Genomic DNA, 88,189 nt, shown 5'->3' on the forward strand with positions numbered 1-88,189 from the left:
GGGACGGCCCATCGCGGCGACCCACGGAGCAATGCCGGAGAGAGGGCATGCCGAGCCTAGGCGAGGCACCGAGTGGTGGGGCAAAGCCTTTTGCTTACTTTTTGGCGTTTGAAAAAGTGAGTCGCCGTAAGGGCGAAACCATAAGTAGCCGTTACCGCAGCAACGGATATACACCCCATCCAATTCTTATGAGCAGCAACTAATTAAAACTTCGCATAATTCAACGCATCGACAATCGCCGAACCACCGATACCGGTCAGGGACAACAGCAGCGAACGAATCAACGGATCCTCGGAATAGCGCGAAAACGAACCGGTGTTGAGCGTAGAAACCCGCTCGCGGATCATCTTGAACTTGGCATAGCCGGGCGTCGATTCCGGTGTTTCCAGCAAATAGGCGTCGATGCGTTGCAAGGCCACCGTGCGGGCCTTTTCCGCGGCTCGCCGCAGGGTGAGCGCGGAGCTGAGCAGCAGCAACGCGGTCAGCAGGTAGGAAATCATCAGCCCCGGCGGCGTCGGCCAGTTGTCGAACAGGCTGCTGCGCGAGGCCAGCAGGATCAACAGCACCACGGTCGGCGCGTAGATCAGCCGGTTGACCGCCGACGTACGCTTGGCGATCAGCTGCAGATCCACCCACTCATCGATGCAGGGATGCTTGAGCATGCCGAAGATTTTCTTGTGCTCGGCCTGCAGAGTCCCTGGCCAGATCGCATGGTGCTCGCTCAGATGACGGATGAAGCGCGTCAGCAACAGGTTGGCGTCCATGACCCAGAACACCAGTAGCTGGAAAGTCAGGGTCGGAACCAGCCAGTTCAACATCCACCAATCCGATGCGCCGCGCACGGGCGAGCCTTCCATGGGCCAGATCACGAACAGCACGCTGGTGACCACGACGTAGGCCCAGGTGGCGAGCATCGCCCGCAACAGGCGGGCACCGAATGAACCGCAGATGCAGTGCTCGCCCCAGAAGCGCGCAATGACGATCATCTTGCGTCCGTCCGTGCAGCGGGCCTGGGCGGCGGCGCAGGACTTCGACCAGTCTTCGTTGGCGCTCATCAGCGGGAAGAAAATCAGCAGCAGCCAATGGCCCAGTTCATTGCACCAGCGACGCAGGCTCCAGCGTCTGCCGCGGCGGATCAAACGCTGCACCTGGCCCCACAGCGTCGTCTGGTACTTGCGCATGTGCAGGCGCAAATGGAAGGCGCTTTCGATGTCGGCGCGGTTGATGCGCAGCTTGCGCCAGCCCCAGGTCAACGCCGACAGCGAGATCAGCACGGCCAGCAGGCGCAGTGCCACGGTCGGCCAGGCGCTGATGCCTTCGAGCAGGAACATCGGCTCGCCCAGGCCGTTGTCGGTCAGGGTGCTGCGCATCTGGTACGCCAGCATCAACGCGAGGATGAACACCACCAGCGGGACCACGATGTACCACGCCCAGGCATCGGATGACCCCGAGGTCAAACTCGCCGTCGCGTCCTGGGCCAGTGCCAGTCGCCGCGTGGAGCGGCGCAGCAGGTTCGACGACAGGATGCCCAGCAGCACCAGCACGAAGGTGAACCATAGAAACTCCGCATGCCAGTAGCGCGTGGCAATGAAGGCGCAGGCCGCCGCCACCATGAACAGCGTGATAGGAACGCCGCGCACCCACGCCAGTCGCGTGTCGTGTTCACCCTGGGGCCCCTCGATGCGCCACCAGAGGATAAACGCGGCGATGGTCAGCAGGGTGAGCGTCAAGGGCCCCGCCCAAAAGAACGACTGGCTGTGTTTGAAACGCTCGCGCAGAGACCTGGAGGGTTCAGGGTAGGGCGGCGGCGAGGGATCTTGCAGGCAGCGCAGCGCCATCAGGTCGTGGGGCAGTATGCCGCGCTCCGACTGGGCTTGTGTGGGTGCCTGGCAACTGGTCGGGCGCGAGGCGCCCAGTCGCGTGGCCAGGGGAATGAAGCCACTGATGCCCACTTCGTAGATGCCCGGCGAGAGCAGCTCCGATTTGGAGTAGTCGAATTTCGCACGCTTGGCATCGAAGGATTGCGGCGCCAATGCCGCCAGTACCGAGACGAACACGGCAGTTTGCAGGCTGTCGCGAAACGGCGGCACGTCCTGTTGCAGGGCGCGGGTCAGCGTCAGGCCATAGGGCGCGGCAAGGATCAGGTTGCGCGTGGTTTGCGCCTGGCCCCGTTGCAGCATGCGCGCGTCAAGGTCGGTGGAGAAGTACAGTTTGTAGGGCATCCGGCTCTTGAGCGCCTGCAGCACCAGCAGCTTGTCGTAGGCATCGACACCCAGGATGCCGATGGCGCCGATGCCGCTTTCGCCATCGCGTCGATAGGCCGCGTCTTCGCTGGCGATGTGGTCGGCGAGGCGTCGCAGATAGTCGAGCTGGGAGTTGCCGTCGGATTTCTCCAGCGGGCTGAGGTCGATTGCGGCGGCGCCAGAGGCGTTTTTACCGACATTGGAAGTGGCGGTTTTATCGGTGCTCGCCGACTCTTCCGGCAGACGCCCGTCGAGACCGCGCAAGTAACTGAAGCGCAAAATCCACTGGTCGACAGCCCCCTTATGGTTTTCACTGTCGCCGAGTCGGGCGTCCCTGGCCACCTGCAGCTTGAAGCTTTCGATCAGGGCGCGGCTGTAGAAACTGTCCCACTCGGAAATCAGCGCGATGCGGTTGGCGCTGCGGCGCAGATTGCCGGTGCAGGGTGAGCCGATCCGGCTCAGTTTGCCCTCGCCGCAGCGTACGCCAGCGGCCGGGTCGACGCGACGCAACTTCAACTCCTCGAGCATCAGTTGGGTCATGGTGCCGTCGTCGCTGACGGTGCGCAGCAACTTCATCGGCTCGCGGTTGGCCAGCGGCGGCGAAAGCTTCTGGTAGCCGCGATCCAGTGTCTCGTTATCGGCGGTGGCCAGCGGTGAGTAGATTTCAATGTTCGCCGAAGCCTTGCCGATGTCCTGATCCTGGAACATGTCGCGCAGCACGGTCGAGGTCGAGGGGCCGATGACCTTCAGCACGGCATTGGCCGGTGGTTCGGCGCAGGGGGCTGGCGCGCAAGCCATGGCGACTTTTTTGTTCAGGCTGTCGCGTAGCGTTTCGAGCTGTTGCAGCGGCGTCGAACCGAGCGCGTCCTGTTTCAGCCAGAACACGATCGTGCGGTCGGGCGGTGCGGGCTTGCCTTCAAGCGCGAGCGGCGGATCAAAGGGATTGGACACGAACACTTCGTAGGGCATATCGACGAAAGCGCTTTTGCGCGGCGCATCGAGTGACAGGTTGGCGGCCAGTTTCAGGCAGTGGATGTACTGCTCCTGATCGGGCACCCGATGGGAATTCTTGAAACCGGCCAGCAAGGCATAGCGAATACGCCGACGCCGTTCGACTTCATCGGCGTAAGGGCCGCCCTCGACCAGCGCGACCATGATGTCGGGCGCCGATGGTGATGCGCCGAGGGGAGAGAGATCGGGGCTGCAAACGTTCTCGGCGTCCGGGTTCTTGCTGTCGGCGAGTTTCTTGCGATAACGCTCCACGGCGTCGAAAGGGTCCTGCCACAGCCGGGCTTCGATGGGCAATTGGGCCTGGAACTGGGCACCGATGGGGCGCGGCTCCAGGAAGGGTTCGCGGGTGAGGGCGAACATCGATACCACCAGACTCAGGATGACCGCACTGCCTGGCAGCCAGAAGGCCAGATTTGTGCCCGAATCCTTGCTGTCCATGGCCTGTGCCTCTTGTTTGCGGCCACCGCTGTACTGTTATTTATAGACCTAATAACCGCAGGGATATGGCTTATATAAAGGATTGTTTGCCCGATTTGCCATCTGACGGTGTTTTCGATTTCTTTGTAGGAGCCGGCTTGCCGGCGAAGGCGTCCTTGAACACTGCGTCGGTCTTTCGGGCGCCTTCGCTCGCAAGCCAGCTCCTACAGTGGTAATGCTGCTTTTAAGGTCGCTTGAGAGATTCCACCATGCAACACATCGGACTCATCGTTTACCCGGGCTTCCAGGTCCTGGGCCTGGCCATGTGTGCCACGTTCGAACTGGCCAATAACGCGATGCAAGAGCCGAAGTACAGCATGGTCTTGCTGTCCGAATACGGCGGCATGGTGCAAACCTCAGCCGGTTTTGCCGTAGAAACCACAGCGTTCGGGCAGCGTTCATTCGATACGTTGCTGGTGATGGGCGACAATTTGATTCGCCCGGTATCACCCGGCATGGTCGAATTTTTGCGTCGCGCCAGCCAGAACACCCGTCGCCTGGGTTCGATCTGCACCGGGGCCATTGCCCTGGCCGAGGCCGGTTTGCTCGATGGGCGACGGGCGACCACCCACTGGTGTCACGCCGCGTCGCTGCAGCGGGCGTACCCCAGGATCAAGGTCGAGGAGGACCGCATCTTCATCAACGATGGCAACCTCTGGACGGCCGCGGGCATGAGCGCTTGTGTTGATCTGGCGCTGGCGCTGGTCGAGATGGACCTGGGGGCCGAAGTCGCGCGGCGGGTAGCCCGGCAGTTGGTGGTGTATCACCGCCGGGCAGGCGGGCAGTCGCAGTTTTCGGTGATGCTGGAGTTGCAGCCCAGGACCGATCGCATCCAGGCGGCGTTGACTTACGCCAAGCAGAACCTGAAGTCCGAATTGTCGGTTGAGGAACTGGCCAACGCCGTCAATCTCAGCCCTCGACAATTCAGCCGTGTGTTCAATGCCGAAACCGGGCAATCGCCGGCCAAGGCCATCGAAAGCCTGCGGGTGGAAGCCGCACGGTTGATGATGGAAACCGGCCGGCACTCGATCGATGTGGTGGCCACCGAAACCGGGTTTGGTGACAGGGAGCGCATGCGTCGGGCGTTTCTGCGTGCTTTCGGGCAGCCTCCGCAGGTGATTCAGCGGGCCAATCGGGGATGATGTCCTAAAAGGTGGTGTATACGACATTCAAGACTAAATATGATTATAGTAATATTTATCTCGTTGAAGCCCGTTCCCTCAATGAGATGACCGCCATGACCTTCGTCAAAGCCGCCGCCGTACAAATCAGCCCCGTGCTCTACAGCCGAGAAGGCACCGTCAATAAAGTCGTCGAGAAGATTCTCGAACTCGGCGGGCAGGGCGTGCAGTTCGCCGTGTTTCCAGAAACCATCGTGCCGTACTACCCGTATTTCTCCTTCGTCCAGGCGCCCTTTGCCATGGGCGCTGAACATCTCAAGCTGCTGGACCAGGCCGTGACGGTACCGTCGGCGGCGACCGATGCCATCGGCGCCGCGGCCAGGGAGGCCGGCATGGTCGTGTCCATCGGTGTCAACGAACGAGATGGCGGTACGTTGTACAACACCCAGTTGCTGTTCGACGCCGACGGCACACTGATCCAGAGCCGCCGCAAGATCTCCCCGACCTACCATGAACGCATGATCTGGGGCATGGGCGATGGTTCCGGCCTGCGCGCCACCGACAGTGCGGTCGGGCGCATCGGCCAATTGGCGTGCTGGGAGCATTACAACCCGCTGGCCCGTTACGCGTTGATGGCCGATGGCGAGCAGATCCACGCCTCGATGTACCCCGGCTCGTTCGCCGGTTCCCTGTTCGCCTCGCAGATGGAAGTCAGCATTCGTCAGCACGCCCTGGAAGCGGCCTGCTTCGTGGTCAACTCCACGGCCTGGCTCAACCCTGAGCAACAGGCGCAGATCATGGCCGATACCGGCTGCCCGATCGGTCCGATTTCCGGCGGTTGCTACACGGCAATCATCAGCCCGGACGGCGTGGTGCTGGGTGCGTTGACCGAGGGTGAAGGCGAGGTGATCGTCGACCTCGACATGAGCCTGATCGACAAGCGCAAACGCATGATGGATTCGCGCGGCCACTACAGCCGCCCGGAACTGCTGAGCCTGCTGATCGACCGCACCCCGCATGCCCATGTGCATGAGCGCAATGCGCATCCGCAACTGGCGGGGATTGAGGCGGTGGAAGAAATGCTTCGATAATGCTTGATCCACTGTAGGAGCGAGCTTGCTCGCGAAGGAGGTCAACGATAACGCGTACATCTGGTCATACGCGGCGTCTTTGAGTCCATCGCGAGCAAGCTCGCTCCTACAGTAAGGCAGTACCGCGTCGTTTCAGTGTTGATTGCGGCACCAGAAAAACCGCGCCAGCAACGCATCGATGCTGAACTTGCCAGGACCCGAAAGCAGCAGCGGCACAAGGGCGGCGAGGTAGATCAGCGGTAGCTTGAAGTTACCGAAGCCTTTGTTGCTGATGGAGTAACCCTGGGCCAGTTCGCTCAAGGTCGACCAGTCGGCCGGCCAGTGCACCGCGGCGGTCGCGACGATGGTCACCACCATCAGGCTGATCGCCGAGAACCGCGTGGCCAGGCCCACCAGCAGGGCGAGGGCGCAGATCAGCTCGACCCACATCGACAGTTCCCAGTTCAGCGTGGCCGGCAAATGGTTGAACGGAAACAGGAAGCGGTCCTGGATGTCGGCGAACCAGTTTTCGCCGTTGAGTTTTTCCAGGCCTGACTCGAAGAATTCCCAGGCGAGGAACACCCGCAGGGTCAGTGGCGCGATCCAGTTGCCGGCACGGTCAAGGTTCAGGTGCAGGCCTTTCACGGCCGATGAAATAGTGGCGTTCATGGTTGATCTCCTTCAAGGCAGGGATGTCGGACCGGGGTGTGCCCGTTGGGACGTATTTCATCAACCGGGTGTATCTGCGGTGTGTCGTTGGCGCGGGGATTTGAAGGCCTGGTGTGTCAGGGGCGGGGCTGTACACACTTTGATACGTAGCGAAAGCAACACCGCCCCCCTGTAGGAGCGAGCCTGCTCGCGATAGCGGTCTGATAGTCACATTGATGTCGACTTGAAAGGCCTCATCGCGAGCAGGCTCGCTCCCACAGGGGATGTGCCTGGTGCGGGATCAGAGCGGCATCGCCAGAATCCTGCTGCGCAGATGCTCCAGTGTCTCGTCATCGAGCACTGTGGTCAGTTCCAGGCCTTCTTTGGCCTGATACAGGTTCATCGCATCGCGGGTCTGTTTGCCGACGATGCCGTCAATCGTGCCGGGGTGCCAGCCCAGGTACGTCAGGTAGGTTTGCGCGGTACGAATCCTCAGGTCAGGCGTGCCGCCGTAGGAGAACTTCTGATACGCGGCACTGAGCCGCACGTCGTAGTTGTTGATGGCGTAGTTGGGGCCGTTGTAACGACGGGCGAAGTTCGCCCAGTCCTTGGCCCGTAGCGCGGCGATGGACCCGCCACCGATCAACGTGCCGACCGTGCACAGCAGTTGTTCGTTCTCGGACAGGACCATGCGCTTGACCATCGACTCGACGTCTGCAGAACCGGTGGAGGCGAAGTTGAACCCCATGATCTGGCCCAGCCCCCACGACGTGCTTTGCAGCGCCGCATTGCGGTTGAGCTCGATCGCCTGGTTGAGCCGGTCGTACTGGTGATCCCCCGACGCACCATAGTTGCCAGCGCTTTTGCTGCTGATATCAGGGTGTTGTGCGTCAAATTTCTGGTGGGTCAAGCGGCTGAAGACGTGACGCTCGAAAAGGATTTTCGGACGGCGATCGGAAAAGAATCCGTTGCCGGAGGTTTCTACTGCCAGAACAGCCCACAGTTGTGCAGCGCTGACTTTGGCCAGGTCCAGGGCATTTTCCAGACCTTCGTCGTCAAGGGCTGCGCCATGGCTTCTGAATTCGTCGCTCATGACGGCCTCCTTCGAAACAGCAAACGCGGGGGGGTACTGTTTAAGCGTAGGTCCGCAAGGCTGTCACAGTTGGCTTTGCGATCATCGGCGCAAGGGTGCGGCGGATGACGCTCGGCGGCTTTTGCTATACATTTTCAGCCCGCCCATTGCATGGTGATACCGCTTCATGTCTCTTGCGCTCGAACGTCTAGTCGCTGGCACGCCGATCCCTTTCGCCGGTAATCGTGTCACCGTCGTCAGCCCCGAACTGGCGGCACGCTTTGCGCCCGGTGACCACCTGTTGGTGGAGCAGGTCAGCGGCGAACTGTTGCTGATCCCGGTGGCGGACCAGCAAGCGGCAGCGCTGGCGATCGAACGCGCCGAAGCGGCCTTCAAGGCGATGTCGACGGTGTCGGACCAGGCCATCAGCGCCTTCTTCGATGTGTTCGCCCAACGCCTGGAGACGCCTGAGTGCTGGGCCTTGATCGAGGCCGCGAACCTGGCCGACATCGAACGGGCCAAGGCCCGCGGTCGTTCGACCACGCGCTTGCTGGCCGATGAGCGCATGCGCCGCGACATGATTGCCGGCCTGCGCGCCTGGCGCGATGCGGCGGCCACCCGCGGCAAGGTGATCAGTTGCGTCGAGCACGACGGCTGGAAAGTCGAACAAGTGGTCTCGCCGCTGGGCATCGTCGCGTTCGTCTTCGAGGGCCGGCCGAACGTCTTCGCCGATGCCGCCGGTGTGTTGCGCACCGGTAACACCGCAGTGTTGCGCATTGGCAGCGATGCGTTGGGCACGGCCCAGGCCATTGTCACTCACGCACTGAACCCGGCACTGAGCGACACCGGATTGCCGACCGGTGCGGTGTCGTTGGTGGAAAGCGTCAATCACGCCGCCGGTTGGGCGATGTTCGCCGACCGACGATTGTCGCTGGCCGTGGCCCGTGGTTCGGGGCGCGCCGTCAGTCAGCTGGGCAGCATTGCGCAACAGGCCGGCACCGCCGTCAGCCTGCATGGCACCGGCGGTGCCTGGTTGATCGCCGACACCGACGCCGATGCCACGCGTTTCGCTGCCGTGGTGCGCAACTCCCTCGATCGCAAGGTCTGCAACACCCTCAACGTGTGCCTGATCCAGCGCGATCGCGCCGCTGAACTGGTGCCGCTGTTTCTCGACGCGCTGCAACAGGCGGGCAAGGCACGCGGCCAGGGCTGCAAGTTGCACATCGTGGAGGGCAGCGAAGCGTTCCTGCCGGCCGATTGGCAAAGCGCAACCGTCGAGGTCTATCGCGCCGAAGGCTACCGCACCGAAGCGCAGGCCGAACCTTTGCCGGAAGATCAATTGGGTCGCGAGTGGGAGTGGGAAGAAACCCCGGAAGTCAGCCTGAAGATCGTCGACGACCTGGACAGCGCCATCGCCTTGTTCAACCGCTACAGCCCGCAATTCACCGTGTCGTTGCTCAGTGAAGAGGCGGCGACCCAGGAGCGCTTCTACAACGCGGTCAACGCGCCCTTTGTCGGCAACGGCATCACCCGTTGGGTCGATGGCCAGTACGCGCTCAACAAGCCGGAGCTGGGCTTGTCGAACTGGGAGAGCGGGCGCCTGTTTGCGCGCAGCGCGATTCTCTCGGGCGATGGTGTGTTTACCATCCGCAGTCGCATGACCCAGGTCGACCTGTCGGTCAAACGCTAAAAAAACTTGCGCAGCGGCTGCCTGGGCGGTCGCTGCGCTCAAGCTCAGGCGGCTTCGACGGCTTTGCCCTGCACGGCGCACGTCGTCGGGTGCTCGGCCAGCGCCACGAACGTGCGGCTGCCGGCATCCAGGGCATCGATCGAGCCGGTCTCGATGTCGTACACCCAGCCATGCAGGTTCAACAGGCCTTTTTCCTGGGCCAGGCGCACGCTCGGGTGGGTCTGGATGTTGGCCAGCTGCGCGATGACGTTCTCGCGCACCATCGAACTGACTTTGGCCGCCTCATCCGCGTGGGGCCGGGATTCGTTGATCACCTTGGCCGACTCGGCGTGTTGCAACCAGCCGCTGACGGCGGGCAGGTGGTCCATGCATTTGCACTTGGCCACCGCCGTCATCGCGCCGCAGTCGGAATGTCCGCAGATCACGATGTCGGTCACGCCCAGCACGGCGACCGCGTACTCCACCGTGGCCGACACACCGCCCGGATGAGGGCTGTAGGAGGGCACGATGTTGCCGGCGTTACGGATGACGAACAGCTCGCCGGGTTCTTGCTGGGTCAGCAGTTCCGGCACGACGCGGCTGTCGGAACAGGTGATGAACAAGGTGCCGGGATGTTGCGTGGTGGCCAGGTGTTTGAACAGATCGGTGCGTTGCGGAAAGACGTCTTTCTGGAACTTCAGGAAACCATCGATGAGCGCTTGCATGTTTGCGTCCTCAGGGGGGAGCCGGGTTTGGCCCGCGGCACAGCGCGGGCCGGTATCCACTTAGAATGGGCGCAGCGGCAGGAACTTGCCGTCGAGGGTGATCACGGCGCGGTGACCGCCTTCCGGGTCTTCGACTTTCTTCATGTCCAGCTTGAAGTTGATCGCGCTGATGATGCCGTCGCCGAACTGTTCATGGACCAGGGCCTTCAACGTCGTGCCGTAGATCTGGATCATTTCGTAGAAGCGGTAGATGGTCGGGTCGGTCGGGATACCTGAGAGGCTGCCGCGCAGCGGGATGATCTGCAGGCGAGCGATGGCGTCGGCGTCCAGGTCAAGTTTCTCGCCAATCACGTTGGCGGCACTTTCCGGCAGCGGGTGCTGGCCGAGCAGGGCGGCGGTGACGTAGGCCAGGCCAAGGCCGGTGCCGTCAGCCAGATCCTGCCAGGACAGGTTTTTACGTGCCTTGGCATCCAGTACTTCAGTGGTCAGGGCCAGGCTGGGATCGTTGTAGGCGTGGGACTGTTGCATGGTGTTTCTCCTGTCGCAGTGGGCTGTGTCGGGTGTGAAGCTATCTTCTGCCGACCAACTCATAGCGTCCAAGACCCATATACAATGCAATGCATAAGTGTTGCCTATAGATGGTGATCCCATGCTGCTGCGTCATCTGCGTTATTTATTGGCCGTCGCCGACCACGGCGGCTTTACCCGCGCCGCCGAGGCGCTGCACGTTTCCCAGCCGACCCTGTCGCAACAGATCCGGCAACTGGAGGAAACCCTCGGCGTCAACTTGTTCGACCGCACCTCGCGCACGGTCAAGCCCACGGACGCAGGCGAGGCCTACATCGAATGCGCCCGTCGGGTCCTGGTGGAACTTGAGGCGGGCAAGCGGGCGCTGCATGACGTGAAGGACCTGTCCCGTGGCAGTTTGCGCCTGGCCATGACGCCCACCTTCATGGCGTATCTGGCAGGGCCGTTAGTGCGCGATTACGTGGCCCGGTATCCGAACATCCATCTGCAGATTTTCGAATTGTCGATGGCAGACATCGAGGCGGGGCTGGCGGATGATTCGCTGGATGTCGCGATTGCGTTCGATCAGGTAAGAAATGCCGATATCGAATCGATCCCGGCGTTTACCGAAACCCTGGGGCTGATGGTGGGCCGGGCTCACCCACTGTATGAAAGCCAGGCTGCGTTGAGCGCGCAAGAAGTGGCGCACTTGGAGTTTGCCTTGTTGACCCAGGACTTCATCACCCGTACCTGCATTGACGAGTACTTCGTCACAGCGCAGATCACGCCCAAGGTGGCCATCGAGGTCAACTCGGTCAACACCTTGCTGGAAGTCATTGCGCACACCGCCATCGCCACGATCCTCCCGGAACCCATCGCCACTGCGGAACGTGCGTTGCGCAGGATTCCATTGCTGGGTGAGGCGCCCAAACGCGGGGCCGCGCTGCTTCGACGCAAGAACAATTATCACAGTGCGGCGTCGGTGGCGTTCATGGACCTGGTGCTCGGCACTGAGTTCTCTTGAACACCCCGAAACCCCTGTAGGAGTGAGCCTGCTCGCGATGGCGGACTTGCATTCAACACATTTGGCGCCTGGCACTCCGCTATCGCGAGCAGGCTCACTCCTACAGTGGTTAATTGGAGGGCAGGAATAAAAGGCACTAAAAAAGGGCCTGCTCTTATCCGGAGCAGGCCCTTTGTTGTATTGAGGTACTAATTAATCAATCAGTAGAACCGGTCAATCACCCGAACTTCGTTCTGGTTCTGCAGCGAGTCCCAGGCCTGTTTCAGCGTTTGCAGGACATTACCGATGAAGTCCTTGTCGGCGGCGGCTTTCTTGCCGACATAGCCATGGCCGCGACGGTACATTTTCAGTCGGGCGAGCAGGTTCTGGTTGTTCTGGTCGAACTCCGCTTCATGGGCATGCGGCGACAGGCAGTCGATATGCACCTGGCCCGATTTGCTGATCCACAGGATATGGCTGTCGTGGCTGTCTTTTTGCGCCGCGAACATACGAGCCAGTTCTTCGATAGTAGGTTGATTGTTCAGGTTCATGATAAAGCCCCCTTGACCATTTGGTGATCTTTCAAAGTTGATTCGCTAATACAAGTAGCCCATCGGTTAGTTGATCCCTGGCACCGAAACCAGGACGTCAGCAGTCGTCCGCCGAAATCGGCGGGGTCCCGCGTCTGTTGCATGTAGTCGTGTTGAATAACTGCTACGCAATAGCGTCACAACGAAGAGAAGCGGCGATAACCTTTGGCCCCTGCCGACGTTTTCAGGGTCGGCCACAAGCATCATGAGGATGGATCGCCAGCGCTTCTCGTCCTTGTACTGGACGTTCAGGCCAGGTCAGCTTCTTCAATCTGCCTTGTGGGCAGCGTGTATCCGGAAAAAACAGCTCGGCGGTCAGACGAGCTTGCTCAAGCGTGTTGCTACTCCCGATCGGGGAGATGTCTGCATCATGCAAGGGCAAATCGAAGGCGTCAACGGTTTTGTAGTGAATATTTTTATTCACTACATATTGTCTGACAAAGCTGATTTGGAATTAAAAAGGGGGATGGCGCTGGCTGCGCAGTACCGCGCTTGGCCTGGTTATCTGTAGGAGCCCGGCTTGCCGGCGAAGGCGCCCGAAAGACCGGCGCTAAATTCAAGGACGCCTTCGCCGGCAAGCCGGGCTCCTGCAAGGGGCTTACGCTTTTTCAAAACAGTAAACGGTGCACGGCAACCCCTGGATCAACAACTGGTGAACGCTGAATCGGTCTTGCGCCGCCTCAGGAATCACGGCAGCCCAGAATAGCCGTGCCGGCTGGTTCGCCTCGACATGGAAAATCTGCCATTGACCCGGGTGGCGGTTCAACAGGGTGGACACGACAAACCTGGCGACTCCCTGGCCACGAAAGCGCCGAGTGACGAACAGGTAACCGATGTTGTAGCGGGCATCGGGCACGTGGATTTCGTCATCCACGGTGACGAACCCGGCCAATTCCCCGTCGACCCGGATCAGGAATGCCTGGGTCGCGGGTTTTCGCCAGTAGTCCTCGAGCGGCACGAGGCTGTAGAAGCCATGCTCACCCAATGTCAGCGGCAGCCACTCGCTGAAGTCATAGGTGTAGAACTGCATCAGGTTTTCAATGGTCTGCAGTTCATCGCGCCGGGCCGCGTGCAGTTCGATCGAGATCATCTGAAAGGTTCCCGCCGATGGCTGTGCAAGACAGGGTCATTATGGCCCAGGCCTTTCAGTTCCGTGGCTAACGGGTGACGGTGCCCACCTCAGATCGAGCGCTGATTGACCCGGGCCATGAGCTGGTCGGCCGTCTCTTTGCGTTCAGAGTATCGATCCACCAGGAACGCTTGACGGTCGCGCAGCAGCAGGGTGAATTTCACCAGTTCTTCCATCACGTCGACGACCCGGTCGTAGTACGCCGACGGTTTCATCCGACCCGCCTCATCGAACTCCATGTAGGCCTTCGGCACCGAGGACTGGTTGGGGATGGTGAACATGCGCATCCAGCGCCCCAGCACCCGCAGCTGGTTGACCACGTTGAACGACTGCGAGCCGCCGCACACCTGCATCACCGCCAGCGTCTTGCCCTGGGTGGGGCGCACGGCGCCGAGCTCCAGGGGAACCCAGTCGATCTGCGCCTTGAACACGGCCGACATCGCGCCATGGCGTTCCGGCGAACACCAGACCTGGCCTTCGGACCACTGCATCAGTTCGCGCAGTTCCTGGACCTTGGGATGAGCGACGGGGGCATCGTCGGGCAATGGCAAACCGGACGGATTGAAGATGCGCGTCTCTGCGCCGAAGTGCTCCAGCAGCCGCGCGGCCTCTTCGACCAGCAGGCGGCTGAACGAGCGCTCGCGGTTCGAGCCGTACAGCAGCAGGATGCGGGGCTTGTGAGCAGTGGGCTGATGCGGGATCTGCGCACCGTCAAACAGCGCGAGATCAAGATTGGGAAGAGCGTCTGACATGTATCCTCCTGCTCAGAGCGAGCCGATTCGGTCCAGCTCGCGCTTGAGTTCATCGCGGCCGAGGGTGGTCAAGGGCAGGGCGAGGAAGGCCTTGCAGCGTTGTTCGATGCGCGCCAGGGTGGCGCGGAAGGCGGCGTCGACAACCGCTTCATCGCCCACCACATCGGAAGGATCTTCCAGGCCCCAATGCGCTTTCAAAGCCGGGCCGAAGTACACCGGGCAGGATTCGCCCGCCGCCTTGTCGCACACGGTAATGACGATATCCGGCGGGTTACCCTCGAAGGCGTCGTTGCCCTTGCTGCTCAAGCCGTCGATGCCAATGCCCGCGTTCTGCAAGGTGGTGAGACTGCGTGGCAGTACCTGGCCCTTGGGGAAACTTCCGCTGCTCACCGCTTCGAAGCCGTCCGGCGCCAGGTGATTGAACATGGCTTCTGAAAGAATGCTGCGGCAGCTGTTGGCCGTGCACATGAACAGGACTCGCATGGGTTTGCTCCTGCCGCTCGGGGCGGACGTCAAAGAGTCAGGCTCAGGCGTAGCGCCAGGGCCGAGAGGGTGATCAACAGAATCGGCAGGGTCAGCACGATCCCGACCTTGAAGTAGTAACCCCAGGTGATGCGCATGCCTTTGCGTTCAAGCACGTGCAGCCAGAGGAGGGTGGCGAGGCTGCCGATGGGGGTGATCTTCGGGCCGAGGTCACAGCCGATGATGTTGGCGTAGATCATCGCCTCGCGAACGATACCGTCCGCGCCGCTGGCCTGGATCGACAAGGCGCCGATCAGCACGCTGGGCATGTTGTTCATCACCGACGACAGCAGCGCGGCCAGCAGGCCGGTGCCCAGGGTGGCGCCCCACAGGCCCAGTTCGGCCAAACGGTCGAGCACATGGGTGAGTGAATCGGTCAGCCCCGCGTTCTTCAGGCCATACACCACCAGGTACATGCCCAGGGAGAACACCACGACGTGCCAGGGTGCTTCACGCAACACGCGCCGGGTGGAGATCCGGTGACCCTTCGCCGCCACCGCGAACAGGACCGCCGCACAAGCCGCGGCCACCGCGCTGATGGGAACCCCCAGCGGCTCCAGGACAAACAGGCCGAGCAGCAGGACAACCAGAATCCACCCACCCACGAAGAAGGTGGCGGGATCGTGAATCGCCGTTGCAGGCGTCTGCAAGGCCTCGACTGAATACCGCGGCGGCAAGTCCCGACGGAAGTACAAAAAGAGCATCAGCAAGGTGGCGGCGACGCTGACCAGATTGACCGGCACCATCACCCAGGCGTACTCGGCGAAGCCCAGCCCGAAGTAATCGGCGGACACGATGTTCACAAGGTTAGACACCACCAACGGCAGGCTGGCGGTGTCGGCGATGAACCCGGCGGCCATCACGAAAGCCAGGGTCGCGGCAGGCGAGAACCTCAGCGCCAGCAACATGGACATGACAATGGGCGTCAGGATCAGCGCCGCGCCGTCGTTGGCAAACAACGCAGAGACCGCCGCGCCCAGCAGCACGCAAAAGGCGAACAACCGGTAGCCGCTGCCGTTCGCCCAGCGCGCCACATGCAGGGCGGCCCATTTGAAGAAACCGGCTTCATCCAGCAACAGGCTGATAACGATGATGGCGATAAAGGTGGCAGTGGCGTTCCAGACGATGGCCCACACCGTCGGAATATCCTGCAGCGACACGGCACCCACCGCCAACGCGATCAACGCACCGGCAGAGGCGCTCCAGCCGACGCCGAGCCCCTTGGGCTGCCAGATGACCAGTATGAGGGTGAAGACAAAAACAGAAGCGGCGACCAGCATTGAAAACTCACTCGATCAGGGGGTTCAGCAACAGGCTGCATCGCGAACAGGACGGCCGTCCATGTTTTGCAGGCGCGAAGCATTGTTCTGCAGCCAATCGCAATTGGCCCGCAAGGTGACCTGCAAGATTTCGTGCACCCAGGCGGGCAGGTCCGGATTGAGGCGGTAGTAAACCCACTGCCCCTGACGGCGATCGAGCAGCAGTCCGCTGCTGCGCAGTTGCGCGAGATGGCGGCTGATCTTCGGCTGGCTGTCGTCCAGGGCGCACATCAGCTCGCAGACACACAGCTCGCCCTGGTTGGCGATCAGCAAGGTGGCGCGGGCACGTGTCTCGTCAGCCAGGCTCTTGAATACCTCGGGAGGGGTGATCATTGCGGCGGCCTATAACATATGGATAATCAAATATACGGATATCCATATGTGATGCGCAAGCAAAGAATCGATCACCCCTTACGCCAAGCGGCCCATGACGACGTCCAATCGACCGTCCCGGTCGAGGTGATAGCGCTGCAGGTCCCGCGCCAGCAATAGCCTGCCGGTGAAGTGCGCTGCGGCTTCCCTGTAGATATCGTCGATGGACGGACTTCGCTCGGGATTGTCCTGGTAGCGTGCACTGAAGTGGGTCAGGACCAGATTGGGAATGCCTGCCAGCTCGGCAAAATGCGCGACGGCGGCGGCACTGCTGTGCCCGTAAGCCTCCTGATTGTGATCGATCAATGCCTGGGTGAAGGTTGCTTCGTGTACCAGCACATCCGCTCCGTCAGCGACCTCTGCCAACAGCTCGGGGGTATCGTTATCGCCGCAGATGATGATGCGTTGAGCGGGGCGTGCAGGGCGCAGAAATTGCTCGGCGCGAAACAGGCGTCCGGCGTGTTCAACCTCACGTCCATGGGCCAACTCGCCCCATAGCGGCCCACGGGGAATCCCTTCAGCCTCCAGGCGTTGGGTATCCAGTCGCGGATGAGGATCGGGTTCGGTAAAAACAAAGCCCTGGCTCGGAACACGATGGGAGAGGGCAACGCTGTTGACCTGAACCGTTGCATTTTGCCAGCCATCGAAGGTTTCGCTCGCATGCAGATGCAATTCGAAGGGCAGCCAGGATTTGCTGACGGTCAGGCTCAGGCGCAACCAGGGATGGAGCGCAACCGGCATCACGATATCGAGTGCCTCGACACGCCCCGACATGCCGGCACTGGCCAGCAAGCCGGGCAAGCCGAAGCAATGATCGCCATGGACATGGGTGATGAAGCACCCGCGCAGCGCTTGTAGAGACAGCGGGGTGCGCATCACTTGATGCTGCGTGGCTTCACCGCAATCCACCAGGTACCAGCCCCTGCCGGAGGACTCTATGAGAGCGGTGCCACTCACATTTCGATTTCGGGTCGGAACGCCTGATGAGGTACCCAGGAATATCAGATCCATGGCCGCGCGCCTGGTTCATCCACCGCTGACTTTCCAGTGTTTGACATCATCGGCGAACATCATTTGCTTCATCTCATGGGCAATGCCATAGGCCAGGGACTCGTGTGCAGCGATGACTTTTTCTTCCGCTGAAAGGCAATGGAAAATGTCCAGCTTGGTCTCTGCCTCCGCCGTTTCGAGGGTGAAAATCTTCACGTAGCGCGCAAGGTCGTTGTCGAGGCTCGACAGGTATTCACGCAGGCGCTGGTGATCGACTGATTTTTGGCTGAAGTACCAGTTCATCGGATGAATCAAAAAGCGCGAGTGGGGCGAAGTGATTCGCCGGCCTGCCGCCAGGAACATGATGATGCCCATTGACTCGATGTTGCCTGCGTTGATCGCGCACAGCGGTACTGGCAGTGACTTCAGGAAGGTGTAGAGGGTGAAGCCAAAGTTGGTGCTGCCCCCACACGTCGACAGATTGAGGAGCAGGGAGGTGGCGCCTTGTTCGATGGCTTCGAGGCAACAGTCGCGGAAGCGCTCAGTGGTTGCCTGATCGATCTGGCAATGAAAATGCACGATGTGTTCAGTCATCGATTGATTACCTGTGAGGCATGCAAGACTTCTATGCGTTATCAAGTCTAGTAAACATCGGGCGTCTGATCTTGAAACTGTTGCAGATGGGCGCGTCACGTGACTACTTCTTTCGGTGCCTCTACCAACGTTGGTCCATGTCGCGTCAAGGCCTGTGGGAGATTGTTTTCTGAGTACATATCCGTTGCTGCGGTAACGGCTACTTATGGTTTCGCCCTTACGGCGACTCACTTTTTCAAACGCCAAAAAGTAAGCAAAAGGCTTTGCCCCACCACTTGGTGCCTCGCTAAGGCTCGGCATGCCCTCACTCCGGCATTGCTCCGTGGGTCGCCGCGATGGGCCATCCCTGGCCCAGCGCGGCTAAACCGGCGTCCTGCCGGTTTCCCCACTGCGCAATGCCTGCGTTCGGCCATCGTGGTTAACGGGGCACCCAGATCAAAAACAAAAGCGAGGCGGCCTTAAAGCCGACCTGACTTTTACGGGTGTACCTGATCCCCTGTAGGAGCCAGGCTTGCCGGCGAAGAACGATAACGCGGTACAACAGACACACCGCACCGCCTGGTTCGCCGGCAAGCCTGGCTCCTACAAAGGGAATGCTTACGGCTCCCGATCAGGCCGCCTCGCTTTTGCTGTTACTTTGGCTTTTGATCTCCGCCTCATGAGGCGCTTGCCGTCCATCGAATGCGCCCGTTTTCGATGGAACCAAATGCCCGAATCCACTCGTCGCGAGTCCGATATTTCCGTTCAAACTTTCTGTTTTGTGCGTCCTCCGACGTATACGAGCCCAAGCTCGTGCCAACGATGTAGAGGTGAATGAAAATGGCCAATACAGGAAATAAAAATCCCGGCAGTGACTGGGACAAGACTCATGAAGCCGGTAAAAAAGGCGGTCAGGCTTCCGGTGGACAACAAACGCGCGATAGCGATCGCATGTCCGGAGGCGGGCAGGGCAATCGTGGCGGCGAATTTGCCGACGATAAGGAAAACATGTCCAAGCCAGGCCAAAGAGGCGGCCAGGCTTCAGGTGGACAACAAGCCAACAGGGCTGACCAATCGTCCAGCGCTGGGCAAGGAAGTGGACGCGACAGCAATCTTGATCGCGATCAATCTGACAAGGGCCGCAATGACGGTGGGATGAGCGGAGGCGGAGGCCGCAAACCCTGATGTGGTCTGACCCATCAAGCCCCGAAGCCTTCGGGGCTTGATTTTGATCGTGACGAACGAAAGGAATTGTTCGTAGTCATGCATTCCTTGCAGGAATGCATGACATAAAATTAATGAATTTTTATTATTTCTTGATCTGACGTAGTTTGATTTCAGGACATGGAGAACCGCCTTGAAATCATCCCCTTGGAACGCCGCTGAAAAATTCGATACCTCTCGAGCCGACGAGTACGCACGACAGAGTCGTATCGCGCTGGCAGGTTATGACGCCTGCCAGGACTTGGCAGCGTGCATGCTGGCGGCAAGCCTGGGCAACACCGGTGTGGCAAATGTACTGGTGGTTGGCGCTGGTGGTACGGCACAGGAAATCATTGCGATGGCCAGGCTTGAGCCGGGTTGGCGCTTCATGGCGGTAGACCCATCCGAGCCGATGCTGGCGGCTGCGAAGCAGCAGCTGGAGGCCAACAACCTGCTTGAAAGAACGACCCTGCATCTTGGGCGCGTGGAAGACCTGGAAGCAGACGAGTCTTACGATGCAGCGACCTTGATCGGCGTGCTCCATCATCTGGATGGGGATGAGGGCAAGCGACAGATCCTGCGATCCATTCGACCTCATCTCAAGCCGGGTGCGCCGCTGATTGTCGCGGGCAATCAGTATGCGTATGCCAGCCAGCCGTTATTGCTCGCCGCCTGGGGGCAACGGTGGCGGCAGGATGGAGCCAGCCCCGATGAGGTGAAGGTCAAGCTTGGGAAAATCCTGCAAGGGGCTGATCCTCCACACTCCGAGGCGGCGGTGCAAAAACTTTTGCATGACAGCGGATTTGGCGACACCACCCGTTTCTTCAGCAGCCTTTTCTGGAGTGCCTGGTTGACGTGCAAAACGCAGGTTTAGCCGTGGCCAGGATTCCCAGCCTGCTTAATCCAGGTGTCCAGCTCTGTCACCATTTTGTTAACCTCGCTGTCTTCCCGTTCCGAGGGGCGAACGATGGCGTTCCAGGCGATATCAAGGCCGTCGTTCAGGGCCGCCCAGGCCAGTTCCCCACGCTCAAGGCTGGGGGTCACCAAATCGCGCTGCAAAATGCTGATGCCGTACCCTGAGCGAACCAGTTCGACGATGGCTTCGATCAACTCAACCGTGATCATGCGCCGCGGCAAGATGCTCGCGGGGGCGAAGAATCGATCGTATTCCCAGCCACTGGCGCGATCGGTCGAGTACGTCACCAGGTTGTAGGTCTTGAAGTCTTCGGCGTAGATGTTCCTTCTTTGCGCAAGCGGATGGTCGGTGGCCATGATCGCGATCAGGTCGTCCCGAAACAGCGGCAGTTTTGCCACACCACTGGGCACCATGCCGTCATCGATGATGGACACATCAAGCCGTCCTTGCATCAGGCTCGCGTAGACATCGTCGCGGGGCACGGTCACCAGGGTGATCTCGATATCCGGGCGAAGGCTCGAGTAATGCTTGATGAATTTCGGAATCCAGCGGAACGGGCCGTAGGAGGTGACCCCCATGCGCACAAAGGCCGTGACACCGCCGGCCATGGACCTGGCTTCGGACTCGGCCTCATTCAGGATCGCGATGATGTCCTTGGCGGCTCGTTCCAGGCGCACGCCCGCAGGGCTGAGTCTCAATTTGCCGCCGGACCTTTCCGTCAGGCTCACACCCAGCCGCCGCTCCGCTTCGCGTATGCGGTGGCTGACGGCAGAGGGGGTCAGCCATAAGCGCTCGGCCACCGCCGTAATCGAATCGACTTGGGACAGGGTTTGCAGCATCACAAGGTGATCCAGCGTGAGTCTCATGGTGGCCGACCTGAAAATAATTCACAAAATTGCGTAAAATTATGAGCGTGACTTGTTTTTTCGGTCGATGCAATCTGAATCCAGCAGAGCCACCGGAGAACAACAACCATGACCACCCTGCTTAGCAAACCTGCACCAGCCCTTGGCGATCTGATCGATCTCGCGCGTTACCCCATCACCGACCGCACCAACCCCGCTTATCGGGCGCTGGTTGCCCGCAGTCAGTCGTTGCTGGGACAAGAAGGCGTTGCGATTTTTCCGGGTTTCATTCGCGATGAATCGGTCGCCGCGATGGCGGATCAAACCCTCGCACTGCACCCGCGCATGTTTCATTTTCGGGAAAAACATACGGTCTACTTCAAGCCCCAGGAGGAAGGCGTTGATCCAGGGCATCCACTGCGGCGCTTGATGGAGACGGAGAAAGATACGGTCGCCTACGCCGACATTCCCGGCGACAACTTGATCCGGCAGATTTATCAATCGGACGAGGTGCTGACGTTCATTCGGGATGTATTGAACCTGGAGACGCTTTATCGTCACGCCGATCCCCTGGCAGCCCTTAACTTGCAGGGCTTTACGGCAGGGCAGCAATTGGGCTGGCACTTTGATCGTTCCGACTTCAGCGTCACGCTGTCCCTCCAGGCGGCAAGCGCCGGCGGGGATTTCGAGTACGTGCGCATGCTGCGCAATGAAAGCGACGATTGCTACGACGCGGTCAGGCAGTTCCTTGATGAGCCGCAAACCCAGCAGATAGAGGTGTTGCCGCAAGTACCCGGTACCCTGACATTGTTCCGCGGCCGCTATTCATTGCACCGTGTGACGCCGGTGCAAGGGGAGAGGTTGAGACTCAACGCGGTGTTCGCCTACGTGGACCAGCCCAATGTCGAATTCAGTGCCTATGCCCGGCAGTTGTTCTACGGGCGCACCACCGTCGATCCCCTGGTTTGAGTGTCGCCAATAACAAGAAAAGCAATTGATAGATTCCTTCGCTTCACGTGTGTCGCACACAACAGTTCGCTGCCCCCAATAATAATGATTCGGAGCGTCTGATCATGAAAAACAGGAAGAGTTTGCTGGCCTCGTTGCTCACCCTTGGCTTGCTCGCTGGCAGTGCCGGCAGCCAGGCCGCCGGGTGGTGTGAATCGGGCCGGCCTGTGAAGTTTGCCGGTCTGAACTGGGAGAGCGGGATGCTCCTCACCGACATCATGATGATCGTGCTCAAGGAAGGTTATGGCTGTGCAACGGATCAGTTGGTGGGGAACACCATCATTCTCGAGACCGCCCTGGCCGGCAACGATATTCAAGTGTTTGGCGAAGAGTGGATGGAGCGCAGCGAAGTCTGGAAGAAGGCCGCGGCAGCCGGCAAGGTGGTCGGGGTGGGCGCGCCGATCGTCGGTGCGACCCAGGGCTGGTATGTGCCGCGTTATGTCGTGGAGGGGGACGCCAAGCGCAAGCGGCCTGCGCAGGCGCCCGACCTCAGGACGGTCGCCGACCTGAGCAGGTACCCGGGTATATTTCGCGATTCGGAGGAGCCCTCCAAAGGTCGGTTCTACAACTGCCCGGCGGGCTGGATTTGTGAACAGGACAATACCGAGATGTTGAAGGAGTATGGCCTTGAAAACACCTTCACGAACTTCCGCCCGGGCACCGGTGCCGCATTGGATGCAGCTGTGCTATCCAGCTACAAACGCGGTGAACCGGTACTGTTCTACTACTGGTCACCGACCCCGCTGATGGGCCAGGTCGATGCGATAAGGCTGGAGGAAAAGACCGGCGCCAACAAAGACGTGGTCACCATGGTCGGGCTCTCCAAGGCGTTTCATGAACAGGCGCCCGAACTGGTGGCGGTGCTGGAAAAGGTCAATATTCCCATCGATCTGCTGAACCAGAACCTGGCGAGGATGACCCGCGAGCGCATCGAGTCACCCAAGCTGGCCAGGATGTTCCTCAAGGAGTACCCGCAGGTGTGGCACGCCTGGGTCGATGAGGCGGCGGCGCAAAAAATCGAGGCAGCGCTCTAAGCGGGGCAATCGCAAGGACGCGTTACTTGATCTGCACAAGGACCGGGCCTTCCGTCACGATCGGCGGGTCCGCGTGGATATCCGATGCATTTTTCTGAATCCACTCACGTGCAACTTTCAAGCTCGCATCGCTGCCGGGTTTGTCCGTGCAAACAGTCACCGACGTACCGCCATCACCGGTATTGAGCAGTGTGTAGCTGACGAGACCAGGCACTGTACGCAGGGCGGCTTCGACGTCGGTTTTGCGTTCCTCCAATCGCTCGAAAAGCTGCTTTGCTCCAGTGCCCAGGTAGGTTCTTATCACGGCATACATGATCGTCTCCTTTGGGAACACCCAGGTTTCAATTCCCCCCGATTCATTAAGCTTAGCCACAGGCTGGCGGCAAGCGAGGTGCAACGACCACTGGCGGCTTAGCCCGTCGACCCCGTTTCTTCACGCCTGATCCATCGCCTCAACCACCCCCTGGTCCTCACCCAGGAAGCCGCCACTTTGATGCTGCCAGAGCCGCGCGTAGGTGCCGTTTCTTCCCAGCAACTCAGCGTGGGTGCCCTGTTCGATGATGCGCCCCTCGTCCATGACGATGAGCCGATCCATGGCCGCAATCGTCGACAGCCGATGGGCGATGGCGATGACGGTCTTGCCCTGCATCATTTCATCGAGGCTTTCCTGGATGGCGACTTCGACTTCCGAATCCAGGGCACTGGTGGCCTCGTCCAGCAACAGGATCGGGGCGTTCTTGAGCATCACCCGGGCAATGGCGATGCGTTGGCGCTGGCCGCCCGAGAGCTTGATGCCGCGCTCGCCTACCAGGGTGTCATAGCCGCTATGACCCTGCCGATCGCTCAGTTGGCTGATGAAACCGTCGGCTTGGGCATTGATCGCGGCGCTGCGCACCTGCGCATCGGTCGCGTCAGGGCGGCCGTAGGCGATGTTGTCGTGAATGGAGCGGTGCAACAGGGACGTATCCTGAGTGACCATGCCGATAGCGGCACGCAGACTGTCCTGTGTCACCTGGGCGATGTTTTGCCCGTCGATGCGAATCTCACCGCTGTTGACGTCATAGAAGCGCAGCAGCAGATTGATCAGGGTCGATTTGCCCGCACCGGAACGGCCCACCAGGCCGATTTTTTCGCCTGGGCGGATGTTCAGGCTCAAGCCGTCGAGCACCTGGCGTTCGCCGTTGTAGTTGAAGCTCACATTGTCAAAGCTCACCGCGCCGCCAGAGGGCATCAGCACGCCTGCGTTCGGCGCATCCTGTACCTTGGGGCCGCGGGTCAGGGTGGCCATGCCGTCCTGCACGGTGCCGATGTTTTCGAACAGAGAAGTCATTTGCCACATGATCCAGTGCGACATGCCATTGATACGCAACGCCATGGCAGTGATCGCCGCCACCGCTCCCGCGCCGACTTCGCCCTGGTGCCAGAGCCACAAGGCGTAACCGCCGGCTGCCATGATCAACGCCACCACCAGTGCCTGGTTGACGATCTCGAACTGGCTGACCAGGCGCATCTGGCGAAAACCTGTTTGCTTGAAATCCTCCATCGCCGCGCGCGCGAAGTGCGCTTCACGATTGGAGTGCGAAAACAGTTTCACGGTGGTGATGTTGGTATAGGCGTCTGAAACACGCCCCGTCATCGACGATCGCGCATGGGCCTGTTCCTGCCCGACCTGGCCCAGGCGCGGCACAAAGTACAGCATGGCCAGCCCGAACAGCGCGACCCAGGCAATAAAGGGCAGCATGAGTTTCAGGGCGAAGCCGCCGGCCAGTGCGATGATTGCAATGAAGTAAACGCCGATTCCGGGTGCGATTTCGATGAGGGTGAACAGGACCTCGCGAACGGCCAATGCCGTCTGCATCACCTTGGTGGTGACTCGGCCGGAGAACTCATCGGAAAAGAATGAAAGGCTTTGCCGCAGCATCAGCCGATGAAAGTCCCAGCGCAGCCGCAGCGGCAGGTTAATCGCCAGTATCTGGTGCTGCACCATGGTGCGCAGCGCCACCAGCCCAATGCTGGTGAGCAACACTATCGCGATACCCCAGAGCACAGAGCTTTCCTGCCTGTTTGCATCGCCACCGGCCTGCCAGGTCGAGAGCAGGTCCACGACCTGACCAAGAAAGGAAAACAACCAGGCTTCGTAGATCGACACACTGGCACTGAGCAGCGCCAGCGCAAGGATATAACCACGGGCGCCGCGCGTGCACGCCCACAGGAACCGCATCAGGCCGACAGGCGGTGGTGGCGCTTCGTCGGGGGGAAATGGGTCGAGCCTTCGTTCAAACACGCGAAGCATTGTGGTCTCCGAAATGATCTGGGTGAGGGGATTCTGCCATTTAACGGTTGCGTTGAGGGGGGGCAGGTCAGGGCGCCGGGAGATGATGGGCCCTGCATCTAAAGCGCTGGGTAGAACTTTTACAGATGTAAAGGTGTGAAGGGTGTAAAGGAGTGTAAAGGGAACGCCCATTAGCCTGGATTAGAACCCGGCTAATGGGGCGATCCTTGCCTCACGGCAAGTGTCAGTTCAATGGCAGCTCGGTTGGCCTGTTCACCCTGCCGTTTACGAACAATCAGAGGTTGAAATTTCGCTGGCAAAAGAGCCTGCGGGGCCGGTATCGACCTGTGCCGATGGGCTGACAGACATCCGTGCACCGGCAGACAAGCTGCCGTTGATCCTGGGAATGTGGCACAGGGATGATTGCGCTCCCATGCTCATGCGCACATTCGCCACGTCCGCGGTGAAGGGCAGCGGTTTTTTGTTAAAGGTGCCGCCCATTGCCAGGTCAAGCACCAGCTCACCCGTCTTGCCTTCGGTCTGGATGTCAGTGCCCATGCTGCCTGCCACCGTCAGCCTGGACGGATCGACGGCACACGCAGGTACCACGATTTTCACTCCTGCTTTTCCTGTCAGCCCCGTCAGTGGCTCGCTGGTATACAGCGTGATATCCAGCGCGGGGGAGGCGATGCGAACTTTTTCCGCTGCGTCATTCACGAGCAATAACGCCTGATTTTTTGTCGTCACCTGGAGCGTGTTCAGCGTATCGGCAGGTCCTGAGACCACCATGGATGACGTTGCAGCGCATTTGATCGACAGGTTGATGCCCTGTCGGGCTTCAACGCTGCTAAAGGCGGTCAGTGCAAAGGTTTTTTCTGCGGCCAGTGCAGCGCAGCTGGTCGTGCTGGCCAGCAGCGCAAGTATCAGCTTCATCGTGTCCATGTTGTTCATACAACCTCCTTGTTCCATAGAAGTACCGACAGGGAAACCCAAACCCCAGAAACGACAAAGCCCTGAATAATCAGGGCTTTGTCGTATCAAAGATGGCGGAGGCGATGGGATTCGAACTCATGGACCTGTTACAGTCGACGGTTTTCAAGACCGTTGCCTTAAACCACTCGGCCACACCTCCGTTGTTGTTGCGGGCGCCATAATACCTGAATGAAACACACTGTCAAACTCTCTGCATAGCTTGTTACAGGGCGTCTGTTATGATCTTTGCGACTGAACGTTTCAAACCAACAGGAGTGTCGCCATGCGCGAACAGGATTACGCAGTGAACAACAGCGTGCAGGCTGAGCAGCTAGAGGTTAGCCGCGTCCTGCGCAACACATACGGCTTGCTGGCTCTGACGCTCGCCTTCAGTGGTGTGATGGCGTACGTTGCCCAGCAGATGCGTGTCGGCTACCCGAACATTTTCGTGGTGCTGATCGGCTTCTACGGCCTTTTCTTCCTGACCAACAAACTCCGTGACTCCGCCTGGGGCCTGGTGTCGGCCTTTGCCCTGACCGGTTTCATGGGTTTCCTGCTCGGCCCGATCCTCAACCGTTACCTGGGCATGCAAGGCGGCGCTGAAGTGGTCAGCTCGGCCTTTGCCATGACAGCCCTGGTGTTTGGCGGCCTGTCGGCCTATGTGCTGATCTCCCGCAAGGACATGAGTTTCCTCAGTGGCTTCATCACTGCAGGTTTCTTCGTGTTGCTGGGTGCGGTGGTTGCCAGCTTCTTCTTCCAGATCAGCGGCCTGCAACTGGCGATCAGCGCGGGCTTCGTGCTGTTCTCCTCGGTCTGCATCCTGTTCCAGACCAGCGCCATCATCCACGGCGGCGAACGCAACTACATCATGGCCACCATCAGCCTGTATGTATCGATCTACAACCTGTTCATCAGCTTGTTGCAGCTGTTTGGCATCATGGGCCGCGATGATTGATCGGCAGCCATGATTGAAAAAACCCGCTTCGGCGGGTTTTTTTATGCGCGGCTTATGAACCGGCGATTATGCCATTGGCGGCAGGCGTCGCTTGACCGGGGTTTTCTTGACGATGGCGGTGTTGGTTTCGGCGTGGGTGTTGAGGCGGTCGAGCAGGGTGTCCAGTTGTTCCATTGAGCGCACGTGCAGGCGGGCGATGAAGCAGTCGTCACCGGTGACCTTGTCGCACTCGGTGAACTCGGGAATCGCCATGATCTGCCGTTCCACTTCCTGCAACTGGCCGGGCAGCGGGCGAACACGCACGATGGCCTGCAGCTGATAGCCGAAGCATTTCGGGTCGATTTCCACGGTGTAGCCCTTGAGCACACCGCGCTCTTCGAGACGCCGCAGGCGCTCGGCGACGCTGGGCGAGGACAGGCCGCTGATTTGCGCCAGGGCCTTGAGCGAGCGTCGCGAGTCTTCCATCAAGGCGCTGATCAGCACCTGGTCGATGTCATCGGTCATGGCGAAACCTCAATTAGGCAATTAAGCAAAATCGCCTTCGCATAAAAGGCAAATTCGAAGTTTAGCCTGATTTTTGCGCTGGAGCAGCGCCCCGGTGGGTTGGCATACTTTGCCCATCAACTACAGGAGTCTGATGATGGACAACTCGATACGTCGCGGCTCGTTCGAAATGACCGCCGCCATGCTGATCTCCGGGACCATTGGCTGGTTCGTGCTGGTGTCCGGGCAACCGGTGCTGGACGTGGTGTTCTGGCGCTGCCTGTTCGGGGCCGGTGCGCTGCTGCTGATTTGCGCGGCGTTCGGCTTCCTTCGCCCTGGCATCCTGACCCGTACCACCTTCCTGTTGGCGGTGCTCAGCGGTGTGGCAATCGTCGGCAACTGGGTGTTGTTGTTCGCCTCCTATTCCCGCGCCTCGATTGCCATCGGTACGGCGGTCTATAACGTCCAGCCGTTCATGCTGGTGGGGCTGGCGGCGGTGTTTCTCAACGAGAAAATCACCCTGCAGAAACTGGCCTGGCTGGGCGTTTCGTTCCTCGGAATGCTGGCGATTGTCAGTGCACATGGCGGGCAGGGTGAGAGCGGTAACGAGTACCTGTTGGGTATCGTTCTGGCCTTGGGTGCTGCGTTCCTCTACGCGATCGCCGCGTTGATCATCAAGCGCCTGACCGGCACGCCACCGCACCTGATCGCGTTGGTCCAGGTCAGCACCGGTGTGTTGTTGCTCGCGCCATTCGCGCATTTTTCGGCCCTGCCGCAGGGACCAGGCGCGTGGGGTAGCCTGTTGACCTTGGGCATCGTGCACACCGGCGTGATGTACGTACTGTTGTATGGCGCGATCCAGAAGCTGCCGACGGCATTGACCGGCGCGCTGTCGTTCATCTATCCGATCGCGGCGATCTTCGTCGACTGGTTTGCCTTCGGCCATCGCCTGGAACCGCTGCAATGGATCGGGGTGGCCGCGATCCTGCTGGCCGCGGCCGGCATGCAACAGGGCTGGAGCTTGAAGTTTCGGCGGACCGTTACCCCGTAAGGCGCTTCAGATGTTCCAGCGCGACGCTGTCTTGGCCAGTCGCTGGCGCATCTGGCCAATGTTGGCCAGCAGTTGCTCGGTCAACAGGCGGTAACCGTCCAGGGCGTTATAGACCGGTGCATCGAGACTGACGATCGGCAGCGCCATGGCGCGGTCCAGCCGGTGGGTGACGCCGGACTTCAGCGCCCTGGCCATGCCAACCAGTTGCACGCGAATCAACTTATGCTCTGCCTTCAAGGCCGATTGCAGGTGAGCCACGCTTTGTGGGTCACCGGCATCCGGTCGGGCATTGCCCAGTATCTCAAGGGTGCTGACGCACAAACGCAGCTGACGCTGGATGGCATCGAGCTCGGTCATGGAAATCTTCACCTCCTTGGACACCGAGGGCATCAGGGAGCGCAGTTGCACCATCACGGTGTTCAGGCGGCCCATCAGCTTGAGGTGTTCGTCGGCCGTCACCGGTTGGCCGTCGATGATGCGCCCGTAGATCGTCGCGCAATCACGCAGGGCGTCAGCCAGGTTGTACCGCCAGGAATAGACCGCGTAGAGCGGCAGGGCGAAGGAAAATGCCAGGGCCAGGGCAATGCCGATCAGGATGTCGACCCCGCGCCACAGCCCGTCGGAGACTGGGTTGTCACCATGCCCGGCGACGATGAATACGGTAATGCCGGCCAGCAGCGCGGTGTATCCGCCTTTGCCGATGGCGTGGTACGAGAAGAATCCGCACACCACCGCCATGGCGAAATAGGTCAGCCACGGCATGCCGAGCCAGGACTGTTGCACCACCAGGACCAGGCCGATAGCCGCCCCGACCAGGGTGCCGATGGCCCGCTCGGCGGCTTTCTTGCCGATGTTGCCGTGGTGCTGCAAGCCGCCGATCACCACCAGCATCGTCACCGAGGCCCACTCGCCGTGGGGCAGGTGGATGCCGGTGGTCAGCAGGATCGTCGCCAGCAACCCGAGCGACACGCGCACCGCATGGATCATCCGCGCATGGCGATAGCGCTGGTACGGGTCCAGCAGCGGACGCAGTAACCGGCGCAGTAGCGGTGGCAGGCGAAGAGCCGTGGATGCGCTCAGGTCGGCTCTCCTCAGAAGATGTAGTCAGTGGTCAGGAAGCTCGAGCTGCGGCCGCTGATGATCTCGCTGATGAGATCCTTGTTGGTCTCCTGGAATTTGGTCGCCACCAGCGTGCGGATCGAAAACACCCGGAGGGCGTCATGCACCGACAAGGTGCCCTCGGCGGAGTTTTTCCGGCCGTTGAACGGGTAGGTGTCCGGGCCTCGCTGGCATTGGGCGTTGAGGTTGATGCGCCCGACCTGGTTGGCGAAGGTGTCTACAAGCCTTCCGACCGCCACCGGGTTGGTGCCGAAAATGCTCAGTTGCTGGCCGAAGTCCGATTCGAGGACGTAGTCGATCACCGTGTCGAGATGACGGTACGGCACGATCGGCACCACCGGGCCGAATTGTTCTTCCTGGTAGACCCGCATCTGCGGCGTCACCGGGTACAGCACGGCGGGGTAGAAGAACGACGCGCGGGCCTCGCCGCCATTGGGGTTGACCACTTTCGCGCCTTTGCCCACGGCATCGGCCACCAGTGAGTGCAGGTAATCGACCTTGCCCGACTCCGGCAGCGGTGTCAGCGCCACGCCACTGTCCCACGGCATGCCGGGTTTGAGCGTGGCCAGTTTGGCGTTGAATTTCTCGATGAAGGCGTCGACCACGTCTTCGTGGACAAACAGGATTTTCAGGGCAGTGCAACGCTGGCCGTTGAATGACAGGGAGCCGGTGAGCGCTTCAGTAACCGCATTGTCCAGATCCACTTCCGGCAGGACGATGCCGGGGTTTTTCGCATCCAGGCCCAGTGCTGCGCGCAAGCGGTGAGGGCGCGGATGCAATTTCTTCAGGTCGCTGGCGGCTTTATTGGTGCCGATGAAGGCAAAGATGTCGATGTTGCCGCTGGCCATCAGCGCACTGACCGTCTCGCGCCCGCTGCCGTAGATCACGTTGATCACCCCGGCCGGGAAGCTGTCGCGGAAGGCCTCCAGCAACGGGCGGATCAACAGCACGCCAAGCTTGGCCGGCTTGAACACCACGGTATTGCCCATGATCAGCGCCGGGATCAGCGTGGTGAAGGTTTCGTTCAGCGGATAGTTGTAGGGGCCCATGCACAGCGCCACACCCAGCGGTACACGGCGGATCTGGCCGAGGGTGTCCTGCTCCAGTTCGAAGCGGCTGGAGCGGCGGTCGAGTTCCTTCAGGGCATTGATGGTGTCGACGATGTAATCGCAGGTGCGGTCGAACTCCTTTTCCGAATCCTTGAGGTTCTTGCCGATTTCCCACATCAGCAACTTCACCACGGCCTCGCGCTGTTCACGCATGTGCCCGAGGAAGGTTTCGACATGCTGTATGCGCTCGGCCACGCGCATGGTCGGCCATAAACCCTGGCCGCGATCGTAGGCGCGCACGGCGGCGTCGAGGGCGGTCAAGGCGGTGGCGGCATCCAGCAGCGGTGTGCTGCCGAGGATGACTTGTTCATCGCCGCCAGGGCCGCTCAAGTACACCGGGCTGCGGACTTGGGCGAGGGGACCTGGCCAGGTTTTCAACACGCCGTCGACCAGGTACTCACGTTGTTCGACCTGGCCGTCGAGGCGGTATTTTTCCGGGATGCTGCCGGCGTCGGGAAACAGGTTGCCAAGAATCTGTGCGGTCGTCATGTCGCTACCCCGTGTGTAATGTCAGCCGTGCGCTTATGGCTAGCCGTTGAAGAATCCAGTTCAAGGGTTATACGCCTTGTTGATGGTTTTTTTTAACTGCAATCGAGCGCTGATGGGCAGAATAGAGGGGTGAAGGTGTGTTTGTTGTGCTTCAAGCGTAGACCGCAATCGGCGTTGGGTGAAACGCGATCTTTTGACCTGGGAGCACACAATGGCCGGTGTCGGGGTTAAACTTCGCGCACTTTTCTAAAGGAGTTCACATGAGTCACTACCAGCCGGGCATTCTCGCCACCCCTGTTCCGCCTCTCGCCCGTCACATGTTCTTCGCCCTGGAATCGGCCGCGGCCCTCCCGGCCGCGCTGGACAAGCTTGCGCAACTGGTGGATGGCAAATCGGCAGTGGTCGGCTTCGGTGAGTCCCTGGTCAAGGCCCTCGACGGGCATGTCGAAGGCTTGCGCGCGTTTCCGGCGCTGAGCGGTGTCGGCGTCGACAACCCGTCGACGCAACAGGCGCTCTGGTGCTGGTTGCACGGGGTCGACCGTGGCGAACTGCTTAACCGCAGCCACGCCTTCGAGGCGGCCTTGGCCCCGGCCCTGCGCCTGGTGCAGGTGACCGAGGGTTTCCGTCACCGTGACGGCCATGACCTGACCGGCTATGAAGACGGCACTGAAAACCCCCGTGACGAAGCCGCTGCGGCCGCCGCGCTGGTGAGTGCGGGCGCGGAGGGCATGGTGGGTGGTAGCTTCGCCGCGATCCAGCAGTGGCAGCATGACCTCAAGGGCTTTCGTGCGATGGCGTCCCATGAGACGGATGACATCATGGGCCGTCGCCTGAGCGATAACGAAGAACTCGATGACGCGCCGATCTCTGCCCACGTCAAACGCACCGCCCAGGAGAGCTTTGCCCCCGATGCGTTCGTGGTTCGCCGCTCGATGCCGTGGATCGAAGGCGATCGCGCCGGGCTGATGTTCCTGGCCTTCGGCTTTTCCCTCGATGCCTTCGAAGTCCAGCTGCGGCGCATGAGCGGTCTGGAAGACGGCATCACCGACGGTTTGTACCGCATCAGCCGGCCGATCACTGGCGGCTACTACTGGTGCCCGCCGTTGAAGGATGGTCGATTGGACCTGCGCGCACTGCGTTCGCAGGCCAAGTTCGACTGAACCCGTTCTTCGCTGCGGTGTACCTGTCGCACCGCGTTATCGTTCTTCGCGGGCAAGCCTCGCTCCTACAGGTGAGCCGCGCGAATTAGGCGCTGTGGTGCCGACGCATCTAACCTTATGCCCAAACAGTATTTCTCAAGCCATTCCTTAGAACTCTAAGATCACGTCATAACTCGTTATGACAAGTGATCTTCATGACCGATAACGTTCTATCTCTCAGTAGCGTTCCGCTGCACACCCAGCTGCGCGACGTGCTCCGTGCACGCATCCTCGACGGTGAATATCCGCAGGACAGCCAGATGCCTTCCGAAAGCGAGCTCGGCGCGCTGTTCAAGGTCAGTCGCATCACCGTGCGCCAGGCCCTCGGCGATCTGCAGAAGGAAGGGCTGATCTTCAAGATCCACGGCAAGGGCACCTTCGTCGCCAAGCCGAAAACCTTCCAGAACGTCAGCACCCTGCAAGGCCTGGCCGAGTCCATGACCGGTCGCGGCTATGAGGTAATCAACCGCCTGCGCAGCTTCAAGTTCATCGCCGCCGACAAGCTGGTCGCTGAACGCCTGCAGGTCGCCGAAGGCGAGACCGTGGCGCAAATCAAGCGGGTGCGCCTGATCAACCGCGAGCCGATTTCCCTGGAAATCACCTACCTCCCCAAAGCCCTTGGCGAACGCCTGGAGAAGGCCGATCTGGTGACTCGCGACATTTTCCTGATCCTGGAAAACGACTGCGGCCTGGCCCTCGGTCACGCGGACCTCGCCATCGACGCGGTACTGGCCGACAGCGACCTGACCCAGGCGCTGAACGTCGAGGCCGGCTCGCCGATCATGCGCATCGAGCGCCTGACCCACGACGCCGAAGGCCGCCCAGTGGACTTCGAACACCTTTACTACCGTGGCGATGCCTTCCAGTACCGCTTGCGGATCGACCGGCAAAAAGGGGCGCAGGCATGACCCGAACGACTCTCGAACAGGAATACGACATCGTCGTGATCGGCGGCGGCACGGCCGGCCCCATGGCGGCGATCAAGGCCAAGGAACGCAACCGCGACCTGCGGGTGTTGTTGATCGACAAGGCCAACGTCAAGCGCAGCGGCGCGATCAGCATGGGCATGGACGGCCTCAACAACGCGATCATTCCCGGCCACTCCACGCCGGAGCAATACACCAAGGAAATCACCATCGCCAATGACGGCATCGTCAATCAGGCCGCGGTGTATGCCTACGCGACCCACAGTTTCGAGACTATCGAACAGCTGGACCGCTGGGGCGTGAAGTTCGAGAAGGACGAGACCGGCGACTACGCGGTGAAAAAGGTCCACCACATGGGCGCTTACGTGCTGCCGATGCCGGAAGGGCACGACATCAAGAAGGTCCTGTACCGCCAGTTGAAACGGGCGCGGGTCAGCATCACTAATCGCCTGGTCTGCACCCGATTGCTCAAGGACGAGGAGGGCGCGGTCAACGGCGTGATGGGCTTCGATTGCCGCACGGCCGACTTCCATGTGATCAAGGCCAAGGCGGTGATCCTCGCCTGCGGTGCCGCCGGGCGCCTGGGCCTGCCGTCCTCGGGTTACCTGATGGGCACCTACGAAAACCCGACCAATGCCGGCGACGGTTACGCCATGGCCTATCACGCTGGAGCGGAGCTGGCGAACCTGGAGTGCTTTCAGATCAACCCGCTGATCAAGGACTACAACGGCCCGGCCTGCGCCTATGTCACGGGCCCCCTGGGTGGCTACACCGCCAACAACAAGGGCGAGCGCTTCATCGAGTGCGACTACTGGAGCGGCCAGATGATGTGGGAATTCCATCAGGAGCTGGAAAGCGGCAACGGCCCGGTGTTCCTCAAGCTCGATCACCTGGCCGAAGAAACCATCCAGAACATCGAAGAGATCCTGCACAGCAACGAGCGGCCGAGTCGCGGCCAGTTCCACGCCAATCGCGGTACCGATTACCGCACGCAGATGGTCGAGATGCACATCTCCGAAATCGGTTTTTGCAGCGGGCATTCGGCGTCGGGCGTGTGGGTCAACGAGAAGGCCGAGACCTCGGTCAAGGGTTTGTATTCGGCGGGTGACATGGCCGCGGTGCCGCACAACTACATGCTCGGCGCGTTCACCTACGGCTGGTTTGCCGGCACCAACGCGGCAGACTTTGTCGCCGGACGCGAGTTTTCAGCGCTGGATGCCAAGCAGATCGACATCGAAAAACAACGGGTCTACGCACCGCTGGACCGCGAACACGGCCTGCCACCGGCCCAGGTCGAGTACAAGCTGCGGCGCTTCGTCAACGACTACCTGCAGCCGCCGAAAGTGACCAAGAAGATGCAGATCGGCCTGCAACGCTTCAGCGACATCCAGCGTGACCTCGATCAGATCAAGGCCCACAACGCCCACGAACTGATGCGCGCCATGGAAGTCAGCATGATCCGCGACTGCGCCGAAATGGCTGCCCGCGCATCGTTGTTCCGCGCCGAAAGTCGCTGGGGGCTTTACCACTACCGGGTCGATCACCCGCAACGCAACGACAGCGACTGGTTTTGCCACTGCCACCTGAAGAAGGGGGAAAACGGCGTGATGACCAGTTTCAAGAAAGCCGTCGAACCTTACATCATCCCGCTGGACGCCGAGGAAATGCAGGCCTACGACCGGTTGCGGGTCGGTGCCGACGCGGCTTGAGCATGACACTAGAGAGAACCCGTGAAATGGCCTACCAACCCCAGGAAATATTCTTTCGCTCCAATGCACCGGTCACCGTCGACGAGGACCTTTGCATCGCCCACAAGGGCTGCACCGTGTGCGTCGACGTGTGCCCGATGGACTTGCTGGCGATCAACCCCGCCACGCAAAAGGCCTACATGGCCTTCGATGAATGCTGGTACTGCATGCCTTGTGAAAAGGACTGCCCGACGGGCGCCGTGAAAGTGGATATCCCGTACCTGCTGCGGTGAAACCCAATCCCTGTAGGAGTGAGCCTGCTCGCGATCGCAGTGGATCAGACAATGAGATGTTGGATGTGCCATCGCCATCGCGAGCAGGCTCACTCCTACATTGGTTTTGTGACAACCCGAAAGAGCTACCCGGCAACACCGGACGCTGTATTGAAAGACACCCCTCGTTTCCCACCACGCCCTGATCGTGGCGGAGACGAACATCCTATAAATGATTCGAGGGGAAACACTCATGATGTTGCGTGCAGCTTTGGCCGGTCTGGTACTGGCTTCATTCACCCTGTCGGCTTCGGCCGAAACCATCCGCATTGCCATCGGCACCCAGGACACCACCATCAACTGCGCCGCCGGCGGACTGTTGATCCGCGAGCTGGGCCTGCTGGACAAATACCTGCCCCACGACGGCCCCTACAAGGACGCCCAATACGAGGTGCAGTGGAAGAACTTCACCAGTGGCGCGCCGCTGACCAATGAGATGGTCGCCGGCAAACTCGACTTCGGTGCCATGGCCGATTTCCCCGGTTCGTTCAACGGCGTGGCGTTTGAAACCGCCGGCAAGCACAGCCTGTTCATCAGCGTGCTGTCGGGCAGCACCAAGGGCAGTGGCAACGGCATCGTGGTGCCGAGCGCATCGGGCGTGCAGTCGCTGGCCGAGCTCAAGGGCAAGACCATTTCCGTACCGTTCGCATCCACCGCCCACGGCATGTTGCTGCGTGCTGTGGCGGCCCAGGGCTGGGACCCGCTCAAGGACGTGAACATCATTGCCCAGCCACCGGAAGTCGCCGGTTCAGCGTTGCAGGCCGGCAAGATCGACGCCCATGCCGACTTCGTGCCGTTTGCCGAACTGTTCCCGAGCCGTGGCTTCGCGCGCAAGATCTACGACGGTTCCCAGGCCGGTGCGCCAACTTTCCACGGTGCGCTGGTCGACCAGGCCTATGCGAAGAAATACCCGGAAATCGTCGTCGCCTATCTGCGTGCAAGCATCGAGGCCAACCAGCTGCTCGCCGCCGAGCCCGAGAAGTACAGCGAGCTGATCGCCAAGGTCACCGGGGTCGATGCCGAGGTCAACTACCTGTTCCACGGCCCGCTCGGTGTGCAGACCCGCGACCTGACCTGGAAACCGGAGTATCGCCAGGCCGTCGGCACCGCCATCGACACCCTCAAGCTGTTGAAGAAGGCTGATCGCGGCCTCGACCTGAATACCTTCATCGACGACCAGTACATTCGCGCCGCGTTCAAGGCGTCCAATCTGGACTACAGCGCGCAGTTGGCGAATTACCAGCAAACGCCGCTCAAGGCCGTCGATGCAGCCAGTGGCCAGGCCATCACCGACTTCAGCCATGTGGCCGAAATCTGGGTGCGCGGCGAGCCGAAAGTCCGCCAATACGCCTCGGCGCAAGCGGCCTTCACCGCGCTGGCCACTTTGAAGCAGGAAGGCAAGAACATCCGCGCGGTGTATGCCCAGGCCAGTGACAGCGGGATCAAGCTGCTGGCCGACCAGGCGTGGTTTGCCAGTGATGCCAAGGGGCAACTGAGTGCGTTCCTGCTCAAGGGCCAGGCCCAGCAGTTCGCCACGGCCCAGGGCGGCAAGGTGTTCGACTTCACGGATGCCACGGCGCAGGCCGTGGCCAGCCGCTGAGTCAGGGATCGTTCCCACGCTCTGCGTGGGAATGCCGCCAGGGACGCTCCGCGTTCCGCTTTTGAATGTGACGCAGAGCGTCACGGGATGCATTCCCACGCAGAGCGTGGGAACGATCAGAGGTGATACATGATTGCACGCTGGATTCCGAGGGCAGCCTCACTGCTGCTCTGCCTGCTGTTCTGGCAACTCGCCGCCAGCCGCCACTGGAACCTGGGCCTGGTGACCTTCGCCAACGTCCCGACCCCGCTGGCCGTGATTGAAGCGGCGCTGGGCCTCGGTGACTCCGGCAAGCTCGCCCGGCACCTTGGCAGCAGCCTTGGCCGGGTCTTCGCCGGTTACCTCGCGGCGCTGGTGATTGGTGTTGCTTTGGGCCTGGCCATCGGCCGCTCGAAATGGGCCGAAGACCTGTTGCTGCCGCCGCTGGAAGTGCTGCGCCCAATCCCCGCCGTGGCCTGGATTCCCCTGGCGATTCTGATGTTCCCCTCGTCCGAGCTGTCGATGGTCTTCATCACCTTTACCGGCGCCTTGTTCCCGATCCTGCTCAATACCGTGCATGGCGTCGAAGGCGTCGATCCCCGGTTGATCGCCTCGGCCAAAAGCCTCGGGGCAGGGCGCCGGGCGATGCTGCTGGAAGTGATTCTACCGGGTGCCGCACCCAGCATCGTCACCGGCCTGGCGATCGGCATGGGCACCTCGTGGTTTTGCCTGGTGACCGCCGAGATGATCTCCGGCCAGTACGGCATCGGCTATTACACCTGGGAGTCCTACACCATCCAGAACTACCCCGACATCGTGGTCGGCATGTTGCTGATCGGCGTACTCGGGATGGGCAGCAGTCTGCTGATCAAACGCCTGGGCGGCGTGTTCACGCCTTGGCATCGACCACGAGGAAAAGCCTGATGAGTGTGTTTCAACAGCCTGAAGGGCGGATCGATATCCGCGGTTTGTCGATCAGCCTGGGCGAAGGCAGTGCCGCCTTTGAAGCCGTGCAGGGCCTCGATTGCCAGATCGAACCAGGGCAGTTCGTGTGCATTCTCGGACCGTCCGGTTGCGGCAAGTCCACCTTGCTCGGCGCGCTGGCCGGTCACCTGCAACCGCGCGCTGGCAGCCTCAAGGTCGATGGCGCGGCGGTGTCCGGCCCGTCGCCGCAACGCGGCATGGTGTTCCAGCAACACACACTGTTTCCCTGGCGCACGGTGCGCGACAACGTTGCGTTCGGCCTGAAAATGCGCGGCATGGGGAAAACCGAACGCCACAAGGCCGCCGATGAAATCCTTGCCCTGGTGGGCCTTGAAGGCTTCGCCGAGCGTTGGCCGGATCAGCTCTCCGGTGGCATGCAGCAGAGGGTGGAAATCGCCCGGGTGCTGGTCAATCGCCCGCGCCTGTTGCTGATGGACGAGCCCTTTGGCGCTCTCGATGCCCTGACCCGCTTGAACATGCAGGAACTGCTGCTGGACATCTGGACGCGCATTCGCACCACCGTGGTGTTCGTCACCCATGACATCGACGAGGCGCTGTTCCTCGCCGATCGCCTGCTGGTGATGAGCACGCGTCCCGGCCGGATCATCGAAGACCTGCGCCTGGATTTCCCCCGGCCACGCACCACCGAACTGATGACCAGCCACGAGTTTTCCCGCTTGAAACGTCACTGCCTCGAACTCCTGCGTCACGAAGACGGTCGGCAGCTGCCACGCCTGAACCCTCTCGGACTTCCCCCAGAAAACAAACTGCCGCGATTTGCCCTATGACCTCACTATTCGATGTAACCGAAAACGATGACATTCTCGCCCTGCAACCGCGCCTGACTGACGACGATGCCGGCGTGCGCCGCATCGCCCTGATCGAACTGGCCGACCTGGAAGAGCCGGACGGCCTGCTGTGGCTGGTCGATCGACTGGCTGAAGATCCGGCCGAAGAGGTCCGTGCCGAAGCCGCGCGGTTGCTCGAAGCCTGGGAGGATGAACTTGTGGTCGAAGCGCTGTGCCAGGCGCTGACCGATCCATCCGCAGCGGTGCAAGCCGCCGCCGCGCAAAGCCTCAGCCTGCTCAAGAGCGAAGCGGCGGGCGGGGTGATCCTGCCGTGGACCGGGCATGCCGATACCGGCGTGCGCATTGCCGCGTTCAGGGCCTTGCGCGAATTGCGCTATCCGCAGGCGGCCCCGGCGGCGCTGGTTGCGTTGAGCGATCAGGAGGCCAATGTCCGCCGTGAAGCCGTCGGCGTGCTGGGTTGGCTCAAACAGCTCGACGCCTTGCCGGCCCTGGCTCGACTGGCCAGTGCCGACCCGGACACCGAAGTGCGCCGCGCCGCCACCGGAGCACTCGGCCTGGCCTCTGACGCACAGGTGCTGCCGGCCTTGCGCCAGGCCTTGCAGGATCAGGCCTGGCAAGTACGCGAGGAAGCCGCCACCACCCTGGGCAAGGTCGGCCATATCGACGCCGGCCCGGCATTGGTCCAGGCCTTGAGCGACGATTACTGGCAAGTCCGCCTGCGCGCCACCCGCAGCCTCGGCCGCTTGCGTTACGCCCATGCACTAGACGCGCTGATCGAAACCCTCGGCCACCGCATCAGCAACCTACGCAAGGAAGCCGCCCTGGCCCTCGGCGAACTGAATGAAAAAGGCGCCATCGCACCGCTGCTTGCCGCGCAGGACGATGGCGATCCCGAGGTGCGCAAAGCGGTGCGCATTGCCCTGAGTCAGCTGCAATGAACCCGGTGGCAGTGGGCAATTCCCGCAGTAGGCAGCAGCTGCGCTTGAACTGGCCGGATGGCCGCGAGCAGTGGCTGGACCATGCCGAGTTGCGCCGCCAGTGCCCGTGTTCGCAGTGCCGGGCGTTTCGATTGCGCGGGATGGCGCCGATGGTCGACGCCCGCGTTCGGCTGATCGAGGTGAATTCGCAGGGGTATGGGGTGCAGTTGGTGTTCAGTGATGGGCATGAACGGGGGATTTATCCGTGGGCTTATCTCGCAGCCTTGACTTGATCTCGACGTTAAAGGGTAAGCAGCATTCGCGAGTGGCTTATGCTGCGAACACAGGTTCAGTAACGGCTCGGATAAACGCATCATCCACAGTCTTTGTTCCATACCGATGCATGAACTCATTTCCATTGGCGAAGCGATTGAAGCGTTGTTGGCTGATCATATAGAAATAATGACAGTGGCTGATCACCTCCTCGACATTGTGAGAAGAAACCAGGATGGCAGTGCCTTCCTTTGCCGCGCCGTGAAGGCATTGCCAAATATAGTGACGAAACTCCGGGTCTACACCCGCGGTCGGTTCGTCGAGCACCACGAAGTCTGCAGGCATTGAAAGGAGCGTGAGGGTAAAGAACCAGCGTGTTTCTCCGTAACTGCACAGCGCCGATTTTTTGTTCCATATGTCTTGGTAGCGGCGCACTATCGCAGGGCTCCATGCAGATAGTTTTTTCAACGTTTTGTCTTGTGTCATGGGTTCGCTTGAAGACAATGCGGTCACCATTTTAAAAATATCACGCATGCGAAGCGGCGGGGGTGTGCTGATAATTTGAGAGAGATATAGGAAGTGACTGAAGTCGTTTTTTATCAAGCCTGAGTTTGCTTTTTTAAGCTCGCAGACAATGTCAAAAAAAGACGTTTTGCCTGATCCGTTGGGTCCTAGGATACCGACAATTTCACCCTGGGATACTTCGAGGGAAGCCTGGGTCAAAAGGGTGTTGTCTGGGTAGGCGAAGTCAATGCCTTGTGCCTTGAATTTTTTCACTAGTATCGACTCCATACGGGGTTGATTCTTAGGTGTTTGAAAGTGTTGTACAGCGTTATGATAAAAGCAGTAATTATTGTTCCTGTGATTAGCTTGTTGGATTCAAGGCCTTGCTCCATTAAGCGGCTTGCGAGTGTTAGAGGGTTTGCGAGATTCAAGCTGTCGGTAATGGGGTTGGCTCTAAGGGCGCTCATTACGCCGAGAATCAGCATGCAGAACGAAAAAATGGAGAGCAATGTATTCGAGTTCTGAAAATTGATTGGCAACAATGAAAACGCTGCGCCGAAAGCGCAAAACATGACAAAGCAAATGTAAAAGCGTAGCGTGATACCCAATAACTCAGCGGGAGCATAGTCTCCAAATGGGAGCTTGGTTGCCAGGTAAAAAGTTACGCAGTACGCCATTGATATCAAGGAATAGGCAAGGAAGTGTGACAAGAGAAAAATCAATTTCGAATCCTGGGAGTAGATAAATGATCGGGTGAATCCACTTTCTCTTCTTCCGATCATGTAGAAAGCAAATCCAAACAATGCAACGCTAGATGAGATGTAGGCATAGAACCATGCGGATATCGATGTGTAGTTGCTCGAGAAATAGTTAGGGTCTTGCCGGGTGGCTGCAAGAAAATAGAACATTGCGCAGGGTGATATCATGATCCAGAAGAAGGCGATGGGTTCTTTTAGTTGTTCCTTTATGAATATTGATGTTAGGGAAATGACTCTGGGGTAGATGTTTTTGGTCATGGCCGGTTTCTCTGCGGGGATGCGCACGAATCGTGAAGGGGAGGTGTTGTTGGTTTTAGTCTCTTTTGATTTTTGGTGCAAGTGGTTGGTTTTTGTGTTGTAGGAAGTTTCTTGTGTTTTTTTAGGAAGGGTCTTACATGGTTTTGGGGCGTGGAATTTGTTATTTTTGGTGGAGGGGGTTGTTAGTTTTATAGATTTGGCTTTGGAAGCATTTAAAAAGGCTGGTTTGGTTTGTGGTGGCGAGAGGAAACTTTACTGGTGTAGGTAAGGATTTTCTGTAGGAGTAAAGCGTGCAGTTTCGATATTTTGTCAGGCGGCTGGTTTTTTGAATTTTCTTTTTTTTAAAAAAATCGACAGGCGGTAGCTCTCGCTTTTGGATAAGTGCTCTGCGGGATGAAAATTGCGTTCCCTTGTAGGAGCGAGGCTTGCCCGCGAAGGCGGTGTGTCAGGCAAAACGCCTTCGCGGGCAAGCCTCGCTCCTACAAGGGCGGTGGTGATCAGAAGGATTTGCTGAGGCTCGCTACTACCGTCGCGCTGCATACATCGTCGAAGCCCCAATTGCTGAGGCACTGGCTCTTCGACAGGTCGGTGTCGATGTAGCTCAGGCCCAGCATCACGCCTGCCAGTTCGTGGGTCAGCTTGATTTCCCACTCTCGGTACGAGTCCTCAGCCTCGCCCGAGCGTGAGAACAGGTGCGGATCCTTGAAGTCCATGTCGCCGTAGCGCAGTTTCAGGCCAATGTCGTAGGGCAACTCGGTTTCATAGCCGACATAGCTGTAGAGCGAGTTCTGCTCGCTATCGATACCCGGCGCATCGGCGGAGTAATAGGCTCCGAGTTTCACCCCGTAGACGCTGAGAATGCCGTAGGCCTCGCTCTGGTTGAACTGGCTCTCTTTCGGGTAAGCATATTTGAGGTAGCCCACGTCGAGGCTGACGTCATCGGTGGCCTGCCAAAGCCAGCCGGCGTAGTAATCGACTTCCTGTCGGGTTTTCAGGCCACCGCCAAAGTCGACGTTGGAAGTCCATGCGCCCAGGTACAGGCCGCTGCTGTGGGCCAGGGTTACACCGGCTTGCAGTGCCGGGTCGTTCTGGGTTTGCGAGATGCCGCGGGTGCGGTAATCGCTGGCCAGGGTCACGTCCAGCAGCAGGGCGAAATCATCGTTCAAGGGGATGGCCTGGCTGCACAAAGGCAGCAGACTCAAGGAACTGAGGGCGAACAGGGTGAAAGCTTTCATGGGGGGTACGTCCCGCTATTGTGATTGTTATGGGCAGAAATCGGGCAAGGCTGCGCCGTACCTCGTGTTGAAAAGCACGAGGTCGGGCAGGGGTGTGGCTGCGGTTTTTATTAGAGGGTTGCGGCGTAGACCTGCCGACCGGCGAACCAGGTCTGCAGCACTTGAGTGTCGTGCAGGGCTTTCTCATCGACGCTGAACACATCGCGATCAACCACGATGAAGTCAGCCTGTTTGCCGGCGCTCAGCGAGCCGATCTGTTTGTCCAGGCCGATGGTGCGAGCGGCATTGAGGGTGTAGGCGTAGAACATGGTTTCGCGGTCGATGCGTTCATCGGCGTTGAGTACCCCAAGCGGACCCTCCCGGGTGATGGCCTGGGCCATGGCGTTCCACGGATTGGGCGAAGACACGGCCCAGTCACTGGCCCCGGCGATGGTCGCGCCCTGTTTGAGCAACGAGTGCGCCGGGTATTGGTAACGGAACGCCAGGGCACTGACGTAAGGCTTGATCATGCCGGTGGTGTAATCGTCGGCGCTGGCCCACAGCAGTTGCATCGAGGCGATGACGTCGAGCGGTTTGAAGCGGGCGAACTCTTTCGGATTGACGATCTGCAAGTGCGTGATGGAGTGGGTCACGCCGCTCTGCCGGTCCTTGCGCGCCTGGGCGATGCCGTTCAGCGATTCGCGTACCGCGCGGTCGCCGATGGCATGGATGTGCACCAGCCAGCCGCGCTGATCGATGGCGCTGACCAGTTCGCCGAAGTGTTTCGGATCGATCAACAGCTCGCCCGGTTTGTGCGAGTTGGTGTAGGGGTCGATCATCGCGGCGCTCTGCGCCGGGTACTCGATCACGCCGTCGGCGAAGATCTTGATGCCGGGCAGCGTCAGGTTGGGAATGCCCTGGAACTGTTGGCGGACCTTGTCCAGGGTGTCGAGATCGGCGGGCACGCTTTTCGAATTGGCCACCAATAGCGCGGCGACGTGGGCGGTCATGCCGCCGCTCTCGGCCAGCGCCTTGTACGTGGGCAGCACGCCGACGGTTTTCTCCGTGGGCTTCATGGCAAACACCGGCTCTCCAGGCGCGGCGTTGGCGGCAGGGTCCATCCACGCGGTGATGCCGAGGCTGTTGTTGTAGCTCACGGCGGTTTGCGCCGCCTTGAGCAGGTCGGCGGCACTCGGCGAGGGCATTTTCGAGGCGACCCGGTCCCAGCCAGCGTCCACCAGAAAGCCGTTGGGGCTGCCGTCGGCGAGCTTGCCGATGGTGTCTTTTTCGGCGTCCGGCAGGTTTTTCAGCAACGCGGCATCGATGCCTGCGCGTTTGAGCATCACGTTGTTGGCCCAGGCGGTGTGATGGTCGCTGCCGATGAACACCACGGGCACTGTCGCCCATTCGCCGCTGTTGAATTTCTTGCCCAGGTCTTGGGCCTGCGCCCAGTAGGCGGAACTCATGCCGGCCACGCTTAGGACGTCGCCGTGCCTGGCCTTGCCATCTTCACGCCAGGCCATCAGGCGTTTTTCCAGCTCGTCCAGGTCGACCACTTCATCTGCCATGTTGGCCGAGCTCATTTCCAGGCCGCCGAAAATCGCGTGGGAGTGGCTGTCAATCAAGCCCGGCATCAGGGTCTTGCCACCCAGGTCGATGACCCGGGTACCCGAATCGATCAGCGCCTTGATCTGCGCATCGCTGCCCACCTGCAGCACTTTGCCGTCCTGCACCGCCAGCGCCTGGACCTTGGGCTGGTTACGGTCGGCGGTGAAGATCTTGCCGTTGAGCAGTACCAGGTCAGTCGCCGCCATGGCTTCCAACGAGGCAAAACTGACGGCCAGCACCAACAGATTCGGGATGAATCTTTTCATTGATTGTTTCCTTGTTATTGCGTCTGATGGCCAGATTAGTGACTTGCCGCGCTCGGCAGAACGCCTCGCTCACGAAAAACGTTTTTGCCTGAATGGAAAAAGAATGGACAAGCTGGGTGCACTGAAAATGTTCGTGGTCACGGCACAACTGGGCAGCTTCAGCCGCGCCGCCGAGCAATTGGGCAAGACTCCGTCGGCCTTGACCAAAGCGGTCAATCACCTGGAAGCGGAACTTGGCGCGCGTTTGTTCGAGCGCAGTACCCGGCGGATCCTGCTCACGGAATCCGGGCGGCTCTACCTGGAAACCGCGCGCCAGGTGTTGCAGCGTCTGGACGAGGCCGGTGAGGAAATCGAGCAGTTGCAGCATGGTTTGCGCGGTAGCCTGAAAATCACCGCACCGCTGGCCTATGGGCAGGCCTTTCTCGATCAGGTGTGTGGCGGTTTTCTCGAACAGTATCCGCAGATCAACCTGCAAGTGGACCTGTGTGACGAGTTCGTCAATCTGCTGGAGAGCGGCTACGACCTTGCCCTGCGTGAAGGCCATGATGACTTGCCGGGGTTGATCGCCCGTGTGGTCGGCAGCAATCGCCTGGCGCTGTGCGCCAGCCCGCAATACCTCGCGCGCAAAGGGCTGCCGGTCACCCCGCAGACTCTCGATGAGCACGAATGGTTGTTGTATCGCCATCCGTTGCTCAGCCGCGAATTCTGGTGGGCCGAGCGTGACGGCCAGCGCCTGAGCCTGCCGCAACCCCAGGCACCACGCTTGCGCAGCGATAACTACGACTTGCTGCTGGCCAATGCCCTGGCCGGGCGCGGTCTGCTGCATACGCCGTTGTGGAGCGCGGCGCCGTACATCGCCGACGGACGACTGGTGCGGGTGATGGCCGACTACGACATCGACCCGGACAGCTTCGGCCCGCACATCCTGGCGGTGTACCCGAGCCATCGGCGGGCTACGGCCAAGGTGTTGGCGTTCATCGATTACATCGCGGCGTATCTGGCATCGCATGGCCTGCTGTCCCTGTAGGAGCGAGCGGTGCGGCGATCCGACTTGCCCGCGAATCAGGCACCTCGGTCCTTCAGGTACACCGCGTCATCGTTCTTCGCGGGCAAGTCGGATCGCCGCACCGCTCGCTCCTACAGGGAATCAACGGGGCTTGCCAGGAAATTGTGGAAAGAGTACAAATGTACTCCATGAGCACATTAACTCCCCGCCGTACCGCCATCCTGACCTTCATCCGCGAACGCATCGCCGAACACGGTCAGTCCCCGAGCCTTGCTGAAATCAGCGAGGCGTTCGGTTTTGCCTCCCGCAGCGTGGCGCGCAAGCATGTGCTGGCACTGACCGAAGCCGGGTTTATCGAGGTCAACCCGCATCAGGCCCGGGGCATTCGCCTGCTCGGGCAGCCGCCGCGCCCCGAGCTGCTGGACATCCCGGTCCTCGGCCGGGTGGCGGCCGGTACGCCGATCGGTGCCGATGCCGAGGTCCATAGCCGCTTGCTGCTCGATCCGTCGATGTTCTCGCGGGTGCCGGACTACATGCTGCGGGTTCGCGGCGACTCGATGATCGAGGACGGCATTCTCGACGGCGACCTGGTGGGCGTGCACCGCAGCCCCGAGGCCGTCAATGGCCAGATCGTCGTGGCGCGGCTCGACGGCGAAGTCACCATCAAGCGCTTCGAACGGGTCGGCGACCGGGTTAGCCTGCTACCGCGCAACCCGGCCTATCAACCGATCATCGTCGAGGCCGACCGGGACCTGGCCATCGAAGGGGTGTTCTGCGGCCTGGTAAGGCAAGGCTGATGGGTGCCGTCGTCGCGCTGGATACGCTGTTCAATGGCGGCCAGGTCTGGAGAGGCCGGCCTGCGCCGCCGGCCGTCAGCCCGCAACCCACCGGGCATGCCGCGCTGGATGCGGCGCTGCCCACGGGTGGCTGGCCGGAGGCGGCGCTGACGGAAATCCTCCTGGCCGGGCAGGGCGTGGGCGAGTTGCAACTGGTGTGGCCGGCGCTGGCGCGGCTGTCGGCGGCGGGCGAGCGCATCGTGCTGGTGGCGCCGCCCTGCGTGCCCTATCCCCAGGCCTGGCAGAACGCCGGGGTCGATCTGCGCCAGTTGTCGATCATCCAGGCCAGCGAGCGCGATGCGTTGTGGGCGGCGGAACAATGCCTGCGTTCGGGCAGTTGTGGCGCGGTGCTGTGCTGGCCGCACAAGGCCGATGACCGCGCCTTGCGCCGCTTGCAGGTGGCGGCGGAAACCGGCTCGACCCTGGCGTTCGCCTATCGCTCGCTCAGCGAAGCGATCAACCCTTCGCCAGCGGCCCTGCGCATCGCCATCGATGCCAGGCCCGCACAACTGCGGGTGCTCAAGTGCCGCGGCGGGTTGGCCCGTTCGACGCCGATTGCCTTCGCCGTGGGGCATTGAGGTTGCCATGCGCTGGGTCTGTATTCTGTTCCCGCAATTGGCGCTGGACGCGGTACTGCGTCAGCGCGCCGACCCCCAGGAGCCGCTGGCGCTGTTGACCGGCCCGGCCCAGCGTCGGGTGCTGCAGGCGGTCAACGGCCCGGCGCGGGCGCTGGGCCTGCGCCCCGGCCAGTCCATGAGCGCCGCCCAGGCCTTGAGCAAGGGCTTTGCCACCGCCGAGTACGACGTCGCCGACATCGAACACTGGCAGCAATTCCTGGCCGCCTGGGCTTATCGCTTCAGCTCCCAGGTCAGCGTGCATTACCCGCGGGCGCTGGTGTTCGAAATCGAGTCCAGCCTGGGGCTGTTTGGCCCCTGGCCGCAGTTCGAGGCGCGTCTGCGCAGCGAACTCGGCGAACTGGGCTTTCGTCACCGCATTGTCGCCGCGCCCAATCCGGTGGCAGCGCGGATGCTGGCCAACGCCTATGACGGCCTGGTGGTGCCCGACGAGCAAGCCTTGCAGCATTACCTGGGGCAAATGCCCGTCGACCGCATCGGGCTGCAGACCAGCGTCGCCACGGCGTTGTCGCGCATGGGCCTGCGCACCTTGAGCCAGGTGCAGGCGTTGCCCCGGCATAGCCTGGCCCGGCGTTTCGAGGCCCAGGTGCTCATGCACCTGGATGCCTTGCTGGGGACACGACGTCTGGCGCTGGCGTTCTACCTGCCGCCGGACCGTTTCGATGTACGCATCGAGCTCAATTTCGATGTGCAATCCCATCAGGCCTTGCTGTTTCCGTTGCGCCGATTGACCGGGGACCTGTCGGCGTTCCTGTGCGGGCGGGACAGCGGTGTGCAGCGTTTCGACCTGCACCTGGAGCACGCCGGGTTGCCGGACACGCTGATCAAGGTCGGCCTGCTCAGTGCCGAACGCGATCCGGCGATGCTGTTCGAACTGGCCCGGGGGCGTCTGGAGCAAGTCCAGGTCGAGGCCCCGGTGCGCGGTTTTCGCCTGCGCGCCGAAGACCTGCCGAGCTTCGTCCCACAATTTCAGGAGCTGTTCGACGATCGCCCGCAGCAGACCTTGCCCTGGGAGCAACTGCGCGAACGCCTGCGCGCACGGCTGGGGGATGACGCCGTGCATGGCCTGCGCTTTCAGGCCGATCACCGGCCCGAGTGCGCGTGGCAGGCCAATGCCGACAGCCAGCCTTGTGCGCGATTGCCGACAGTACAGCGACCGGGCTGGCTGCTGACCGAGCCGCTGTCGGTGCACGAAGGCTCGATGCGCATCCTCATGGGGCCGGAACGCATCGAGTCCGGTTGGTGGGACGGCGATGACGTGCGCCGTGATTACTACCTGGTCGAAACCCGTGCCGGCCAGCAGGGTTGGGCCTACCGTGCGGTGGGCGAGGGTGGCCCGTTGTGGCTGCAGGGCTGGTTCGCATGAACGCCGAGTATGCCGAGCTGCACTGCCTGTCGAACTTCAGTTTCCAGCGCGGTGCTTCCAGTGCCCTGGAGTTGTTTCAACGGGCGAAAAAACAGGGCTACCAGGCCCTGGCGATCACCGACGAATGCACCCTGGCCGGTATCGTCCGTGCCTGGCAAGCGGCGAAGTCCGTTGAGCTGCCACTGATCATCGGCAGTGAAGTGCGCATCGAGAATGGCCCGAAACTGGTGTTGCTGGTGGAAAACCTCGAGGGTTACCAGACCCTGTGCCGACTGATCACCCGAGCCCGACGCCGTACGCAAAAAGGTCAGTATCAAGTGCTGCGCGAAGACTTCGGCGAAGCGTTGCCAGGGCTGCTGGCGCTGTGGGTGCCCGACGCGGCCGATGACCTTGAACAGGGCCATTGGTTGAAGCAGGCCTTCGCCGAACGCCTGTGGCTGGCGGTCCAGTTGCATCGCGGCCAGGACGATAGCCGGCGACTGAACGATCTGCTGGCGCTGGCCAGGGAACTGCGGATACCCGCGGTGGCCAGTGGCGATGTGCACATGCATGCGCGCGGGCGCCGGGCCCTGCAGGACACCATGACCGCGATCCGTCATCACTTGCCGGTGGCCGATGCCGGGCTGCGCCTGCACCCCAACGGCGAACGGCACCTGCGCAGCCTCGATGTGTTGCGCGAGCTCTATCCGCCAGCCTTGCTCGACGAAACCCTGGAGATCGCCCGGCGCTGCACTTTTGACCTGGGCCAGTTACGTTATCAGTATCCGCGGGAGTTGGTACCCGATGGCCACAGCGCAGCGTCCTGGTTGCGGGAATTGACCGAGCGTGGCATTCGTCAGCGATGGCCCCAGGGTGCGAGCGAGAAGGTTCGCGGGCTGATCGACAAGGAACTGGGGCTGATCGCCGAGCTGGGTTATGAGAGTTATTTCCTCACCGTCCAGGACATCGTCGCCTTCGCCCGGCGCGAGAAAATTCTCTGCCAGGGCCGAGGTTCGGCCGCCAACTCGGCGGTGTGTTTCGCCTTGGGCATCACCGAGATCGACCCCGACCGGATGAACATGCTGTTCGAGCGCTTTCTTTCCAGGGAGCGCGACGAACCGCCGGACATTGATGTGGACTTCGAGCACGAGCGCCGCGAAGAAGTCTTGCAGTATGTGTTCCAGCGCTATGGGCGGGCCCGCGCGGCATTGACTGCGGTGGTCAGCACCTACCACGCGGCCGGCGCCGTGCGCGATGTGGCCAAGGCGCTGGGTTTACCGCCGGACCAGATCAATGCCCTGGCCGATTGCTGCGGTCACTGGAGTGATGAAACACCGCCCGTGGAGCGCCTGCGTGAAGGCGGTTTCGATCCCGAGAGCCCGGTGTTGCGCCGGGTGTTGAGTTTGACGCAACAACTGATCGGTTTCCCCCGGCACTTGTCCCAGCACCCCGGCGGCTTCGTGATTTCCGAGCATCCCCTGGATACGCTGGTGCCGGTGGAAAACGCGGCCATGGCCGAGCGCACGATCATCCAGTGGGACAAGGACGATCTGGACGCGGTCGGCCTGCTCAAGGTGGATATCCTGGCATTAGGCATGCTCAGCGCGATTCGTCGTTGTCTCGATTTACTGCGTCGGCATCGCGATCTGGACTTGAGCCTGGCGACGATTCCCTCGGAAGACCCGTTGACCTACGACATGATTGGCCGCGCCGACACCATCGGCGTATTCCAGATCGAGTCCCGGGCACAGATGTCGATGCTGCCCAGGCTCAAGCCCCGCGAGTTCTATGACCTGGTGATCGAGGTGGCCATCGTTCGCCCAGGTCCAATCCAGGGCGGCATGGTGCACCCGTACCTGCGCCGGCGAAACAAGGAAGAGCTCGAAAGCTATCCCTCAGAAGAGTTGCGCGAGGTGTTGAAACGCACCCTCGGCGTGCCTCTGTTCCAGGAGCAGGTCATGCAGATCGCCATCGTCGCCGCCGACTACAGCCCCGGCGAAGCCGACCAGTTGCGCCGCTCCATGGCGGCCTGGAAACGTCACGGTGGACTGGAACCCCACAAGGATCGCCTGGCCGCCGGGATGAAGAAAAAAGGCTACACCGCCGATTTCGCCGCGCAGATCTTCGAACAGATAAAAGGCTTTGGCAGCTATGGTTTTCCCGAATCCCATGCCGCCAGCTTTGCCTTGCTGACCTACGCCAGTTGCTGGTTGAAATGCCACGAACCGGCGGCCTTTGCCTGTGCACTGATCAACAGCTGGCCCATGGGTTTCTACAGCCCGGACCAGATCCTGCAGGACGCGCGCCGCCACCATTTGCAGATTCGCCCGGTGGACGTGCGGGCCAGCGACTGGGATTGCAGCCTCGAACCGATTGCCGGTGCGCAACCGGCGATTCGCATGGGGTTGCGCATGATCAAGGGCTTTCGCCAGGACGATGCCCGGCGCATCGAGGCGGCGCGGTCCAAAGGCGCCTTTGCCGACATCGCCGACCTTGGCGAACGGGCAGGCCTGGATGCTCGCGCCCAGGAGCAACTGGCCGATGCCGGTGCCTTGCGGGGGCTGGCCGGTGACCGGCATCGGGCGCGCTGGGAAGTGGCGGGGGTGCAAAAGCAGCTTGGCCTGTTTGCCGGCCTGCCCCGTCAGGAGGAGGACGCGGTGGCGCTGCCCAAACCCACGGTCGGCGAGGACTTGCTGGCCGATTACAACAGCCTCGGCACCACCCTCGGGCCGCACCCGCTGGCCTTGTTGCGCGGTGAGTTGAAAGCCCGGCGCTGCCGCAGTTCGAAGGAGTTGCTGGATGTCGAGCACGGGCGACCGGTCAGCGTCGCCGGGCTGGTGACCGGGCGACAACGGCCAAGCACCGCCAGCGGCGTGACCTTCGTGACCCTGGAAGACGAGTTCGGCAACGTCAACGTGGTGGTCTGGCGCGACCTGGCCGAGCGCCAGCGCCAGGTGCTGGTGGGTTCGCAATTGCTCAAGGTCGATGGGCGCTGGGAGAAGGAGGGGGAGGTGCGGCATCTGATTGCCGGGCGCTTGAGTGACTTGAGCCCACTGCTGGACGGCATCACGGTACGCAGCCGCGATTTCCACTAACCCCGCAAAACCTGTGGGAGCGAGCACGCATTATTTGGAAACTGGCCAAAACCGTTCCCCACCCCCCGGTGCCTCCGTCCACGCCTGCAACGAGCGCGTCGGCAAATCGAAATAATCCCGGGTACGCGCATACCCATGCCCACCCATCCGCCCGATCGCATCCAGCCCCAGTTGATCGATATACAGGGTCTTCGGGTCGATCAGCTCATCGCGCACATGGGCCATCAGCACTTCGCCAAAGATGATCTCCCGCGACTGACCGATGTTCAGCGCCATCATCCGCCGGCACTCCAGTGCCACCGGCGCCTCGCCAATGCGCGGGCATTTGACCGTGGTGCCGGGGATGGCGGTGAGGCCGGCGGCGGTCAGTTCGTCGAAGCCCGGGGCGAAGGGGACGGCGCAGACGTTCATGGCTTCCACCAGGGCATCGCTGACGATGTTCACGGTGAATTCCTGATTGAGCTGGATGTTGCGCGTGGTGTCCTTGGGGCTCTGGTCGCCGTAGTTCTCCACGCCCAGCGCCAGGATCGGCGGGTCGGCCGACAGCGCGTTGAAAAAGCTGAACGGCGCAGCGTTGACGCGGCCTTCAGCGTCGATGGTGGTGACCAGGGCAATGGGCCGTGGCACCACGCTGCCGATCAGAATCTTGTACTTGTCCCGTGGGCTCAGTTGGCTGAAGTCGAAGCTTTGCATGGGCAGGATTCTCTAAAGGAGTGGATCAATGGCGCACAGCGGCGCCTGTGCGCTGTAGTCGTCGGCGAACGGGATGGCCGATTGGAACAGGGTCTTCCAGTCCGGTTGGCCGAAGGCCCGGTCGCTGTGACTGCGCATCAGTTTTTCGAATTGCTGTTGGGCCTGGCGTTGCAGGGCGGGGTAGTCGATACATTGAACCTGACCGTCCTGCATCACGCAGCGGCCATCGATGTAGCTGGCGATGCAATCGTCGCCGCGCCCGGCCAGGACCAGGTTTTTCAGCGGGTCGAACAGCGGCCCCAGGTGCAGGCCGCGCAGGCTGAACACGGTGATGTCGGCCTTGGCCCCCGGCGCCAGGCGACCGATATCGTCGCGGCCCAGGGCCTTGGCGCCGCCGAGGGTGGCGGCGTTGTACAGATCCAGCGTGCTGGTCAGCGAATTGCTGCCCTCCATCAAGCGCGCGATGTTCAAGCCCTGGCGCATGTTGTCCAGCAAATCCGCCGGCCAGGTGTCGGTGCCCAGGGCGAAGTTGATGCCCTTGGCGCGATAGCGACCAAACGAATTCAGCGCCTCGCCATCCCGGGCAAACACCACCGGGCAATGCACCAGGCTGGCGCCACCATCCACTACCCGTTGCAGGTCGGCATCGCCGTGGGTGTAGATGCCGTGGGGCAACAGGCTGCGTGGGGTCAGCAGGCCCAGATCCTCCAGCCAGCCCAATGGCGAAACACCGCGAAGTTGTTCCACCATTGCTACTTCGCCGAGCCCCTGGCAGCAATGCAGGCGCATCGGCGCATTGAGCTCCCGGCTCAGCGCGGCGGTGCGTTGCAGCAAGGCTGGCGTGCACGTCTGGATGCGATCCGGCAGCAGCGCGCCGCGAATCAACCCTTGATGAGCACCCTCGAAATCCTCGAAAAACCGCTGCGCCGCCTCAAGTCCGGCCAGGCCCCGGGCTTCGTCCCAGTGGTGGGCCAGGGTGCCGTTGGCCTGCCAGTAACTCATGCCGCTCATGTAGCAGGGGCCGAGGTAGGTGCGCAGCCCCAACTCGGCCGCCACGCCGGCCACCGCGGCAAACTCGTCGTAGGTCTCGGCCCACTCGCGGTAGTACATCGAGGTGATCGGCATGGCCGTGGTGATGCCGTTGCGGATCAATTGGCTGAAGGCGTAGCGGTACTTGAAGACTTCTTCTTCGGGGCTGTAGCTCTCCCGTGGGCCGCGCGCCAGATACTGCGCCGACCACATCCGGCCCATGTCGCGCTCGTCGCCGTTATCCAGGGTCAGCACGGTGGAGTCGAGATCGCCCAGGGCATCCAGGTCGATGAAACCGGGACCGATCAGCGCGTTGCCGTAATCGATCCACTGATCCACCGGCCCTGCATAATCACGCCCGACAAACAGGATGCGCGATCCTTCGAACACCACTTCGCCGTTGCGCCACAGCACATGCTGCGCACCGTCGAAGCCGACCACGCAGCTCGCTTTCAGGGCGATGCGTTTCACAGGCGACTTTCCAGCAGACGCCCAGCGGAGGCAATCAACTGTCCACCGCGATAGACCTCGCGCAGCGGCCGCGCCACCACGGCTTCGCCCAAGGTCTGCACGGGCATCAACAGGAAGTTTGCCGGCTGGCCAATCTCCAGGCCCAGACCTTCACAACCCAGCGCCCGGGCGCCATTGACCGTTGCTGCCTCAAACGCCGCCGCCAGTTCTTCGTCCTTGTTCAGATCGAAACGAAACGCCAGCAGCATCGCCCGCTCCAGCATGTCGCCGTTGCCCATGGGCGACCAGGCGTCGCGGATACCGTCCGAGCCCAGGCACAGATTCACGCCAACCTCGCGCAACGCCAGGAACGGCGGCACCGCGCAATCGGCCGGCGCCGAACTCATCAACGAAATACCCAGCGTCGACAGGCGTTCGGCCACCGGCTTGACCTGGTTCCACGGCAACATGCCCAGGCAATAGGCATGGCTGATCATCACCCGACCCTGGAGCCCGAAGCGTTGGGTGTAGTCGGCGATCAGGGCGATCTGCCACAGGCCCAGCTCGCCCTTGTCGTGCAGGTGAATGTCGACGCCACGGTCGAACTCGCTGGCCAGTTTGAACACGAAATCGAGTTGTGCGATCGGGTCGTTGTCGATGCCGCACGGGTCAAGACCACCGACGTTCTCCACGCCCAGGGCCATGGCTTCGCGCATCAGCTCGGCGGTGCCGGGGCGGCTGATCAGGCCGGTTTGCGGGAACACCACCAGTTGCAGGTCGATCAGGTCGCGGTATTTTTCCTGCAGCTGCTGCATGGCTTCGACATGGCGCAGGCCGAACTCCGGGTCGATATCGACGTGGCAGCGCAGGGTCAGCGAGCCGCGGGCGATGCAGTTTTCCAGCAGGGCGCCGGCCCGTTGCGCAATCGGTGCGGTAACTTCGCGCAGGATGCGCCGCTCGTTGGCGATGTAGTCCTTGAGGGTGGGCCCTGCGCTGTTCGGGCGCCAGGGCTGGCCCCAGAGGGTTTTGTCCAGGTGCACGTGGCTTTCCACCAGTGCAGGGGTCAGCAGTTGGTCTTGGCCGTCGATGTCGGTGGCCGACAGTGCTTCGTTCGAAGCAGGGCGGCGTTGGCTGAACCGGCCGTTTTCGATCAGCAGGTCTTCAGCGGGGGCGCCGTAGGGGCGCACGTTGCGTAGCCAGCGGGGTTGGGTCATTGCTTACCTCAAATTCTGTGTTGTGTGGGAGGGCCTCTTCGCGAGCAGGCTCGCTCCCACAGGTTTATCAGTTGTTCCCAATATTTGTGATCAACACAAAACCACTGTGGGAGCGAGCCTGCTCGCGAAGGCCGCGACTCGGTTTTGGATCAACCCTTGAGCTTGGCCCAAATGCGGTCCTGCAGCTCACGCGCCTTGTTGCTGCATTCCTTTTCCGGGCGCAGGCGCGAGGCGAATTCGTCGGGCATGTTGATGGCGTCCATGACTCGCCACTTGGCATCGATCAGCTTGTCGCTCTGGATGCCGTTGGCGTAGGCGATGGCGTTGGACACGGCGGCAGCGTTTTCCGGTTTCATCATCCAGTCGATGAAGATCTTCGCGTTGCCGGGGTGCGGTGCGCTTTTCGGCACGGCGAAGTTGTCCTGGAACATCGCCAGGCCTTCTTTCGGATACACGTACTTGATGGTGCTCTTCTGCAAGGTGGCCCGGGCAGTGGAGCCGTTCCAGTTCTGCATCATGATCACCTCGCCCGAGGCCATGCGGTCGACGGTGTTGTCCGAGCTGTACATCTTCAGGAAGGGTTTCTGTTTTTGCAGCAGTTCGAGGATGCGCTTGGCGTCCTGCGGGTTTTCCGTGCATTCGTCGACGTTCAGGTAATGGCTGGCGGCGTTGATCACGCTGCTGGAGGTGTCGAGGGCGGCGAGTTGGCCTTGCAGCTCCTTGCGCGGTTCGAAGAACTCTTTCCAAGAATCGTCCAGCTTGCCGCCGGGCACTCGCGCGCTGTCATAGGAGAACCCGGTGCTGCCCCACAGGTACGGCGCCGAGAATTTGCGCCCAGGATCGAAGCTTGGATCGCGGAACGCCGGCTTGACGTACTGGAAGTTGGGCAGGGTCGAGGCATCGATTTGCAGCAGCAGGTTCTGGTTGATCAAGGTGCGCATGATCGATTGCGACGGCACGATCACGTCGTACGCCGCGCCACCGGCCTGCAATTTGGCCAGCAGGGTTTCGTTGCTGTCGTAGCCGTCCATGGTGACCTTGATCCCGGTCTCTTTTTCGAACTTGGCCAGCAGGTCGACCGGGTAGTAATCGGTCCAGTTGTAGAAGAACAGTTCCTTGGGCTCGGCGGCCTGGGCGCTTAGCGCGGTGAAGCAACTCAAGGCCAGACCGGCAAAGGCGAAACGCATGCTTTTCACTTTCATGGACGAACACTCCAGGCTCATTGTTGTTTGCCGCGCTGTCCCAGCCAGAAGGCCAGCACTACCAGCACGATGGAAATCACCAGCATCAGGGTCGAGATCGCGTTGATCTCCGGCGTCACGCCAGCCTTGATCGCCGAGAAGATGTACACCGGCAGGGTCGTGGAACCAGGGCCGGCGACGAAGAAGGTCATGATGAAATCGTCGAGGCTGACCACGAACGCCAGCACCGAACCGGACAGCACCGCCGGCCACAACAGCGGCAGCGTCACCCGGCGGAACACCTGCCAAGGGTTGGCGTACAGGTCGTTCGCCGCTTCCAGCAGGCTCTTGTCCAGGTCATTGAGCCGCGCACGGATCGGCAGGTAGGCGAAAGGAATGCAGAAGCCGATGTGCGCGACGATTACCGTCAGCAAACCCAGCTTGATCCCCAGCGCCATGAACAACAGCAGGGTGGCCACGGCGGTGACGATCTCCGGCAGGATCAGCGGCAGGTTGATCCCGCCTTCGACCATCTTCTGCCCGTAGAACGGCCGGTAGGTCGCCAGTGCCGCAAGCAGCGCAATCGCCGTGGCACAGACCGTGGCGATGCCGGCGACGATGATCGAATTCAGCGCCGCGGTCTGGATCGACGGGTTGGCCAGGATCCGCCCATACCAGGCGAACGAGAACTCGGTCCACACCGTCGCCGAGCGGTTGGCGTTGAAGCTGTAGGCAATCAACACGAAGATCGGCAAGTAGAGGTAGGCCAGGATCAGCAGGCTGACTTCCCGGGTCATCGGCAGTTTTTTCAGGTGCAGGGCGATCATGCGGTGGCTCCCCGACGAAGAGTTTTGGCGGCGCTGCGGCTATACAGGGCGTAAAGCACCAGGGACAGCAGCAGAATCCCCAGCAACAGGAACGACAGCGAACTGCCCAGCGGCCAGTTGCGCGCGGTGCCGAACTGTTGCTGGATCAGGTTGCCGATCATCAGGGTCTTGCCGCCGCCGAGAATCGCCGGGGTGATAAAGGCCCCCAGGCTCGGCACGAACACCAGCAGGGAGCCGGCGATCACTCCTGGCATCGACAGCGGCAGGATGATCCGCTTGAGCGCGTGCCAGCGATTGGCCCCCAGGTCGTAGGCGGCCTCTACCAGGCGCCAGTCGAGTTTTTCCAGGGTCGAGTAGATCGGCAGGATCATGAATGGCAGGAAGCTGTAGACCAGCCCGACGCTGACCGCGAAGTCGTTGTAGAGCAGAGTGATGCCGCCGGCACTGGGGAACAGCGCATTCAGGCTCTGGGCAACCCAGCCCTGTTCGCGCAGGATGATCAGCCAGGCGTAGTTGCGGATCAGCAGGTTGGTCCAGAACGGGATGGTGATCAACAGCACCATCAGGTTGCGCCGGCGCGGGGTCAGGCTCGACATCCACAGCGCCACCGGAAAGCCGAACAGGAAACACAGCACCGTGGTGCCACCGGCCTGGAACACCGAGCGCAACAGCGCCTGGGCGTAGACCCAATTGAGCTCAAGCTCACCGTCGAAACCTTCCTGGAAAAACAGCTGCACGTAGCTTTGCAATTGCCAGTCGGCCTGCCAGTCGACGCCGCCATAGACGTTGCGCGGCAACAGGCTGATGTAGCCCATGATGCCCAGCGGAATGGCGATCAGGGCCAGCAGGGTCAGAACCACCGGGCTGAGCAACAGCGCGCGGTTGAGGGCTGGGGAAGTGCTGCTGACGCTCATCTCAGGCCTCCATCAACAGGCAGGCGTGGGGGGGCAGGTTGACTGCGACACGGTCACCGACCCCGCGATTGCGGTTAAGGCCTTCGTTGTTTTCACGCAGCATGACTTTGATGTCGTTATTCAAGCGGCACTGGTAGAGGGTCGCGGTGCCGACATACAGCACGGCCTCGATCACCCCGCGCAGGTGGTGCGGTTGCGCCGGGTCGACCAGTTGCGAACGTTCCGGGCGGAACGCCAGTTGCACCTTGCCGTCGATGCCTTGGGGCAGGCAGGGGATTTCCACCGGCATGCCGCTGGGCACGAACAGGTTTTCATTGTGCTGGCCACGCTTGAGGTGGCCGGGGAGGAAGTTAATATCGCCGATGAACTGCGCGACAAACTGATGCTGCGGGCGTTCGTAGATTTCGTTCGGTGTGCCGATCTGCAGGATCTTGCCGGCGGACATGACGGCGATGCGATCGGACAGGGTCAGGGCTTCTTCCTGGTCGTGGGTGACGAAAATGAAGGTAATCCCGGCTTCCTTCTGCACGCGCTTGAGTTCGACCTGCATTTCCTTGCGCAGCTTGAGGTCCAGCGCGGACAGCGGTTCATCCAGTAACAGCACCTTCGGTTTCGGTGCTAGGGCCCGGGCTAGAGCTACCCGTTGCTGTTGGCCGCCAGACAATTCGGCCGGTTTGCGTTTGGCCAGGTGTTGCATTTGCACCAGCGCCAGCATCTCATCGACACGTTGCGCGATCTGCTTGCGATCAAGACCCTGCATCTCGAGGCCGAAGGCGATATTCTGCGCGACACTCATATGCGGAAACAGCGCGTAGCTTTGGAACACCGTGTTGACCCGACGCTTGAACGGCGGCAGGTCGTTGACTGGTTCGCCGGCGAGGCGGATTTCCCCGTCGCTGACGTGCTCAAAGCCAGCGATGGTGCGTAACAGGGTGGTCTTGCCGCAGCCGGAGGGGCCGAGCAGGGTGAAGAACTCGTTGTCGGCAATGTCGACCGATACATTATCGAGGGCCGGTGCTAAACCGGGATCGTCGGAATACCGCTTGGAGACGTTTCGCACTTCAATTGCAACTGGATGACCCATAATGGTGCATTCCTCTAATTATTGTATGCAAAATCTGGATGCAATTTAGAAATACCCGGATTAACCTGCTCATGCAACCCCCTTTTTCAAGGCTGTTCATTCGCCTGGGGCCGGTTGCACAGCACTGAAGGAGTCTTCGAATGGCGGAAAAGAAACTGGAAACCACGGTAGACCGCGTCTACCAAGGGGTTTACGAGGCGATCAGCAAACGCTCGCTGCGTCCCGGCATGAAGCTGGGCGAGGCTTCGTTGGCCGAACTTTTCAATGTCAGCCGCACGTCAGTTCGTGCCGCGCTCAAGCAATTGGAGGCCGATGGACTGGTCACCACCGAGCCCAATAAAGGTGCGTCGGTGTCGCTGCCCAGCGACGAAGAGATCCGTTCGCTGTTCGAAACCCGGCGCCTGGTCGAGATTGGCATCGTCAGCGAACTGTGTCGCCGACGCGATACGGCGGTGACCCGGGATTTGCGCGATCACTTGCTGCTCGAGGATGAGGCGCATCGCAACGGTGACCACGAACGATTGATTCACCTGCTCGGCGAGTTCCACATCAAGTTGGCCCGCAGCCTGAACAACCCGGTGTTGCTCGACTGGTTCCAGAAACTGATCTCCCGGGCCTCGCTATACGCCGCCGCGCTGGATGACGACAGCCACGAAGCCTGCCGCGACGACGAACACCTGCGTTTGATCGAGTACATCGAGGCGGGTAACCAGAGCGCGGCGATCGAGCTGACGTGCATCCATTTGAACGGTATCGAGAAGGCGATTCTGGATGTCGCGGCGACCTTGAAAAGTAGCTACAACCCGCTCAAGCATCTGATTGAGGTGTAAACACCCGGACTGAATCTGAAGATGCAATCTGTGGGAGCGGGCTTGCCTGCGATGAGGGCCTGACAGTCAATATCTCATTGAACGTTACGCCGCTATCGCGGGCATGTTGGCGGCATAGAGGCCTGCCCCCCCAAGAGCAGGAAAACTCCTACATACCAGTTACACCAATACCCAGACGCATCCTACGCGTAATAAGGAAACGTCTTATTTTCTGCGCGTGTCAGCTTCCCCAGAGTGAACGAGGGAAGGAAATGAAGCCTCCCCGTTTGCTTTCAGGGAGGTCTGTACATGAACACCGCACGAACCATTTTCTTCAACCACAGCCATCATAAACTCTGGGTCCGAGATCTTGCGACCCACCTCGACGTCCTCGCTTTCCACGGCGAAGAACGCCTCAGCCAACCCTTCACCTACGGCGTGGAATTCACCAGCACCGAGCAGGATCTCGCGGCCGAACACCTGCTGGGCAAGGACGCCAGTTTCAGCCTGTACGCCGCCAAACAACCACCGGTCATCAAAGGCCTGCCCACGCCTGAAATCAAACCGCTGCGCACCCTGAACGGCGTGATCACCGGGTTAAAACGCCTGTCTGCCTCCGTCGACGAAGCCCGCTACGAACTGATCCTGCAACCGCGTTTGGCCTTGCTCGAGCGCGGTCGGCAATACCGTATCTACCAGCAACAGTCGGTCCCGGAAATCGTCGAAAGCATCCTGCGCAGCCGCCACGACTTCCGAGGCCAGGACTTCCTGTTCCGCCTGGTACGTGAGTACCCCCGGCGCGAACAGGTGATGCAGTACGGCGAAAGCGACCTGGCCTTCATCAGCCGCCTGCTGGCTGAAGTGGGCATCTGGTACCGCCTCACCAGCGACCAACGCCTGCACATCGACGTCGTGGAGTTCTGCGACGGCCAGCGCGGCTACCAGTTCGACGTCGAGTTGCCAAACTTCTCGCCCGCCGGGCTCAGCAGCAGCGATGCGGACGGCGTGTGGGGCCTGCAAACCAGGCACCAGGTGGTGGAAAAAAACGTCAACATCCGCACCTATCAGCCCCTTGACGCCAGCGCCCACCTTGACGCCGATGTCGACCAGACCCGCGGTGCGAAAATCACCTACGGCGAGGCCTACCACTACGCCGAGCCCTACCGCGTGCTCGGTGGCGCCTACGATCAGCACGAAGACCTGGAATGCGAAAGCGGCTACTTCTACGCACGCCTGCGCCACGAGCGTTACCTTAACGACCAGACCCACCTGAGCGGTATCAGCAGCAGCGCCACCCTGGCACCGGGCCAGGTGCTGACCATCACCGGCGGCGGAGCACCGCAGGCCTTCACCCCGCGTTGCGCGATCGTCGCCGTGCGCACCCGTGCCGCCCGCGATGTCAGCTTCGAGTGTCGCTTTGAAGCCATGCCCTATTCGGAAACCCTGTGCTTTCGCCCGCCACTGCTGGCCAAACCACAAATCGCCGGCACCGTCCCGGCCCGGGTCACCAGCGGCGAAGCCCACGACAAATACGCCGAAATCGATCTCCGAGGCCGCTACAAGGTCAATTTCCTGTTCGACCGAGACCCCTGGAAACTCGGCGAGGAAAGCATGTGGCTACGCCAGGCACGCGCCTACGCCGGCGACACCCACGGCCTGCACCTGCCGCTGATCTGCGGCACCGAAGTGGCCATCGCCTTCGAACAAGGCGACCCCGACCGCCCCTACATCGCCCACGCCCTGCACGACAGCGAACACCCCGACCACGTGACCCTGCGCAACCGCGACTACACCCGCAACGTGCTGCGCACGCCGGCGAACAACAAGCTGCGCATGGAAGACCTGCGCGGGCAGGAGCACGTCAAGCTCAGCACGGAATATGGCGGCAAGAGTCAGCTGAATTTAGGGCATCTGGTGGATGCCCGGAAGGAGAAGCGCGGGGAAGGGTTTGAACTGCGCACGGACGATTGGGGTGCATTGCGCGCGGGCAAAGGCTTGTTGATCAGCGCCGATGAACAAATAAAGGCTTCAGACGATGTACTCGCCATGGCGCCGGCCACCAGCCAGATCGAAGGCGCCCGACAGCAAATGGCCCAGTGGCAGGAAATTGCCCAGGCCCATAACAGTCGACCACCCGCCATCGACGGTCTGCAGCAACTACAAGCGGACGCCAAAGACCTGTCCGCCCCGGCCATCCTCCTGAGCGCCCCCGACGGCATCGGCGCGGTCACGCCTGCCAGTCTGCTGCTCAACAGTGGCGATGGGATGTACCTGCAAAGCCGGGACGACATCAACCTCGCCGCCGACCAGCGCCTGTCGGCACACGCCAAAAAAGGCATCTCGCTGCTCGCCCAGCGAGAAGGCATGCGCCTGGTCTCCGGCGAGGGCCCACTGGAAATCGAATCCCACGGCGACCTGATGAACCTGATCGCCCAGCGGGACATCACCGTGCAGTCGGTGCAGGGGCGTCTGGAGTTTTTGTCCGAAAAAGGCATCACGCTCGGCACCGGAGATGTGGCGATCCACCTCGACCCGGAGGAAGGACTTTTTTTCGACAGTCACACCAAGGTTCGCTCCAGGGGGCAACACATCTGGGAGGGGCCTGGTGGCCAACGTTTCCCGTTGGCGGTGTTGCCCAAGTCGGTGTGCGAGGAGTGCCTGAAAAAGGCTCAAGCAAAGGCCATTGGTTTGCTGACGCGTCAAGGTTGATGGAGGAAAGAACAAGATGAAAACGCCAACCCAATGGCTGGAGCAGATCGAGCAGGTGTGCGCCAGAGTCGAAGTACAGGAAGTTGATCTTTTGCTTGATCAGGCCGGGTGGAGCAAATGCGCCGTTCCCGGACTGCAACAGTTAAGCCCCAAGGCGCCATGGTTCTCATTGTTCACCGGCACACCGGAGGAAAAGCTGCTGGACCAGGCACCGTTGTTGATGCGCCTGGACCTGACCATCTGGCAACACAGGGCCTGGCTGGAAGAGCTGATCGAACACGGCGCGTCCGAGGCTCGGCTGATGGTACTGGTCTCGTCCCTGCCGTTTGAAGAACTGAGTCATGCGTTGCAAGCTCTGCTGCAAATGCAGTGGGGCGAGCGGGCCGGCTTGTTGCGTTTTTACGATCCGCGAATCTTTCCCATGCTGATGAATTCCATCCTCACCAGTGAACAGCGCGCTGAGTTCCTGCGAGTCGCCTGCTTCTTTGGCTGGCTTGATCGCGACAACCAGTTGCAATGGCTGCCAGGCACTCGCTTGAGGGACCAGAGCGGCGTCAAAGTCAGTCCCTTTGTAAGTCTTAGTAATGAGCAATGCGCATGGATCATGAGCATCGGCGCCGCTCAGGAACTGCTCAATGGCGGCGAGTTTGATCATTTGGATGGAATCAGGAACAGCGTTTCAACCTGCTGTACTCATTGATGGTGCAAGCCAAACAGCAAAGTTTTGTTGGTGATTTGAGCGACTACGTTCGGCGGAACTTACCCGTTTCGAATGTGCAGCTTTGAGAGCTGTTCAATGCTCGTGGCGAGCGATATGGATAATCGAGCGAAGGAGGCGCGCATGTTGAAGCGCATGATGCTTATACCGTTGTTGATTTTTGTGTTTTCTACTGTTGGCTGCGGGACTTTGATTGAGCGAGACGCGTCGTCGCAGAAAAGCCATGGCTCGAATTATTACTATCCAGCCATTCAATATGATTGGGCAATGCTCACGCTGGAAGGTCGTGGAGGCTACGACTATACCCCTGTACTTTGTTATTTGAGCATTGCGTGCCCCTTCATTGTTGTCCTCGGCATGCCGGTGGACTTTCTTGTCGATACCGTGTTGTTACACAGCGATCATAAGAGAAAACTCATCGCTGACAGGGAGTTCAAAGGTTACCTTCTGGATAAATATTGTCAGGCTGATAATGGGCTTCCTGATAAGGAGAAGATCGAGTTCTATGATCTCGACGTAAACTCTTGTCCATCCAAAGATGTGCTCTAGGCAAATGGAGATAGCCGGCGCTGCATGTGAGATATTTTTGAGCAGGGTTTTCCCATGCAGTCTGAAATGAAATAAGGGAGTGATGGGCGATGGAGATAATAATGAATAAAGCCAAGGCGCGGCTGCTGTTGGGTTTGTTTGGATTGGTGTTAGTTGGATGCTCCACGGCGGACAACGAAATGGTTGGAGGAAATATACAGGCGGTTAACCATACGCTGAATAATATTAATTGGCTCTCGGTTAATGGCTATAGGGCCGACGGTGGAGGGGGGCGCTCTTGTTGCATTGTCATGCCAATTAAATGGCGCTCTGGTTTGAAGGCGCATGTTGAATGGGAGGTTGATCCGGAGCCACATGAAAAAATGCCATCCGTAACATCTATAGAGTTTCGAGATGCTTATGCTAAGCACGCTGCCAATTATAAGCACTACACCGCCATCGTAGATATTCCAGAATGGCCTGAAACGAAACGGTGTGGATTGAGTGTGCACTTTTTAGTCTGTAATCAAGTTAAGGTTACCAGTTCTTGCTTGAATTTTGGCTCGCCAAACTACCCAATTAAAGAGCCTCTGGATATGAAGGAGCCAGCTATATGTCCCAAGTAAAAATCAATTTAAACGCCAAAGTCTGGGCGCCGCCGGCTTTTCCGATGGTGGGGCGTTTTCCTGGTGATGTTGTGACGGTGACTGCCAACTACAAAAAGCAAACCGCCGAGGAGCGGTACCATCAGCAAGGCGTGAATTCCAAGGGGCAGTCCCAGGGGGTCGAGTGCTGTCACAGCCTGCACATCAGTCTGTTCTTCGATGGCACTAACAATAACGAGTTCAATGACACGAAGAAGAACCACCCGAGCAATATAGCCAAACTCTACCATGCATCGCTAAGAGGCAAGAAAGCGGAGGATGAGGGTTATTTCTCTTACTACATGCCTGGTGTCGGCACGGCGTTTCCGGAAATCGGTGAACTCGATTACAGCGCAAACGGGCTACGTTTCGCGACGGGAGGTGAAGATCGGATCAACTGGGCGTTGATACAGGTGGCCAGTGCACTGTCGATTGCTCTAACTCCGAACGGCATTGATGACGCCGTCGCCAAAAAACATGTCGAAAATATGAGCACCTGGAAGGCACCCATGATGAGCGTCCTGGGGGAAGGCAAGCGACGGCGAATCATGAAAGGGGTGTTGGATCCTTTGGAGAAATGCAAAGAAAAGTCCAGGCGACCCAAGGTGCTGGGAATCAAGCTGTACATATACGGCTTCTCGCGCGGTGCCGCAGAAGCCCGCACCTTCGTGACTTGGCTGAGCCAGTTGTTCGACACGCCGGCGGGTGCCACGCTGCCTGAGCAGCGTCTGATCGGCCTGCCGGTGAGCGTCGAATTTCTTGGTGTGCTGGATACCGTCGCCTCGGTTGGCATCGCTCATGCGGCGCCTTTTTTTGCGGGTCACATGGACTGGGCCGATGACAGTCAGTTGCTGCCTGACGCCACGAAATTTCCGAACTTCGTCAAATGCTGCCGGCACTTCGTCGCGGCGTTCGAGCAGCGCTCGTGTTTTCCGCTGGACTCGATCCGCAACGAGGACGGTCAGTACCCGCTCCATACCTATGAAGTGGTGTACCCCGGTGTGCATTCTGATGTTGGGGGTGGTTATCCGCAGAATGACCAGGGCAAGGCTCGCGGTGGTACGGATGAACTGGTATCGCAGATTGCCCTGCACGACATGTATGCCGAAGCCTTCGCCGCCGGCGCACCGTTGCAGGTGCCGGAAACGGTGCTGCCAAAAACATTAGAGCCATATAAGGCATGGCGTGAAATGGGGCCGCAAACCTTGTCAGAGTTCGTGGTCAGTCAGCAAGCAATCGAACGCTTCAACGCCTGGCGCCACACCCTCCCAGGCATCACCACCGACACCCCCACCCACACAAAACCCTGGGAGTACAAACCACAGCAACTCAGCATCACCGTAGAAGAAACCCTGGCCGATCAACTGGGCTGGATCACCGGCTGGCGCATCGGTCGTTACGCCGATGACCCGTTGCAGAATAACGACAGCTACAAACATCAGCCGTTCTTCACCCAGGCCAATGAAGTCACGGTCTTCGACACCAGTGATCAACGCGAGGCCTATGAAAAACAGAAAAAAATCATTTTGGCCGATCGGCTGAAAACGCCCGAGGCGGCGACGAACCACCCCGGCCCGCCCATCTACGAACCGCAGATTGACAAGACTCAACTCAGCCAGGCGGCTGCGGAGTTCAAGCGCGACTACAAGGGCTTCGACCGCAAGCAAACCAGCGCGGCCGGCACGATCACCGATGTGCTGTTGCGCGACGCCATCTATCTGCTCAACGAAAACGATGAGTTGCAAGACCACGCCGCGATCAAGGCGGCAGGTGAGCTGCGCACCAAACAATTGTTCAGCGACGCCCGAGGCACGCCCAGTAAGGACCCGCGCATGGCGCTGGTGGTCGCGCTGTTCGATGACCAGATACACGACTCACGCGCCTGGTTCATGCATGACGCGTTGGGATCGCGTGAGATATGGGCGGGCTACTTCTTCTATCGCATGACGTATTTCGGTAATGACAACAGCCGGGACCTGTCACCGGTGGTGGTGGCGGGACGAATACTGGGCGTTGCGATGCTGGCCGGCGCAACGGTGTATGGCATTAAACGGGGCGGGGCGTTGGGCGGGGTTGGCGGGCTGGTCGCGGGTATCGGGGGCGCCACCATTGGCTATCAAGTGATCGACAAGGCGCGCGGTGTGGCGCTGCCGTTCCTGCCGGAGGCCGCGCAGTTGCTGAAACCGACGGCGCATATCGGCAAGGTGGCGGCTGAGCTGAAGCAGCAGATTGCCGAGGAAGACTATGCGCAACGCATCGACCGCACCACCGCCTTTCTGCGCGAGGCGGGCAGTTTGTTCGAACTCACCGGGGAGGTCGTCTGATGTTGCCTCTGGTACGTGTGGGGGACTCGATGAGCCCTTTTGGTGGGGAAGTGCTTGAAGGTCACTACGAGGCATTCGGCCAGCCGGTTGCCTGCGTGGGGGATCAGGCCCGCTGCGATTTGCACGGCCTGACGCACATCGCAGAGGGCACCACGGTGGCAATCATGGACGGCAAACCCGTGGCCCTGGACGGGCATGCTTGTGATTGTGGTTGCACCCTGGTCAGCTCGCTTGCGGCCTCGTTCATGGTAGTGGCGCCATGAACCGCGCGCCGCAATACCCGGACGAAATCGAACCGCGTGAACCGCGTTGGCGCCGCTGGTGGCTGGCTTTGCTGTTTCTCTGGGGGTTGCAGTCGGCAGTTTTGTTGTCGTTATGGCCAGAGGAGCAGCCAAGGGTAGAACTGTGGATGTGGAGTGCCGTCCTGCCTTTTTGCTGGTCGCTGGCGATAGCGTTGCGCGTGCTGGGGTGGCAAATCTGCCTGTTTAACCGTGATGTGTATCGACGCACGGTGGATGCGGCGGTGCAGCGTTGGTGGGGGCGTCGCCGCTTGGGTTTGCCGGTGGAACAGGTGCTGTTGCTGGGGCCCGTGGGCGATGAGCAAACCCATTACCACGGCTTGATGGCCGGGGTGCCCGCACCCAAGCCATCGAAGCCGGAGGGTGAGGCGCACCCCATGTTGCGCTGCGCGGTGTCGCTGGGTACGACCGCTGAGCGTGCGCCGGCCTTGGCTCGACGCCTGGCTCGGTTAACCCTTGCGCTTACGCAATTGAATGACCGCTGGCCGCAGCTGCGAGGTATCGCTTGGGTAGGGGATGAGCGCGACCAGGCTGCTTTTGTCGAGGTATTGGCCAAAACCGGCGTGACGTTGCCCGAGACGCGTTTGCCTCTGCAGGACCTGTCCGATCTGGATCGAATGATCGATGCCTTTCACCAGGATTGTTGTGAAGAGGCTGATTGGCTGTTGTGCGCGGGTGTGGTGTCGGTGCCGGAAACCGAAGCGCCTGGGCTGCCCGGTGAAGCAGGATTTCTCTGGCTGGTGAGTCGCCAGGGTCGGCAGTTATTGCACAGGGGCGAGTACTTGTTGAGCGAACTCGACGAATCACCCGCTGAGCTCTGTTCACAGATCCAGCGCTACGCCGGGTTGGACGCCGCACCACCGGATTGCCTGGCGCTGGATATAACCAGCCAGGGCACTTTCCTGAAAGGTGGTTGGCAGTCTGGTGAACATCAATTGTCTGGGCACTGGGGCGTGTTGGCGCAACTGGCGCCCTTCATCGGCATGTCCCTGGCGTTGTTGCAGGCGAGTGAGGCTCGACAGCCTTGTGGCTGGCTGAGTCAGGACGGAAACAATCGATTGGCTATTGGAATGGCGGTGCCTCATGGCAATGATTAAGCAAACGAGCCAAGGCTCGCTGATGAAGGTGGGATTGGGTTATCTGCTGGTCGTGACGGTACTGGTGGTGTTCGGTTGTCTGCTGTACGACTTGAGCCGCGAGTACTTCGGCTGGCCTCGACTGCCACTCAAAACGTTGGCGCTGTGGGGGGCGGGTACCTGGTTTGCCTTGTGCGGGTTCTGTCCGGTGATACTGCTGGCCTGGGATCGTTTGGCGGTGGTTTGGGCGACGCGCGTGACAGGAGTGGATGTTGATGCACCCATTTCGCCATTAAGCAAAGAGAGCGGTCCGCCAGACAATTCCTGGGTCGCTGAGTTAAAGGAATACCTGCACGAGAACCACAGTTTCCTTTGGCGCCGCAAAATCCGCCTGCTGCTGGTGGTCGGGGAACCCGAGCAGGTCACTGCTATTGCCCCCAACCTGAAAGATAAAAAATGGCTCGCAGGCCACGACACCATTCTGCTCTGGGGCGGCAGCATCCAAACCAAACTCGATGATGAACGCTTTACTCCGTGGCAAAACCTGAGCCGCTGGCGCGCCCTCGACGGCGTGATCTGGGCCCTGAACGCGCAACAAAGCACTGATGTCCAGGCGATGGACGCTGGCGTACGTCACTTGAAAGAACTGGCCCGCCAGCTGCGCTGGCAGTTGCCGCTGCACCTATGGCAGGTCTGCGAGAGTGGATGGGATCAGGGCAAACGCGAGACCCAGGCGGTCGGTTGTCTACTGCCGTCAGGGGTGACGCCGCTGGCCGTGGAGAGCGCTCTGCAAGATTTGTTGGAACCCCTGCGCGACAGCGGTTGGACACAGATCTACGACGCCAATCATCACGATTTCCTGCTGCGCTTGTCCCGCGATTTGCAGGCCGAGGGTATCGCCCGTTGGCGGCAGGCGCTGGCGCCTTTGTTCCGCGTGTTCGCCCGGGGCGTGCCATTGCGCGGAATGTGGTTCAGCCTGCCGCTGCGGGGCGGTCAAGACACCATAGAAAAAACGGACAACCTGTGGCACGCCACCCCGCCCTGGCAGGGCGTGCTCGGTGACCGAACGATTCACCCTCGCCGACTGGGCTGGGGCGCCACGCGGATCGGTTACTCACTGGCGTTGGGGCTGGCACTGGCCTGGGGCGCCGGCATGCTGCTGTCTTTCGTCAGCAACCGCGTGCACATCGCCCAGGTGCAGACCTCGCTGACGGCCTTGCAACAATCCTCCACCCGCGACGAACAATTCCTCGCCCTCAACGAGCTGACCCGCGAACTGGGTCGCCTGGATTACCGCGCTACCCACGGCACGCCCTGGCACCAGCGCTTTGGCCTGAACAAAAATCCAGAACTCCTGCAAATGCTCTGGCCCGCCTACGTCGAGGCCAACCAGCGCCTGCTGCGCGACCCGGCGGTCGCCAGTCTGCAACAGCAGCTCAACACCCTGATTCAGTTGCCCGCCGACAGCCCCGAACGCCTCAAGCGCGCGCCGCAGGCCTACGAACAACTCAAGGCCTACCTGATGTTGGTGCGCCCGGAAAAAGCCGATGCAAGTTTTCTGGTCAAGGTCCTGGGCACGCTCGAGCCGAGCGCCGGCGGAGTCTCGCCGGGGTTGTGGCACGGCCTGTCGCCGATGCTCTGGCAGTTCTATGGCGAGCAGCTGGCGGCGCACCCTGAGTGGCGCAGCACGGCCGATCCGAAGCTGGTGGCCCAGGTCCGCCAGTTGCTGCTCGGCCAGTTGGGCCAGCGCAATGCCGAAGCCAGCCTGTACCGCCAGGTGCTTGAAGCCTCAGCCAATCATTATCCGGCGTTAAATTTGGCGCAGATGGTCGGCGACACCGAGGCGCGGGCACTGTTCGTCAGCCAGGCCAGCGTGCCGGGGGTGTTTACCCGCCAGGCCTGGGAAGGCCAGGTGCGCCCGGCGATCGACGCCATCGCCGAGGCGCGGCGCGAGGAAATCGACTGGGTGCTCAGCGACCGGCCGGGCGACATCGCCGCCGAGCTGACCCCGGACATGCTGCGTGAGCGCCTGACCCGGCGCTACTTCCAGGACTACGCCAGCGCCTGGCTGAAGTTCCTCAACCGCCTGCGCTGGCAGCCGGCCAACAGCCTGGGCGAGGTGATCGACCAGTTGACCCTGATGAGCGACGTGCGCCAGTCGCCGCTGATCGCCCTGATGAACACCCTGGCCTACCAGGGGCAGGCCGGCACACGCAGCCAGGCGTTGGCCGACTCGCTGATCAGCTCGGCGCAAAAGCTGATCGCCCAGGCCCCCGCGCCGATGATTGAGCAGACGCAGCAGGGACCCAAAAGCCCGTTGGACGCCACCTTCGGCCCGCTGCTGGCCCTTCTCGGAAAAACCCCCGAAGGCCAGGACGACCGCGAGCGCCTGAGCCTGCACGCCTTCCTCAACCAGGTCACGCGCACCCGCCTGACCCTGCAACAGGTGAACCACGCCGCCGACCCGCAGGACATGACCCAGACCCTGGCGCAGACCGTTTTCCAGGGCAAGAGCATCGACCTCACCGACACCCGCGCCTACGGCAGCCAGCTCGCCGCCAGCCTCGGCGCGGAGTGGGGCGGCATCGGCCAGACCCTGTTCGTGCAGCCGCTGGAGCAAGCCTGGCAGCGCGTCCTGCAACCCTCGGCCAACAGCCTCAACCGCCACTGGCAACGGGCGATCGTCAGCGACTGGCAGCAAGCGTTCACCGGCCGTTTTCCCTTTGCGGCCACTGTCAGCGACGCCTCGCTGCCGATGCTCGGGCAGATGATCCGCGCCGACTCCGGGCGCCTCGAGCAATTCCTGCAGCGCGAACTGGGCGGCTTGCTGCGCAAGGAGGGCAGCCGCTGGGTGGCCAACGCGCAACACAGCCAGGGCCTGCGCTTCAACCCGCAGTTCCTCACGGCGATCAACCAGCTCAGCCACCTGGCCGACGTGCTGTTTACCGACGGCGGCATGGGCCTGAGCTTCGAGCTGCAAGGCAAACCGGTGCGCGACGTGGTGCAAACCACCTTCACCCTCAACGGCGAGAAACACGAGTACTTCAACCAGAAGGAGAGCTGGCAGCGCTTCAACTGGCCGGGTCGCCGCCAGTACCCCGGCGCGAGCCTGACCTGGACCAGCGTGCGCGCCAACGAACGGTTGTTCGGCGACTACCCGGGCACCTGGGGCCTGATCCGCCTGCTGGAGCAAGCCCAGGTCACGCCACTGGACGATGGCGACAGCCGTTTTCGTGTGGTGCTCAAGGCGCCCGACGGCATCGGCCTGACCTGGTACCTGCGCACCGAACTGGGGGCGGGGCCGATGGCGTTGCTCAAACTGCGCGACTTTGAATTGCCGACGCAGATCTTCCTGGGTGAAAGGGGGCCGACGGTACAAAACGGGAAGTTTAAATAATGAGTTTGCGCAAATTGTTTCCTCAATGCCTCGGCGAGCGCGACGCCCTTCGGTACGCGCCATCGCGTTTTGCGGTTAAACCTCATTCATCAGGAGTCTTTCTTTGAGCAATGAAAATCTGACACTGCGTTACTTCGACGCCGAGATGCGTTACCTGCGTGAAGCCGCCCAGGAGTTTGCCGAGGCCTTTCCAGACCGGGCGGCGCAACTGAATCTGGACAAGCCGGGCGCGCGCGATCCCTATGTGGAACGCCTGTTCGAGGGCTTTGCCTTCCTGATGGGGCGATTGCGCGAAAAGCTCGACGATGACCTGCCGGAGCTGACTGAAGGCCTGGTCAGTCTGTTGTGGCCGCATTACCTGCGCACCATTCCCTCGCTCTGTATCGTCGAGCTGGCACCGGAGCTTGCGCAGATGAAGCGCAGCGAGTTGATCGCCACTGGCTTCGAAGTGCTGTCGCAGCCCATCGGTGCGCAGCGCACCCGTTGTCGATACACCACCACCCAGGACCTGACACTGCGGCCACTCGCCCTGGAGTCTGTGCGTCTGGCCCATGAGCCGGACGGGCGTTCAGTGCTACGCCTGCGCTTCGCCCGCGGGGCGATGAGCCCCTGGAGCGACATCGACCTGAGTCGCCTGCCGCTGTACCTGAATGCCGACGCACCGCTGGCCAGTGCACTGCACCAGGCACTGACCCTCAACGCTCAAGCCTTGTATGTGCGCCTGCCTGAGCAGGCGGACCGTTCTGTGCTGGAAGGTCATTTTTCGCCCAAGGGGTTTGCCGATGACGATCGATTGTGGCCCAAGGGCGACAGCGCCTTCAGTGGTTATCAGCTGTTGCTGGAGTATTTCACCTTCCGCGAGAAGTTCATGTTCGTCACCCTGTGTGGGCTTGAGCATTTGAGTATCAAGCCGGGCGATCGCTGGTTCGAACTGGACGTGGTGTTACGCGAACCGTGGCCGCAAGCGTTCAACCTGAGCACCGAGCACATTCGCTTGCATGCGGTGCCGGTGATCAATGCGTTTACACTGGAGTCCGACCCGCTGACGCTGCAGCCGCTACAAACCGACTACCTGCTTCGTCCCTTGCGTTTGCAGGACGGTCATACGGAAATTTATTCGGTGGATCAGGTCACTGCGTCGAGGAATGGCGAGCACCAGGACTACGTACCGTTCACCAGCTTTCGCCACAAGGGTGGCATGTTGCGTGATGATATGCCCGAGCGTTATTTCCATACCCGCTTGAAACGGGGTGCCAATGGCCTGCATGACACCTGGCTGATCCTCGGCGGTGAGGGTTTTGACAAGGACCAGTTGGGCCTCAAACAGAGTCTGTCGCTGCGCTTGACCGGCACAAACGGCCAGCTCCCGCGCAAGGCATTGCAAAGCACGTTGCTCGACACACCGGGGCAATCCTCGAAGATCGGTTTGCAGGTGCGCAATCTGTGCGCACCCACATTGCCGTGTTACCCGCCGAACCGTGACCGATTCCACTGGCGAATACTCAGCCACCTGGGCTCGAACTTCCTGCCGATGCTCGACAATGCCGAAGTATTGCGTGGCACGCTGGCGTTGTATGACTGGACGGGGGACGAACTGAATCGGCGGCGTCTGGCGGCCATCGTCGAGGTCAGGCACTACCTGAAGCAGCGTTTTGAAAAAGGCTTTCTGCTGCGCGGCGTCGACATCGAAGTCACGCTCGATGCCAACGGTTTTTCCGGCGAGGGTGACATCAGCCTGTTCGGCGAGATGCTCAATCGTTTCTTCGGTTTGTACGCCGATATCCACCTGTTCAACCAGCTCACGCTGATCCTTCAACCTTCTGGCAAGTGCCTGCGATGGGCCGAGAATCACAGTCAGCGTATTCCCGGCTGAAAGCCGCGTACATGAACAAAGGCCGCGATCACCTCTGTAGACTCGTTCAAGCCCTGTTCCACAGGGATTTTGCCAGCCACAGATTCGGGGCGATCAGAGTGGACCGCGAGAATCAGCTATACCTCTATGAAACCATTGCCATCCGCGATGCTCGAAACAAACGGGTGCAGTTACCGGGGCGCAGATGCAGTTTCTAGAAGATAACCACGGGTGTGCCGGCTGGAACGGCGAAATGGCCGGGCGCATTCGTGCGTTCGACTGGAGCCCGACCGAGCTTGGGCGCCTGGAAAACTGGTCCAGGAGCCTGCGCAGTGCGGTCCAGCTGATGCTCGCCTCACCCTTGCCGATGGTGATGCTCTGGGGCCGGGCCGGCTACATGATCTACAACGACGCCTATTCGATATTCGCCGGCGGGCGCCATCCTTACCTGTTGGGTTGCGCGGTGGAGCTGGGTTGGCCGGAAGTCGCCGAATTCAACCGGCATGTGGTCGACACCTGCCTGGCGGGCGGGACCTTGTCCTACCGCAACAAAGAGCTGGTGTTGCTGCGTGACGGAGTGCCCGAGGACGTCTGGCTGGACCTTTACTACAGCCCGGTCGCCGATGATGACGGGCATCCTGCCGGCGTCATGGCGATGGTGGTCGAAACCACCGAGTTCGTGATTTCCGAACGTCTGCGCCAGGCAGCGGAAAACGCCTACCGCGCCGACAACGAGCGGGTCCGCCTGGCCCTCAATGCCGGGGCGCTGCTCGGCTCGTTCGTCTGGGACATCAAGGCCAATACCCTCAGCGGCGATGAACGTTTTGCCCGCACGTTTTCCTTTCCCCCCGGGCAAAGCCTGGACAATTTGCCCCAGGATTTCGCCCAAGCTCATATCCATCCCGATGATCGCAGCTGGGTCGAGGAGCAAGTCAGGCAATCGATTCAGACCGGTGCGCCGTATAACGCCGAATACCGGGTGCTGCGCCCCGATGGCAGTTACCTGTGGGTGCTCGCCAGCGGCTGCTGCGAGTTCGATGAGCAGGGCCGGGCCTTTCGTTTCCCCGGGGTGTTGATCGACATCCACGAACGCAAGAACGCCGAAGAGTCCTTGCTCAGGTTCACCCGCAACCTGGAGCAGCGCGTGGCCGATGAAGTCGAAGCGCGGCTGGCGGCAGAAGAGCAACTGCGCCAGTCACAGAAGCTTGAGGCCATCGGCGGCCTGACCGGCGGCGTGGCCCACGATTTCAATAATCTGCTGCAGGTGATTGCCGGTAACCTGCACTTGCTTGCCCGGCATGAACCGGACAATGCCAACGTGCAGCGCCGGGTCGCTGCGTCCATTGCCGCGGTTGAGCGCGGCGCAAAACTGTCCTCGCAGTTGCTCGCGTTTGCCCGTCGCCAGCCCTTGTCCCCGGCGATTTGCACGCCGCAGCAGATTTTCGACGGCCTGGGCGAACTGTTGCAACGTGCGCTGGGGGAAACCCTCCAGGTTCACATGAGCACCCCCGTTGACCCCTGGTCGATCTTTGTCGACCGCAATCAGCTGGAAAACGCCATCCTCAACCTGATGATCAATGCCCGTGACGCCATGGAAGGCGAGGGCACCATCGAGCTGTGCGCCGATAACATCAGCCTCGACCGCGAATTCTGCCAGGGCAAGGGCATCGTTGCCGGTGACTACGTGCGGGTCACGGTGTCGGACAGCGGCCTGGGCATGTCGCCGCAGGTGCTGGGGCAGGCGTTCGAGCCGTTTTTCACCACCAAGCCCGATGGCCATGGCACGGGGCTGGGCTTGAGCATGGTGTTCGGTTTCGTCAAGCAGAGTGGCGGCCATATCGAAATGTCCAGCGTGGTTGGGCAGGGCACCCGGGTGCAGATGTATTTTGCCCGCAGCCTGCGCTCGGTGGACAGTGAATCGCCCCGTGCCGAGGTGCCGCCACGGGGCGCGAACGAGCGGATCCTGGTGGTCGAGGACAATGAGGCGGTGCGCGTTTCAACCGTGGAGTTGCTGCGCGAAGAGGGCTATCAGGTACTCACCGCCGCCAATGCCGACCTTGCCATGCAGATGTTGCTGGAGGGGGCCACGGTGGACTTGATCTTCACCGACGTGGTCATGCCCGGCCTGATAAAAAGCTCGGACCTGGCGGCCTGGGCCAAGGTCCAGAATCCCCCGGTGGCGGTGTTGTTCACCTCGGGCCACACCCGTGACATTATCTCGCGCAACCACCAGCTGAGCCCGGATACCCATTTGCTGAGCAAGCCTTACAATCCGCAAGCGCTGACCCGGATGATTCGCAGTGTACTCAACGGCTGAACATATCCGTATCGTAATTAACGGCTGAACACGTCCGGACTGTAGGAGCTGGCTTGCCAGCGAAGAGGCCCGAAAGACCAATGCAATATTCAAGGACGCCTTCGCCGGCAAGCCGGCTCCTACAGTAATTCGTCCTCCTCTGAACCTTCCCTCAAGGCTGCCTCATGACCGACAAGCGCACCGCCAACCCTCCCTCAGGCATGGTCAGGGTGCGCGGCGCCCGGGAACACAACCTCAAGAACGTCGATGTCGACATTCCCCGCGATGCCCTGGTGGTGTTCACCGGGGTGTCCGGTTCAGGAAAATCGTCCCTGGCGTTTTCGACCCTGTACGCCGAAGCACAGCGCCGCTATTTCGAATCGGTGGCGCCTTATGCGCGACGCCTGATCGACCAGGTGGGCGTGCCGGATGTCGATTCCATCGAGGGCCTGCCGCCAGCGGTGGCCTTGCAGCAACAACGGGGCACGCCGAGCACGCGTTCCTCGGTGGGCAGCGTGACGACCCTGTCGAGCCTGATCCGCATGCTGTATTCGCGCGCCGGTAGTTACCCGGCGGGGCAGCCGATGCTCTACGCCGAAGACTTTTCCCCCAACACGCCCCAGGGCGCGTGCCCGCAATGCCATGGCCTGGGCCGGGTGTACGAGGTCACAGAAGCTTTGATGGTTCCGGACCCGAGCCTGACCATTCGCCAGCGCGCCGTTGCCTCCTGGCCCATGGCCTGGCAAGGGCAGAATCTGCGGGACATCCTGGTGACCCTGGGCTATGACGTCGATGTGCCCTGGCGTGACCTGCCGAAAAAGCAGCGGGACTGGATTCTCTTCACCGAAGAAACCCCCACGGTCCCGGTCTACGCCGGGCTCACCCCGCAGGAAACCCGGGTTGCCCTCAAGCGCAAGATGGAGCCGAGTTACCAGGGCACCTTCAGCGGCGCACGGCGCTATATCCTGCACACCTTCACCCATTCGCAAAGTGCGCTGATGAAGAAGCGCGTCTCGCGTTTCATGCTCGGCAGTCCTTGCCCGTTGTGCGCTGGCAAGCGCCTCAAGCACCAGGCCTTGTCGGTGACTTTCGCCGGCTACGACATCGGCGAACTGTCGCAGATGCCATTGCTGCAAGTGGCCGAAGTCCTCAAGCCGGTGGCGGCCCGACACTATTTGGAAGAAGGTGAAGAGCGCGACGATGCGGGCGAGGTTATGACCCACCAGCAGACCCGCCAGGCCCGCGAACAGCGCGTGGCCCACGGCGCCAGTGGCCACGCCAACGCCCCCGATGTGCGCCACACGCCAAATCTCTCGGTGGAAAAACGCCTCGCCGCGCAACGCATTGCCCAGGACTTGCTGGAGCGGGTCAGCACCCTGACCGACCTGGGCCTCGGTTACCTGGCCCTGGAGCGCAGCACGCCGACGCTGTCGTCCGGTGAGTTGCAACGCCTGCGCCTGGCGACGCAACTGGGCTCACAGTTGTTCGGCGTGATCTACGTGCTGGACGAACCCTCGGCCGGTTTGCACCCGGCCGACGGTGAAGCGCTGTTCGAAGCCCTGCAACGCTTGAAAGCGGCAGGCAATACCTTGTTCGTGGTCGAACACGACCTGGAAACCATGCGCCGGGCCGACTGGTTGATCGATGTTGGCCCGGCGGCGGGCGAGCATGGCGGTCGGGTGCTGTACAGCGGTGCCCCGGCGGGGCTGGCACAGGTGACGGATTCGCAGACCCGTGCCTACCTGTTCGCCGAGCACCTCAGGCAACCCCGCCGCCCACGCAAGGCCAGCGATTGGCTGCGCCTGGAAGGCGTCACGCGCAACAATCTGGACAACCTCAGTGTCGAGTTTCCCTTGGGTTGTTTCACCGCGGTGACCGGTGTGTCGGGTTCGGGTAAATCCAGCCTGGTCAGCCAGGCGTTGCTGGAACTGGTCGGTGCGCATCTGGGGCGTCCGGGTGCCGACAGTGAACCGCAGGAGCTAAGCCTGGAAGATGACGCACCGACCGTCAGTGGCGGGCAGGTCACGGCGGGGCTGGCGTCGATCAAGCGGCTGGTGCAGGTCGACCAGAAGCCCATTGGCCGTACGCCGCGCTCCAACCTCGCGACCTACACCGGGCTGTTCGACAATGTGCGCAAGCTCTACGCGGCAACGCCCCAGGCGCAGGCAGCGGGCTACGACGCCGGGCAGTTTTCCTTCAATGTCGCAAAGGGCCGTTGCCCGACCTGTGAAGGGGAAGGTTTTGTCAGCGTCGAATTGTTGTTCATGCCCAGCGTCTACGCGCCATGCCCGACCTGTCACGGCGCGCGCTACAACCCCGAGACGCTGGCGATCACCTGGCAGGGCCGGACCATCGCCCAGGTGCTGCAACTGACCGTGGACCAGGCCGTGGAGGTGTTCGCCGAACAAGCGTCGGTGCACCGCTCCCTGGAGGTGCTGCGCGATATCGGCCTGGGTTACCTGCGCCTCGGCCAACCGGCGACCGAGCTGTCCGGTGGCGAAGCCCAGCGCATCAAGCTGGCCACCGAACTGCAACGCAACCAGCGCGGGGCAACGCTCTACGTGCTCGACGAACCCACCACGGGCCTGCACCCGCGTGATGTCGATCGCTTGCTCGAGCAGTTGAACAACCTGGTGACGGCAGGGCACACGGTGATCGTCGTCGAGCATGAAATGCGTGTGGTGGCGCAGAGTGACTGGGTGATCGATATCGGGCCGGGGGCGGGGGATCAGGGGGGCAAGGTGGTGGTGGCGGGTGAGCCGCGGAATGTGGCCAAGAGCAGAAAGAGCCGGACGGCGCCGTTTCTTGCCAGGGTTCTCGGTGAGGCCTGAGCCGGCGGTGTTTTTGCGGGCCCCTTCGCGGGCAAGCCCGCTCCTACAATGGATTTGTGGCGTTCACAATTCCCCCCTGTGAGAGCGAGGCGTTCCGACGAATCTATCAGGCGCTGTCTAGGGTGCGTCGTACCTTTTCCAGCAATTCATTGATCTGGAAGGGCTTGATCAGCATTTCCATGCCGTCACCGAGAAACACCTGGCGGTTGATCGCGGTTTCGGCGTAGCCGGTCATGAACAGGATCGGCAGGCGTTCGCGCCAGCCCCGCGCGATATCGGCAAGTTCCCGGCCGCTCATGCGCGGCAGGCCGACATCGGTCAGCAACAGGTCGATGGAGTCGTCGTTCTGCAGGCGCTCCAGGGCACTTTCGATATCGCCCGCCTCGGTGCAACGGTAGCCGGCATCCACCAGCACTTCGGCCACGAACATGCGCACCGACGGCATGTCTTCGACGATCAGTACGTGTTCACCGCCACCCTGGACGGGCGTCGTCGATTCGACTGCGCCGGCGGTGGGGTCGGTGCTGGCCGGCAACATGATGGTGACTTCGGTTCCGCGTCGCGCCACGCTGCGGATGTGCGCATCGCCGCCTGACTGGCGGGCAAAACCGTAGATGGTCGACAACCCGAGCCCGGTGCCTTGGCCCAGGGGCTTGGTGGTGAAGAACGGGTCGAACACCTTGTCGATGACGTTGTGTTCGATACCGGTACCGTCGTCGCGCACCGACAGGGCGACATAGGCGCCATCGGCCAGGTTGGGATCACCGTGGGAGTACGCGGCATAGGTGTTGACCCAGATATTGCCACCCTGGGGCAGGGCGTCGCGGGCATTGATCACCAGGTTGAGCACGGCGCTTTCCAGTTGAATCGGATCGACCAGGGCAATGGCCGGTTTGCTCGTCAGTTCAAGCTTGAGGGCGATGCGTTCGCCGATGGTGCGCACCAGCAACTCTTCGAGGGAACGGATGTGCTCGTTGATGTCCACCGGCCGGGTGTCGAGTGGCTGCTGGCGGGCGAAGGCGAGTAGGCGATGGGTCAGGGCGGCGGCACTCATGGCCGAGTTCAATGCTGCTTCGGCATAGAAGGACACCTTGTCGGTGCGGGACTCGGCAACGCGCTTCTGGATCAGTTCCAGGCTGGTGATGATGCCGGTGAGCAAGTTGTTGAAATCGTGGGCAATGCCTCCGGTCAGCTTGCCCAGCGCGTCCATTTTCTGTACCTGCAACAGCTGGGCTTCGGTGCGCGCGCGTTCGGCGACTTCATTGGCCAGCCGGGTCGTGGCATCGTCCAGGCGCGCCAGGTGCGAGCGTTCGCGGTGACGATGCTCGGTGACATCCTCGACGAACACCAGGCTCGATGCCGGCGTGCGGTAGGGTGAAATCTGCCACTCGGTTTCGCGAATTTCTCCCTGCACCCGCATGCTCAAGGTGCCTTTCCAGCGCTCGCCATACGCCAGGCGCAGTCGCAGTTCCTCGATGACGGCGCACTGGTCGTCGGCGAAACACTGGCGCAGGGTATCCGGGTCGAGGTTGTCCTGGATCAGTTGGGCAAAGGCATGGTTGCATTCGTGGACCTTGAGCTCTGCATCCAATACGGCGATGGGGGCCGACACATTGACGAAAATCTCGCGAAAGCGCGCCTCGCTTTCACGCAGGGCATTCTCGGTTTCGCGCACCCGCAGCAAGGTGCGCAGGGTCGCCAGCAGGACATCCGGATCCACCGGGTGGATCAGGTAAGCGTCGGCACCGGCGTCCAGGCCGGTGATGATGTCGCCGGTCTGGATCGACGCTGCGGACACGTGAATCACCGGGAGCAGGGCGGTAGCGGGCTCCGATCGCAGTTTGCGCACGATGTCGAAGCCACTCATGTCCGGCAGGTTGACGTCGAGGATCAAGGCGTCGATCGTCACGCTCGCGATCAGCTCCAGGCCTTCGCTGCCGGTGCCGGACTCCAGCACCTCATAGCCGTGGCGTTCCAGGCGCCGGCGCAAGGCGTAGCGCGTGGCAACGTTGTCATCGACGATCAGCAAGCGCAGGTCACGTTTCATCAGCAGGCTCCATGGCGATGGCCAGCGGGATGATCACGAAAAAAGTCGAGCCCACGCCCGGGGTGCTCTGTACCCCGACTTCGCCGCCCAGCAGCTCCGCGAAGCGTTTGCACAGCGACAACCCGAGCCCGGTTCCGCGCAGGCGTTTTTGCAACGGGGAGTCGACCTGGGAGAAGTCTTCGAACAATGCGCCATGCAGCTCCTGGGCGATACCGATTCCGCTGTCGCTGACGGCGAACCTTACGTAGTCGCGGTTTTCCAGTTGCGCCGAGACCCGGACTTCCCCGCGGGTGGTGAACTTCAACGAATTGGAAATGAAGTTGCGCAGGATCTGCGCGAGCTTCTTGTCGTCGGTGTACAGCCGGGGCAGGCCCACCGGTTCCTCGAAGATCAGGTCCACGGCGCTGGTATCGACAATCGGGCGAAACATGCCGCGCAGGGCGGCGAACAGGTCGAGCATGTCGAACCAGGCCGGCGAAATGGTGATGCGCCCGGCTTCGATCTTCGCCAGGTCGAGCAGGTCGTCGACCATGTCGCTCAGCTCCCGCGCGGCATTGCTGACGAAGGCCACCTGCTTGTGCTGCTCGCTGCTCAGCGGTCCGTCGAGTTCATCGGCCAGCAGGCTGGCGATGCTCAGGATCGAGCCCAAGGGCGTGCGAAATTCATGGCTCATGTAGGACAGGAAGCGGCTCTTGAGGTCCGAGGCCTGGCGGAGCTGTTCGGCCTGGGTGTCGAGTTCGGCGTACAGCGCCAGGACGCCCTGGTTGGTTTCATCCAGCTCGGCGCGCAGGGCAATGGCTTCACCCTGCAAACGCGCGATCATGGCGGCTTGTTCGTCGATCTGACTCATGGGCACTTCAGCCATGGGCGGCCTCCAGGGCAATGACCAGCACGGTGACATCGTCTCGTCCACGACAGAAATCGCGGTGCAGGATGGCGGCAATCACGGCGGGATGGCGGTGCACCAGGCCGGGGTAATCCGACAGGTTCCAGCGCGACTGCAAGCCATCGCTGTACATGATCAGCAGTTGTCCGCTCACCTGAGCATAGTCAAAGGGCTGCGCCTTTCGAAACTGCGCGCCGACGATGCCGGGGTGGGAGGCCAGGCCCCGGGATTTGTCCGGTGCGACCAGGCAGGCGCCGATGTTGCCGATGCCGAGGAATTTCAAGGCGTCGCTGCCGGCGTCGAACTGGGCAATGGCCACCGCGCCGCCACGGGTGCCGATCATGGCTTGATGAATGTCTTCCAGCGCCTGCAGCGGTGAGGCGAAGGGCAGCAACGCGTAGGCTTTCTCACCGGCGCGGGCGGCGCGTTCGGCTTCTTCACCGTGGCCCAGGCCATCGATCACCAGGACGCTGATGCGCGGCCCGTCCAGCGCCAGGTGCCAGGTATCGCCGCAAGCGGGATCGTGGTGCAACGAATGCTGGCTGATGCCGATGCGTCGGTCTGCGGCCTTGTCCGTTCTGGGATATAACCGTGTGAGCAGCACCGCGCCCCGTGAATCGGCATAGACATCGAACACCTCGGCCTGCCGTGACACGGCGCCAAGCCCGATACCCTGGGTACCGCCGGTGGAAAAACCGTCGGCCAGGCAGGCGTGCAGGTCAAAACCCTGTGCGCGGTCGATGGCGAGCATCTCGATACCGGCGCCGCTGGCGCGAGGCAGGACCCTCAGGTGCAATTCGCCACGGCTGGCGTGCTTGAGAATGTTGCTGGCAAGTTCGGTGGCGACCAGCGCTACCCGTCCCGCGTCCGTGGTGTCGAAACCGTGTTGCTGCGCGAGTGTTTGCGCGGTGCGTCGTGCATGGCCGACCTGGCTGTTGTCCTCGATGACCAGCACCTGGGTCATCGAACCGGCGATGTTCATGTCCATCGGGTAATCGTTACGCGAGTACCCTTTCCCGGCGCCGTGTCGAGTTCGAATTCATTGACCAGGCGCTTGGCGCCGGTCAGGCCCAGGCCCAGGCCGGCACCGGAGGTCCAGCCATCGGTCATCGCCAGCTTGACGTCGGGGATACCCGGCCCCTCGTCACGGAACACCAGGCGCAGGCCGGTGCGCGGGCTTTCATCGAGGATTTGCCAGTCCATGTCGCCGCCACCGCCATACACCATGGTATTGCGCGCCAGCTCGCTGACCGCGGTCACCAGCTTGGTCAGGTCGATCAGGCGCATGCCGCAGTCCTGGGCGAGTTTGCGCGCCAGTTGCCGGGCCAGGACGACGTCCTGCTCAATGTGAATCGGATGAGTGCCGCTGCTGCGCACAGTCATGGGTTGCGTACTCGGTCCTGAAGCAGTTTCATCCCGCGTTCGACATTCAGCGCCGTACTGACACCAGGCAGGGTCAGGCCGAGCTCCACCAGGGTGATGGCCACCGCCGGCTGCATGCCGACCAGCACCGTCCGGGCATCCATGATGCTCGACAGCCCGGAGATGGTCCCGATCATCCGGCCAATAAAGGAGTCCACCATGTCCAGGGCGGAGATATCGATCAGCACGCCCCGGGCGGACGTCCTGCTGATGCGCTCGGACAGGTCGTCCTGCAGCGTCAGCGCCAGCTGGTCATGCATGTCCACCTGGATCGTCACCAGCAGGAAGTCGCCCATTTGCAGTATCGGAATGCGCTCCATGGGCTCAGTCCGCCTTGTTGACGGTGAGTCCCAGCCGGGTCAGGGCCAGTTTCAGGGCATCGGCCAGGTTGGCCTTGGTGACCACGCCTTGCAGGTCCAGCCCCAAGTGCACGATGGTCTGGGCGATCTGCGGGCGCACGCCGCTGATGATGCAGTCGGCGCCCATCAGGCGAATCGCGGTGACGGTCTTGAGCAGATGCTGGGCCACCAGGGTATCGACGGTCGGTACGCCGGTTATGTCGATGATGGCGATTTCGGAGCCGGTGTCGACGATGCGCTGCAGCAGCGACTCCATCACTACCTGGGTGCGTTGCGAGTCCAGCGTGCCGATCATCGGCAGGGCCAGGACGCCGTCCCAGAGCTTGACCACCGGGGTCGACAGCTCCAGCAGTTCTTCCTGCTGGCGCTTGATCACGGCTTCGCGGGACTTCTGGAAGGTGCGGATGGTGTGCATGCCCAGGGCGTCGAGCAATTCGGAGATTTCCCAGAGTTGCTCGGCCAACAGGGCCGGGCTGTCCTGGTAATGATTCTGCAGGAGGGCAAACAGCGGACCCTTGAGCGAAAAGATAAAACTGGCGGTCTGGTGCGAATCCTGGCCGAGCAGTGCACGGCTATGGGACAGCTTGTCGAGGAACTGGCGAATTTCATCCCAGCCGGCGGCGGCAACGTTCTGGCCATTGCCGTTTTGCAGACCCGAGATGACCAGTTGCAGGAATTCCGACGTCTGCTGTTGCAGATCCTGATCCTTGAGATTGCGCGTGGCGCCGCTGGCCTCCAGGCCGCTTTTCCATTCGGCGAGCAGTTGTGCCTGGTTATTCTTCATCGCATCGAGCGTGCTGGTTTGCAGTGCCGCCATGGGACTTGTCTCCTTGAATGGTATGCGGCCGATTCCCGGAAAAAATGACCGGCGCAAAAGCAGTGACATTTCGCGGATGAAATAGTTGTTCGCGTTCGACAGCAATTTTCATCCGCTGCCTATGGACTGTAGGAGCTGGCGCAGGCTGCGGTCTTTTTTTTTGCATCGACACTGACGGAGGCCTTGGCTGGCCCAAATGAAAAGACCGCATCGATTCATGCGGTCTTTTTTTGATCAGGGTTATTTGTCCGGATGGGCGGCCTGCAGTTTTTTCGCCATATCCAGGTGTTTTTCCAGCCCCGGCAACATTTTTTGTGCAAAGCCCTTGAGTTCCGTTGCGCCTTTGGTCCTGTCGTCGGTCACGGTGTTGGCTTGTTTCTTGAACAGCTCGATGGCGTCTTCGTGAGCCTTGACCTGGTTGTTGGCATAGGCCGAATCGAAGGATTCGTCCCGCATGTCGAGGATCTTTTCCTTGGCCTGCTTCACCAGCGTCGTGTTGTCGGGCACTTCGATGTCATTCTTTTTCGCGATGGCCGCCAGTTCATCGTTGGCCTTGGAATGATCGGTGATCATCATGTTGGCGAACGCCTTGACGTCGGCTGACTGGCTTTTTTCCAGGGCCAATCGACTGGTTTCGATCTCGGCGATACCGCCGGCGGCCGCCTTGTCGACGAAATCATTGTCGGTTGCCGCGAAGGCCGTGCCCATGCTGGTGCTCAAGGCGATGGCCAAGGCGAGATGGCGCAGGTTGAATCTGTCCATTGGTTCTTCTCCACACGGTTGTCATGGGCGATCGAATTGATCGTTACGCTGTGGAGGCTGCGGTGGGGGTAAAGGTTTTATCGCATTTGCGACAGGACGACGAATGGGCACCGCTGGTCTGACAGATGGTCGACAGAACCGGTCAACCGAGGCCATTCTGATAGTTGGCGAACGCAATCAGTCGCGTTTGCTACCGATTAACAAACGGAGGTGTTCCATGCCGGTGCCCCACGACCTTTTTCAGGATTTGAGTTGCACAAAGGAAGAAATCCAGCAGAAACGCACCAAGGATCCGTTACTGGATTCACTGATCAACAAATACTCGCTAGCGGATGCCGAAGTGGTGAAGGCAGAGCAAGCCAAATCCAGTGATGACGCAGTGACAAAACTCAAGGCCAAGCGCCTGGAGGTCAAGGACAAGATCGTCAAACAGCTCCAGTCGTCGTCCTGATGCTCCGTGATGAGCCACCGACGATCGGTGGCCGGGCAATTGGAACGACGATCTTGACCGGCACCTCGAATGTTCAGAGCCCGATGACGCGGCGACAGGCGAGGTGCCCCATGGCTGATCCAAGATTTCCCAGCGAAGAACAAGGCGGCTACGACCCCATCCCCACCCATCCCGAACCCTTGAGTCCCGGCCGAACTACCGTCAACCCGGAGGACGAGCCGGGCATTGATGAACTGCCCGATAACGAAGGTGCCATCCCCATGGATCAGGATGACGGCACTGACGTCGATCGGGAGCGGGGGCATGAAAAAAATCGATAATGAGGTGGACCCAAATCCCTGTGGGAGCGAGCCTGCTCGCGATGGCGGTGTATCAGTCGCCATTGATGGTGTCTGACATTCCGCCATCGCGAGCAGGCTCGCTCCCACAGGTTCACCGCAAGGCCGCATCCAACGGCAATCGCACCATGTTTTTCGCTGTCAACGAGCCAAAATACAACCAGTCCCCGTACTCACGCACGGTGGTGATCGGCGCGTAGCTGTCGCTGCTGCCGTCTTGCAGGTTGGCGATCACCTTGCCCTCAAGGTCCAGTCCCAGCGCAAAGGCGCGTTTTTCCACCGGTTTGGGCAGAACCGTCAGCGCTCGCGCGATCATCTTGCGCACGAAAGGGTGTGGCGCGGTTTTGTCGAGCAAGGCGTTACGCGGCGCGTACAGCGCCACCCAAAAACGGTCGCGGCCGTTGAAAGACAGGTTGTCCGGCAGCCCCGGCAGGTTATCGATGAACAGGTCATGGGTGCCCGCCTTCGGCCCGCTCAACCAGTAGCGAGTGATGCGATAGGCGCCGGTTTCGTTGACCAGCACGAAGGCATCGTCCGGGCCCAGGGTGACGCCATTGGCAAACTCCAGCTTGTCCAGCAGCATCGTGGTCTTGCCGGTCTGGAAGTCATACCGCAGTAGGCGTCCGTCGCCGCCATGTTCGATGATTGCCTGGCCGTCCTCGCCGTAGCCGAAACGGCTGGAGGCATCGCTGAAGTAGGCGTAGTGCCCGGATTTGTCGATGGCCACGTCGTCGGTGAAACCCAACGGCACACCGTTGGCGCTGGTGGTCAAGGCCACCAGGCGACCCTGGGCGTCCAGCGACAACAAGCCCTTGACGGCGTCGGCGATCACCAGCAAGCCGTTGGGATGGCGGGCCAACCCCAGGGGCCGGCCGCCGGTATCGGTTAACACCTTGGTGTCCTGGCCGTCCAGGCTGGTGCGAATGACCCGGCCATCGTGCAACCCGGTGATCAGCGCGTTATTTTCCAGGAGCAGCGCTTCGGGGCCGTCGATGTTCTCCGCGCCGACGCGTGCCACGTCCTTCAGGCGCTGGTTGTCTGCGTACAGGCCGCTGCTGAGGGACGGCGCGGGTTGCGGCGTCCAGGCCACAGGGTCGACCTTGGTCGGCATCAATAGCAGGAAGGCGCAGAGGGCAACGATCAGCAGCAATAGCCCATGGTGAAACCTGAACGGTCGGCTCACGCACGGACTCCTGACGGTGCCAGGTGTAGTTGCGCGGTGTCGCGAAGCGCCAGCATCGATGCCGCCGATTCGCGATCGATCCGTCGCTTGAGCAGCAATTGGTTGGCTATTCGCATCGCCAGGCCGCTGAACCGGTATTCCAGCGTGCGCACGAACCGCGTGCCATTACCTTCGGCCGCGCATTCGTAAGTCAGCTGCAAGGACAGGCCGTTATCGCCATGGGCCCGGGCAATCCAGCGGCGTCCAGGCAGGTACTCATCGACCACCCAGCTCAAATGCCCGTCACGGCCACCGGCGCGGATGTCCTCCTCGAACCGCGCGCCAGCATGCAACGGCCCCTTCGGACCGTTGATCCGCAGGGACGATGGATGCCACTGCGGCCAACTGCTCACGGTGCAGGCATAGGCGAGCACGGCAACGGGATTACCGGCGATGTCGATCTGATGCTGCATGCGGGTCATGGGCGTTCTCTTGAGGTACTCGATGGCCGGTTCCAGTTCCGGTTCCGGCTCCCAGTAGAGGGTGCCGAACAGGTAATCCATCAACGGAAAGACGATGTTGAAATTACGTTGCTGCATCATCTCGCGGCGGTGATGCAGTTCATGCAGGCGACGCATCTGGCGGATCCATGGCAGGCGCGTAATCCGGTTGTGCGCCGGCAGATGCTCGCAGGCATGGAACACTTCATAGGTCAGGTACCCCAGGACCAGACAGCCGCCGACCAGCCCGGCGGCGTTGGCGTCCAAGGGCTTGAGCAGCCACCACAGGGGCAGGGCGATCAGCAGCGTGTGCACCACGATCAGCCAGGCCGGGAACAGGATCACCCGCCAGTCGCGGGCGCTGTCATAAGTCATTTTGCCGGGGGCGAAAAAGCTGTGATGGTCACCGGCATGGCGGGCATAAAACATCCGTGCGAAGCTTTTTTTGTGATGGCCAAGGTGGCGATGCACCATGTACACAATGAAACTGAAGAACAGCAGGGACACCGGTACCGCCAGCCATTCAAGGGGCTGAACCTTATGCACGGTGCTCCAGAAAATGCCGATCGCCACCAGGCCGAACATCAGCACGAAGGTGCCATGCAGCCAGGGGTTATAGCGGGGATGAATGTCACAACGGTAACGGGCGCGGAATGCTTCGGTGGTCTGCCTCACTGCAATCACCTGTCGTTATTGTTATCTCCAGCAGATTAGTCGATCCCGGGGTTTTGGTTGGCAGACGTCCGGGATTTTTGCTGGTGCTGCGATCATGGCGACTAACGATGGCGCTCTCACGGCTGATGACGGTCTCGTAGGAGCCAGGCTTGCCGGCGAAGAACGATAACGCGGTGCAACAGACAGACCGCGGCGCCTGGTTCGCCTGTAGGAGCGAGCGGTGCAGCGATCCGACTTGCCCGCGAAGAACGATAACGCAGTGCAGCAGATGCAACGCAGCGCCTGGTTCGCTTGTAGGAGCGAGCGGTGCGGCGATCCGACTTGCCCGCGAAGAACGATAACGCGGTGCAGCAGATACACCGCAGCGCCTGGTTCGCCGGCAAGTCGGATCGCCGCACCGCTGGCTCCTACAGG

At 61.1% G+C, this 88,189-nt stretch carries 78 protein-coding genes, 1 tRNA gene and 1 pseudogene; 39 read left to right on the forward strand and 41 right to left on the reverse strand.

Features of this window, described 5'->3' with window-relative positions; genetic code table 11:
• Positions 1-203 precede the first annotated feature (203 nt).
• Positions 204-3,692 (reverse strand): hypothetical protein, encoded by a 3,489-nt coding sequence (locus HFK74_RS10060; RefSeq protein ID WP_180203380.1) that lies wholly within the window; start codon positions 3,690-3,692, stop codon positions 204-206.
• Between the two features lie 248 nt (positions 3,693-3,940).
• On the opposite strand from HFK74_RS10060, the gene HFK74_RS10065 reads away from it, so the two are divergent.
• Both HFK74_RS10065 and HFK74_RS10070 read left to right on the forward strand, forming a co-directional pair.
• Positions 3,941-4,873 carry a GlxA family transcriptional regulator gene (locus tag HFK74_RS10065; protein ID WP_180203381.1) on the forward strand — a complete coding sequence of 311 codons (933 nt, stop codon included), beginning with the start codon at positions 3,941-3,943 and terminating at the stop codon, positions 4,871-4,873.
• Between the two features lie 95 nt (positions 4,874-4,968).
• On the forward strand, positions 4,969-5,943 hold the full coding sequence (locus HFK74_RS10070) for a nitrilase-related carbon-nitrogen hydrolase (RefSeq protein ID WP_180203382.1): 975 nt from the start codon (positions 4,969-4,971) through the stop codon (positions 5,941-5,943).
• Positions 5,944-6,075: 132 nt separating this feature from the next.
• Here the strand turns inward: HFK74_RS10070 and HFK74_RS10075 are convergent, their stop codons facing one another.
• Both HFK74_RS10075 and HFK74_RS10080 read right to left on the reverse strand, forming a co-directional pair.
• Positions 6,076-6,591: a DoxX family protein gene (locus tag HFK74_RS10075; RefSeq protein ID WP_180203383.1), complete on the reverse strand. Its 516-nt coding sequence runs from the start codon at positions 6,589-6,591 to the stop codon at positions 6,076-6,078.
• A 280-nt stretch (positions 6,592-6,871) separates the two neighbouring features.
• Positions 6,872-7,663, reverse strand: a complete 792-nt coding sequence (locus tag HFK74_RS10080; protein WP_180203384.1) for an N-acetylmuramidase domain-containing protein — start codon at positions 7,661-7,663, stop codon at positions 6,872-6,874.
• A 166-nt stretch (positions 7,664-7,829) separates the two neighbouring features.
• On the opposite strand from HFK74_RS10080, the gene HFK74_RS10085 reads away from it, so the two are divergent.
• Positions 7,830-9,332: an aldehyde dehydrogenase family protein gene (locus HFK74_RS10085; RefSeq protein ID WP_180203385.1), complete on the forward strand. Its 1,503-nt coding sequence runs from the start codon at positions 7,830-7,832 to the stop codon at positions 9,330-9,332.
• 44 nt (positions 9,333-9,376) lie between these two features.
• Here HFK74_RS10085 and HFK74_RS10090 read toward each other — a convergent pair whose 3' ends face one another.
• Both HFK74_RS10090 and cynS read right to left on the reverse strand, forming a co-directional pair.
• Positions 9,377-10,036 (reverse strand): carbonic anhydrase, encoded by a 660-nt coding sequence (locus tag HFK74_RS10090; protein WP_180203386.1) that lies wholly within the window; start codon positions 10,034-10,036, stop codon positions 9,377-9,379.
• 60 nt (positions 10,037-10,096) lie between these two features.
• Positions 10,097-10,564, reverse strand: coding sequence for a cyanase (gene cynS, locus HFK74_RS10095; RefSeq protein ID WP_180203387.1), 468 nt, complete (start codon positions 10,562-10,564; stop codon positions 10,097-10,099).
• Positions 10,565-10,685: 121 nt separating this feature from the next.
• Here cynS and cynR point away from each other — a divergent pair, with 121 nt between their 5' ends.
• Positions 10,686-11,567 (forward strand): transcriptional regulator CynR, encoded by an 882-nt coding sequence (cynR, locus tag HFK74_RS10100; RefSeq protein WP_180203388.1) that lies wholly within the window; start codon positions 10,686-10,688, stop codon positions 11,565-11,567.
• A gap of 200 nt (positions 11,568-11,767) precedes the next feature.
• On the opposite strand, the gene HFK74_RS10105 is transcribed toward cynR, so the two are convergent.
• Positions 11,768-12,097 carry a hypothetical protein gene (locus HFK74_RS10105; protein ID WP_180203389.1) on the reverse strand — a complete coding sequence of 110 codons (330 nt, stop codon included), beginning with the start codon at positions 12,095-12,097 and terminating at the stop codon, positions 11,768-11,770.
• Between the two features lie 250 nt (positions 12,098-12,347).
• Between HFK74_RS10105 and HFK74_RS10110 the strand changes: the two genes are divergently transcribed.
• Positions 12,348-12,647: a hypothetical protein gene (locus HFK74_RS10110; protein WP_180203379.1), complete on the forward strand. Its 300-nt coding sequence runs from the start codon at positions 12,348-12,350 to the stop codon at positions 12,645-12,647.
• Between the two features lie 87 nt (positions 12,648-12,734).
• Here HFK74_RS10110 and HFK74_RS10115 read toward each other — a convergent pair whose 3' ends face one another.
• The 7 genes from HFK74_RS10115 to HFK74_RS10145 form a co-directional block, all read right to left on the reverse strand.
• The gene (locus HFK74_RS10115) at positions 12,735-13,226 is read right to left on the reverse strand and encodes a GNAT family N-acetyltransferase (RefSeq protein WP_180203390.1); all 492 of its coding nucleotides are present in this window, start codon (positions 13,224-13,226) and stop codon (positions 12,735-12,737) included.
• Positions 13,227-13,315: 89 nt separating this feature from the next.
• Positions 13,316-14,017 carry an arsenical resistance protein ArsH gene (gene arsH, locus HFK74_RS10120; RefSeq protein ID WP_180203391.1) on the reverse strand — a complete coding sequence of 234 codons (702 nt, stop codon included), beginning with the start codon at positions 14,015-14,017 and terminating at the stop codon, positions 13,316-13,318.
• Between the two features lie 12 nt (positions 14,018-14,029).
• Entirely contained in the window at positions 14,030-14,500 is a 471-nt protein-coding gene (locus tag HFK74_RS10125; protein ID WP_180203392.1) for an arsenate reductase ArsC, read from the reverse strand.
• 29 nt (positions 14,501-14,529) lie between these two features.
• Positions 14,530-15,819 (reverse strand): arsenic transporter, encoded by a 1,290-nt coding sequence (locus HFK74_RS10130; protein WP_180203393.1) that lies wholly within the window; start codon positions 15,817-15,819, stop codon positions 14,530-14,532.
• Positions 15,820-15,843: 24 nt separating this feature from the next.
• Positions 15,844-16,191 (reverse strand): metalloregulator ArsR/SmtB family transcription factor, encoded by a 348-nt coding sequence (locus HFK74_RS10135; protein WP_180203394.1) that lies wholly within the window; start codon positions 16,189-16,191, stop codon positions 15,844-15,846.
• Positions 16,192-16,269: 78 nt separating this feature from the next.
• On the reverse strand, positions 16,270-17,241 hold the full coding sequence (locus HFK74_RS10140; RefSeq protein WP_180203395.1) for a ribonuclease Z: 972 nt from the start codon (positions 17,239-17,241) through the stop codon (positions 16,270-16,272).
• A gap of 15 nt (positions 17,242-17,256) precedes the next feature.
• Complete coding sequence (locus HFK74_RS10145; RefSeq protein ID WP_180203396.1) at positions 17,257-17,814, reverse strand: ATP-dependent Clp protease proteolytic subunit; 558 nt, start codon at positions 17,812-17,814, stop codon at positions 17,257-17,259.
• 819 nt (positions 17,815-18,633) lie between these two features.
• Here HFK74_RS10145 and HFK74_RS10150 point away from each other — a divergent pair.
• Together HFK74_RS10150 and HFK74_RS10155 are read left to right on the forward strand one after the other, a co-directional pair.
• Positions 18,634-18,978 carry a stress protein gene (locus tag HFK74_RS10150; protein WP_180203445.1) on the forward strand — a complete coding sequence of 115 codons (345 nt, stop codon included), beginning with the start codon at positions 18,634-18,636 and terminating at the stop codon, positions 18,976-18,978.
• Positions 18,979-19,150: 172 nt separating this feature from the next.
• Positions 19,151-19,870: a class I SAM-dependent methyltransferase gene (locus tag HFK74_RS10155; protein ID WP_180203397.1), complete on the forward strand. Its 720-nt coding sequence runs from the start codon at positions 19,151-19,153 to the stop codon at positions 19,868-19,870.
• On the opposite strand, the gene HFK74_RS10160 is transcribed toward HFK74_RS10155, so the two are convergent.
• Entirely contained in the window at positions 19,867-20,778 is a 912-nt protein-coding gene (locus tag HFK74_RS10160) for a LysR family transcriptional regulator (protein WP_008055881.1), read from the reverse strand. The two genes, HFK74_RS10155 and HFK74_RS10160, sit on opposite strands and share 4 nt — an antisense overlap.
• A gap of 108 nt (positions 20,779-20,886) precedes the next feature.
• Here HFK74_RS10160 and HFK74_RS10165 point away from each other — a divergent pair, with 108 nt between their 5' ends.
• Together HFK74_RS10165 and HFK74_RS10170 are read left to right on the forward strand one after the other, a co-directional pair.
• Entirely contained in the window at positions 20,887-21,726 is an 840-nt protein-coding gene (locus HFK74_RS10165; protein ID WP_180203398.1) for a hypothetical protein, read from the forward strand.
• A gap of 104 nt (positions 21,727-21,830) precedes the next feature.
• On the forward strand, positions 21,831-22,799 hold the full coding sequence (locus HFK74_RS10170) for an ABC transporter substrate-binding protein (protein ID WP_180203399.1): 969 nt from the start codon (positions 21,831-21,833) through the stop codon (positions 22,797-22,799).
• Positions 22,800-22,821: 22 nt separating this feature from the next.
• Here HFK74_RS10170 and HFK74_RS10175 read toward each other — a convergent pair whose 3' ends face one another.
• The 4 genes from HFK74_RS10175 to HFK74_RS10190 all read right to left on the reverse strand — a co-directional run bounded on the left by HFK74_RS10175 (position 22,822) and on the right by HFK74_RS10190 (position 26,203).
• Positions 22,822-23,112, reverse strand: a complete 291-nt coding sequence (locus HFK74_RS10175) for a hypothetical protein (protein ID WP_180203400.1) — start codon at positions 23,110-23,112, stop codon at positions 22,822-22,824.
• Between the two features lie 120 nt (positions 23,113-23,232).
• Positions 23,233-25,092: an ABC transporter ATP-binding protein gene (locus HFK74_RS10180; protein WP_180203401.1), complete on the reverse strand. Its 1,860-nt coding sequence runs from the start codon at positions 25,090-25,092 to the stop codon at positions 23,233-23,235.
• A gap of 264 nt (positions 25,093-25,356) precedes the next feature.
• Positions 25,357-26,022, reverse strand: a complete 666-nt coding sequence (locus tag HFK74_RS10185) for a DUF2807 domain-containing protein (protein WP_180203402.1) — start codon at positions 26,020-26,022, stop codon at positions 25,357-25,359.
• Positions 26,023-26,115: 93 nt separating this feature from the next.
• Positions 26,116-26,203: transfer RNA gene (locus HFK74_RS10190), tRNA-Ser, on the reverse strand.
• A 123-nt stretch (positions 26,204-26,326) separates the two neighbouring features.
• Here HFK74_RS10190 and HFK74_RS10195 point away from each other — a divergent pair.
• Positions 26,327-26,998, forward strand: coding sequence for a Bax inhibitor-1/YccA family protein (locus HFK74_RS10195; protein WP_110753333.1), 672 nt, complete (start codon positions 26,327-26,329; stop codon positions 26,996-26,998).
• A 66-nt stretch (positions 26,999-27,064) separates the two neighbouring features.
• Here HFK74_RS10195 and HFK74_RS10200 read toward each other — a convergent pair whose 3' ends face one another.
• On the reverse strand, positions 27,065-27,502 hold the full coding sequence (locus tag HFK74_RS10200; RefSeq protein ID WP_008060072.1) for an Lrp/AsnC family transcriptional regulator: 438 nt from the start codon (positions 27,500-27,502) through the stop codon (positions 27,065-27,067).
• 136 nt (positions 27,503-27,638) lie between these two features.
• Here HFK74_RS10200 and HFK74_RS10205 point away from each other — a divergent pair, with 136 nt between their 5' ends.
• Entirely contained in the window at positions 27,639-28,532 is an 894-nt protein-coding gene (locus HFK74_RS10205) for a DMT family transporter (protein WP_180203403.1), read from the forward strand.
• Between the two features lie 6 nt (positions 28,533-28,538).
• On the opposite strand, the gene HFK74_RS10210 is transcribed toward HFK74_RS10205, so the two are convergent.
• Positions 28,539-29,519 (reverse strand): FUSC family protein, encoded by a 981-nt coding sequence (locus HFK74_RS10210; protein WP_180203404.1) that lies wholly within the window; start codon positions 29,517-29,519, stop codon positions 28,539-28,541.
• Positions 29,520-29,623: 104 nt separating this feature from the next.
• Positions 29,624-31,249: an NADP-dependent glyceraldehyde-3-phosphate dehydrogenase gene (locus tag HFK74_RS10215; RefSeq protein WP_180203405.1), complete on the reverse strand. Its 1,626-nt coding sequence runs from the start codon at positions 31,247-31,249 to the stop codon at positions 29,624-29,626.
• Positions 31,250-31,509: 260 nt separating this feature from the next.
• Here HFK74_RS10215 and HFK74_RS10220 point away from each other — a divergent pair, with 260 nt between their 5' ends.
• From HFK74_RS10220 to HFK74_RS10260, 9 genes are all read left to right on the forward strand, one after another.
• Positions 31,510-32,409 carry a Dyp-type peroxidase gene (locus tag HFK74_RS10220; RefSeq protein ID WP_180203406.1) on the forward strand — a complete coding sequence of 300 codons (900 nt, stop codon included), beginning with the start codon at positions 31,510-31,512 and terminating at the stop codon, positions 32,407-32,409.
• A 194-nt stretch (positions 32,410-32,603) separates the two neighbouring features.
• Positions 32,604-33,356 carry a GntR family transcriptional regulator gene (locus HFK74_RS10225; RefSeq protein WP_180203407.1) on the forward strand — a complete coding sequence of 251 codons (753 nt, stop codon included), beginning with the start codon at positions 32,604-32,606 and terminating at the stop codon, positions 33,354-33,356.
• A complete protein-coding gene (locus HFK74_RS10230; RefSeq protein ID WP_180203408.1) occupies positions 33,353-35,083 on the forward strand; it encodes a fumarate reductase/succinate dehydrogenase flavoprotein subunit in 1,731 nt (576 codons plus the stop codon). The genes HFK74_RS10225 and HFK74_RS10230 overlap by 4 nt, the downstream gene beginning before the upstream one ends.
• 26 nt (positions 35,084-35,109) lie before the next feature.
• Positions 35,110-35,355, forward strand: a complete 246-nt coding sequence (locus tag HFK74_RS10235; protein ID WP_008060065.1) for a ferredoxin family protein — start codon at positions 35,110-35,112, stop codon at positions 35,353-35,355.
• A 232-nt stretch (positions 35,356-35,587) separates the two neighbouring features.
• The gene (locus HFK74_RS10240) at positions 35,588-36,994 is read left to right on the forward strand and encodes an ABC transporter substrate-binding protein (RefSeq protein ID WP_180203409.1); all 1,407 of its coding nucleotides are present in this window, start codon (positions 35,588-35,590) and stop codon (positions 36,992-36,994) included.
• A gap of 129 nt (positions 36,995-37,123) precedes the next feature.
• Positions 37,124-37,897 (forward strand): ABC transporter permease, encoded by a 774-nt coding sequence (locus tag HFK74_RS10245; protein WP_180203410.1) that lies wholly within the window; start codon positions 37,124-37,126, stop codon positions 37,895-37,897.
• Positions 37,897-38,745, forward strand: coding sequence for an ABC transporter ATP-binding protein (locus tag HFK74_RS10250; RefSeq protein WP_180203411.1), 849 nt, complete (start codon positions 37,897-37,899; stop codon positions 38,743-38,745). The genes HFK74_RS10245 and HFK74_RS10250 overlap by 1 nt, the downstream gene beginning before the upstream one ends.
• Positions 38,742-39,704: a HEAT repeat domain-containing protein gene (locus HFK74_RS10255; RefSeq protein WP_180203412.1), complete on the forward strand. Its 963-nt coding sequence runs from the start codon at positions 38,742-38,744 to the stop codon at positions 39,702-39,704. Before HFK74_RS10250 ends, HFK74_RS10255 begins: the two co-directional genes overlap by 4 nt.
• Positions 39,701-39,976 carry a DUF971 domain-containing protein gene (locus HFK74_RS10260; RefSeq protein WP_180203413.1) on the forward strand — a complete coding sequence of 92 codons (276 nt, stop codon included), beginning with the start codon at positions 39,701-39,703 and terminating at the stop codon, positions 39,974-39,976. The genes HFK74_RS10255 and HFK74_RS10260 overlap by 4 nt, the downstream gene beginning before the upstream one ends.
• Before the next feature lie 37 nt (positions 39,977-40,013).
• On the opposite strand, the gene HFK74_RS10265 is transcribed toward HFK74_RS10260, so the two are convergent.
• The 4 genes from HFK74_RS10265 to HFK74_RS10280 form a co-directional block, all read right to left on the reverse strand.
• A complete protein-coding gene (locus tag HFK74_RS10265; protein WP_180203414.1) occupies positions 40,014-40,733 on the reverse strand; it encodes an AAA family ATPase in 720 nt (239 codons plus the stop codon).
• Positions 40,733-41,476: an ABC transporter permease gene (locus tag HFK74_RS10270; RefSeq protein ID WP_180203415.1), complete on the reverse strand. Its 744-nt coding sequence runs from the start codon at positions 41,474-41,476 to the stop codon at positions 40,733-40,735. Before HFK74_RS10270 ends, HFK74_RS10265 begins: the two co-directional genes overlap by 1 nt.
• A 497-nt stretch (positions 41,477-41,973) precedes the next feature.
• Positions 41,974-42,711, reverse strand: coding sequence for a TorF family putative porin (locus tag HFK74_RS10275; RefSeq protein ID WP_180203416.1), 738 nt, complete (start codon positions 42,709-42,711; stop codon positions 41,974-41,976).
• 110 nt (positions 42,712-42,821) lie between these two features.
• Positions 42,822-44,564, reverse strand: a complete 1,743-nt coding sequence (locus HFK74_RS10280; protein ID WP_180203417.1) for an amidohydrolase — start codon at positions 44,562-44,564, stop codon at positions 42,822-42,824.
• A gap of 103 nt (positions 44,565-44,667) precedes the next feature.
• On the opposite strand from HFK74_RS10280, the gene HFK74_RS10285 reads away from it, so the two are divergent.
• The 5 genes from HFK74_RS10285 to HFK74_RS10305 all read left to right on the forward strand — a co-directional run bounded on the left by HFK74_RS10285 (position 44,668) and on the right by HFK74_RS10305 (position 51,481).
• Positions 44,668-45,591, forward strand: a complete 924-nt coding sequence (locus tag HFK74_RS10285) for a LysR family transcriptional regulator (protein WP_180203418.1) — start codon at positions 44,668-44,670, stop codon at positions 45,589-45,591.
• Between the two features lie 158 nt (positions 45,592-45,749).
• Positions 45,750-46,367, forward strand: a complete 618-nt coding sequence (gene lexA / locus HFK74_RS10290) for a transcriptional repressor LexA (RefSeq protein ID WP_180203419.1) — start codon at positions 45,750-45,752, stop codon at positions 46,365-46,367.
• The gene (gene imuA / locus HFK74_RS10295) at positions 46,367-46,984 is read left to right on the forward strand and encodes a translesion DNA synthesis-associated protein ImuA (protein ID WP_180203420.1); all 618 of its coding nucleotides are present in this window, start codon (positions 46,367-46,369) and stop codon (positions 46,982-46,984) included. The genes lexA and imuA overlap by 1 nt, the downstream gene beginning before the upstream one ends.
• 7 nt (positions 46,985-46,991) lie before the next feature.
• A complete protein-coding gene (locus HFK74_RS10300; RefSeq protein ID WP_180203421.1) occupies positions 46,992-48,407 on the forward strand; it encodes a DNA polymerase Y family protein in 1,416 nt (471 codons plus the stop codon).
• On the forward strand, positions 48,383-51,481 hold the full coding sequence (locus HFK74_RS10305) for an error-prone DNA polymerase (RefSeq protein WP_180203422.1): 3,099 nt from the start codon (positions 48,383-48,385) through the stop codon (positions 51,479-51,481). Before HFK74_RS10300 ends, HFK74_RS10305 begins: the two co-directional genes overlap by 25 nt.
• Before the next feature lie 30 nt (positions 51,482-51,511).
• On the opposite strand, the gene HFK74_RS10310 is transcribed toward HFK74_RS10305, so the two are convergent.
• The 7 genes from HFK74_RS10310 to HFK74_RS10340 all read right to left on the reverse strand — a co-directional run bounded on the left by HFK74_RS10310 (position 51,512) and on the right by HFK74_RS10340 (position 58,873).
• Entirely contained in the window at positions 51,512-52,174 is a 663-nt protein-coding gene (locus tag HFK74_RS10310; protein ID WP_180203423.1) for a flavin reductase family protein, read from the reverse strand.
• A gap of 12 nt (positions 52,175-52,186) precedes the next feature.
• Entirely contained in the window at positions 52,187-53,674 is a 1,488-nt protein-coding gene (locus HFK74_RS10315) for an amidohydrolase family protein (RefSeq protein ID WP_180203424.1), read from the reverse strand.
• The gene (locus HFK74_RS10320) at positions 53,671-54,867 is read right to left on the reverse strand and encodes an amidohydrolase family protein (RefSeq protein WP_180203425.1); all 1,197 of its coding nucleotides are present in this window, start codon (positions 54,865-54,867) and stop codon (positions 53,671-53,673) included. Before HFK74_RS10320 ends, HFK74_RS10315 begins: the two co-directional genes overlap by 4 nt.
• 149 nt (positions 54,868-55,016) lie before the next feature.
• A complete protein-coding gene (locus HFK74_RS10325) occupies positions 55,017-56,069 on the reverse strand; it encodes an extracellular solute-binding protein (RefSeq protein WP_008060034.1) in 1,053 nt (350 codons plus the stop codon).
• Positions 56,070-56,086: 17 nt separating this feature from the next.
• Positions 56,087-56,875 carry an ABC transporter permease gene (locus HFK74_RS10330; RefSeq protein ID WP_020795454.1) on the reverse strand — a complete coding sequence of 263 codons (789 nt, stop codon included), beginning with the start codon at positions 56,873-56,875 and terminating at the stop codon, positions 56,087-56,089.
• Positions 56,872-57,789, reverse strand: a complete 918-nt coding sequence (locus HFK74_RS10335; RefSeq protein ID WP_008060032.1) for an ABC transporter permease — start codon at positions 57,787-57,789, stop codon at positions 56,872-56,874. The genes HFK74_RS10330 and HFK74_RS10335 overlap by 4 nt, the downstream gene beginning before the upstream one ends.
• Before the next feature lies 1 nt (position 57,790).
• On the reverse strand, positions 57,791-58,873 hold the full coding sequence (locus tag HFK74_RS10340; protein ID WP_180203426.1) for an ABC transporter ATP-binding protein: 1,083 nt from the start codon (positions 58,871-58,873) through the stop codon (positions 57,791-57,793).
• Between the two features lie 140 nt (positions 58,874-59,013).
• Between HFK74_RS10340 and HFK74_RS10345 the strand changes: the two genes are divergently transcribed.
• The 12 genes and pseudogenes from HFK74_RS10345 to HFK74_RS10400 all read left to right on the forward strand — a co-directional run bounded on the left by HFK74_RS10345 (position 59,014) and on the right by HFK74_RS10400 (position 78,356).
• Positions 59,014-59,703 carry a GntR family transcriptional regulator gene (locus tag HFK74_RS10345; RefSeq protein WP_020795451.1) on the forward strand — a complete coding sequence of 230 codons (690 nt, stop codon included), beginning with the start codon at positions 59,014-59,016 and terminating at the stop codon, positions 59,701-59,703.
• A gap of 288 nt (positions 59,704-59,991) precedes the next feature.
• Entirely contained in the window at positions 59,992-62,391 is a 2,400-nt protein-coding gene (locus HFK74_RS10350; protein WP_180203427.1) for a type VI secretion system Vgr family protein, read from the forward strand.
• Between the two features lie 16 nt (positions 62,392-62,407).
• Positions 62,408-63,177: pseudogene (locus HFK74_RS10355) on the forward strand (DUF4123 domain-containing protein).
• A gap of 55 nt (positions 63,178-63,232) precedes the next feature.
• Positions 63,233-63,658 (forward strand): YceK/YidQ family lipoprotein, encoded by a 426-nt coding sequence (locus tag HFK74_RS10360; protein ID WP_180203428.1) that lies wholly within the window; start codon positions 63,233-63,235, stop codon positions 63,656-63,658.
• 89 nt (positions 63,659-63,747) lie between these two features.
• A complete protein-coding gene (locus HFK74_RS10365; RefSeq protein ID WP_180203429.1) occupies positions 63,748-64,263 on the forward strand; it encodes a DUF3304 domain-containing protein in 516 nt (171 codons plus the stop codon).
• Positions 64,251-66,605 (forward strand): DUF2235 domain-containing protein, encoded by a 2,355-nt coding sequence (locus HFK74_RS10370; RefSeq protein ID WP_180203430.1) that lies wholly within the window; start codon positions 64,251-64,253, stop codon positions 66,603-66,605. The genes HFK74_RS10365 and HFK74_RS10370 overlap by 13 nt, the downstream gene beginning before the upstream one ends.
• Complete coding sequence (locus tag HFK74_RS10375) at positions 66,605-66,868, forward strand: PAAR domain-containing protein (RefSeq protein WP_180203431.1); 264 nt, start codon at positions 66,605-66,607, stop codon at positions 66,866-66,868. Before HFK74_RS10370 ends, HFK74_RS10375 begins: the two co-directional genes overlap by 1 nt.
• Positions 66,869-67,008: 140 nt before the next feature.
• Positions 67,009-68,001, forward strand: coding sequence for a hypothetical protein (locus HFK74_RS10380; RefSeq protein WP_180203446.1), 993 nt, complete (start codon positions 67,009-67,011; stop codon positions 67,999-68,001).
• Positions 67,994-71,377 carry an ImcF-related family protein gene (locus HFK74_RS10385; protein WP_257230292.1) on the forward strand — a complete coding sequence of 1,128 codons (3,384 nt, stop codon included), beginning with the start codon at positions 67,994-67,996 and terminating at the stop codon, positions 71,375-71,377. Before HFK74_RS10380 ends, HFK74_RS10385 begins: the two co-directional genes overlap by 8 nt.
• Positions 71,378-71,480: 103 nt before the next feature.
• On the forward strand, positions 71,481-73,250 hold the full coding sequence (tssF, locus tag HFK74_RS10390) for a type VI secretion system baseplate subunit TssF (RefSeq protein ID WP_180203432.1): 1,770 nt from the start codon (positions 71,481-71,483) through the stop codon (positions 73,248-73,250).
• Positions 73,251-73,434: 184 nt separating this feature from the next.
• The gene (locus HFK74_RS10395; protein WP_180203433.1) at positions 73,435-75,546 is read left to right on the forward strand and encodes a PAS domain-containing sensor histidine kinase; all 2,112 of its coding nucleotides are present in this window, start codon (positions 73,435-73,437) and stop codon (positions 75,544-75,546) included.
• Positions 75,547-75,710: 164 nt separating this feature from the next.
• Positions 75,711-78,356 (forward strand): excinuclease ABC subunit UvrA, encoded by a 2,646-nt coding sequence (locus tag HFK74_RS10400; protein WP_180203434.1) that lies wholly within the window; start codon positions 75,711-75,713, stop codon positions 78,354-78,356.
• A 106-nt stretch (positions 78,357-78,462) separates the two neighbouring features.
• On the opposite strand, the gene HFK74_RS10405 is transcribed toward HFK74_RS10400, so the two are convergent.
• From HFK74_RS10405 to HFK74_RS10435, 7 genes are all read right to left on the reverse strand, one after another.
• On the reverse strand, positions 78,463-80,403 hold the full coding sequence (locus tag HFK74_RS10405; RefSeq protein WP_180203435.1) for a response regulator: 1,941 nt from the start codon (positions 80,401-80,403) through the stop codon (positions 78,463-78,465).
• Positions 80,393-81,268 (reverse strand): sensor histidine kinase KdpD, encoded by an 876-nt coding sequence (locus HFK74_RS10410; protein ID WP_180203436.1) that lies wholly within the window; start codon positions 81,266-81,268, stop codon positions 80,393-80,395. The genes HFK74_RS10405 and HFK74_RS10410 overlap by 11 nt, the downstream gene beginning before the upstream one ends.
• The gene (locus tag HFK74_RS10415) at positions 81,261-82,271 is read right to left on the reverse strand and encodes an ATP-binding protein (protein ID WP_180203448.1); all 1,011 of its coding nucleotides are present in this window, start codon (positions 82,269-82,271) and stop codon (positions 81,261-81,263) included. The genes HFK74_RS10410 and HFK74_RS10415 overlap by 8 nt, the downstream gene beginning before the upstream one ends.
• Positions 82,268-82,672 carry an anti-sigma regulatory factor gene (locus HFK74_RS10420; RefSeq protein WP_180203437.1) on the reverse strand — a complete coding sequence of 135 codons (405 nt, stop codon included), beginning with the start codon at positions 82,670-82,672 and terminating at the stop codon, positions 82,268-82,270. Before HFK74_RS10420 ends, HFK74_RS10415 begins: the two co-directional genes overlap by 4 nt.
• On the reverse strand, positions 82,669-83,031 hold the full coding sequence (locus HFK74_RS10425; RefSeq protein WP_180203438.1) for an STAS domain-containing protein: 363 nt from the start codon (positions 83,029-83,031) through the stop codon (positions 82,669-82,671). Before HFK74_RS10425 ends, HFK74_RS10420 begins: the two co-directional genes overlap by 4 nt.
• A gap of 4 nt (positions 83,032-83,035) precedes the next feature.
• On the reverse strand, positions 83,036-83,887 hold the full coding sequence (locus tag HFK74_RS10430; RefSeq protein WP_180203439.1) for an STAS domain-containing protein: 852 nt from the start codon (positions 83,885-83,887) through the stop codon (positions 83,036-83,038).
• 240 nt (positions 83,888-84,127) lie between these two features.
• On the reverse strand, positions 84,128-84,649 hold the full coding sequence (locus tag HFK74_RS10435) for a DUF4142 domain-containing protein (RefSeq protein WP_180203440.1): 522 nt from the start codon (positions 84,647-84,649) through the stop codon (positions 84,128-84,130).
• A gap of 217 nt (positions 84,650-84,866) precedes the next feature.
• Between HFK74_RS10435 and HFK74_RS10440 the strand changes: the two genes are divergently transcribed.
• Both HFK74_RS10440 and HFK74_RS10445 read left to right on the forward strand, forming a co-directional pair.
• Positions 84,867-85,100, forward strand: a complete 234-nt coding sequence (locus HFK74_RS10440) for a DUF465 domain-containing protein (RefSeq protein WP_180203441.1) — start codon at positions 84,867-84,869, stop codon at positions 85,098-85,100.
• 110 nt (positions 85,101-85,210) lie between these two features.
• The gene (locus HFK74_RS10445; RefSeq protein ID WP_180203442.1) at positions 85,211-85,420 is read left to right on the forward strand and encodes a hypothetical protein; all 210 of its coding nucleotides are present in this window, start codon (positions 85,211-85,213) and stop codon (positions 85,418-85,420) included.
• Between the two features lie 112 nt (positions 85,421-85,532).
• Here HFK74_RS10445 and HFK74_RS10450 read toward each other — a convergent pair whose 3' ends face one another.
• Together HFK74_RS10450 and HFK74_RS10455 are read right to left on the reverse strand one after the other, a co-directional pair.
• Positions 85,533-86,621, reverse strand: a complete 1,089-nt coding sequence (locus tag HFK74_RS10450; protein WP_180203443.1) for an SMP-30/gluconolactonase/LRE family protein — start codon at positions 86,619-86,621, stop codon at positions 85,533-85,535.
• The gene (locus HFK74_RS10455; RefSeq protein ID WP_180203444.1) at positions 86,618-87,775 is read right to left on the reverse strand and encodes an SRPBCC family protein; all 1,158 of its coding nucleotides are present in this window, start codon (positions 87,773-87,775) and stop codon (positions 86,618-86,620) included. Before HFK74_RS10455 ends, HFK74_RS10450 begins: the two co-directional genes overlap by 4 nt.
• Positions 87,776-88,189: the final 414 nt, after the last annotated feature.

The organism is Pseudomonas sp. SbOxS1 (assembly GCF_013416725.1).
Classification (GTDB): Bacteria; Pseudomonadota; Gammaproteobacteria; order Pseudomonadales; family Pseudomonadaceae; genus Aquipseudomonas.

Coding starts and splice junctions, on each gene's coding strand:
- HFK74_RS10060 (WP_180203380.1), bottom strand. CDS start 3,692: ATGGACAGCAAGGATTCGGGCACAAATCTGGCCTTCTGGCTGCCAGGC.
- HFK74_RS10065 (WP_180203381.1), top strand. CDS start 3,941: ATGCAACACATCGGACTCATCGTTTACCCGGGCTTCCAGGTCCTGGGC.
- HFK74_RS10070 (WP_180203382.1), top strand. CDS start 4,969: ATGACCTTCGTCAAAGCCGCCGCCGTACAAATCAGCCCCGTGCTCTAC.
- HFK74_RS10075 (WP_180203383.1), bottom strand. CDS start 6,591: ATGAACGCCACTATTTCATCGGCCGTGAAAGGCCTGCACCTGAACCTT.
- HFK74_RS10080 (WP_180203384.1), bottom strand. CDS start 7,663: ATGAGCGACGAATTCAGAAGCCATGGCGCAGCCCTTGACGACGAAGGT.
- HFK74_RS10085 (WP_180203385.1), top strand. CDS start 7,830: ATGTCTCTTGCGCTCGAACGTCTAGTCGCTGGCACGCCGATCCCTTTC.
- HFK74_RS10090 (WP_180203386.1), bottom strand. CDS start 10,036: ATGCAAGCGCTCATCGATGGTTTCCTGAAGTTCCAGAAAGACGTCTTT.
- cynS (WP_180203387.1), bottom strand. CDS start 10,564: ATGCAACAGTCCCACGCCTACAACGATCCCAGCCTGGCCCTGACCACT.
- cynR (WP_180203388.1), top strand. CDS start 10,686: ATGCTGCTGCGTCATCTGCGTTATTTATTGGCCGTCGCCGACCACGGC.
- HFK74_RS10105 (WP_180203389.1), bottom strand. CDS start 12,097: ATGAACCTGAACAATCAACCTACTATCGAAGAACTGGCTCGTATGTTC.
- HFK74_RS10110 (WP_180203379.1), top strand. CDS start 12,348: ATGGATCGCCAGCGCTTCTCGTCCTTGTACTGGACGTTCAGGCCAGGT.
- HFK74_RS10115 (WP_180203390.1), bottom strand. CDS start 13,226: ATGATCTCGATCGAACTGCACGCGGCCCGGCGCGATGAACTGCAGACC.
- arsH (WP_180203391.1), bottom strand. CDS start 14,017: ATGTCAGACGCTCTTCCCAATCTTGATCTCGCGCTGTTTGACGGTGCG.
- HFK74_RS10125 (WP_180203392.1), bottom strand. CDS start 14,500: ATGCGAGTCCTGTTCATGTGCACGGCCAACAGCTGCCGCAGCATTCTT.
- HFK74_RS10130 (WP_180203393.1), bottom strand. CDS start 15,819: ATGCTGGTCGCCGCTTCTGTTTTTGTCTTCACCCTCATACTGGTCATC.
- HFK74_RS10135 (WP_180203394.1), bottom strand. CDS start 16,191: ATGATCACCCCTCCCGAGGTATTCAAGAGCCTGGCTGACGAGACACGT.
- HFK74_RS10140 (WP_180203395.1), bottom strand. CDS start 17,241: ATGGATCTGATATTCCTGGGTACCTCATCAGGCGTTCCGACCCGAAAT.
- HFK74_RS10145 (WP_180203396.1), bottom strand. CDS start 17,814: ATGACTGAACACATCGTGCATTTTCATTGCCAGATCGATCAGGCAACC.
- HFK74_RS10150 (WP_180203445.1), top strand. CDS start 18,634: ATGGCCAATACAGGAAATAAAAATCCCGGCAGTGACTGGGACAAGACT.
- HFK74_RS10160 (WP_008055881.1), bottom strand. CDS start 20,778: ATGAGACTCACGCTGGATCACCTTGTGATGCTGCAAACCCTGTCCCAA.
- HFK74_RS10165 (WP_180203398.1), top strand. CDS start 20,887: ATGACCACCCTGCTTAGCAAACCTGCACCAGCCCTTGGCGATCTGATC.
- HFK74_RS10170 (WP_180203399.1), top strand. CDS start 21,831: ATGAAAAACAGGAAGAGTTTGCTGGCCTCGTTGCTCACCCTTGGCTTG.
- HFK74_RS10175 (WP_180203400.1), bottom strand. CDS start 23,112: ATGTATGCCGTGATAAGAACCTACCTGGGCACTGGAGCAAAGCAGCTT.
- HFK74_RS10180 (WP_180203401.1), bottom strand. CDS start 25,092: ATGCTTCGCGTGTTTGAACGAAGGCTCGACCCATTTCCCCCCGACGAA.
- HFK74_RS10185 (WP_180203402.1), bottom strand. CDS start 26,022: ATGAACAACATGGACACGATGAAGCTGATACTTGCGCTGCTGGCCAGC.
- HFK74_RS10195 (WP_110753333.1), top strand. CDS start 26,327: ATGCGCGAACAGGATTACGCAGTGAACAACAGCGTGCAGGCTGAGCAG.
- HFK74_RS10200 (WP_008060072.1), bottom strand. CDS start 27,502: ATGACCGATGACATCGACCAGGTGCTGATCAGCGCCTTGATGGAAGAC.
- HFK74_RS10205 (WP_180203403.1), top strand. CDS start 27,639: ATGGACAACTCGATACGTCGCGGCTCGTTCGAAATGACCGCCGCCATG.
- HFK74_RS10210 (WP_180203404.1), bottom strand. CDS start 29,519: ATGATCCATGCGGTGCGCGTGTCGCTCGGGTTGCTGGCGACGATCCTG.
- HFK74_RS10215 (WP_180203405.1), bottom strand. CDS start 31,249: ATGACGACCGCACAGATTCTTGGCAACCTGTTTCCCGACGCCGGCAGC.
- HFK74_RS10220 (WP_180203406.1), top strand. CDS start 31,510: ATGAGTCACTACCAGCCGGGCATTCTCGCCACCCCTGTTCCGCCTCTC.
- HFK74_RS10225 (WP_180203407.1), top strand. CDS start 32,604: ATGACCGATAACGTTCTATCTCTCAGTAGCGTTCCGCTGCACACCCAG.
- HFK74_RS10230 (WP_180203408.1), top strand. CDS start 33,353: ATGACCCGAACGACTCTCGAACAGGAATACGACATCGTCGTGATCGGC.
- HFK74_RS10235 (WP_008060065.1), top strand. CDS start 35,110: ATGGCCTACCAACCCCAGGAAATATTCTTTCGCTCCAATGCACCGGTC.
- HFK74_RS10240 (WP_180203409.1), top strand. CDS start 35,588: ATGATGTTGCGTGCAGCTTTGGCCGGTCTGGTACTGGCTTCATTCACC.
- HFK74_RS10245 (WP_180203410.1), top strand. CDS start 37,124: ATGATTGCACGCTGGATTCCGAGGGCAGCCTCACTGCTGCTCTGCCTG.
- HFK74_RS10250 (WP_180203411.1), top strand. CDS start 37,897: ATGAGTGTGTTTCAACAGCCTGAAGGGCGGATCGATATCCGCGGTTTG.
- HFK74_RS10255 (WP_180203412.1), top strand. CDS start 38,742: ATGACCTCACTATTCGATGTAACCGAAAACGATGACATTCTCGCCCTG.
- HFK74_RS10260 (WP_180203413.1), top strand. CDS start 39,701: ATGAACCCGGTGGCAGTGGGCAATTCCCGCAGTAGGCAGCAGCTGCGC.
- HFK74_RS10270 (WP_180203415.1), bottom strand. CDS start 41,476: ATGACCAAAAACATCTACCCCAGAGTCATTTCCCTAACATCAATATTC.
- HFK74_RS10275 (WP_180203416.1), bottom strand. CDS start 42,711: ATGAAAGCTTTCACCCTGTTCGCCCTCAGTTCCTTGAGTCTGCTGCCT.
- HFK74_RS10280 (WP_180203417.1), bottom strand. CDS start 44,564: ATGAAAAGATTCATCCCGAATCTGTTGGTGCTGGCCGTCAGTTTTGCC.
- HFK74_RS10285 (WP_180203418.1), top strand. CDS start 44,668: ATGGACAAGCTGGGTGCACTGAAAATGTTCGTGGTCACGGCACAACTG.
- lexA (WP_180203419.1), top strand. CDS start 45,750: ATGTACTCCATGAGCACATTAACTCCCCGCCGTACCGCCATCCTGACC.
- imuA (WP_180203420.1), top strand. CDS start 46,367: ATGGGTGCCGTCGTCGCGCTGGATACGCTGTTCAATGGCGGCCAGGTC.
- HFK74_RS10300 (WP_180203421.1), top strand. CDS start 46,992: ATGCGCTGGGTCTGTATTCTGTTCCCGCAATTGGCGCTGGACGCGGTA.
- HFK74_RS10310 (WP_180203423.1), bottom strand. CDS start 52,174: ATGCAAAGCTTCGACTTCAGCCAACTGAGCCCACGGGACAAGTACAAG.
- HFK74_RS10320 (WP_180203425.1), bottom strand. CDS start 54,867: ATGACCCAACCCCGCTGGCTACGCAACGTGCGCCCCTACGGCGCCCCC.
- HFK74_RS10325 (WP_008060034.1), bottom strand. CDS start 56,069: ATGAAAGTGAAAAGCATGCGTTTCGCCTTTGCCGGTCTGGCCTTGAGT.
- HFK74_RS10330 (WP_020795454.1), bottom strand. CDS start 56,875: ATGATCGCCCTGCACCTGAAAAAACTGCCGATGACCCGGGAAGTCAGC.
- HFK74_RS10335 (WP_008060032.1), bottom strand. CDS start 57,789: ATGAGCGTCAGCAGCACTTCCCCAGCCCTCAACCGCGCGCTGTTGCTC.
- HFK74_RS10340 (WP_180203426.1), bottom strand. CDS start 58,873: ATGGGTCATCCAGTTGCAATTGAAGTGCGAAACGTCTCCAAGCGGTAT.
- HFK74_RS10345 (WP_020795451.1), top strand. CDS start 59,014: ATGGCGGAAAAGAAACTGGAAACCACGGTAGACCGCGTCTACCAAGGG.
- HFK74_RS10350 (WP_180203427.1), top strand. CDS start 59,992: ATGAACACCGCACGAACCATTTTCTTCAACCACAGCCATCATAAACTC.
- HFK74_RS10360 (WP_180203428.1), top strand. CDS start 63,233: ATGTTGAAGCGCATGATGCTTATACCGTTGTTGATTTTTGTGTTTTCT.
- HFK74_RS10365 (WP_180203429.1), top strand. CDS start 63,748: ATGGAGATAATAATGAATAAAGCCAAGGCGCGGCTGCTGTTGGGTTTG.
- HFK74_RS10370 (WP_180203430.1), top strand. CDS start 64,251: ATGTCCCAAGTAAAAATCAATTTAAACGCCAAAGTCTGGGCGCCGCCG.
- HFK74_RS10375 (WP_180203431.1), top strand. CDS start 66,605: ATGTTGCCTCTGGTACGTGTGGGGGACTCGATGAGCCCTTTTGGTGGG.
- HFK74_RS10385 (WP_257230292.1), top strand. CDS start 67,994: ATGATTAAGCAAACGAGCCAAGGCTCGCTGATGAAGGTGGGATTGGGT.
- HFK74_RS10395 (WP_180203433.1), top strand. CDS start 73,435: ATGCAGTTTCTAGAAGATAACCACGGGTGTGCCGGCTGGAACGGCGAA.
- HFK74_RS10400 (WP_180203434.1), top strand. CDS start 75,711: ATGACCGACAAGCGCACCGCCAACCCTCCCTCAGGCATGGTCAGGGTG.
- HFK74_RS10405 (WP_180203435.1), bottom strand. CDS start 80,403: ATGAAACGTGACCTGCGCTTGCTGATCGTCGATGACAACGTTGCCACG.
- HFK74_RS10410 (WP_180203436.1), bottom strand. CDS start 81,268: ATGGCTGAAGTGCCCATGAGTCAGATCGACGAACAAGCCGCCATGATC.
- HFK74_RS10415 (WP_180203448.1), bottom strand. CDS start 82,271: ATGAACATCGCCGGTTCGATGACCCAGGTGCTGGTCATCGAGGACAAC.
- HFK74_RS10420 (WP_180203437.1), bottom strand. CDS start 82,672: ATGACTGTGCGCAGCAGCGGCACTCATCCGATTCACATTGAGCAGGAC.
- HFK74_RS10425 (WP_180203438.1), bottom strand. CDS start 83,031: ATGGAGCGCATTCCGATACTGCAAATGGGCGACTTCCTGCTGGTGACG.
- HFK74_RS10430 (WP_180203439.1), bottom strand. CDS start 83,887: ATGGCGGCACTGCAAACCAGCACGCTCGATGCGATGAAGAATAACCAG.
- HFK74_RS10435 (WP_180203440.1), bottom strand. CDS start 84,649: ATGGACAGATTCAACCTGCGCCATCTCGCCTTGGCCATCGCCTTGAGC.
- HFK74_RS10440 (WP_180203441.1), top strand. CDS start 84,867: ATGCCGGTGCCCCACGACCTTTTTCAGGATTTGAGTTGCACAAAGGAA.
- HFK74_RS10445 (WP_180203442.1), top strand. CDS start 85,211: ATGGCTGATCCAAGATTTCCCAGCGAAGAACAAGGCGGCTACGACCCC.